The 114,108-nt window shown below is 62.7% G+C and carries 100 protein-coding genes, 2 tRNA genes and 2 pseudogenes (1 of these 104 only partly in view); 42 read left to right on the top strand and 62 right to left on the bottom strand.

The features are described from left to right. The first annotated feature begins 198 nt into the window (after positions 1-198). Complete coding sequence (locus tag SIN04_RS18865) at positions 199-627, top strand: hypothetical protein (protein ID WP_134491763.1); 429 nt, start codon at positions 199-201, stop codon at positions 625-627. A 36-nt stretch (positions 628-663) separates the two neighbouring features. On the opposite strand, the gene SIN04_RS18860 is transcribed toward SIN04_RS18865, so the two are convergent. Further along, entirely contained in the window at positions 664-1,134 is a 471-nt protein-coding gene (locus SIN04_RS18860; RefSeq protein ID WP_134491761.1) for a nucleoside deaminase, read from the bottom strand. A gap of 120 nt (positions 1,135-1,254) precedes the next feature. Between SIN04_RS18860 and SIN04_RS18855 the strand changes: the two genes are divergently transcribed. Then, the gene (locus tag SIN04_RS18855) at positions 1,255-3,135 is read left to right on the top strand and encodes a pseudouridine synthase (protein ID WP_134492670.1); all 1,881 of its coding nucleotides are present in this window, start codon (positions 1,255-1,257) and stop codon (positions 3,133-3,135) included. A 4-nt stretch (positions 3,136-3,139) separates the two neighbouring features. Then, on the top strand, positions 3,140-3,694 hold the full coding sequence (gene rsmD, locus SIN04_RS18850) for a 16S rRNA (guanine(966)-N(2))-methyltransferase RsmD (RefSeq protein WP_134492668.1): 555 nt from the start codon (positions 3,140-3,142) through the stop codon (positions 3,692-3,694). Positions 3,695-3,873: 179 nt separating this feature from the next. On the opposite strand, the gene purD is transcribed toward rsmD, so the two are convergent. Continuing rightward, positions 3,874-5,166, bottom strand: coding sequence for a phosphoribosylamine--glycine ligase (gene purD, locus SIN04_RS18845; protein WP_134491759.1), 1,293 nt, complete (start codon positions 5,164-5,166; stop codon positions 3,874-3,876). Between the two features lie 181 nt (positions 5,167-5,347). On the opposite strand from purD, the gene SIN04_RS18840 reads away from it, so the two are divergent. Beyond that, on the top strand, positions 5,348-6,355 hold the full coding sequence (locus SIN04_RS18840) for a lysozyme inhibitor LprI family protein (protein WP_134491757.1): 1,008 nt from the start codon (positions 5,348-5,350) through the stop codon (positions 6,353-6,355). On the opposite strand, the gene mutL is transcribed toward SIN04_RS18840, so the two are convergent. After that, positions 6,338-8,176 (bottom strand): DNA mismatch repair endonuclease MutL, encoded by a 1,839-nt coding sequence (gene mutL, locus SIN04_RS18835; RefSeq protein ID WP_134491755.1) that lies wholly within the window; start codon positions 8,174-8,176, stop codon positions 6,338-6,340. The genes SIN04_RS18840 and mutL overlap by 18 nt on opposite strands. Positions 8,177-8,755: 579 nt before the next feature. Here mutL and SIN04_RS18830 point away from each other — a divergent pair. Continuing rightward, a complete protein-coding gene (locus SIN04_RS18830; RefSeq protein ID WP_134491753.1) occupies positions 8,756-10,369 on the top strand; it encodes a thaumatin family protein in 1,614 nt (537 codons plus the stop codon). 264 nt (positions 10,370-10,633) lie between these two features. On the opposite strand, the gene SIN04_RS18825 is transcribed toward SIN04_RS18830, so the two are convergent. The 10 genes from SIN04_RS18825 to yajC form a co-directional block, all read right to left on the bottom strand. Beyond that, positions 10,634-11,872 carry a M16 family metallopeptidase gene (locus SIN04_RS18825; protein WP_244606005.1) on the bottom strand — a complete coding sequence of 413 codons (1,239 nt, stop codon included), beginning with the start codon at positions 11,870-11,872 and terminating at the stop codon, positions 10,634-10,636. A gap of 242 nt (positions 11,873-12,114) precedes the next feature. Next, positions 12,115-13,482, bottom strand: a complete 1,368-nt coding sequence (locus tag SIN04_RS18820) for a M16 family metallopeptidase (RefSeq protein WP_423135985.1) — start codon at positions 13,480-13,482, stop codon at positions 12,115-12,117. Positions 13,483-13,715: 233 nt separating this feature from the next. Continuing rightward, on the bottom strand, positions 13,716-14,384 hold the full coding sequence (locus SIN04_RS18815) for a hypothetical protein (protein WP_174512492.1): 669 nt from the start codon (positions 14,382-14,384) through the stop codon (positions 13,716-13,718). Between the two features lie 151 nt (positions 14,385-14,535). Next, positions 14,536-15,030 carry a signal peptidase II gene (lspA, locus tag SIN04_RS18810; RefSeq protein ID WP_134491745.1) on the bottom strand — a complete coding sequence of 165 codons (495 nt, stop codon included), beginning with the start codon at positions 15,028-15,030 and terminating at the stop codon, positions 14,536-14,538. Continuing rightward, the gene (gene ileS, locus SIN04_RS18805; protein ID WP_134491743.1) at positions 15,027-18,146 is read right to left on the bottom strand and encodes an isoleucine--tRNA ligase; all 3,120 of its coding nucleotides are present in this window, start codon (positions 18,144-18,146) and stop codon (positions 15,027-15,029) included. The genes lspA and ileS overlap by 4 nt, the downstream gene beginning before the upstream one ends. 205 nt (positions 18,147-18,351) lie before the next feature. Beyond that, entirely contained in the window at positions 18,352-19,221 is an 870-nt protein-coding gene (locus SIN04_RS18800; RefSeq protein ID WP_134491741.1) for a phytoene/squalene synthase family protein, read from the bottom strand. Continuing rightward, complete coding sequence (locus tag SIN04_RS18795; RefSeq protein ID WP_134491739.1) at positions 19,221-19,607, bottom strand: Mth938-like domain-containing protein; 387 nt, start codon at positions 19,605-19,607, stop codon at positions 19,221-19,223. Before SIN04_RS18795 ends, SIN04_RS18800 begins: the two co-directional genes overlap by 1 nt. A gap of 23 nt (positions 19,608-19,630) precedes the next feature. Beyond that, positions 19,631-20,596: a protein translocase subunit SecF gene (secF, locus tag SIN04_RS18790; protein WP_134491737.1), complete on the bottom strand. Its 966-nt coding sequence runs from the start codon at positions 20,594-20,596 to the stop codon at positions 19,631-19,633. A gap of 128 nt (positions 20,597-20,724) precedes the next feature. After that, the gene (secD, locus tag SIN04_RS18785; protein WP_134491735.1) at positions 20,725-22,323 is read right to left on the bottom strand and encodes a protein translocase subunit SecD; all 1,599 of its coding nucleotides are present in this window, start codon (positions 22,321-22,323) and stop codon (positions 20,725-20,727) included. Between the two features lie 79 nt (positions 22,324-22,402). Next, complete coding sequence (gene yajC, locus SIN04_RS18780; RefSeq protein ID WP_134491733.1) at positions 22,403-22,741, bottom strand: preprotein translocase subunit YajC; 339 nt, start codon at positions 22,739-22,741, stop codon at positions 22,403-22,405. Between the two features lie 300 nt (positions 22,742-23,041). Between yajC and SIN04_RS18775 the strand changes: the two genes are divergently transcribed. Beyond that, on the top strand, positions 23,042-23,944 hold the full coding sequence (locus SIN04_RS18775) for an ATP-binding protein (protein WP_134491731.1): 903 nt from the start codon (positions 23,042-23,044) through the stop codon (positions 23,942-23,944). Between the two features lie 14 nt (positions 23,945-23,958). Here the strand turns inward: SIN04_RS18775 and dusA are convergent, their stop codons facing one another. Then, entirely contained in the window at positions 23,959-24,960 is a 1,002-nt protein-coding gene (dusA, locus tag SIN04_RS18770) for a tRNA dihydrouridine(20/20a) synthase DusA (RefSeq protein WP_134491729.1), read from the bottom strand. Between the two features lie 945 nt (positions 24,961-25,905). On the opposite strand from dusA, the gene SIN04_RS18765 reads away from it, so the two are divergent. From SIN04_RS18765 to SIN04_RS18740, 6 genes are all read left to right on the top strand, one after another. Then, complete coding sequence (locus SIN04_RS18765; protein WP_134491726.1) at positions 25,906-26,541, top strand: TetR/AcrR family transcriptional regulator; 636 nt, start codon at positions 25,906-25,908, stop codon at positions 26,539-26,541. Positions 26,542-27,351: 810 nt separating this feature from the next. Next, on the top strand, positions 27,352-28,164 hold the full coding sequence (locus SIN04_RS18760; protein WP_341264137.1) for a glutathione S-transferase family protein: 813 nt from the start codon (positions 27,352-27,354) through the stop codon (positions 28,162-28,164). Positions 28,165-28,581: 417 nt separating this feature from the next. After that, positions 28,582-29,034, top strand: a complete 453-nt coding sequence (locus SIN04_RS18755; RefSeq protein ID WP_341264136.1) for a MarR family winged helix-turn-helix transcriptional regulator — start codon at positions 28,582-28,584, stop codon at positions 29,032-29,034. A gap of 58 nt (positions 29,035-29,092) precedes the next feature. Then, positions 29,093-29,656: an isochorismatase family protein gene (locus SIN04_RS18750; RefSeq protein WP_134491722.1), complete on the top strand. Its 564-nt coding sequence runs from the start codon at positions 29,093-29,095 to the stop codon at positions 29,654-29,656. A 1-nt stretch (position 29,657) separates the two neighbouring features. Further along, positions 29,658-29,987 carry a hypothetical protein gene (locus tag SIN04_RS18745; protein ID WP_134491719.1) on the top strand — a complete coding sequence of 110 codons (330 nt, stop codon included), beginning with the start codon at positions 29,658-29,660 and terminating at the stop codon, positions 29,985-29,987. After that, a complete protein-coding gene (locus SIN04_RS18740) occupies positions 29,984-31,210 on the top strand; it encodes an MFS transporter (RefSeq protein WP_341264135.1) in 1,227 nt (408 codons plus the stop codon). The genes SIN04_RS18745 and SIN04_RS18740 overlap by 4 nt, the downstream gene beginning before the upstream one ends. A gap of 31 nt (positions 31,211-31,241) precedes the next feature. Here SIN04_RS18740 and SIN04_RS18735 read toward each other — a convergent pair whose 3' ends face one another. Beyond that, positions 31,242-32,126 (bottom strand): SDR family oxidoreductase, encoded by an 885-nt coding sequence (locus tag SIN04_RS18735; protein ID WP_134491717.1) that lies wholly within the window; start codon positions 32,124-32,126, stop codon positions 31,242-31,244. A gap of 92 nt (positions 32,127-32,218) precedes the next feature. Between SIN04_RS18735 and SIN04_RS18730 the strand changes: the two genes are divergently transcribed. Then, on the top strand, positions 32,219-33,067 hold the full coding sequence (locus tag SIN04_RS18730) for a helix-turn-helix transcriptional regulator (RefSeq protein ID WP_134491715.1): 849 nt from the start codon (positions 32,219-32,221) through the stop codon (positions 33,065-33,067). Between the two features lie 144 nt (positions 33,068-33,211). Here the strand turns inward: SIN04_RS18730 and SIN04_RS18725 are convergent. Further along, a pseudogene (locus SIN04_RS18725) lies at positions 33,212-33,772 on the bottom strand (TetR/AcrR family transcriptional regulator); the annotation flags it as partial. 21 nt (positions 33,773-33,793) lie between these two features. Beyond that, positions 33,794-34,594, bottom strand: a pseudogene (locus SIN04_RS18720) (replication initiator protein A); the annotation flags it as partial. Positions 34,595-34,916: 322 nt separating this feature from the next. Between SIN04_RS18720 and SIN04_RS18715 the strand changes: the two are divergent. Further along, positions 34,917-36,182, top strand: a complete 1,266-nt coding sequence (locus SIN04_RS18715) for a cyclopropane-fatty-acyl-phospholipid synthase family protein (RefSeq protein WP_341264134.1) — start codon at positions 34,917-34,919, stop codon at positions 36,180-36,182. A gap of 50 nt (positions 36,183-36,232) precedes the next feature. On the opposite strand, the gene SIN04_RS18710 is transcribed toward SIN04_RS18715, so the two are convergent. Continuing rightward, entirely contained in the window at positions 36,233-37,543 is a 1,311-nt protein-coding gene (locus tag SIN04_RS18710) for an alkaline phosphatase family protein (protein ID WP_341264133.1), read from the bottom strand. A gap of 224 nt (positions 37,544-37,767) precedes the next feature. Further along, the gene (locus SIN04_RS18705) at positions 37,768-38,772 is read right to left on the bottom strand and encodes an asparaginase (RefSeq protein WP_197732004.1); all 1,005 of its coding nucleotides are present in this window, start codon (positions 38,770-38,772) and stop codon (positions 37,768-37,770) included. A 638-nt stretch (positions 38,773-39,410) separates the two neighbouring features. On the opposite strand from SIN04_RS18705, the gene SIN04_RS18700 reads away from it, so the two are divergent. Beyond that, the gene (locus SIN04_RS18700) at positions 39,411-40,343 is read left to right on the top strand and encodes a DUF2778 domain-containing protein (protein ID WP_341264132.1); all 933 of its coding nucleotides are present in this window, start codon (positions 39,411-39,413) and stop codon (positions 40,341-40,343) included. A 256-nt stretch (positions 40,344-40,599) separates the two neighbouring features. Here the strand turns inward: SIN04_RS18700 and rpsP are convergent, their stop codons facing one another. Continuing rightward, a complete protein-coding gene (gene rpsP, locus SIN04_RS18695) occupies positions 40,600-40,965 on the bottom strand; it encodes a 30S ribosomal protein S16 (RefSeq protein WP_134491701.1) in 366 nt (121 codons plus the stop codon). A 65-nt stretch (positions 40,966-41,030) separates the two neighbouring features. Next, on the bottom strand, positions 41,031-42,650 hold the full coding sequence (gene ffh, locus SIN04_RS18690; RefSeq protein ID WP_134491699.1) for a signal recognition particle protein: 1,620 nt from the start codon (positions 42,648-42,650) through the stop codon (positions 41,031-41,033). A 330-nt stretch (positions 42,651-42,980) separates the two neighbouring features. Here ffh and SIN04_RS18685 point away from each other — a divergent pair. Together SIN04_RS18685 and SIN04_RS18680 are read left to right on the top strand one after the other, a co-directional pair. After that, positions 42,981-43,057: transfer RNA gene (locus tag SIN04_RS18685), tRNA-Arg, on the top strand. A 163-nt stretch (positions 43,058-43,220) separates the two neighbouring features. After that, on the top strand, positions 43,221-43,673 hold the full coding sequence (locus tag SIN04_RS18680; protein ID WP_341264131.1) for a BA14K family protein: 453 nt from the start codon (positions 43,221-43,223) through the stop codon (positions 43,671-43,673). A gap of 401 nt (positions 43,674-44,074) precedes the next feature. On the opposite strand, the gene SIN04_RS18675 is transcribed toward SIN04_RS18680, so the two are convergent. Next, positions 44,075-45,436, bottom strand: coding sequence for a chloride channel protein (locus SIN04_RS18675; protein WP_134491695.1), 1,362 nt, complete (start codon positions 45,434-45,436; stop codon positions 44,075-44,077). A 264-nt stretch (positions 45,437-45,700) separates the two neighbouring features. On the opposite strand from SIN04_RS18675, the gene SIN04_RS18670 reads away from it, so the two are divergent. Then, positions 45,701-45,898 (top strand): hypothetical protein, encoded by a 198-nt coding sequence (locus SIN04_RS18670; RefSeq protein ID WP_134491693.1) that lies wholly within the window; start codon positions 45,701-45,703, stop codon positions 45,896-45,898. A 141-nt stretch (positions 45,899-46,039) separates the two neighbouring features. Here the strand turns inward: SIN04_RS18670 and SIN04_RS18665 are convergent, their stop codons facing one another. The 4 genes from SIN04_RS18665 to SIN04_RS18645 form a co-directional block, all read right to left on the bottom strand. Next, positions 46,040-46,513 (bottom strand): hypothetical protein, encoded by a 474-nt coding sequence (locus SIN04_RS18665; RefSeq protein ID WP_197732003.1) that lies wholly within the window; start codon positions 46,511-46,513, stop codon positions 46,040-46,042. A gap of 243 nt (positions 46,514-46,756) precedes the next feature. Further along, on the bottom strand, positions 46,757-47,248 hold the full coding sequence (locus SIN04_RS18660) for a hypothetical protein (RefSeq protein WP_244605890.1): 492 nt from the start codon (positions 47,246-47,248) through the stop codon (positions 46,757-46,759). Between the two features lie 142 nt (positions 47,249-47,390). Beyond that, on the bottom strand, positions 47,391-48,641 hold the full coding sequence (locus SIN04_RS18655) for an argininosuccinate synthase (RefSeq protein ID WP_134491691.1): 1,251 nt from the start codon (positions 48,639-48,641) through the stop codon (positions 47,391-47,393). 343 nt (positions 48,642-48,984) lie between these two features. Continuing rightward, positions 48,985-49,206: a hypothetical protein gene (locus SIN04_RS18645; protein WP_134491689.1), complete on the bottom strand. Its 222-nt coding sequence runs from the start codon at positions 49,204-49,206 to the stop codon at positions 48,985-48,987. A gap of 776 nt (positions 49,207-49,982) precedes the next feature. On the opposite strand from SIN04_RS18645, the gene SIN04_RS18640 reads away from it, so the two are divergent. Next, positions 49,983-50,315 (top strand): c-type cytochrome, encoded by a 333-nt coding sequence (locus tag SIN04_RS18640; protein WP_134491687.1) that lies wholly within the window; start codon positions 49,983-49,985, stop codon positions 50,313-50,315. A gap of 46 nt (positions 50,316-50,361) precedes the next feature. On the opposite strand, the gene SIN04_RS18635 is transcribed toward SIN04_RS18640, so the two are convergent. From SIN04_RS18635 to SIN04_RS18615, 5 genes are all read right to left on the bottom strand, one after another. Continuing rightward, positions 50,362-51,576, bottom strand: a complete 1,215-nt coding sequence (locus SIN04_RS18635) for an MFS transporter (RefSeq protein ID WP_134491685.1) — start codon at positions 51,574-51,576, stop codon at positions 50,362-50,364. A gap of 488 nt (positions 51,577-52,064) precedes the next feature. Next, on the bottom strand, positions 52,065-54,428 hold the full coding sequence (locus SIN04_RS18630) for a heavy metal translocating P-type ATPase (RefSeq protein ID WP_134491683.1): 2,364 nt from the start codon (positions 54,426-54,428) through the stop codon (positions 52,065-52,067). 300 nt (positions 54,429-54,728) lie between these two features. Then, positions 54,729-54,920: a hypothetical protein gene (locus tag SIN04_RS18625; RefSeq protein ID WP_134491681.1), complete on the bottom strand. Its 192-nt coding sequence runs from the start codon at positions 54,918-54,920 to the stop codon at positions 54,729-54,731. Positions 54,921-55,298: 378 nt separating this feature from the next. Continuing rightward, on the bottom strand, positions 55,299-55,592 hold the full coding sequence (locus SIN04_RS18620; protein WP_134491679.1) for a GlsB/YeaQ/YmgE family stress response membrane protein: 294 nt from the start codon (positions 55,590-55,592) through the stop codon (positions 55,299-55,301). Between the two features lie 104 nt (positions 55,593-55,696). Further along, positions 55,697-56,287: a hypothetical protein gene (locus SIN04_RS18615; RefSeq protein WP_341264130.1), complete on the bottom strand. Its 591-nt coding sequence runs from the start codon at positions 56,285-56,287 to the stop codon at positions 55,697-55,699. A 1,051-nt stretch (positions 56,288-57,338) separates the two neighbouring features. Between SIN04_RS18615 and SIN04_RS18610 the strand changes: the two genes are divergently transcribed. Next, positions 57,339-58,076, top strand: a complete 738-nt coding sequence (locus tag SIN04_RS18610; protein ID WP_244605889.1) for a sensor histidine kinase — start codon at positions 57,339-57,341, stop codon at positions 58,074-58,076. Between the two features lie 409 nt (positions 58,077-58,485). Here SIN04_RS18610 and SIN04_RS18605 read toward each other — a convergent pair whose 3' ends face one another. The 4 genes from SIN04_RS18605 to SIN04_RS18590 form a co-directional block, all read right to left on the bottom strand. Then, complete coding sequence (locus SIN04_RS18605) at positions 58,486-59,190, bottom strand: GntR family transcriptional regulator (protein ID WP_134491675.1); 705 nt, start codon at positions 59,188-59,190, stop codon at positions 58,486-58,488. Between the two features lie 312 nt (positions 59,191-59,502). Next, positions 59,503-60,330, bottom strand: coding sequence for an alpha/beta fold hydrolase (locus SIN04_RS18600; RefSeq protein ID WP_134491673.1), 828 nt, complete (start codon positions 60,328-60,330; stop codon positions 59,503-59,505). 107 nt (positions 60,331-60,437) lie between these two features. Then, on the bottom strand, positions 60,438-61,415 hold the full coding sequence (locus tag SIN04_RS18595; protein WP_134491671.1) for a SphA family protein: 978 nt from the start codon (positions 61,413-61,415) through the stop codon (positions 60,438-60,440). Between the two features lie 710 nt (positions 61,416-62,125). Beyond that, positions 62,126-62,380: a hypothetical protein gene (locus SIN04_RS18590; protein WP_134491669.1), complete on the bottom strand. Its 255-nt coding sequence runs from the start codon at positions 62,378-62,380 to the stop codon at positions 62,126-62,128. A gap of 314 nt (positions 62,381-62,694) precedes the next feature. Here SIN04_RS18590 and SIN04_RS20325 point away from each other — a divergent pair, with 314 nt between their 5' ends. The 9 genes from SIN04_RS20325 to SIN04_RS18545 are packed head-to-tail and all read left to right on the top strand — an operon-like array spanning position 62,695 to position 69,572. Then, complete coding sequence (locus tag SIN04_RS20325; RefSeq protein WP_244606004.1) at positions 62,695-62,877, top strand: hypothetical protein; 183 nt, start codon at positions 62,695-62,697, stop codon at positions 62,875-62,877. Positions 62,878-62,879: 2 nt separating this feature from the next. After that, on the top strand, positions 62,880-63,800 hold the full coding sequence (locus SIN04_RS18580; RefSeq protein ID WP_134491665.1) for a catechol 2,3-dioxygenase: 921 nt from the start codon (positions 62,880-62,882) through the stop codon (positions 63,798-63,800). Between the two features lie 19 nt (positions 63,801-63,819). After that, entirely contained in the window at positions 63,820-64,251 is a 432-nt protein-coding gene (locus SIN04_RS18575) for a GlcG/HbpS family heme-binding protein (protein WP_134491663.1), read from the top strand. 44 nt (positions 64,252-64,295) lie between these two features. Next, a complete protein-coding gene (locus SIN04_RS18570) occupies positions 64,296-65,807 on the top strand; it encodes a 2-hydroxymuconic semialdehyde dehydrogenase (RefSeq protein WP_134491660.1) in 1,512 nt (503 codons plus the stop codon). Between the two features lie 16 nt (positions 65,808-65,823). Further along, complete coding sequence (locus tag SIN04_RS18565; RefSeq protein ID WP_134491658.1) at positions 65,824-66,618, top strand: 2-keto-4-pentenoate hydratase; 795 nt, start codon at positions 65,824-65,826, stop codon at positions 66,616-66,618. A 3-nt stretch (positions 66,619-66,621) separates the two neighbouring features. Then, the gene (locus SIN04_RS18560) at positions 66,622-67,563 is read left to right on the top strand and encodes an acetaldehyde dehydrogenase (acetylating) (RefSeq protein ID WP_341264129.1); all 942 of its coding nucleotides are present in this window, start codon (positions 66,622-66,624) and stop codon (positions 67,561-67,563) included. Next, complete coding sequence (gene dmpG / locus SIN04_RS18555) at positions 67,563-68,597, top strand: 4-hydroxy-2-oxovalerate aldolase (RefSeq protein WP_134491656.1); 1,035 nt, start codon at positions 67,563-67,565, stop codon at positions 68,595-68,597. Before SIN04_RS18560 ends, dmpG begins: the two co-directional genes overlap by 1 nt. Then, entirely contained in the window at positions 68,594-69,364 is a 771-nt protein-coding gene (locus tag SIN04_RS18550; RefSeq protein ID WP_134491654.1) for a 2-keto-4-pentenoate hydratase, read from the top strand. Before dmpG ends, SIN04_RS18550 begins: the two co-directional genes overlap by 4 nt. A 10-nt stretch (positions 69,365-69,374) precedes the next feature. Further along, complete coding sequence (locus SIN04_RS18545; RefSeq protein ID WP_134491652.1) at positions 69,375-69,572, top strand: 2-hydroxymuconate tautomerase; 198 nt, start codon at positions 69,375-69,377, stop codon at positions 69,570-69,572. 82 nt (positions 69,573-69,654) lie between these two features. On the opposite strand, the gene SIN04_RS18540 is transcribed toward SIN04_RS18545, so the two are convergent. Genes SIN04_RS18540 through SIN04_RS18505 form a run of 8 tightly spaced genes read right to left on the bottom strand, consistent with a single transcriptional unit; the run spans position 69,655 to position 75,600 of the window. Next, complete coding sequence (locus SIN04_RS18540) at positions 69,655-70,590, bottom strand: catechol 2,3-dioxygenase (RefSeq protein WP_341264128.1); 936 nt, start codon at positions 70,588-70,590, stop codon at positions 69,655-69,657. An 11-nt stretch (positions 70,591-70,601) separates the two neighbouring features. Beyond that, complete coding sequence (locus SIN04_RS18535) at positions 70,602-70,970, bottom strand: 2Fe-2S iron-sulfur cluster-binding protein (RefSeq protein WP_134491650.1); 369 nt, start codon at positions 70,968-70,970, stop codon at positions 70,602-70,604. Between the two features lie 3 nt (positions 70,971-70,973). Beyond that, positions 70,974-72,026 (bottom strand): NADH:ubiquinone reductase (Na(+)-transporting) subunit F, encoded by a 1,053-nt coding sequence (locus tag SIN04_RS18530; protein ID WP_134491648.1) that lies wholly within the window; start codon positions 72,024-72,026, stop codon positions 70,974-70,976. 13 nt (positions 72,027-72,039) lie between these two features. Beyond that, entirely contained in the window at positions 72,040-72,399 is a 360-nt protein-coding gene (locus tag SIN04_RS18525) for a phenol hydroxylase subunit P4 (protein WP_341264127.1), read from the bottom strand. A 32-nt stretch (positions 72,400-72,431) separates the two neighbouring features. Continuing rightward, positions 72,432-73,970, bottom strand: a complete 1,539-nt coding sequence (locus SIN04_RS18520) for an aromatic/alkene/methane monooxygenase hydroxylase/oxygenase subunit alpha (protein WP_341264126.1) — start codon at positions 73,968-73,970, stop codon at positions 72,432-72,434. Between the two features lie 35 nt (positions 73,971-74,005). After that, a complete protein-coding gene (locus SIN04_RS18515) occupies positions 74,006-74,278 on the bottom strand; it encodes an MmoB/DmpM family protein (RefSeq protein ID WP_134491646.1) in 273 nt (90 codons plus the stop codon). Beyond that, positions 74,275-75,285 carry an aromatic/alkene monooxygenase hydroxylase subunit beta gene (locus SIN04_RS18510; RefSeq protein ID WP_134491644.1) on the bottom strand — a complete coding sequence of 337 codons (1,011 nt, stop codon included), beginning with the start codon at positions 75,283-75,285 and terminating at the stop codon, positions 74,275-74,277. Before SIN04_RS18510 ends, SIN04_RS18515 begins: the two co-directional genes overlap by 4 nt. Before the next feature lie 15 nt (positions 75,286-75,300). Next, entirely contained in the window at positions 75,301-75,600 is a 300-nt protein-coding gene (locus SIN04_RS18505) for a phenol hydroxylase subunit (RefSeq protein WP_134491642.1), read from the bottom strand. Between SIN04_RS18505 and SIN04_RS18500 the strand changes: the two genes are divergently transcribed. Together SIN04_RS18500 and SIN04_RS18495 are read left to right on the top strand one after the other, a co-directional pair. Next, entirely contained in the window at positions 75,600-75,899 is a 300-nt protein-coding gene (locus SIN04_RS18500; protein ID WP_134491640.1) for a hypothetical protein, read from the top strand. The two genes, SIN04_RS18505 and SIN04_RS18500, sit on opposite strands and share 1 nt — an antisense overlap. A gap of 152 nt (positions 75,900-76,051) precedes the next feature. After that, complete coding sequence (locus tag SIN04_RS18495) at positions 76,052-77,785, top strand: sigma-54-dependent Fis family transcriptional regulator (RefSeq protein WP_134491638.1); 1,734 nt, start codon at positions 76,052-76,054, stop codon at positions 77,783-77,785. Positions 77,786-77,833: 48 nt separating this feature from the next. Here SIN04_RS18495 and SIN04_RS18490 read toward each other — a convergent pair. The 3 genes from SIN04_RS18490 to fabB form a co-directional block, all read right to left on the bottom strand. Then, positions 77,834-77,923: transfer RNA gene (locus tag SIN04_RS18490), tRNA-Ser, on the bottom strand. A gap of 186 nt (positions 77,924-78,109) precedes the next feature. Next, positions 78,110-78,913, bottom strand: coding sequence for an enoyl-ACP reductase FabI (gene fabI / locus SIN04_RS18485; protein ID WP_197731997.1), 804 nt, complete (start codon positions 78,911-78,913; stop codon positions 78,110-78,112). A gap of 28 nt (positions 78,914-78,941) precedes the next feature. Continuing rightward, entirely contained in the window at positions 78,942-80,165 is a 1,224-nt protein-coding gene (gene fabB, locus SIN04_RS18480; protein WP_134491634.1) for a beta-ketoacyl-ACP synthase I, read from the bottom strand. 620 nt (positions 80,166-80,785) lie between these two features. Here fabB and SIN04_RS18475 point away from each other — a divergent pair. Beyond that, positions 80,786-82,825: an acyltransferase family protein gene (locus SIN04_RS18475; protein WP_134491632.1), complete on the top strand. Its 2,040-nt coding sequence runs from the start codon at positions 80,786-80,788 to the stop codon at positions 82,823-82,825. 42 nt (positions 82,826-82,867) lie between these two features. On the opposite strand, the gene fabA is transcribed toward SIN04_RS18475, so the two are convergent. Next, positions 82,868-83,389 (bottom strand): bifunctional 3-hydroxydecanoyl-ACP dehydratase/trans-2-decenoyl-ACP isomerase, encoded by a 522-nt coding sequence (fabA, locus tag SIN04_RS18470; RefSeq protein WP_134491630.1) that lies wholly within the window; start codon positions 83,387-83,389, stop codon positions 82,868-82,870. A 240-nt stretch (positions 83,390-83,629) separates the two neighbouring features. Here fabA and SIN04_RS18465 point away from each other — a divergent pair, with 240 nt between their 5' ends. Together SIN04_RS18465 and SIN04_RS18460 are read left to right on the top strand one after the other, a co-directional pair. Then, a complete protein-coding gene (locus tag SIN04_RS18465; RefSeq protein WP_134491628.1) occupies positions 83,630-84,601 on the top strand; it encodes a Tim44 domain-containing protein in 972 nt (323 codons plus the stop codon). A gap of 56 nt (positions 84,602-84,657) precedes the next feature. After that, on the top strand, positions 84,658-85,272 hold the full coding sequence (locus SIN04_RS18460) for an HAD-IA family hydrolase (RefSeq protein WP_134491626.1): 615 nt from the start codon (positions 84,658-84,660) through the stop codon (positions 85,270-85,272). 124 nt (positions 85,273-85,396) lie between these two features. On the opposite strand, the gene SIN04_RS18455 is transcribed toward SIN04_RS18460, so the two are convergent. From SIN04_RS18455 to SIN04_RS18445, 3 genes are all read right to left on the bottom strand, one after another. Then, on the bottom strand, positions 85,397-85,756 hold the full coding sequence (locus SIN04_RS18455) for a HesB/IscA family protein (protein ID WP_174511946.1): 360 nt from the start codon (positions 85,754-85,756) through the stop codon (positions 85,397-85,399). A 130-nt stretch (positions 85,757-85,886) separates the two neighbouring features. Beyond that, on the bottom strand, positions 85,887-89,405 hold the full coding sequence (gene mfd / locus SIN04_RS18450) for a transcription-repair coupling factor (protein ID WP_134491624.1): 3,519 nt from the start codon (positions 89,403-89,405) through the stop codon (positions 85,887-85,889). Positions 89,406-89,463: 58 nt separating this feature from the next. Continuing rightward, on the bottom strand, positions 89,464-89,760 hold the full coding sequence (locus tag SIN04_RS18445; protein WP_134491622.1) for a succinate dehydrogenase assembly factor 2: 297 nt from the start codon (positions 89,758-89,760) through the stop codon (positions 89,464-89,466). Between the two features lie 144 nt (positions 89,761-89,904). On the opposite strand from SIN04_RS18445, the gene SIN04_RS18440 reads away from it, so the two are divergent. After that, on the top strand, positions 89,905-90,228 hold the full coding sequence (locus tag SIN04_RS18440) for a hypothetical protein (RefSeq protein ID WP_341264491.1): 324 nt from the start codon (positions 89,905-89,907) through the stop codon (positions 90,226-90,228). Between the two features lie 80 nt (positions 90,229-90,308). Here the strand turns inward: SIN04_RS18440 and SIN04_RS18435 are convergent, their stop codons facing one another. Continuing rightward, positions 90,309-91,088 carry an outer membrane protein gene (locus SIN04_RS18435; RefSeq protein ID WP_134491618.1) on the bottom strand — a complete coding sequence of 260 codons (780 nt, stop codon included), beginning with the start codon at positions 91,086-91,088 and terminating at the stop codon, positions 90,309-90,311. Between the two features lie 343 nt (positions 91,089-91,431). Next, complete coding sequence (locus tag SIN04_RS18430) at positions 91,432-91,803, bottom strand: transposase (protein ID WP_134491616.1); 372 nt, start codon at positions 91,801-91,803, stop codon at positions 91,432-91,434. A gap of 152 nt (positions 91,804-91,955) precedes the next feature. Here SIN04_RS18430 and recG point away from each other — a divergent pair, with 152 nt between their 5' ends. Beyond that, complete coding sequence (recG, locus tag SIN04_RS18425) at positions 91,956-94,034, top strand: ATP-dependent DNA helicase RecG (protein WP_341264125.1); 2,079 nt, start codon at positions 91,956-91,958, stop codon at positions 94,032-94,034. Here the strand turns inward: recG and SIN04_RS18420 are convergent, their stop codons facing one another. From SIN04_RS18420 to SIN04_RS18405, 4 genes are read right to left on the bottom strand one after another with little or no spacing between them, the layout of a single operon-like run. Continuing rightward, entirely contained in the window at positions 94,035-95,249 is a 1,215-nt protein-coding gene (locus SIN04_RS18420) for an MFS transporter (protein ID WP_134491614.1), read from the bottom strand. It lies immediately after the preceding gene. After that, positions 95,249-95,974 (bottom strand): class I SAM-dependent methyltransferase, encoded by a 726-nt coding sequence (locus SIN04_RS18415; RefSeq protein WP_134491612.1) that lies wholly within the window; start codon positions 95,972-95,974, stop codon positions 95,249-95,251. The genes SIN04_RS18420 and SIN04_RS18415 overlap by 1 nt, the downstream gene beginning before the upstream one ends. Positions 95,975-96,011: 37 nt before the next feature. Further along, positions 96,012-96,470 (bottom strand): DNA polymerase III subunit chi, encoded by a 459-nt coding sequence (locus SIN04_RS18410; RefSeq protein WP_134491610.1) that lies wholly within the window; start codon positions 96,468-96,470, stop codon positions 96,012-96,014. A gap of 28 nt (positions 96,471-96,498) precedes the next feature. Continuing rightward, positions 96,499-98,136, bottom strand: coding sequence for a leucyl aminopeptidase (locus SIN04_RS18405; RefSeq protein WP_134491608.1), 1,638 nt, complete (start codon positions 98,134-98,136; stop codon positions 96,499-96,501). A gap of 574 nt (positions 98,137-98,710) precedes the next feature. On the opposite strand from SIN04_RS18405, the gene lptG reads away from it, so the two are divergent. The 5 genes from lptG (at position 98,711) to rsmA (ending at position 105,372) form a co-directional block, all read left to right on the top strand. Further along, the gene (gene lptG / locus SIN04_RS18400) at positions 98,711-99,796 is read left to right on the top strand and encodes an LPS export ABC transporter permease LptG (RefSeq protein ID WP_134491606.1); all 1,086 of its coding nucleotides are present in this window, start codon (positions 98,711-98,713) and stop codon (positions 99,794-99,796) included. Next, on the top strand, positions 99,796-102,444 hold the full coding sequence (locus SIN04_RS18395) for an LPS-assembly protein LptD (RefSeq protein ID WP_341264124.1): 2,649 nt from the start codon (positions 99,796-99,798) through the stop codon (positions 102,442-102,444). Before lptG ends, SIN04_RS18395 begins: the two co-directional genes overlap by 1 nt. Positions 102,445-102,516: 72 nt before the next feature. After that, a complete protein-coding gene (locus tag SIN04_RS18390) occupies positions 102,517-103,464 on the top strand; it encodes a hypothetical protein (RefSeq protein WP_134491602.1) in 948 nt (315 codons plus the stop codon). Positions 103,465-103,477: 13 nt separating this feature from the next. After that, positions 103,478-104,512 (top strand): 4-hydroxythreonine-4-phosphate dehydrogenase PdxA, encoded by a 1,035-nt coding sequence (pdxA, locus tag SIN04_RS18385; protein ID WP_134491600.1) that lies wholly within the window; start codon positions 103,478-103,480, stop codon positions 104,510-104,512. Next, the gene (gene rsmA / locus SIN04_RS18380) at positions 104,497-105,372 is read left to right on the top strand and encodes a 16S rRNA (adenine(1518)-N(6)/adenine(1519)-N(6))-dimethyltransferase RsmA (protein ID WP_134491598.1); all 876 of its coding nucleotides are present in this window, start codon (positions 104,497-104,499) and stop codon (positions 105,370-105,372) included. The genes pdxA and rsmA overlap by 16 nt, the downstream gene beginning before the upstream one ends. Positions 105,373-105,463: 91 nt before the next feature. Here rsmA and SIN04_RS18375 read toward each other — a convergent pair whose 3' ends face one another. The 4 genes from SIN04_RS18375 to SIN04_RS18360 all read right to left on the bottom strand — a co-directional run bounded on the left by SIN04_RS18375 (position 105,464) and on the right by SIN04_RS18360 (position 110,151). Continuing rightward, a complete protein-coding gene (locus SIN04_RS18375; protein ID WP_134491596.1) occupies positions 105,464-106,360 on the bottom strand; it encodes a formate/nitrite transporter family protein in 897 nt (298 codons plus the stop codon). Positions 106,361-106,502: 142 nt separating this feature from the next. After that, on the bottom strand, positions 106,503-107,312 hold the full coding sequence (locus tag SIN04_RS18370; protein ID WP_244605887.1) for an SGNH/GDSL hydrolase family protein: 810 nt from the start codon (positions 107,310-107,312) through the stop codon (positions 106,503-106,505). Beyond that, complete coding sequence (locus SIN04_RS18365) at positions 107,261-108,367, bottom strand: OpgC family protein (protein WP_134491592.1); 1,107 nt, start codon at positions 108,365-108,367, stop codon at positions 107,261-107,263. The genes SIN04_RS18370 and SIN04_RS18365 overlap by 52 nt, the downstream gene beginning before the upstream one ends. Positions 108,368-108,549: 182 nt before the next feature. After that, positions 108,550-110,151, bottom strand: coding sequence for an NAD(P)H-hydrate dehydratase (locus SIN04_RS18360; RefSeq protein ID WP_341264123.1), 1,602 nt, complete (start codon positions 110,149-110,151; stop codon positions 108,550-108,552). A 137-nt stretch (positions 110,152-110,288) separates the two neighbouring features. Between SIN04_RS18360 and hspQ the strand changes: the two genes are divergently transcribed. Continuing rightward, positions 110,289-110,618: a heat shock protein HspQ gene (gene hspQ, locus SIN04_RS18355; RefSeq protein ID WP_134491585.1), complete on the top strand. Its 330-nt coding sequence runs from the start codon at positions 110,289-110,291 to the stop codon at positions 110,616-110,618. Here the strand turns inward: hspQ and SIN04_RS18350 are convergent. Continuing rightward, positions 110,615-111,331: a potassium channel family protein gene (locus SIN04_RS18350; RefSeq protein ID WP_244605886.1), complete on the bottom strand. Its 717-nt coding sequence runs from the start codon at positions 111,329-111,331 to the stop codon at positions 110,615-110,617. The two genes, hspQ and SIN04_RS18350, sit on opposite strands and share 4 nt — an antisense overlap. 182 nt (positions 111,332-111,513) lie before the next feature. Further along, on the bottom strand, positions 111,514-114,108 hold the 3' portion of the coding sequence (gene gyrA / locus SIN04_RS18345; protein WP_134491577.1) for a DNA gyrase subunit A. 171 nt of this gene lie beyond the right edge of the window; the window shows 2,595 of its 2,766 coding nt (coding positions 172-2,766); its start codon lies off the right edge, out of view; the stop codon is at positions 111,514-111,516.

The following is a 114,108-nucleotide window of genomic DNA, read 5'->3' as shown; positions in this document are numbered from 1 at the left end:
ACTTGGAGGCGCAGTTTTTTGTGTTGATTTCGCGCCTGGCGCGCCCGCGTCAGATTTGGCATGCGTCGACCATCCGCGCGGCGCCGGTTCAAAGAGCCATGGAAAGCCGTTCTGAATTCGACCATATAGTCGATTGAAAGCCGCGTGGTTGCCAAAGGCGGCGCCGCGGAATGGCCGCAACAGCCAAAGGGGATCTCGGTGAGCGATCAATGGGAGTATCAGATTCGTGTCAATCTCGCCGGTGAATTCGCGGAAGTGGCGAGAAGCGATCCCGGCAATGCGGCGATCAAGCCGCTGACAGACATTCTCACGAGGCATCACGCGAAGTTGAAAAGTCAGTTCGACGCCTTCGCCGACTATGTCGCCGAAGCTGAAAAGCATGGCGTCGAGCATTTTCCGCTTTACAAATGGACCAAGGTCACGATCGAGGATCCCGCAAAGAAGGAAAAGCACATCAAATCCTTCACGCTCTATGTCGACGGCAAGGAAGTCTACGCGAAAGAGATTGCGGATGCGCTGGAGACGGACCTCCAGCCCCTGGTCGGCGGCGCGCTTGTCACGCGATTGTCCAAGCACGACACGAACCCAGCGAACAACCCTCAGGCGCCGGCGCATCTTCGCTCATAGATTGCGCGCGCGGCGGCCGCCTTCGGCGGTTCGCGATCACCGCCTCTCTTGAAAAAACCGCCGCAGCAGCTCCGCGGCTTCGCTTTCGCGAATGCCGCCATAAAACTCGGGGGCATGATGGCAGGTCGCCTGCGCGAAGAAACGCGGACCATGCTCGACCGCCCCGCCTTTCGGATCAGGGGCCGCGAAATAGAGCCGCCGCACGCGGGCGAAGGAGATCGCCGCGGCGCACATGGCGCAAGGCTCGAGCGTCACGTAAAGGTCGCAGTCTGTCAGTCTTTGCGAGCCGAGCCTGCGGCAGGCTTCGCGGATCACGAGAGTTTCCGCATGGGCGGTCGGATCATGGGCCTCCAAAGTCCGGTTGCCGGCGCGCGCGATCACCTCCCCATGCCGCGCAATCGCCGCCCCGACCGGAACTTCTCCGCGCGCGAAGGCCGCTTCCGCCTCCAGGAACGCGCAGGACATCGGATCGGCCAGGGATTTGGAATCAGTCTCGCCTCGCCGCATGGGATCGCCGCCTCATATCGATAAATTCATTTGCCGCGCCGCCAGGCGCTTTTGAACAAATGGCGCCTTTTCCCACCGCCTTCGGTTCCCCTTTCGGCGCAGAGTCTGCTATTGGGCTATATGCGCGATGACCCGACGAAACACCATCCACCCTCTTCTCATTCTTCCCGCGGACCAGCGGCCCGTCCGGCGCGGAAAAAAATCGCGCCCCTTGCCGAACCTGAGCGAAAGACCAGAACCGAAGCTCCTGCGGTCGCCGCCGGCCCGCAGCGCATCGCCAAGGTCATAGCGAGAGCCGGCGCCTGTTCGCGGCGCGATGCGGAAGCCTGGATCAGCGAGGGCCGCGTCGCCCTCAATGGCGTTGTCCTCGCCAGTCCGGCGGTCAATGTCGGCGATGACGACGAGATCACCATCGACGGCGCCCCGCTCGCGCAGCGCGCGCCGACCCGGCTCTTCCTGTTCCACAAGCCGCGCGGCCTCGTCACGACGGAGCGCGATCCCGAAGGGCGGCAGACCATTTTCGATTATCTGCGCGAGCATTGGCCGGATGCGCCCCGTCTCGTCAGCATCGGTCGCCTCGATATCAATACCGAAGGGCTGTTGCTGCTGACCAATGACGGCGGTCTCGCCCGCGTTCTGGAGCTGCCCTCGACCGGCTGGGTGCGCCGCTATCGCGTGCGCGCAAAGGGTTCGACCGATCAAGCCGTGCTGGATCAGCTGCGCCACGGCGTTACTATCGATGGCGTGAATTACGCCGAGATCGAGGCGAAGCTCGATCGCGTGCAAGGCGCCAATAGCTGGCTGACCATGGGCCTGCGCGAAGGCAAGAACCGTGAAGTCAAGCGCGTGCTCGAACATCTGGGGCTCGAGGTCAATCGGTTGATCCGGCTGTCGTTCGGGCCGTTCCAGCTGGCCGACCTTCCTGAGGGCGGCTTTGAGGAGATCCGAACCCGCGTCCTGCGCGACCAATTGGGGCCGGCGCTGGCCGAGGCGGCCGGCGTCGATTTTGCCGGCGCCGCGGCGGAGCCCGACGCCCCCGTTGAGTCGCCGCGCGGAAAGCCCGCCCGCGCAGCACGGCAGAGCGATGATGGCGCGCGCAGAGCGCCGCCGGACCGCCCGATGCGCCGAGGTGAACGGCAGCCGCTGGTTTTGTCGCCTCGGCCCGAGGCTCGCAAAAAACCGGCGCCAGCCCCGCGCAAACATATTTCGGCATTGCGCGAGGATGGCGCGGAGCCAGGCAGCGCGCGCAAACGGATCGAGCGCAGCGAGACCGCCGACCGCAGCGGGCGAACCGTCCCCGTCGAACGTCTCGTCCCCGTCGAGCGAGCCGCGCGCGGCAAGGCGAAAGCCCGATTTGAGGAGCGAAAAGGCGAGAACCCGCCGCCGAACACGCGCAACAGCCGCCGTTTCGAGGCGGAGCGCCAGCAGCGTCACGGCGTATCGGAGCGGCCCATGCGCGGCCCCGGCCGCGTACGCGCGCCCTTTGAGGCGAAGGAGCATCGCGCCACGACGGACGCAGCCGCCGCGCGTCCGCAAAGGCGGGCAGAAGGCGGCGCGCCAGCGGCAAAAGTCCGACGCCCCTATGACGGCGACAAGGACCGCTCACGGACCGACGCCCGGCCCGCGCGGAGCGCGGCGGCGAAGCGCTCTGGCGAACCCTATCGCGGAACGAAAACCTCCGGTGCCCGCACTGACTCGCGGCCAGCAGACCGGGGGGCCGCGAAGCGCTTTGGCGGCGCCCCCGGCAAAGCCCAGGGGCAACGGACCCCCGGCGCGCGGACCGGGGCGCCGTCGGATAAGAGAAAGCGCGGCGCTCAGCCGGAGACGCCGCCAAGCGGCGCAGCTTCGCATTTTCGCGGCAAGGATCAAGGTCCGGGCGGCCGCGGCGGCAAACCGTCTTTTGGCGGCAAGCGCCCCGGCAAGCCCACGGGCGCGTCGAGGGGCACGGGCGATGCAGGGAAAGGGCGTCCCGGCAAAGGGCGCCCGCGCGGAAAACCTTAAATCCATGCGTATCGTCGGCGGCCGGCTGAAAGGCCGCACGCTCAAGGGACCAGCCTCCGACTCCATTCGGCCAACATCGGACCGTCTGCGCGAAAGCCTGTTCAATATTCTGGAGCACGGCTATGGCGCGCCCGTCGAGGGGGCGCGTGTGATCGACGTTTTCGCCGGCACGGGCGCGCTGGCGATCGAAGCTCTTTCGCGCGGCGCGGCCTTTGCGCTCTTCGTTGATCAGAGCGCGCAGGCGGCGGCGATCATCCGCGCCAACATCGAGGCTTTGGGGCTAGGCCAGACAACGCGGGTGCTGCGGAGGGACGCACGCAAACTCGGCGCCGCGCCGAAGGACGAGCGCTATGATATCGCCTTCCTTGATCCGCCTTATGGCAGGGGTCTCGCCGCGCCCGCGCTCACGGCCCTGCGCGAGGGCGGCTGGCTCGAAAAAGGCGCCCTCGTTCTGATTGAGGAAACAACACAGAGCGAAGTGGCGCTGCCGGACGGTTTTGCGCCGCGCGAAATTCGCCAGTTCGGCGATACGCAAGTGGTTTTTGCGAGCGCCGGCTGACGCGCGCAAATTGTTTTGGGCTGCACAATGACGCGGCCTGCCGCGCGACGGCCATCCCGAACGCCGCTTCTCCGCCGCCCTGCTTGATCGCCGCGCCAAGGTCCTCGGTGGTGAGGCGACCTGGCACGACACGGTAGGTTAGAACGCTCCTACGACCATGCCGGCGCAGCGCCGGTATGTCAGGCTTTACGGGAGCCCTCGCGAAAAAGTTTCAAAGCGCGCCAGCCAATGTCGCGCCGGCAAAATCCGTCCGGCCAGTCGATCGCGTCGACCGCGGCATAGGCGCGGCTTTGCGCCTCGGCGATATCATTGCCGAGCGCCGTCACATTCAACACGCGTCCGCCGTCGGCGATGAGCCGCTCGCCCTCGAGCCTGGTTCCGGCATGGGTCACCGTCACGAACGGCATGGCTTCGGCGCGCGCCGCGCCCTTGATCTCGCCGCCCTTGAGCGGCGCGTCGGGATAACCCTTCGCGGCGAGCACGACGCTGAGCGCCGTCTTCGGCGACAGGCGCACCGGCCGTTGCGGCAGGCGGCCTTCGACGCATTCTATGATGAGCGTCAGCAAATCATCGTTGAGACGCGGCAGCATGACCTGCGTCTCCGGATCGCCGAAGCGCACATTATACTCGATGAGCTTCGGGCCATCCTCACCGATCATCAGTCCCGCGAACAACACCCCCCTGAAAGGCATGCCCATCGCGGCCATGCCCTTGACCGTCGGCTCGATGATGTCGCGCATCACGCGCGCGGACATGGCCTCATCCATGATCGGCGCCGGCGAATAGGCGCCCATTCCGCCGGTGTTCGGGCCGCTTTCGGCCTCGCCGACGCGCTTATGATCCTGCGCGGACGCAAAGCTCAGCGCATGCTCGCCATCGCAGAGCGCGAAGAAGGAGGCCTCCTCGCCTTTCAGAAACTCTTCGACGACAATGGTCTTGCCCGCGGCGCCGAAGCCGCCCGAAAACATCATGTCTATGGCGGCCTCCGCCTCCGCGACGGTCATGGCGACGACGACGCCCTTGCCGGCGGCCAGGCCATCGGCCTTGATGACGATCGGCGCGCCTTTTTCCCGTACATAGGCCTTGGCGGCGCCCGCATCATCGAAGCGTCCGAAAGCCGCCGTGGGAATATTGAAGCGCGCGCAAAAGCCCTTCGTAAAGGCCTTCGAGCCCTCGAGTTGCGCCGCCACCCTGCTGGGGCCGAAAGCCTTGACGCCACAGGCTTCGAGATCGTCAACGAGCCCAGCGACCAACGGCGCCTCGGGACCAACGATGACGAGAGCGATGGCGTTCGCCTTGCAGAAGCCAATGATCGCGGCATGATCGGCAAGATCCAGCGCCGCCAGCCGCGCGAGGCGCGCAATGCCGGGGTTGCCCGGCGCCGCGAAGAGCCGGGTCAGGAGCGGGCTTTTGGCGAGCGCTATGGCGATCGCATGTTCGCGCCCGCCGGAGCCCAGAAGAAGAACGTTCATGCCGCGCGAAAACCTTTGTTGTCTCTCCTGGCCCTCTAGGGCCTCGGCCGGCCCTCTTATCACGGCAAGGCGCGCCGATTTCAAGTTCGGCCTTGAAAGGGAGGATCGGTCAGCTTGAGCCAAGATTTCCGGTCTATTTTTAGATATTCTCGGAGCGGCCGCTTTCTTAAAGGGATCCGCGATGCGCGCAGCATTCTATCTTTCCGCCCTCGTTTTCGCGGCGGCTCCAGCCTGGGCGCTCGACTGCGCGAAGGCGAAGGCGCCGGCGGAACTGGCGATCTGCGGCGATCCGGCGGCCGAGGCCGCGGACGCGACGATGACCAAAGCCTATGACGCGCTGGCTTTGAAGCTGCCGCCGCCCCAGAAAACCGCGCTTTTGATCTCGCAAAGGCGATGGCTGAAGCGCCGCGCCGACGTTTGCCTCGGGCGCGAGGGCGATCGGATCGCCTCATGCCTCAACGATGAGACGCAAGCGCGCCGCGCCTTTCTTTCCGGCGAACCCATGAGCGGTCCCGCCCCCGCGCAAACCTTCGTTCCGGTGCTGATCCAGCATGTCGGCAAACCGAACCAATATGATCTCGACGTCACGGCGCTGAAATTTTCCGACCCGAATCTGCCCGGCGAAAAGCTCTTCAACGCCAAGATCGACGCTCTTTTGAAGGAAGTTCCAAAGATCGACCAAAGCGATATCCGGCAGAATATGGTCTATTCCTATGTGCTCGACGTCAGCGCGCCCTTCGCCTCGGCAAAGTTCGCCTTTGGCCATATTGAGCTTTATGATTTTTCCGGCGGCGCGCATGGCAATTCGAGCACATCGAATTTCGCCATCGACCTTCAAAGCGGCAAGGAGCTGTCCTTCTCCGATCTGTTTGAGCCCGCCGCGCGGCAAAAATTCGTCGCTTCCTGCCTTGAGCAGATCAAACAGCAAAAGCACGAAAAAATGCCGGACGATCCCTATGGCGTCATCAGCGCGGAGGAACAGAAGAAAACGATCGAAGACAGCATTAAGGACCTGACGCGATGGAGCTTTTCGGCCGACAAGGCCGAGGTGACGTTCGATCCTTATGCGCTGGGCGCCTATTTCGAGGGCTCCTACGCCTGCGATTTTCCCGCGGCGGTTCTACGGCCCTATCTGAAGCTTGATTATCTGGCGCAGGAAGCGCCCAAGGACTCATCGCCGTCCAAATAGTCTTTCGACGTCTGTGAGCTTCAATTCGACATAGGTCGGACGCCCGTGATTGCATTGGCCGGAGCCGGGCGTGCGCTCCATATCGCGCAGCAGGGCGTTCATCTCTTCGATTAAAAGCCGCCGCCCGGCGCGCACGGAATGATGGCAGGCCATGGTCGCGAGCACATGATCGAGCCGCCGCTCGAGCGAAGCGGCATGGCCATCTTCCCCGAGCGTCGAGGCGAGATCGCGTATGAGCCTTGCCGCGTCGGCGCTTTTCAGCGCGGCGGGCATTTCCTGCACGGCGATGGCGCCCGGCCCGAAGGATTCGACGATCAGGCCGAACTCGGCGAGCAGCGGGGCCGCCTCTTCAATGAGGCCGACTTCGCTTTGCGCCATTTCGACGATCACCGGCACGAGCAGCGCCTGCCGCGGCGCGGCCCGGCCAGCGCGCGCCGCCTTCAGCCGCTCATAGACGAGGCGCTCATGGGCGGCGTGCTGATCGACGATGACAATCCCGTCGCGCGTTTGCGCCACAATATAGGTCTCGTGAATCTGCGCCCGCGCCGCGCCGAGCGGGGCCTCGCAGACCTCATTGGAAGGCGCCTCAGGCTCCGCGCGCGCGGCAAGGGCGAGATCGCCGCCCAAGGCCTGGAACGCCGCTTGCGCCGGCTCGGCGAAGCCCACATGTGCAGTCTGGCCGGGATCTGGATGAAACGGGGAGCGCCGCCAGTCCCAATCGGCCACGGGGGCGCCCTGCCCGCTAAAGCGCCCGCCCTGTTGCGGCGCGCCGCGCCGCGCGAGAAGATCGAGAGCCGCCGCGCCATTGGTCGGCGTTGCGCGATGCAGGGCGCCCTGCAAAGTTTGTTTCAGCGCGCCGATCAAAAGCCCGCGCACGAGGCCCGCGTCGCGAAAACGCACTTCCGCCTTGGCGGGATGGACGTTGACGTCGACCTCGTGGGGATCGCAGGCGATGAACAGAACGAGCGCCGGATGACGGCCTGAGGGGAGATAATCCATATAGGCGGCGCGCACGGCGCCGATGAGAAGCTTGTCGCGCACGGGACGCCCGTTGACGAACACATATTGCGCCGAGGGGCTGGCGCGATGCCAGGTCGGCAGGCCGGCGAAGCCTTCGAGCCGGAAGCCCTCGCGCGCGGCCTCGACCCGCAGCGCATTGGGGCGGAACTCGGCGCCGAGGATGGAAGAGAGCCGCGTCAAAAGCCCATCTTCTCCCGGCGCGCAGGCGGGAAGATCGAAACCCGCCGCCTCGCTCGCCGAAAAGCTGAAGCGCACACCAGGATGCGCCATGGCGAGGCGCTGGACGACATCGGCGCAGGCGCGCGCCTCGGCGCGATCGGTTTTCAAAAATTTGAGGCGGGCTGGCGTGCCGGCGAAGAGATCGCGGATTTCGACGCGCGCGCCCTGCGGCTGCGCGGCGGGCGCGACGGGCTGCTTGACGCCCTGGTCGACGCGGATGCGGGCGCCTTGCGTGGCTTCTTTCGTGCGTGAAAAGATTTCGAGCGTCGCGATGGAGCCGATCGAGGGTAGAGCCTCGCCGCGAAAGCCAAGGGTCGCGATGGCCGAGAGATCGCCGTCGGGGAGTTTTGACGTCGCATGTCGCTCGACGGCGAGGTCGAGATCCTCCGCCGACATGCCAGCGCCATTGTCGATGACGCGGATGAGACGCTTGCCGCCAGCCTCGATTGCAATGTCGATGCGGGCGGCCCCGGCGTCGAGCGCGTTTTCGACCAGCTCTTTCAGAGCCGAGGCCGGCCGCTCTACAACTTCGCCCGCTGCGATGCGGTCGACAAGAACGGGATCAAGGCGGCGGATGGGCATGGCGCTCACATTTGCTTGCAGGCGCCGGGCGCCCAAGGATCATGCTTCGGCGGCGAGCCGAAGACGGCGAGGCCGCCTGTCAAGAACAGGAACTCCAGAATAGTCGTATCTCGGCCTTAAGCGAATGGGCGAGGCCTGAGGCGGGGCGCTTTTCCAAAGCGTTTTTACGCTATCATGATTTCAACGGGAAAGATCCGTCCGCCACGTGTTCTTGCCCACGCGGCGCGCCGGCATCGGTTCCAATTCTGAAAATCCGCCGTTGCGCCAGGCTTGCCAGCCGACCTGGCGTCAACGCGCCGCCGATCGCTTATACGGCGGCGCACAATATGTCGGGGGCGGATGCGGTCTCGAGGACGCCGTCGAGGCGGCGGATGGGCCTGATTCCATCTCTGTGGCGCGCCCTTGCGCATCCGGCCGCCCGGATGTTGGAGCGGCCCCGCGGCGGCGCCTGTTCATGAGGCGCGGCCCTGTTTTGCTGCTTGTCAAGCGTGCAGAATCGGGGCACGCTTGAGTAGATGCAGCTGCCCGTAGAATATCGGCTTATGTAAGCCGGAAAAGGCTGCTTCAGAGGTTAGCGTCATGACAGCAGCAATTCCGATACAATTGATTTCGGGTCAGAAGGCAACGCGCCTGACCCACAAAATCATTATCATTGCACTTTTGGCTTTTGGGTTCGGTTCAATCATCCCGTTGTTTTGGGGCGCCCATGCTCACGCGCAGGTTGTAGATCCGTGCCTGCAGGGCCTGCCCACGCCCACACCACAGCAGCCCGCCGTCCACAGGGTGCTACAACTGGTCAACTGTTCGAACCAGGTTGTGCTTGGCGCTGCGAACGCGGCCGGAAAGGCAGGCGTCGTGCCCCTGAAATCGGTTTTCCCGCGAGAGAAGACCTGGGTGATGCAGCCGTATCCGCCGTCCACGCCCAATGGAAATATCCTCACCATAGACGTGCCGCCGAAATGGGAGTCCACCATCGGCCCAGGCTCGACCGGCCCGAGGATCTGGGCGCGAACAGGTTGCCGTTATGACATCGCAAGCGACAGGGCTCAATGCGAAACGGGCGGCTGCGGCGGCAAATATGATTGTAGCGCCGCCAAGCTTGGAGCATCGGTAGGCACGACGGTCGCCGAATGGACATTCTATGAGCAGGTCACGGCCGGCAACATCACTTATTTCAAGGATTCGCCGGACATCAGCGCGGTCGATGGCGTGAACTTGAATATGGACATTCAGCCGGTTGGCGGCCACTCCGTTGACCCTTTCGACGCGCTGGGGGGCCATGACATCCAGTGGCTGGCCCAGAACTACCCCCTTACGAAACACGGACAGGACATGCGGAGCGACGCCCGATGCCTGGAGAAGTTTCGCCTCCAACGCTCAGACCTCACGTCAGGGATCTACGCTTTTGTCATCGTTGGAAATGACGGCAAACCGTTAGGCGGCGACGGCACGGTGGCCTGTTTCTCGAATTGTGCGAGATATGCCTTCCCCGACGTGCCGGCCGCGGACTGCGACTCTTCGGACCACAACACCCGTTGCTATCGCTGGAAATCGTTTTGCCTCAATGAATATCCTGTAGGATCCGTGTTCGGCGTGAAATGCACGCAGGATAGCGATTGCAAGCAGGGAACGTCATGCTGGAACAATCCAGGCTCTAAATTGGATCATACCTGCCAAGGCCGGGCATTCATCAAAAATGCGACCTGCCCATCAAATATCTGCACCTTTCCTTACGGCTATATCGACCCCGTAACCGGTCAGCAGTTCTTCTCGACGCAGCCTCCGTTTGGACATTGCAGCGATATCGTCGGCGACAATCCCAAAGGCTGCATAGGGGATGATGTCATGCACCACGTCATGCACAAGGCTTATACTTGGCCCAACGACCCTCAGGTCTATGGTGGCGACGCACCGCTTTACAGGATCATCTTTGCGCCGGGAGGCACAACGGTGCCGATCACTCCCGCTGGCGCAATTCCAGTTTGCAGCGATTTGCCGACAATATATGGCTACTCCACCCAATATGGCGGACCCGGCAGTAACTCCAAGCCCTGTGACGTACCTGTAAATATCGATAAGGCGACGTTCGCCGTCGCTCATCCCTCGCCTACAGGAGCTTCACCCTGGGCTTGCAATCTTTCTCCCGGCGGCGCCGGCAACGAAGGCGTCATATGCCGGTGGGCGACCCCCTGAGCGCGGTCAGTCTTTAACCATTAAAGGCGCGGAGCCTTGCGGCCTCGCGCCTTTGTTGTGAGCAGCGGTCGAGCAATAAAACGCGTTTGCCGCCTTAGAGCATAATCCGATCAGATCGGTTCGATCTGATCGACAAAAATATGCTCAAGTTTATGAATCTCAAGCGATTTCTGATCGATCGAATGACTCCATTCGATCGGAAAGCGCTCTAGCGACTGCGCCGAGGCAATCCTGCGAGATTAAGGCCTTTGCCTCTGCCGCCCCTCACATCCCCTCGGGACGGCCGGCCACCGCGACGAGAAGCTTCGCGTCGCCGAAGAGGCGCTTGGCCGCGCGCTTGGCGTCTTCCATCGTCACCGCCGCGATCAGCCTGTTGCGTTCGTCGAGATAGTCGACGCCGAAGCCGTCCGTCTGAAGGTGCAGGAGCTGCGAGGCGATCTTGGTCGAAGTGTCGAAGCGCAGCGCATAGGAGCCGATGAGATATTTCTTCGCCTTCTCAAGCTCCTCCTCGGTCGGCCCCTGCTCCGAAAGGCTCGCGATCTCGCCCGCGATCACCGTCATCGATTCGGCGGCGCGCTCATTCTTGGTCGAGGTGCCGCCGTAAAGCATCGAGCCATGATCATAGGTGATAAGCTGCGAATAGACGGAATAGGCAAGGCCGCGCTTTTCGCGCACCTCGCGAAAGAGCCGCGCCGAAAACACGCCGCCGCCGAGCACATGATTGACGACCATCGAGGCGATGAAATCGGGGTCCATGCGGGCAAGGCCCTGACGGCCGAAACGGATCGTCGATTGCGGAACGTCAATATCGACGACGAAGCGATCGCCTTCGCCGGAAAGCAGCGCGTCCGCGACCGGCGCGATATGCGAAGCCTGCGGCAGAGGGCCGAACACGTCATCGAGGTGGCCGGCAAGGGTCGCAGCGTCGATCGCGCCGACAACAGCGATCTTAAGCGTGTCGCGCGCGAAGATCTTTCCACGCAGCTCGACCAGATCGCCACGCGTCAGCGCCGGCAGCACGGAAAGATCGCCGCGCACCGGCAGGCCGTAGGGATGCCCGGGAAAAGCCTTCTCGCGAAAAGTGCGGCCGGCGACATAATCCGGCTCGTTCGCCTCGCTCTTCAGGCCGGCGGCGATCTGGCTCAGGACGCGCTCAAAGGGCTCGGCCTCGAGCCGCGCTTCATTGACCGCGAGCCGCAGCAGAGAAAAGGCTTGCGCGCTGTTGCGCGAGAGGGTCTGCAGCCGCCCGGAGAGTATATCGCGATCGGCCGAAAAGGAGAGTTCGATCGCGTCCTCGTCGAGAGCGCGATGGAAGGCTTCAGCGTCATAGGGCCCGGCGCCTTCGTCGATGAGGCCCGCGAGGAGATTGGCGGCGCCGGGCTTGCCGGCCGGATCCTGCGAGGCGCCGCCCTTGAAGGCGAATTCGACCGCGACGAGCGGCACCGCGTAATCCTCGACGAGCCAGGCCTCAATGCCGCCTTTCGAGACGACTTTCTGGACCATCGAGGCGCGGGAGCCTCGCTCGTTTGTCTTCAGCCCCGGCGTGAGGGTCGGCGCATCCGTTGTGGTTGCAGGCGCGGTCATGTGCGTCACTTCCGATAGGCCGCGCGGGACGATGCCGGATGCGGCGAACAAGGGGATATCTAAGCATCATTTCCGAAAACCGGACGCCGGATCGCCGATGAAATGATGCGAACTCAAAAATCCTGAGCTTGATTGGGCGGCCTGCGCCGCCCGGTCATGTATCAGCCGTCAAGCTCAAGGCCGGAATCATGACCAGGCGCCGACAACAGAAATCCGGTCACGCTACGCTTCTTGTCGAGCCAAAGCGCAGCCTTGCGCACGTCCTCGAGGGTCACCGCCTCGATCCGTTCCGGCCATTTTGCGACATCCTCAACGCTGAGCCCTGTCGCGAGAGCCGCGCCATACCAGCGCGCCAATGACGCCTGACTGTCCTGCGCATAGACCGCATCGGCGATGAGGCGGGTCTTGGCGCGGAGGAAATCGGCCTCATCAACGCCGCCGGCGGCGGCACGGGCGATGACGGCGTCGATCGCGGCGTCAAGGCGATCGAGGGGAACTCCGGGCGCCGGCACGGCGACGACGTAAAAGCGCGTGTCGTCGACCGCCGTGCCGAGATAATGCGCGCCGGCCGCGACCGCGATCTTCTGCTCCATGACGAGGCTCTTGAAGAGAAGGCTCGTCTGGCCCCCGCCGAGAAGATGGCCGAGAACCTCGAGCGCCTCCCCGACGCCTTTTTCCGCCGTGCGATAGGACGGCACCAGATAGACGCTCTGATACGAGGGCTGCTCGACCTTCTCATCCGCGAGGGTGACGAGGCGATGCGCGCGCGGCGAAGGCTCGCGCGGGCGCATCCGCTCCGGCGCTTTGCCGCGCGCCGGGATCTGACCGTAGATGTTTTCCGCCAGCGCAATGACCTCGGCCGGCTCGACATCGCCGGCGACGACGAGAATGGCGTTTTCGGGCGTATAGAAACGATCATAATAGGCGAGCGCGTCAACGCGGTCGAGGCCCTCGATCTCATGGTTCCAGCCGATGATCGGCCGGCCGTAAGGGTGCTGCGTGAACAGCGCCGCCTGCACCGCTTCGTTCAATTGATCGGACGGATCAGAATCCGTGCGCATCCGCCGCTCCTCCAGCACCACTTCGCGCTCGGGCGCGACGATCTCGTCCGAAAGAACAAGGTTCTTCATGCGGTCTGCCTCATATTCCATGCAGACGGCGAGTTGATCCTTGGCGACGCGCTGGAAATAGGCGGTGTAGTCATTTGAGGTGAAGGCGTTCTCCTGGCCGCCGGAATCGGCGACAAGCTCGGAGAATTTTCCCTGCGGATTATTCCTGGTGCCCTTGAACATCAGATGTTCAAGGAAATGCGCGATGCCGGATTTGCCCAGCGGATCGTCGGCCGAACCGTTGCGATACCAGACCATGTGGGTGACGACGGGCGCGCGATGGTCCGGAATGACGACGATGTCGAGCCCATTGGCGAGCTTTGCCTCGGTAATGGCGGGGCCCGCGGGCTTGGCTGTGGACTGCGCGGAGGGGTTCAGAAAAAGCGCGCCGGGCGCCGCTGCGGATTGGCCAAAAGACATTTCGTACATCGCTTTCTGCAGATCCCGCGGCAAAGCATGCTGAGGGCGGGAAGCGTGCGCCGGGCGCGCGTCGCCTCTATTAAACAGAACTTAGAAAGCGTTACGGGCTTTAGCAAGGTCAAAGCCGCCATCGGGGCGGCGGCTGCGGCGCCGAGTTTGTCCCGCGCCGCGGCCAAAGCCGCGCCCGATCGGCGGCAACCGCGCCTCGGGCCGATCAATTCTCGACGGAAGTCTTAATGCGGCTGCGGGCCGACATAGGCCTTCGTATTGGCCGGGTCGGGCGTCTCTTTCGCTGGCTCCGCCGTCGCAGTGGCGTCCTCCAATGGCTTGCGATATCCGGACGGCGGCTCGGTCAGGTAATTACGCGGCGGTTCCTCTCCCGTGGCCACTGTGTCCGTCTCGGGCTTTGCGCCGGTCACTCCGCCGACCATGTTTTGCAGAATTTTCCACGGCGCATTGATGCAGAGCGCGCCCGGCTGACAATCGTCGGGCGTCCCTCCTGCGCCCGGCGCTTCGGCGCGGCCGCCTTCTTCCTGAGACGCGGTTTCACCGCGCGCTTGCGGCGCAGGCCGCTGCGCGGCCGCGGCGGCGTGGCGCCGCTCGGAAATGTCCGGATCGTTCGGCCAGTCGGCGCCGTGGGCGACTTCTTTCGGCTTTGGGAGATCGAAGCGGGGCGGGACGACCAGCGGCGCCCGGGCGCGATAATCGATCTCTTCCTTACTTTTGTCGGGCTGCATGCCGAAGAAGCCGAGCACCGAGTTAACCGGATTGCCGCCCTGCTCCGGAGCCTGCGCCCACGCCGGCGATGCGCCAATCGACGCCGCGAGGGCGAAAATGGCGGCAATGAGCTGGAGAGAGGGCGCCGCCGCGCTCGGGCGCGTCTTAACTCTGTCAGAGACCATAGCGTTCATCCTCGAGCGTCTTTTTCAAAATCGACTTGGCAAAAAAAGGCCTGGGCGGCATAGACCCGCCTCGCGCCGCGCGGCGGCGTTCGATCCCGCAACATCGGGCGCCATCGGGGCAATTTAGGGGCAGAAAACAGTTAAAATGTCATTATCCAACAGAGGCGCCCTCCCCCGCCGGCTTCGCGCCGAACAGGGACTCGCAGATCAAAAGTCCGACGCCGACGACAATCGCCGCGTCCGCGAGGTTGAAGACATACCAGGAGAAGGATCCGACGTGGAAATGATAGAAATCCGCGACGAAACCATAGGCTATGCGGTCATAGGCGTTGCCGAGCGCGCCGCCGACGATGAGGCCGAGCGCGCAGGCGATAAGCATTGTTTTTGAGCGCCAGAGCCAGACGAGAAGAAACGCCGTCGCCGCCAATGTGACGGCAAGCAAGGTATAACGCTGGAGATCGGTCCGGGCGCTGAACAGCGAATAGGAAATGCCCGGATTCTTCGCGTAGACGACATCAAGGAAGGGCGCCAGCGCGACCGGCTGGCGCCTCTCGATGCCAAACACGAAAATCAGCCATAGCTTGTTGGCCTGATCCAGAGCCAGCGTCAGCACGGCGACAATGAGGCCAATCGCGCGGGGCGTCACGGCCAACGTCCCGCCGCCGTCAATTCGCGCAAGGCCCCGGCGTCGCGCGGCGTGACGTCGGGATAGTCGGGATCGGACCCGACCAGCGTCGAAATCCGCCACGACCGCGCGCATTTTCTGCCCTCGGCGCGATGCGGAACAACGGCGACGCCCGGAACCTCGTCAAGACGGAACGCGTCAGCCGGTCCCTCGCCCGCCTCGATTGCGATGTCGGAGGTGATGCAGATTTCGGCAAAGTCGACGCCGTCCAGCGCCGCCCGCAGGCCGTCATCCTTAATAAACACCCGTGGCGCGGCTTCGAGCGAGGAGCCGATGCGCTTTTGCGCCCGCTCGATCTCGAGCGCGCCGGTAACGACCGCGCGGATGCGGCGGATGTTCTCCCATTTGGCGGCCAAAGCGTCATCGCGCCAGTCAGCCGGAACATCAGGAAGGGTTTCGAGATGCACCGAGGCTTTGTCCGGGTAACGCGAGCGCCACGCCTCCTCCGAGGTAAAGACGAGAATCGGCGCAAGCCACAGCGTGACGGCGCGAAAGATTTGTTCGATCGCGGAAAGCGCCGCGAGACGCTTCTGGCTCGATGGCGGCTCGCAATAAAGCGCATCCTTGCGAATGTCGAAGTAAAACGCCGAAAGATCGGTGTTGAGGAAAGAGGAAAGCCGCGCGACGACGCGCTTCAGATCGAAGCGCTGATAGGCGTCGCGGATGTCCTCATCAAGCTCCGCCAGCCGATGCAGCATCAAACGCTCGAGTTCGCCCATATCCTTATGCGCCACCGCGCGCGCCGGCTCGTAATGCGCGAGAGAACCCAGCATCCAGCGGATCGTGTTGCGCAGCTTGCGATAGGTCTCGACGAAGGTTTTGAGGATCTCCGGCCCGATGCGCAGATCGTCGGAATAGTCGGAGGCCGCGACCCACAGGCGCAGAATATCGGCGCCCGCCTCCTTGATGATGGTCTGCGGCGCGGTGACGTTGCCGACCGACTTCGACATTTTCTGGCCCTTCTCGTCCAGCACGAAGCCATGCGTCAGAACGAGGTCGAAAGGCGCCCTGCCGCGCGTGCCGCAGGATTCAAGAAGCGAAGAGTGGAACCAGCCGCGATGCTGGTCCGAGCCTTCAAGATACATGATCTCGTCGCCGCCGCCGTCGCGCTTGCGGCGGATATTGGCGAGGCCGGGAAAATGGACCGGATCATCGAGCGTGAAGGCGTGCGTCGAGCCGGAATCGAACCAGACGTCGAGAACGTCGTCGATTTTCTCGTACTGTTCGGGAGCGTAGCCGTTGCCGAGAAAGCGCGCGGCGGCCCCTTCCGCGAACCACGCATCGGCGCCCTCGGCCTCGAAGGCGTCGGCGATCCGCTTGTTGACCTCAGGATCGCGGAGCGGCTCGCCCTTTTCGGAGCCTTGCTTATGGACGAAGATGGCGATCGGCACGCCCCAGGCGCGCTGGCGCGAGACAACCCAGTCCGGCCGGTTGGCGATCATGCCGGTGATGCGGTTTTCGCCCGACGCCGGGTGCCATTTGGTGACGGCGATCTCGCGCAGGGCGATGGTCCGCAAGGTTTTCTCGGAGCCCTCGAGCGTGCGCGCATCTGTCGGCTCGAAATCTTTATCGAGCGCGATGAACCATTGCGGCGTGTTGCGGAAAATGAGCGGCTTTTTCGAGCGCCACGAATGCGGATACTGGTGCTTCAGTTTTCCGCGAGCGACAAGATTGCCGGCCTCGATCAGCGCCTTGATGACCGCGTCATTGGCGTCGCTCTTGTTGCCTTTGTCGTCGAGGACGCGGCGGCCCGTGAAGCCCGGCGCATCCTTGGTGAAAAAGCCGTCGGCGTCGACGGTATAGGGGATGCGGGTCTCAATGCCGCGCGCCTGCAATTCGCGAGAGTGGGCCATCCAGACGTCAAAATCGTCGCGGCCGTGACCCGGCGCGGTATGGACGAAGCCCGTGCCGGTATCGGCGGTGACGTGGTCGCCATCGAACAGCGGCACCTTGAAGTCATAGCCGGGCACGGTCGCGGCAAGAGGATGGCGCGCCTCGATCACCCAGAGCTCGTAAGGAGAAACATCGCGAACACGTTCAAAAGCTTCGACTTTCGCCGCAGCGAAAGCGCTGTCGGCAAGCGCATCCGCGAGGATGTAAAGATCACCAGGCTTCGCCCAATTGCCTTCAGGCGTCGCCCTCACGCGATAAAGGCCGTAGGCAATCTTCGATGAAAAGCTGATCGCGCGATTGGCCGGGATCGTCCAAGGCGTGGTCGTCCAGATGACAATCTTCGCGCCATGGGCAACCAAACTCTCGACGCGAGCAAAGACAGAATCCATCGGGATAGGAACGCCGGCTCTTATCGCCATCTCCGACTGCCACAATGCGAGCCGCTTGGTCTCATCGGCGCTTGCGACCGGAAACGCCACGAAAACCGTGTCGCTGACGTGATCCTCGTATTCCACCTCGGCCTCGGCCAGAGCGGTCTTTTCGACGACGCTCCACATCACCGGCTTCGAGCCGCGATAGAGCAGCCCGTTTTCGGCGAACTTCATGATCTCGCGGGCGATCGTCGCCTCCGCCGGATAGGTCATGGTGAGATAGGGATGGTCCCAATCGCCATTGACCCCCAAGCGCTTGAACTCCTCGCGCTGGACGCCGACCCAATGCTCGGCGAAGACGCGGCATTCGCGCCGGAACTCATTGATCGGAACCTCGTCCTTGTTGCGCCCCTTGGCGCGATATTGCTCCTCGATCTTCCATTCGATCGGCAGCCCGTGGCAGTCCCAGCCCGGCACATAATTGGCGTCCTTGCCGAGCATCTGCTGCGAGCGCGCGACGAGGTCTTTCAGGATCTTGTTCAGCGCATGGCCGATATGGATGTTGCCATTGGCGTAGGGCGGCCCATCGTGCAGGACGAATTTTTCGCGCCCCTTCGCCGCCTGGCGCATGCGCTCGTAAAGCCCGATCTCGCGCCAATAGGCGAGCAGCTCCGGCTCCTTCTTCGGCAATCCGGCCCGCATCGGAAAATCCGTCTGCGGCAGATAAAGGCTTTTTGAATAGTCCGCCGGCTTTTGTCCGGCCTCGGCGTCACGCTCATGGGGCGCGCCTTGCGCCCGGTCCGTCTCAGTCATTTTGATTCTGCAATGTTGATCGCGCCCCTTTTGGGGCGCGGCGCGGCTTTGCCGCCGGAATGGGCGAAAAATCCCCGGCCCCGCGCGAAAACTTTTTACGCGCGGGCCGGGCGCATAATTCGGGACGTGAGGCGCAGGCCGATCTTGGACATGGAGGCGTTCTAGCAATGAAACGGCGGCGGATAAAGGATTTCCGCAGCGCCGCCTATGCCCACTGCCTGGCGGCGCGCCAAAGAATCCATTGGCGGCGCCATTGCGGCAGTTGCACCACCGTCTGGAACGGCTCGTAGCCGGGCTTTTCCATCTGGCGCAAATAGGCTTCGCAGAGGCTGATCGGCAAAAATCCGGCGCGGCAGACATCCGGCAGGCACTCGATCCGCGTCAGGAAAACGTCGAGATTGTCGCGCGCGAGGCCACGCAGATCAGAGAGCGCGCCGAGAATCGCAGGCGTCGTCTGCCCGGCGGCGACGTCGGCGCGGTCGAGCCCATGCTTTTCGAGGATATCGAGCGGGATGAACATCTGGCCCCGCGCGCTAAGCCAGGGAAAAGCCCGCAACAATCCGGTCAAGGCGTAAGCAATTCCGCCATATTGCGACACTCCAAGCCCGCTCGCAGGCTGCTCCCCATCGAGGATCATCGGAATCATGCGAAAGAGCGTGGAGGAGGTCGCTTTGACATAGGCGGTCAGCGCCTCGACGCTTTCCATGCCGTCGTCATAAAGATCGAACTCCCGCGCGTGGATCAGTTCGAGCAAGGCGCCCGCCGGCAGACCGAAGCGCTCCATCGTGTCGAGGAGCGCCGCGGCGACCGGGCTGGACCTGACGTCGCCCGAGTCCGGCTTTTCGAGCGCGTCGCGCCACCATTGCAGGCGGATTTCGCCAAGCAGCGGCTCAGACACGATTTCGCGTATGCGGGAAACTTCGAGGTTGAAGGCATAGAGCGCATGGACATGGCGGCGCTTCGCCTCAGGAATAAAGAGGCTCGCGAGCCATCTGTCCGGGTCGCCCTGCCGCACGATCGCGTCGCAATAGGCATAGTTCGGGTCGGCGCTCATATTTTTGGCCGGGCCATTCATCAGGGCGCAGCCAGAAGCGCGGCCGCGACCCGCCGTTTTTCACCGAGCAAAATGGAATAGGTGCGCGCGGCGGCGCCGGTCTGCATGGGCTCGGCCCTGATGCCCGCCGCGCGAAGACGCTGACGCAGAGCGGCGCTGATCGGAACCATCTCCCGCCCCGTGCCGATCAGAAGATGCTCGATCAGACCCGGCTTTTCATCGAAGACGGGGCCGAGCGCCTCGATCGTAATGCCTGATGGGTCAATCGCGCTCCAGGCGTAAATGCCGGACGGCAGGGCGAGGATCGCGCCGCGATGGGACATGCCGCCGAAGCGAAAGCCGCCGGCGCCGTAACCCTCGATCACATGCGCGCCGGGAAGAAACCCGGCGTATTTCGCTTCGCTCATGCTTGGCTCCCAAGAGAGCGCGTTCAGGATTTTGCGGCCGAGGTCCCTGCGAGCTTGCCGCCCGGCGTCGGCTCGGCGCCGACTGTCTCACTGCGCAGGCCAAGGTAAATCAGCATCGGCGAGCAGATGAAGACAGACGAATAGGTGGCGACAAAAATGCCCCAGATCATCGCGATCGAGAAGGAGCGGATCACCTGCCCGCCGAAAACCACGAGCGAGAACAGCGCGAGGAACACCGTCGTCGCCGTCATGATCGTTCTTGGCAGCACCGCATTGACCGAGACGTCGATCAGTTCGTCGGTCGGCATCTTGCGATATTTGCGCATCATTTCGCGAATGCGGTCGAGCACGACGACGGTTTCGTTCAAAGAATAACCGACGATGGTCAAGATCGCGGCGATCGAGGTCGTATTGAACTCGAGCCGGGTCAGCGAGAAAAAGCCGACCGTCAGGAGAAGATCGTGCATGGTGGCGATGATCGCTCCGACCGCGAACTGCCACTCGAAACGGAACCAGAGGTAACAGAGCACGGCGATGATCGAGAGCACGACGCCAAGCGTGCCGGACTGCACGAGTTCGCCTGAAACGCGCGGGCCGACGACCTCGACGCGCCGGAAATCATAATCATCGCCAATCGCGGCCCTGATGCGCGCGATCGCCGACTCCTGCGCCGCGGCGTCGCCCTTCTCATCGTGCTGCACGCCGAAGCGCAAGGTGACGTCCGACGGCGAGCCGAATCCCTGCACCTCGATGTCGCCGACATTCATCTTTTCGGCGACCGCGCGGAGATGGGCGATGTCGGCGACGCCGGTTTTGGCGCGCAGCTCGATCAGCGTGCCGCCCGAAAAATCAATGCCGAAATTCATGCCGAGCGTGAGGAACAGCACGACGGAAATGATCGAGAGCACGGCCGAGAAGGGATAGCTCACGCGCCGGAAGCGCATGAAGGGGAATTTTGTGTTCTCTGGCGCAAGGCGCAGAAGTTTCATGCCAAAATGCCTTATGCCTTGCTGTCCGGGATTGACCGGGCGATCATTCGAATCATGGTTTAGCGGCTTTATCTATTCGTCCGTCCAGCATGGGCCTGGCCGAAGCCCCGGCTTCTCGGGCCGAGGCGCTAGATGGGCAGGCGCACCGGCCGTTTGTAGCGATACCACAAGGTAATCATCATGCGCGTCATCGTCACCGCTGTCACGATAGTCGTCAAAATGCCGAGCGCCAGCGATACGGCAAAGCCGCGCACGGGCCCCGATCCCAGAAAATAGAGGATCGCGGCGGCGACGAACATGGTGACGTTGGAATCAACGATGGTGGCGAAGGCGCGGTTGAAGCCGGCGTCGAGCGCCGAGACGATCGAACGCCCCATATGAGCCTCCTCACGAATACGCTCGTAGATCAGCACGTTGGAATCGACCGCCATGCCGATGGTCAGCACAATGCCCGCTATGCCCGGCAGCGTCAGCGTCGCGCCCAAAAGGACGAGGCCGGCGAAAATAAACGCGATATGGACGAGCAGCGCGATATTGGCGAAAACGCCGAAGACGCCGTAGGTAATCAGCATATAGAACGCGACGAGGCCGGCGCCGACATAGGCGGCGCGCTTGCCGGCGTCGATTGAATCCTGCCCCAGCCCCGGTCCGACGGTGCGCTCCTCGACGATCGTGAGCTTGGCCGGAAGCGCGCCGGCGCGCAACAAAATCGCCAGATTATTCGCCGATTCGACGGTGAAATGGCCGGAGATCTGACCTGACCCGCCGGTAATCGGCCCAAGGATGCGCGGCGCGGAAATGACCTTTCCGTCGAGCACGATGGCGAAGGGCCGGCCGACGTTTTCGGAAGTGACCTCGCCAAAGCGCTGGCCGCCCCGAATGTTGAAGCGGAAATTGACCACCGGCTCCTGCGTGCGGCTATCGAAGCCCGGCTGCGCGTCGGTCAGGTCTTCGCCCTGCACCATCACGCGCTTTTCGACGGGCAGCTTGCTTCCCGGCCTGTCGACCTCGTCGAGCATTTCCGTCTCGGACGGATCGGCGCCCGGTTCGCCGACAAGGCGGAACTCGAGCTTCGCGGTCGTGCCGAGAATATCCTTGAGCTTGCTGGTGTCCTGCAGGCCCGGCACCTCGACCAGGACGCGATCATCGCCCTGGCGCTGGATGTTCGGCTCGGTGGTGCCGAGCGCATCGACGCGGCGGCGCAGAACCTCGATCGACTGCTCGACGGCGCGGCGGACCTTGGCCTTTATGCCGGCGTCGGTCACCATGAACTGAACAAGGCCGTCGCTGTTTTCTGTGATGTCGAACACGGACGCGCCGGGTCCGGTCGTCAGCCCGGCGCTGGCGGGGGTCGTCAACTGCCGCAGTTTCGGCATGACCTTTTCGCGCTCGGCCGGATCGGGGATGCGCACCTGCACGCCGCGCGGCAGCACGCCGATGCCGCCCGAAATCGAGACTTTTTCATCGCGCAGCACGCGACGCACGCTATCGCGCAGGTTTTCGACCATCGTCTTGACGACCGACGAACTGTCAACCTCGAGGAGGACATGCGAGCCGCCCTGAAGATCAAGGCCAAGCACGATGGCGCGCGCCGGAACCCATTTCGGCAAATGCGAAATCAGCGCGGCGCGCGTATCCGGGGCAAGCAGGCTCGGCACGATCACGAGAATCGCGAACGCCGTCATGGCCAGGATGGAGACGATCTTCCAAGTCGCGAAACGCAGCATGGCGTTGAAAAATATCCGAAAGTTTGGGCGCCAGGGACGCCGTTAAAAGAGCGGGGCTAGGGCGATGATCGCGGCGCGGTCAGGCTTGTTCCTTGACGGGTTCGCCCTTGGAGCGCACATCGGTGATGAGGGAGCGCACGACCCGCACCCGTACATTCGGCGCGATTTCGAGTTCGACCTCGGCGTCATCGACGACTTTGGTAACTTTGCCGATCAGGCCGCCCGAAGTCACGACGCTGTCGCCGCGCCGCACGTTCTTGATCAGATCAGCGTGTTCGCGCGCACGCTTCTGCTGCGGCCGCATGATCAGAAAATACATGATGACGAGGATCAGCGCGAAGGGAATAAGCTGCACGATCAGGTCCGTCGGTCCGCCGGCCGCACCGCCGACGGCTTGGGCGAAAGCAGGTGTAAACACGTTCCCTTCTCCTCAAAAATGTGCGCGCCCGGGCATCCGGCCTTTAAGCGCGGGCGGACTATAGCGAGTGCCGGAATGAAAGCAATGGCGCCTGCGGCCGTCATAAAGAAGGGCGCGCTCCGGCGTGGCGGCGCGCCTTGAGCAAAGTCGGCGATCCTAACAAATCCGCGACAGGCTGGAATGCGCTGGCGAGGCTTGGGCAATCATGCTGTAAAGCGGCAAGGCTTGCGCATTTGCTCCGTCTTGCGGGCGCGGCGCATGATGTCGATCCGCTATGAACTTCAAAGATGATCCGTCACAATGACAAGCACCGAAAAGCCCATGTCCTTTGCCGCCGATCCACGCTCCGCCGAGGCGCTGGAGCGGATCGCGGCGGCGCTGGAAAAACTCGTCCCCGCCCCGCCCGCTCGAATCAATCTGGACGCCGCCGACGCGTTCGTCTTTTCGGCGAGCGCGCCGCATCTGCAGCCGGTGCGCCAGGTCAATCGCGTCGACATGGCGCTGCTGCGCGGCATCGACCGGCTGCGCGATATTCTGACCGACAACACCGAGCGCTTCGCAAAGGGCCTGCCCGCCAATAACGCTCTTTTATGGGGCGCGCGGGGCATGGGAAAATCCTCGCTGGTGAAGGCCGCTCACGCCAGCGTGAACGGGCGATTGACGCCCGCCAATGGCTTCAGGCCATTGAAACTCATCGAGATCCACCGCGAGGACATCGACAGCCTGCCGGCGCTGATGGCGCTGGTGCGTGAGACGCCCTATCGCTTCGTCGTGTTCTGCGATGATCTTTCGTTCGACGCCGCCGACACAAATTACAAATCGCTGAAAGCGGTGCTCGAAGGCGGCATCGAAGGGCGCCCCCCCAACGTCCTTTTTTATGCGACCTCCAACCGGCGGCACATTCTGTCGCGGGACATGGTCGAAAATGAGCGTGGCACAGCGATCAATCCCGGCGAAGCGGTAGAGGAAAAGGTGTCGCTCTCCGACCGTTTCGGCCTGTGGCTCGGTTTCCATGCCTGCTCCCAGGCCGATTATCTCGCGATGGTCTTTGGTTACGCGGAGCATTTTGGGCTGGCGAAGGATCGCGAAGCCATTGAGCGGGAGGCGCTCGAATGGGCGATTACGCGCGGCGCGCGATCCGGGCGCACCGCCTGGCAATATATTCAGGACCTCGCCGGACGGCTCGGCAAGGTCATCGGGTGAAGGCGGGCCGCGCCTCAGGCCGCTTCGTTCATGGGGCGCCGGCGCGGATCTATATGGACAAGGGCCGCGCGTAAAACCCGCGCATCGGCGCCGGGCTTGACCGCTTCCGTCGAGAGGTGGCGCCGCCACGCGCGGGCCCCGGGCCTTCCGTTGAAAAGGCCGAGGACATGCCGCGTCATGGCGTTGAGCGGAATCCCCTCCGCGAGCCGCGCCTCGACATAGGGAACGAAGGCCAAAATCGCCTGCTCCGCGTCACTGAAAGGCGCCTCTTCGCCGAAAAACAGCGGATCGACGGCCAGCAGCAGCGCCGGGTCCTGATAGGCGGCGCGGCCGATCATCACACCATCGACGAAATCGAGCTCAGCACGCATCTGGTCGAGCGTCGCAAGCCCGCCATTGATCGCGATCGGCACATGCGGAAAACGCTGTTTAAGCGCATGGACCAAACCATAATCAAGAGGCGGAACATGCCGGTTGTCTTTAGGCGACAGGCCCTTCAGCCATGCTTTCCGCGCATGGACGATCAGAGCGTCGGCTCCTGCGGCGATGACGACCTCCGCCAACGCGCCGAGCGCCTCCGCCGGCTCCTGATCGTCGACGCCAATGCGGCATTTGACCGTCACCGGAATGGAAACTTGCGCCTTCATGGCGGCGACGCAATCGCCGACCAGCGCCGGCTCGCGCATCAGGCAGGCGCCGAAAGCGCCGTTCTGCACGCGCTCGGACGGACAGCCGACATTGAGATTGATCTCGTCATAGCCGAAATCGGCGCAAATCCGCGCCGATTGCGCAAGATGCGCGGGGTCGGAGCCGCCGAGCTGCACGGCCACCTGATGCTCGGCGCCGTCGAAGCGGAGCAGGCGCTCGCGCTGACCATGCAGCACCGCCGCGGTCGTCACCATCTCCGTATAAAGCCGCGCGCGCCGCGACAGAAGGCGATGGAAAAACCGGCAATGACGGTCGGTCCAATCCATCATAGGCGCCACGGCAAATCTATGTGCTTGATATTGCTTCATTTTTTCAGTACTATCAGATCGTTAGTTCTCAGATCGTTAGTTCCTGGCGAGTCAAAATTCGTCGCAAGGCACGTTATGCAAGCGAGACGTTTCTGCGGCGTGGGGACGCCCGGCGCTGGGCTCTGGAAGCGGAGGTCCAAGCCGACCGCGGCGAGACGCCCTCAAGCTCGCGCGTCGCCAGGGTCAAAACCTTCGGCGAATTGATCGACCTCCATATGGAGGATATGGCGGCGGTGGGCAAGACGCCCTTCCGGTCGGAAGGCCGCGACCCTCGACCTGCTGCAGCGCGAACTTGGCGAATGCAAGATTTCTTCCCTGGACCGCGAAAGATTGATCCGATTTGGGCGCGAGCGTGCCGATCAAGGCGCCGGCCCCGTCACGTAAGGTTGGCGTCGAGGGTTCGAATCCCTTCGCCCGCTCCAGATTTCCCTTGTCCGGCCCTGAGACATAGATGACGGAACGTCCCTGAGACATGGGTGACAACCTCGGGCCGAAGGGGTTGTCGAGGGGTTGCAAGGTTTTCAGCGAAGGGCTCAATGTTGTGATACGGCCGTTGAGAGTGTGCGCGAGCGGCGCGGAATCCGCTATGGCGAACGTCTCGATCCGGCAGATGGCCATGACGCACATCGTGCGAGAGAAATGAACAACCGCTCGGCAAAATGCCGCGGACGGGGGATGGCGGAGGTGGACTTCAATCGCGTCATGCGTCGACCGACGGCTTCGGCGGCGCCGACGGGCCGGCCTGTGTCCGCGCTTCGTCACACCCGGCCAGACCCAGGCCGAGAGCCATCATACCGATGACGCCGTAGGGCCGTGCAGAAGCGCCAGAAATGTTCATGGAGTTTCGCCCTATTCAGCCGATGACCAAGCGAAACGATTCGAGCAACAGCGCACGTTGGGGGACGACTCGGCCCGTTTCGGCGCCGCACAGCAAAAGAGGCTCACTTGGCGACTGATTTGCAGACCAAACCGGCGGGCGTCGGCCGGCCGCGCCAGATGCTCGAAGACGAACGCCGCGCGAAGCTCATATCCGCGGCGGCCGAGCTCTTCCTGCGCAAAGGCTATCACGCGACGACTGTGGAGGACGTCGCACGGTGCGCCGGCATGTCAAAGAAAACTGTCTATCAGGTGTTCTCGGGGAAATCCGGGCTGCTTGACGCGCTGCTGACAGACTGGTTCGCTCCATATACGGTCCCGATCGATTCCGACGGCCGCTCGCCGAAGGATGTACTGACCGATGTCCTGTCTCGACAGGTGAATTTCGCGCTGACGGAGCGGCAAGTGGCGATGCTGCGCCTTCTGATCGCCGAGACGTCCTGCTCCGGGGAAATCGTCTCGGCCCTGGAGCGGCAGGGTCTTGGACGCGGCAAAGGGGCGCTGGAACAGTGGCTGGCCGCGCAGGCGGCTCTCGGATTGTTGAAGATCGACAATGCCGAAGAAGCTTCCAGCATGCTGTTTTTTACGGCTGTCGGCGACTTCCTGATGGAACTCTTGCTGAGAATTCGCCCCCAGCCCACCGCCGAGGAAGTCAACGCCAGAGTTGAGCGGACAGTGGCGGCCTTCATCTACCAGCACACTTGATGCGAAGTCGACCTATGTCATTTAACCGGCGTCCTGCTGCGTCATGTTTGTCCTGTGTGCGCCCTGCTCGACAGGCTCACTATCCGGCCAGCGGTGGCGTTCGAGACCGAGCTAAATTGCACGGCTCAAGGATTTATTTCGATGGCTCGATCGGGGTTCACCGAGAGAAACCCATCGAATTCCAAACAATATGAATTGGTTCGCACCCAAGCGCTTCGATAAAGGCGATCGTATTGAAATGAATGCCGATTTTTCTACCCATGACAAGATAATCTTCGATCCAGAAGGAACTCCATTGCTTTCCTACGAGGACCTCCGACAGGCATTACCACATGGGAGCACCAGTGAGAGTGGTTTGACCCATTACGTGTCCTTGCCAAATCACACGATCGGGCTCAACGGCCATCGGTTTCCAATAGATGGGATCAACATGTCGTACGACGTAAACGTTACTACCGAAACTCGAACGATTGTAGGTCGTTAGTCAAGGCGATCGTTAAGGAGGTGATGTCCGGGGAGTTGAAGGTAGTCACTAAGTCCGAAGACGTAAGAAATCCAAGAAGCTAAACGGACGCTATGGCTTGCTTACGAGCGCTATGCCGAAAGTGGTCAGTAGCGCCGTTGCAATTGGGATGTCTGCTTGCAGGCTGCGCGGCTTCGATTGGCTTCGACCGGCATCGGCGCAGAGCCGCCGATGCCGGTCACCGGTTTCAACGACGGCTGAACAGAAGCTGCGGAATGCTGGCTGGGCGCTAGCGTTTTTTCTCCGCGCGGAATATGGATTTTTTTCCCTTCCAGCGAGGAGCCGCCATGACGGAGGCCAGCGAAACCGGCGGCGTGAAGCCGCGCCTTTATCACGCGCCGCCCTCCTATTATTCGATGATCGCGCGCCTCGCGCTCGCCGAGGGCGCCATCGCCTATGAGCGCATCTTCGTCGACATCCATTTCAGGCTCAGCCAGGAACGACCGGACTATGTGCGGCTCAATCCGAACATGACCGTGCCGACCCTTGTGCTGGCGGACCGCGTTCTCGATCAGAGCCGCGACATCGCCGAATATGCGCTTGGCGTCAACGAGGCGACGCTGGGCGCGGAGGCCAAAGCCTGGCTCGATCTCCATTACGCCCTTCCAATCGAAGAGCTGACCTTCGGGATTTTTCTCGCCCGTAGCCGGCTGGCGCGGATCATGGTCCCAAAAGTGCTGGCGAGGGTCCACCGCCGCCTGCTCAAGCACGCCGCCGAGAATCCCGATCTTGCAGCGGTTTATCGAGCGCGGGCCGACGTCTTCGCGGAGCGGCTCCGCATCTTCGATCCGGCCACGGCGGGACGGCTTGCGGAGCGCCGCCGGGCCCAGGCGATCGACATTCTGGATCGGATGGAGCGCGCGCTCAGCGACGGCCGCGCGACGCTGACGCCGCCCGCTTATGGCGTCGCCGATACGGTCCTCACTGTGTTCCTCGCTCGCGTCGAGTTCATCGGCCTTGGCGCCGAATTATCGGGGCGGCCGGCGCTTGAGCGCTATTGGCGCGCCATGCAGGCGCGCCCCAGCTTCGCCGCCGCGGACATTTGGACGAGGGCGCATATCCTCCGGCTGCTCAAAGGAGTTCTGTTCGACAGAGCGTGACGGCGATGCGGCCATGGGTGGTCCTGACGAAAGGTCCGGTTTGGAAAAGCCGAGCGCCCCCGCCAAGCCGTCCACTCCGTCGCGGTCCATGTCGTCACGAGGACAATGGCGAAGACGGTGAGAACCTGGCCCCAGAGAATCTTCGTTGCCGACACGCGCCTCTCCTTGTCTGAAAGGAGAGGTCGGGATCGAAATTCGCAGATTGCAAGCCGTCCGGATACCCGTTCCTACCCGGTCGAGCCGGCGCGAAAAAATACTTGAAGGGGCGTAAGTCGCGGATTTGGGCGCGCGTCACAGCGGCGAGCTTCGTGCTCGACCGCGGCGCGGCCAATCGCGTCCTCCGGCAACTGAGGATGCCCAGACAGACTACACAGATAGGCTTTACAGTTTAGCTGTCTATCTGATATGCAGTCGGACATGGACGTCGCGCCGGACAATCACCAAGCCATGCGCGCCTCAGTTTTGGCGCAGGACCTCCGCGCCTTGCTGGGCAAGCTGAAACGCCGCTTGCGCGAGCAGGCGCATGTCGGCGACCTGACGCCATCCCAGGTCTCTGTGCTGCTACGCCTCGAAAAGGACGGCCCCGCGACGGCTTCGAGCCTTGCACGGGCCGAGGGAATGCGGCCGCAGTCGGTAGCTCCGGTCATCGCCGTGCTGGAGAGCGCTGGCTTGGTGAGCGGAGCGCCAGACCCAGCGGACGGGCGGCAGACCCTGCTCTCGCTCACGGACAGCTGCCGGCAATGGGTCCAGGAGGGACGCGCGGCGCGGCAGGATTGGTTGACGCGCACTCTCCAGGCGCGTCTGTCGCCGGAGGAACAGGACAGACTTGCGGAGGCCGTCGAGCTGCTCAAACGGCTCGTCGAAGACTGAGCGAGCCGTTGGCGGCTCGCGCGCGATCGAGCAGTCCAAGATTTTGAGAGGAGACTTCATGGCGCTGACCACGCTCGACCCGAATACCGCCCTGATCATCGTCGACCTGCAGAACGGCGTCATCGGCCTGCTTGCCAGCCACACCATTGGCGAAGTTATCAGGCGGGCTCGCACGCTGGCCGACGCCTTCCGCGAGCGCGGCCTGCCGGTCGTGCTCGTCAACGTCGCCGGAGGCGCGCCAGGCCGGACGGAACAGCCGCGCCCAACGGGACCCCGTCCGGACGGGTGGACCGACCTCATCCCGGAGCTGAATCAGCAACCCGGCGACATCGTGGTGACCAAGCGGACCTGGGGCGCGTTCGCGAGCACCGATCTCGAGGCCAGGTTGAAAGCGCGGGGCGTCACCCAAGTTGTGATCGCGGGCGTGGCCACCGGAACCGGCGTCGAGGCGACGGCGCGACAAGCCTATGAGCAAGGATTCAACGTCACCCTCGCCACCGACGTCATGACCGACAGGCGTCCCGAGGCTCACGATTACAGCATCAAGAATGTCTTCCCAAGGCTCGGCGAAACCGGGACAAGCCGAGAGATCATCGATCTCCTGCCGCCAAGGAGCGCCTGAAATGCCGTGGCTTGTTCTCCTGTCCTATTTCTTTGGCGGCGTCTTTCTCGCGAACGCCATACCCCATTTCGTCAGCGGCATGATGGGCAGGCCGTTTCAAAGTCCCTTCGCCAAGCCGCCGGGACAAGGGCTCTCCTCGTCGACTGTCAACGTGCTCTGGAGCTTTTTCAACATCGTCATCGGCTATCTGCTCGTTTGTTGCGTCGGCGATTTTGGGTTGCGGAACACGGGTGACGTCGCCGCATTCGGCGCTGGCGCGCTCCTGATCGCGCTTTTTTCCGCCCGGCACTTTGGCCGCTTCCATGGCGGCAACCTGCCGGAGCATCCATGAAGGCTCCTGTTTGGGGCGTCTTCCGATCGCTGCGAGGTTTCAACTATCAAGTCTGGGCGGCCGGCGCGTTCGTCTCCAACGTCGGCACCTGGGTGCAGCGGACGGCCCAGGACTGGCTGGTGTTCACCCAGCTCACCCATCACGACGCTTCGGCTGTTGGTCTGGTGATGGCGCTGCAGTTCGGTCCACAGTTCCTCCTGTTACCCTGGACGGGCTTCGCCGCCGACCATTTCAATCAGCGTAAGCTCCTGATCGCCACACAGGCGACGATGGGCGCTCTCGCTCTGATGCTGGGGCTTCTCACCGTCGCCGGCGTCGTCCAGCTCTGGCATGTCTACATCTTCGCCTTTTTGTTCGGCAGCGCGGCGGCGTTCGATGCGCCGGTGCGTCAGACCTTCGTCGCGGAGTTGGTCGGCGATGAAGACCTGCATAATGCTGTGGCGCTCAACTCGACCTCGTTCAACGCCGCGCGGATGATCGGCCCGGCGCTCGCCGGCGTGATCATCGCCGCGATCGGCACGGGCTGGGCTTTCCTGATCAATGGCGCCTCTTTCGTTGCGGTGCTGATCTCCCTCGCGTTCCTGCGCGTCGCCGAGCTTCGTCCGAACGCCAGGGCCCACCGCTCCAAGGGAAGTTTCACCGAGGGATTCCGCTATGTATGGGGTCGCCCGGACCTCAAGGCTGTTTTGCTCATGCTGTTCCTGATCGGAACGTTCGGCCTGAACTTCCCGATCTTCATCTCGACCATGGCGGTCAGCGTTTTCCATGCCGACGCCCGCGGATATGGCCTGTTGTCGTCGATCATGGCCATCGGCACGGTGGCGGGTGCGCTGTTGGGCGCCGGTCGTGATAAGCCGCGGTTCGGCTTGCTGCCGGTCGGCGCCGGCGTATTCGGGCTCGGCTGCACGCTGGCCGCCATTGCGCCGAACTATTGGTTGTTCGCCGGCGCCCTCGTCGTGATCGGCGTGGCCGCGCTGACCTTCACCAATACCACGAACAGCCTGATGCAGCTTTCGACAGAGCCCGCCATGCGCGGGCGGGTGATGGCGCTACGCGTCGGCGTTGCGCTTGGGGGCACGCCGATCGGAGCGCCGATCGTCGGTTGGGTGGCCAACAATTACGGGCCACGCTGGGCGCTCGGCGTCGGCGCGGCTTCGGGCTTTGCTGCGGCGATCGTGGCCGTTTTCGCCTTGGCCCGCCCGAGACCACGGCCTTCGGTTTGATCTTGCCTGCCTCGGATTGTCCTTGCGAACGTCAGCTATCGGATACGCGCAGTTGTTCGAGATCGGCGATCAACCCAGGTCCAGTCGGTTCCCATCCGAGCTGCTTCCGCGTCTGCGCGCTGGACGCGGGCATATCGTAGGTGGCAAACATGCCGAGCCAGCCAAAAAAGGCCTGGGCCTCTTCCGGGGCGATGGATTTGACCGGCAGCTTCAGGCGCCGGCCAATAGCTTCGGCAATATCGCGCATCGAGACACCCTCTTCCGCGACCGCGTGATATTTTGCGTTCGGCTCAGCCTTTTCGATCGCCAGCCTGTAGAGACGCGCGACATCGAGAACATAGGCCGCCGGCCAGCGGTTGAGTCCGTCGCCGACATAGGCGCACACGCCCTTTTCGCGGTAGACCTCGATCGCGGGGGTGGTGAGACCCTGCTTGACCGGGTCGTGGACCTGGGGAAGACGCACGACCGAGGCGCGGACGCCCTTCAGCGACAGAGCCGTCTGTTCCGAAACACGGGGGAATGGAAAATCCGGCGGCACCACATCATCTTCGATCGCAACCTGACCGGGCCCGGCTAATCCCGCCAATCCCCCTGTAACGATGAGGGGCTTGTCGGAGCCAGCCAGAACGGAACCCAAGGCTTCAATGGCGCGGCGATCGACTTCACAACTCTCTACAAAATTTGACCAGTCGTGGATGAAGGCCAGGTGAATGACGGCCTCCGAAGCGGTTGCCCCCTTACGCAAGCCATCAAGGTCTTCAAGCGAGCCGCGATGAACTTCCGCGCCAATGGCGGCCAAGGATTTTGCCCCTTCGTCCGAACGGGCCATGCCAAGGACTTCATGTCCGGCGGCGATCAACTCCTTGACGACGGGCAAGCCGATGAAACCGGTGGCGCCGGTGACAAACACACGCATGAGCAGGTCTCCAGATTTCGTTGGAGACAGATATCTGCCTGTGGTCTATTCTGGTAAAGTAGTGACCTTATCATAGTAAGATGACTAACAGGATGGACGAGCACGTCACGAACGAGAATCGGCTTGGGTCCTATCTGAAGGACCGCCGCGCCAAGCTCGATCCGGCCGCGTTCGGCTTTCCGCCGGAGCGTCGCCGCACGCCAGGGCTGCGCCGCGAGGAAGTGGCGCAGCGCGCCAACATCAGCCCGACCTGGTACACATGGCTGGAGCAGGGGCGCGGCGGCGCGGCGTCGGCCGACGTGCTCGACCGGATCGCCCGCGCCTTGATGCTGACGGATGTCGAGCGCGAGCATCTCTTCCTGCTCGGCCTCGGCCGGCCGCCCGAGGCGCGGTACCAGAAAAACGAAGGCGTCACGCCACGACTGCAACGCGTGCTCGACGCGCTGGAGCCGAGCCCCGCCCTCATTCGGACCGCCACATGGGACGTCGTCGCCTGGAACCGGGCGGCGACCGTGATTCTGACCGACTATGGATCGCTGCCGCCGGAGCAACGCAATGTCCTGCGCTTCATATTCCTCGATCCGCGCGTCCGCGCCGCGCAATATGACTGGGAAAGCGTGGCGCGGTTCGTGGTGGGCGCGTTCAGGGTGGACGCGGCGCGTGCGGGCGCGGCGGCGGAGGTGCAGCCTCTCGTCGACGAGCTCTGCCGGCTCAGTCCCGAGTTCAAAGCGATGTGGCGCGACAATGACGTCCACAGCCATGGCGAGGGCGTCAAGCACATACGGCATCCGGTTCTGGGCCCGATCGCCTTCGAATATTCAGCGTTCGCCGTCGACGGCAGACCGGATCTCGGCATGGTGGTCTATAATCCGGCGACGCCGGCGGACGCAGAGAAGATCAGCTCGTTGATCGGTTCGGCGCCGGTAGGCGAACAATCATGATCCTCGTTGTCGATGCGCCTGAATGCCGGGCCTCGCCACGACCCTCGATGCAAATGCCGCCGGGTTCAGGGCGGGACTCGCAGGGCTTATGGCGGATGCGCTTGCGCTCCCGGTTATCGCCGCGGCGATCTATGCTGAGACGTCTCACGTGCGGGTCCGAACGCCCGCGATCAGGATGTCAACCAGACGTTTGGCCGCCTGCTCGCCATCGGCCCCCAAGCCTATGTTCGCAACGCCGGCGATCGCGCGCAGCAGGTCGAGCGGATCAAGGTCCAGACGAATGTCGCCGCTGGCGACCGCGCGATCGACCAGCTTCGCGATCGCCTGTTTCACCTGCGCAGTAGACGCCGAGTACAGATCGGACGTGCCGCCAACAATCGAATTGAGCAGTTCGTACATCCCGTGCTTGGCGGCGATGTAGTCCACGAACAGCAGCAGCCATTCACGCAGCGCCGTCACTGGAGGCTGCGTCTCCGCGAGGCGGCCGGCGGCGGCGACAAGCTGCTCGGTCTCGTTGCGGTAGACCGCCGCGACCAGCGCGTCGCGGGTGGGAAAATGGCGGTAGAGAGTCCCGGCCCCGACGCCGGCGATCCGGGCGATCTCATCAAGGCTGGCGCCGGATCCCTTTTCGGCGAAAGCGGCCTTCGCCGTTTCGAGCAAGCGAATGCGGTTGCGCTCCGCATCGGCTCGCGGCTTGCGGACGGCAGCGGCTTTGCCCTCATCGCTGGGTGCGAAGCTGAGGCGCGGTGTCCCGTCGGCGGCGGCTTCGAGGCCGAGCCGATAGCGGGTAGCGGTTGGCGGCTGACGATTCGACGCAGTTCAAAGGCGAAGCGCCGCAGAGAAGACAGGCCGCCGGATTTGAGACGCAGATGCGGGAGGTCGAAGCTCCAGCCCTTCTATTGACGGCCGCCTTGCGCGCCAGGCGATAGAGCCAGCGCTCCAATCCGCCCGTCAGATCGAAATAGGCGCGGTCGATGGTGAGCACGAAGGCGTCGTTCATGACGCCGGCGTAGAACCTCCGGCAGGATCAATTCGATCCCACGTGGGCGGCCATTGGCGTCGAGCCGCTCCTTCCATTCGTTGATCCAGGAGAAGCGGCGCCGGCGACGCCCGGTCGGCTGGCGGATGGAGGTCGCGATCGTCGTGGCCTGCAGCCGGTCCAATGCGGCCTTCAGGCGATCATCGTCGCGAAGCGAGTCCCCACGCCCGATGAAGGCGAGGATTTCATAGGGCGTCGCCGTCATCAGGCGGGAGGTCATCAGGCCATGGCGCCTCGACGATCTGGGAAGCGGCCCAGATCAGCACGTCGGCGTCCCAGATGGTCGCCATGCCGTGTTCTTGCGTCGCCTCGACTCGGATTGTCACCTCGATCGTCCGGAAATCGATCGGCTGGATGCGTCGCGACTTGGACAGGCTGAAGAACGGCCAGGACAACAGGTCCTGCGCGTCGCGCGGCGCCATGCGGCCAGGCAAGGCGCGAAACAGGTCGAGCTGCTGGCGCTCGGCAGGGTCGCGGTGTGCGGACATCGGCACGCGATCGCTCAGCGACGATTGTGAGCGGCGACCGGAGCCGGGCCGGCCGCATCTGCCCGGCCGGCGTTGCGCGCCTCGACATACTCGGCCCCTGGATCGAGCAGACGGAGGGAGCCAAATTCTGGCTGCGTGATTTTGACAGGCGGGACCGGAACTTTTTTGCTATCGCGCTGATTGTATTAACACTAGAGGCGCGCCTGTCACTCAAGCCAAAGCTCGGCGGTCGTGACGGCGCACGTTTTGCTATGCGGTCTCGAATGGCGGGTCGGCTCATCGTGCGGGCTCAATCGGATCCACGTGAACCCGGGTCAGACGAATGGACAAGATATTTGGCGCTTTTTTTGCTGGTCTGATCAAATTCGGGACGCTCGATGTTGTCGCAGCGAACGGACGCCGCTTCACCGTCGGCGACGGTTCGGGCAAAAAGTTGGCGGTGCGGTTCAACGATCGCAACGCGCAAATCCTCTTCATGATCGATCCTGAATTGCGCTTCGGCGAACTCTTCACGGACGGCCGCGTCGAGGTGATCGAGGGCTCCCTCTACGACGTGGTGGCGCTCGCCTCCGAAAATCTGATGCGCGCGGACGCTGGCCCTTCGCCCGCCGGGTTTGGCTGGGTCCGCCTTCTGCAGGAAGCGCGCGCGGCTCTGCGCCGGCTCGCGCGGGCGAACGACGCCCTGCGCGCGAGGCGAAACGTCGCGCATCATTACGATCTCGACGTTCGCGTCTACGAGCTCTTTCTGGACGGCGACATGCAGTATTCCTGCGCCTATTTCGAGAGCGACGGCGAAAGTCTCGAGGATGCGCAGCTTGCAAAAAAACGGCACATCGCGGCAAAGCTCGTCGCCGGTCCCGGCGCGAGCGTTCTCGACATCGGCAGCGGCTTTGGCGGGCTTGCCAATTATCTCGCGCGTTTTTGCGGCGCCAGCGTCACGGGCCTCACACTGTCCAAGGCGCAGTTCGAGGTGAGCCGGCAGCGCGCCGCGGCTCTCGGTCCCCTGGCGGCGGACTTCCGCATGCTGGATTATCGCGAGGTCGAGGGGCGTTTCGACCGCGTCGTTTCGGTCGGCATGTTCGAGCATGTGGGCATTGCCAATTACGACGCGTATTTCCGCAAGATCGCGCAGCTTCTCAATGAGGATGGCGTCGCCCTGGTGCACACGATCGGCCGCGCACCGGGCCCCGCCGCGACCAATCCATGGATCGGCAAATATATTTTCCCAGGGGGCTATATCCCCTCGCTTTCCGAAATCCTGCCGGCGATCGAGCAAAGCTCTCTCATCGTCACGGACCTTGAAGTTTTACGGCTCCATTATGCCGAAACACTCAAAGCCTGGCGGGAGCGCTTTCTGGCGCGGCGCGAACAGGCAAAAGCGATCTATGATGAACGCTTCTGCCGCATGTGGGAGCTTTACCTCGCGGGGTCGGAAGCCGCCTTCCGATATGAAGGCCTTGTCGTTTTTCAGGTCCAGCTCGCAAAGAGGCTGGACGCCGTGCCGCTGACGCGCGACTACATCACGCGCGCGGAAGCGGATCTGCGCCGCCGCGAAGCTGCGTCCACCTTGTCGGAGGCCGGCGAATAGCGGCGCGCGCCTGGTGCAAGGCGCGCGCCGCCCTTAAGCCTTACGTTCGCTCAATAGCGGTCGTGATCGTGGTCGTCGTGGTCGTGGTCGTGGTCGTGGCCGCGATTATGACCAGCGGCGAACAGATCCGACATCACCGCCGCGTTCGAGTCGCAGGCATGGTTCAGACAGGGAAGCCCGAAGCCCGCCTCAAGCGTTTTAAGCAAAGAGAAATGCGTATAGAAGCGCGAGCTCTTGACGCCTGCGGCCCCGTAGTTGGTGTCGACAATCAGGAGAACCTGGTTGGTGTTCGGCGCCGTGCTATAGTCGTTTTCATCCCACACGATCACAATCGCATTGTTGCCCCGCCGCCAGGCGGGCGACTGGTGGATGGCCGTGACGAGCGTTTGTAACGCAACGTCCCCGCGCTGGATCAGAGCCGGGTTCAGGCCGGACTGGAGGCCGACGTCGCTCGGGTCATAATTGCACAACGCGCCGGCGTTGCCTTGGCCATGCTGGTCGTTGCATTGATTGGGCGCGATGAACGAGAAGTTCGGCGAAGCGCCTGCGCCAAGGTCAGCAAACAGGCCCCTTGCGCCGTCGAAGCCGGCCATATTCTGCAGACTGTTGTTTGGATCATATCCCTCTTGAACATTCTTGAAGTAGGCGAAGGGATTGTGCTTCACCGCATAGAGAGCAACCATGTTGCTTGACGTCAGCGGAGGATTGAGCGTCGGCAGGATCTTGCTGAAATCCGTGTTGTTGGTGAAAACGCCGTCGCTCGTGTTGACCTGATCGGCGCCGCTCGCAGGCAGATTCTCCTGATAGCTTTTCCAGGTGAGCCGCCGCGCGACGAGCTGGTCGGCGATCGTCTTGCCGAATGTGTGGCTGGCCGCCGGGAATGAGAGATGTCCGTCGATGTTGATATCGCCCGGCAGTCCCTGAGTCTCGTTTGTCGTGTCGATGACGGGCGTAGCCGCATCGACTCCTTCGCCTGCAATCGGGCAAATTGTCGGCGATGGCGGATTGTCGGTCGCCGGCACGTGCGAGGCGAGGTTGGCCGTGCAAGTCGTGTTGTGCCAGTTTGGCGCATTATCGCTTTGCACGCCGAAGTTCGAGCCGCCTACGACCTCCAGGTAGTTCGTGAAGCTTGGATGACCAACAGCGAAATAATTGGTCGCATGATTCGCAGCGAGCGCCAGCCTGTTGGTGAAGGGCGCATTCGGATTATTCAGAATTTGGCTGTAGCCATGATTTTCCATCATGATTACATACACATGGTCCAGATGCGGAATGCCTGTCGGAGTGACCCCCTCCGCGGCGAACCCGCCGTTGGCAACGCATGACATCAACAGGGCGAGCCCCGCAGCGCGTCTTTTCATAGCTTTTATCCCCCATGCTCTATTGGAAAGGCCAGCTTCGTACCGAACTTGCGCGAACCTTTTGTGGCGCTCACGCCTGATTTTTCAACCGGGGGCCGTATTCGCCGTCCGTTTCAAGCCGACTCAGATTGGCAAAGCGAGACTGACGGCTCTGGTTGGCGCCATTTATTGCGCTGGCGATTGCCCGATGGACTCCCAGCTCTCGGGCAAGATTGCGCAGGGCGTCAAAAGTTCTGGAACATTGCTCTGACGTCAGGCTGGCGCGCGCCGCCTGACAATAAGATCTGCAAGGCGATCCGCGCCTTGCGAGCGTCGAGGCTCTGGGCGGGGATCAACCCGCGGGCGATCAGATCAATCTCTCCGCCGGCATAGCCATAAGAGGCGCGCAAGGTCTCGCCGGCGCCTGTGCGGCTTGCGAAGACGACAGGGATACGTTCGGCGAGAAGCCCGAGATCCCCCGCCGCCGCCGCCGCGACATGCCCTGCTCCGGGCAGGCTCAGCACCAGCCCCTCGATCGCGCCGGCGCCAAGAGCTTTGAGGCTCTCGCGCTCGAAGCCCGGCCCAGCCTCGAGGATGGGCACGATCGGCGCGCCGGCGCCAAAGGTCAAAAGCGGCGGGGCTACGGCTGGCGAAAGCGCAAAGCGCACGCGATCTTCGGCGACGTAGCCGATCGGACCGAAAGGCAGCGACGAAAAGGCATGCGTGCGAAAACTATGGGTCTTGCGGATCAGCGGCCCCGCGTGAATCTCATCGTCGGTCACAACGAGAACGCCTTTTTTCCGCGCCGACCCGGAAACCGCCACGCGCGCGGCGGCGAGTAAATTGGCCGCGCCATCCGCGCCTGGCTGATCAGGCCGGCGCATCGCCGCCGTCAGGACGATCGGAACATCGACCTGCACGAGAACAGAAAGCGCGAAGGCGGTCTCCTCCAGCGTATCCGTGCCATGCGTGATGAGCACGCCATCGGCCGATGTCGCGGCCTCCGCGGCGGCTTTGGCGATTTCCGCGAGATCCGGCAGCGTGAGGCTGGCGCTGGGCTTGGCCAGAACATCCCGCGCAAAAATGTCCCCGATGTCCTGAAGCTGCGGCAAGGCGGCGACGAGCGCCGCGGCCCCGAGGCGAAGCGCCGCGCCTTCGGGAGCGGCGCCCCCGCTCGCCGCCTGCGCGGTCATGGCGATCGTGCCGCCCGTCGACAAGATGATGAGGCGCGGACGCCGAGAAACATTCAATGGAAGCGCCTCCTTACGGGGCCTTATAATCGAGGCCGCCCGCGCCGGACAGCCGTCATTCATGACAATTCCAACAAGGCCGCCGCGCCGGCGCGAACATCCGCGCGGGTCTCCACACGCGGATGTTCAGAACGAGAGCGGCCTTATCATCGCGATGGCGTCATGCCTCGCTTCAAAAGTCCGGCTGATTTTTCCTCGCTGCTGAAATTCGCCGGCCGTGTTGCGCCTCATGCTGGCCTTTTTCAAACGCTACAGCTCGTTTCGCCTATATCCACCCACTCTGCGCCCGGCCATGCGCGACATCGAAAATGAAGGCTTTAATCCGCAATTAACTAAAAATCGCCTCAATGTAACTCCAGCAATGCTGCGAAGCTCTGTGTCTGGACCTTCAGAGGACCGGTGAGGCGCTCCCTGCGCGGCTCTTGCGGTTGATCGCGCCTTCTGGCGCGCGGAGGACGTTGGTTGATTCAAAAGGCAAGTGTCATGATTTCATTGCGAGAGTGGGACGAATGACACAGGTGTTCGACAGACCACTTGATTTCATTCCATTGAATCGCGGTCGTTTATCCCGGAAGATTTTTTCCCACACCGTTCCAGGCGCGGCCATCCTCGCTTTGAGCGCCTTGGTGGGCGCCTTGATGCTATACACGCGTCCCGACCCAGCCCCCAACGCGGCTAAAGCGCCCGCGGCGGCGCCAGTGGCGGAGGCCGCCGCGGCGACGCCCCCGGCAAACGTCGCCTCGAATGCCTATGGCGCGCTGTTCGACCCCGGTTTTTCCTCCGGCTCGCCACCGGTTTTGCTGTCTCAAAGTTTTCCACTTCAATCGGACCTTGGGTCCGTTGCGCCGGCGCAATCCGCCGCGATCGCAGAGCCGGACGACGTCATGCCGACGCCGCCGGCAGCAGATCTCCAAATCGGCGAGAGCGCGCCTTTGCCGGCGCCGCGTCCCGCCGAACTGGGAGCGCCCGCAAGCCGTGGCCCGATCCGTGTTCCAGGCATAGCAGGCCGCCAGTTAGCGCAGCAGAACAGACGGAACGCTTCTCCGAGCGCTTCTTCTGATAATCGCAATTTCTTCGAGAAGCTGTTTGGCATGCCGCAAACGCCCCGGACTGTCCTCGCCTACGCTGCGCCGGAGGACGACGTTGTAAGCGACGCGCCAAAAGTCACCACCGGCACCTTGCCCCGCTACGATCGCTGGACAGCCATTTACGACGTCGCCGCTCATACTGTCTACATGCCCAATGGAACGAGACTGGAGGCGCACTCGGGGCTGGGCGACAGGCTGGACGATCCACATTACGTCCACGAGCGCAATCGCGGGGCGACGCCTCCAAATGTCTACGAGCTCACGCCCCGGGAACAGCTTTTCCACGGGGTGCAGGCGTTGCGCCTCAAACCCGTTGGCGGCGGCGACGTCTATGGACGGACAGGTCTCCTCGCGCACACTTACATGCTAGGCCCGAGGGGCGATTCCAACGGATGCGTGTCCTTCAGGAACTACAATGCATTCTTGCAGGCGTTTCAAAACGGCGAAGTCAGACGTCTCGTCGTCGTGGCTCGTCTAAACTAGGGCATTTTCAGCAAAGCGGACGGAGGTTCTGCGTCCGAAAATGCTTTAACCGCTTGAATGAGAGCGGTTTGTCTCGCGTCGAGGAGGGTGAGAGCGCGGCGCGGAAAGTTGCGCCGACCATCAACCCGGCTCGCCCCGCCAACTCAATAATGGCGGACGACGACTCTCGCGCTGTCGCCGCTGCGACGGCTGGAATGGGCGCAAACCGGCCTTTGGGGCGCGCGAAAAGAAGCCCTTTCGCGCGCTCTCAAGCCGATCACGCTTCGGCGGAAGCAGCGGCGGCCTTTTCGGCGGCGGCGGCCGTCGCGGCGGCGCGTTCCTGCGCCTTCTTCTTCGGCTGCGCCTTGGTCGGATTCGTTCGCGCCTCGCGCGCGATCACGCCGAGACCATCGAGCAGGCGCGCGACGCGGTCTGTCGGCTGGGCGCCCTTGGCGATCCAGGCCTTCGCCTTCTCGGCGTCGAGCACGACGCGATCGGCGGAATCCTTCGCCTTCAGCGGATCAAAAATACCGAGACGCTCAATGAAACGGCCATCGCGCGGCATCCGCGAGTCGGCGACCACGACGCGATAGAAGGGGCGCTTCTTGGCGCCGCCGCGCGATAGACGAATTTTCAGGGACATATGAGTTGTTCTCCAATTTTGCCGATTGCTTCGGCGTCAGACATTCAGGATGAAATTCGCAGGCGTTACTTCTTTTTTCCGAACGGATTGAGCCCGCTCAGGAGGCCTCCGCCGAGGCCGGGCAGCTTGCCCGGCTGCGCGCCAAGCCCCCCGCCCGCGCCGCCGCCAAGACCCGGCAGCTTTGGCGCGGCGGAGACGCCCGCCGGCGGCGGGGCCAGCGGCTTTGGCGCGGCGACCGGCTTTGGCGCCGGACCACCGGGCATCGGCCCCAATTGCTTCTGCAAGGCGGCGATCTGTTCGGGGCTCGGCTGCGGCATCCCGCCCATGCCGGCGCCCGGCATGCCGAACATCGAGGCCATTTTGCCGAGCGCGCCGCCGCCGCGCTTGGCGCCGCCAAGCGATTTCATCATATCGGCCATCTGGCGGTGCTGCTTCAAAAGCTTGTTGACGTCTTCGACCTTCACACCGGAGCCTGACGCGATGCGCTTCTTGCGCGAGGCTTTAAGGATATCGGGGTTGCGGCGCTCCTGCCGTGTCATCGACGAAATAATGGCGCGCTGGCGCTTGATGATGCGGTCGTCGAGGTTGGCGGCGGCGAGCTGATCCTTGATTTTGGCCATGCCGGGCAGCATGCCCATGATGCCGCCAAGGCCGCCGATCTTCTCGACCTGCGCCAGCTGCTCGGAGAGGTCCTCGAGATCGAACTTGCCCTTGCGCATGCGATCGGCGATGCGCTGGGCCTTTTCAGCGTCGATCGACTCGGCGGCTTTCTCGACGAGCGAGACGATGTCGCCCATGCCAAGGATGCGATTGGCGATGCGCGAGGGATGGAAGTCCTCCAGCGCGTCCATTTTTTCGCCGGCGCCGAGAAGCTTGATCGGCTTGCCGGTGACGGCGCGCATGGAGAGCGCCGCGCCGCCGCGTCCATCGCCATCAACGCGCGTCAGCACGATGCCGGTGATGCCGACGCGATCGTCGAAGCTTTTCGCGAGATTGACCGCGTCCTGGCCGGTGAGGCTGTCGGCGACGAGCAGGATCTCATGCGGCTTTGAAGCCGCCTTGATCTCGGCCATCTCCTGCATCAGGGCTTCGTCGATATGGGTGCGCCCGGCGGTGTCGAGCAGGACGACGTCAAAGCCTTGCAGGCGCGCCGCCTGCTCGGCCCTGACCGCGATCTGCACGGGGGTCTGGCCGGCGATGACCGGCAGCGTTTCGACGCCAATCTGGCGGCCGAGCACGGCGAGCTGCTCCTGCGCCGCCGGCCGCTTGACGTCGAGCGAGGCCATCAGCACCTTGCGCTTCATGCGCTCGCTGAGGCGCTTGGCTATCTTCGCCGTCGTCGTCGTCTTGCCGGCGCCCTGCAGGCCGATCATCATGATCGCGACTGGCGGGGCGGCGTCGAGATTGATCGGCTCGGCTTCCGCCCCCAGCGTCTCGATGAGGACGTCATTGACGATCTTGACGACCATCTGGCCGGGCGTCACCGATTTGATGACATTGGCGCCGACCGCGCGCGAACGCACCTTGTCGACGAAGGACCGCACGACGTCGAGCGCCACGTCGGCTTCGAGCAGGGCGCGGCGGACCTCGCGCAAGGCGACGTTGACGTCCTCCTCCGAGAGCGAGCCGCGACGGGTCAGGGCGTCGAATATGCCAGAGAGCTTTTCCGAAAGCCCTTCGAACATGCGTTTTGTCCCATCATGAGCGCCGCGCGAAACCATTTCCCGCGGCGGCCTATCGATCAACGCCCGAAAATGAGCGATTTTCCGTCTATAATCACAAAACACCCAACGCGCATCGCGCCCGGGGGCGCCAAGCGCTGCCGGACGTTCACCGCTCGGTCCCAAGGCCAAGTCAGCTCGCGCATTCGAACCTTTTTTGAAGGCCGAAACCGTTTCTTTGCGCGTCAGGGCGCCAAAGTCAAGGAAATCAGAAAATAGCGCCGTTCCCGCCATTTGCCGGCGCGGCAGAACATGATAGATCGAAACCCGTAAATCAAAAAGCTTGGCTCTCGCGTCCCGGTAGCTCAGCAGGATAGAGCAACGGTTTCCTAAACCGTAGGTCAGGGGTTCGAATCCCTTCCGGGACGCCAAATGTTTTCAATAGCTTATTCGCCATACGATCGCACTCCACCCCCGCAAACCGTATCGACGCGGCGCGAGTGGTAATCAATGTTTGGCTCCCGCGCCGATAGCTGACGCGGCGCACGCCATTATTGCCGGGCAATCGGCGTCTACAAAATGAAGGAGAGCCCAATGCGGAAATCAATAGTCGTGACGGCGGCGTTACTCTGCTCTGCGATGCTGACTCCAGGCGACGCATCGGCGCGTGGCGGCGGGCATGGAGGCGGACGCGGTGGCTGGCACGGCGGGGGCGTTCATGGCGGGGGCGTTCATGGCGGCGGCTGGCATGGCGGCGGCGGGCGCCACTACGGCGGCGGCGGGCGCTACTACGGCGGCGGCAGGCGCTACTACGGCGGCGGCGGTTACTACAATGGCGGCAATGCGGCGGGCGCTGCAATTGCTGGCGGTATTTTAGGCCTGGCGACGGGAGCTATCATCGCCGGCTCGGCGGCAAATTCCGCTGCGGCTTCGGCTCGCGTTGGCGATCCGAACTGGCTTTCTTATTGCGCTCGAAAATACAGGTCCTTTGATCCGTCGAGCGGGACCTATCTTGCCTATGACGGCAACCGCTACGTTTGTCAGTAAAAAAGGGGGCGCCGCGCCATTTGCGCGCGGCCCTCACCCTCACCGGCCCCGCGCCTCGATAAGATCAACGGGCTCCGGCGATCCCCAGTCATACTGGCGTGGACAGCACGACGCGCCATGTCGTGGAATTTCATCATGCCGCGCCGCAGGGCGCGGTATCGGGATGTCGGTTAACACCGCGCACAGCGCCTGCTGCCAGCCGCCAGTCGATGCGGCGACCTACAATCTGATCGGACTTAGCATTCAAGCCGGCGCCGGCGACCGGGTTGGCGAAATAAAAGATCTGTGCTCGAGAAGGGACGGCTCGTCGGCTATATTTTATCGGTCGAACGCAACACGATCGGACGCGCGGCTCGCGCCGCTTGTTCTCTCTTTGTTCGATCGTTATAAAATCTGCCGGTCTAAATTGACGCCGGCTCACGAAGCTTCTCCCGTTCCGCGAGCTCTTCATCGGTCAGGCGCGCGTCGTAAATAGAGCGCGAGTCGATCGTTCGCGAGACTATCGTCGCGGTGATCGCCGCCACCAACAGCGGCGCAATGAACGTGCGATCATGGCCGGTTAGCTCGATCATCAAAACCACCGCCGAGATCGGGCCTTGAGTGGTGGCGGCGATCACCGCGCCCGCGCCGATCAGCGCGCAGAGCCCCGACGGCACGCCGGGAAACAACCATGTTGAGAGATGGCCCAGAACAGCGCCCAGAAGCGCGCCGAGCGTGAGTGAAGGCGTAAACAGGCCGCCGGGCGCGCCGCTGCCCAGACACATGGCGGTTGCAATGGGTTTCAACAACAGCAACGCCAGAAGCAGCGGCGGCGCCACTTCGCCATTGAAGGTAAGTTGCGCAAGGTCCTTGCCGTTGCCCAACAGCTGCGGGAACCAGATCGAAGCCGCTCCAAGCAGCGCCAACACAAAAGATGGGACGACCAGGCGCAACCAGCCCTTCGGCCTGGCGCGATCGGCCAGCGCGATCATCCGCACAAAACCTACCGACACGACCCCCGCGATCGGTCCAGCAATCAGCGCCCAGCAAATAATCGACGAGCCGCTTCGGTAGGCTGGAATGATATAGGTGGGCGCGTTGGGAAGGGCGACCCATGACACCATGGCGGCGACCACCGAGGCCGCCAGCGCCGGCAGCACGAGACGCAGGGCGAGGACGCCGCGAAGCACTTCAATGGCGAATAAAGCGCCGCCCAGGGGAACATCATAGGCGGCCGCCATTCCAGCGCCCGCGCCACATGCGACGAGGAGCCTGCGCTGCTCATCGGAGAAGCCGCCCCGGTCTGACAGGACATTTGCGATCACCGCGCCAGCCTGCTTCGGCGCGCCCTCCCGTCCGAGCGACGCGCCGAGTCCGACAATCACTTCCGACAGGACGGCGCTGCCGATGCTGCGCCAAACAGGAACCCGGCCGGCGGTGAACCAGAGCGCCGTGGTGATTTCAATGCCGTTGCCCGCGGTCAATTTCACGAGAACCATCTGACCGACGCCGGTCAGAAGCCCGGCGCCCAACAGAATCAATACGCGCCGCCAAGGGTCGGTCCGCGTCGCCGCCTCAAGAAGGTCCAGGTTTGGCGGCCACGCCAGATGCTGGACAGCCGATAGCAGCGTTATCAGCGCCGCCGCGCTGAGTCCGGCGCCAATTCCAGTCAGGATGACGGCGGTCCAAAAGGTCGCCGCCCCGGGATGCCTCAAGGTGGCGGGTATGCGGCCATCCGTCCCGGCTGGGCTGTGTTCGGGAGGCCCTCCGCTTTTCTGCCGCATTGTCTGCAATGTTACCGATGAAGTGACGGCGCTGGACCACGCAGCCCAAGGAAACCGCTTACGCGCTTACCGTCAAGACAGGCGAGGCCGGCATTGGAATGTCGCGCCACGGCGCTCCCAACGCCCGGCGACGATCGGGCCGGGGATATTGGTTATCGACAAATGAAATTTGTGATTTGACACCATTGGCGCTCGCCATAATGCTGCCACATTCGCTCAAGTGAGCCCTATTTCTTTTTGGCCGCCTCAACGGAGAGTGACGCCATGAATCGACGGGCATTTGTGACATCCGGCCTGCTATCGGCCGGGTTTCTCGCCATCGCCGCGGGAGCGGCGCACGCGCTGACAGGGGTCGCGCCACCCGACCATGCGCGGCAGACGGGCGATCAAGACGTCGAGAAAGCGTGGTGGCGGCGCCATTGGGGCTGGCGTCGCCGCTGGAGATGGCGTCGGCGGTGGTGAACGCTCGAATGTCGCCAGCTCTGAAATCGTCGCCACGACCCAGCGCGGAATGCGTTCAGGCAGAATCGCATTCCGCTCCGCAAGGCCTTTGTTTTACCGCCTGATGTCGGCCTAAAAACGCTGGCTCTTCGGCGTCATGCCCTAGCGCCGACCGCCGCCATGGCCTCCCCCGCCGTGGAAGCCGCCACCATGGCCGCCGCCGTGGAACCCGCCGCCGTGCCAGCCGCCACCACCGCCGTGCCAGCCGCCACCGCCGCCGTGCCAGCCACCGCCGTGCCAGCCGCCGCCATGCCAACCGCCGCCGCGCCAGCCATAGCCGCCACCGCCCCAGCCGCCGGGAACGCCCCAGCCACGCCAGCCATAGCCGCCGCCCCAGCCAAAGCCCGGCCTGAAGGCATAACCGCACCAGTACCAGCCCGGGCCTCTCCAGCCATTGGGGTACCAGCAATAGTTGCGGCCACCCCAAAAATACTGAACATGCTCAAGGGGCAAAGAGCCATCCCTTTGGGCGATGGCGCCAAGGCCGTTGAACGACGGCGCCGCTACGGCGCTCCCGCTTGCCGCCGCGCCCGCGGCCAGCGCAACAGCGGCCGTCATGCTCATCAATCGACGCATTTGCCTCTCCTTGATGTTCCGTCCCCGACGCCGACCTGCTTGGATCTTCGAAAAACCCGGTCGCCCGGTGCGGGATCATGCGCGGAAACGAAGAAATATGAACCATGTTCAATCAATTTTTGAGCGATTCGTCATGGCGGCCGATCAAAACGCTCGTTTTTGGAAGCGTGGCGCCTTAAGCGCCGCGCCATTTCGCCGACGCGAACACCTCATTTTGAGACGGACGGCGCCAAGTCGAGCGGCTTAGCCGCGACGACCGCCGCCCGATCCGCCTCCACCCGGGCGCCCACCGCCGTGCGCGCCGCCGGGTCTGCCTCCACCGGGCCTCACGGCCTGTCCGCCCCCGGGTCTGCCGCCGGGCCTGATCATCTGGCCGCCACCTGGCCTTCCACCCGGTCTAACCACATGGCCGCCGCCCGGCCTCGCGACTGGACGGTGGTGGATATGGCGAGGAGGCGCGCGCCAGCCGCGCCAGCCCGCGCCGCCACCCCAGCCAAAGCCGCGCCGCCAAGCGTAGCCGCACCAATACCAGCCGGGTCCTCTCCACCCGCCGGGATACCAGCAATAACGGCGTCCGCCCCAGACAAATTGAGCTTCGTCGAGCGGCAGGACGCTATCGCCGTAAGCGATCGCGCCGAGATTGGCGATCGGAGTCGCCGCCGCCTCGCTTACCCCGCTCGCGGCGACGCTCGCCATCAGCGCGACCGCGGTGACCATCCTCTTCCATGGCTGCATTTGCTTTCCTTCAAGCTTCACTATCCAAACAGCCCGCCCCCAGCGCTTTGCGCGCGTCTCTATATGCCGCATTGAAGATGAATGGAAAATGATCGGTTCGGCGGCGAAGCTTAAAAGCCAATGATTTTCCAACGCCCTCGCGTCAGATTTTGCCTTTTCCGGCAATTTTGCGCGCTCTCTTGCCCAGCGTTCGCAGCCGCAGCGCGTTGAGCTTGATGAAGCCGGCCGCGTCGCGATGATCATAGGCGACAGCGCCTTCCTCGAAAGTCACAAGGTCCTGATCGTAAAGCGAATAGGGGCTCGAGCGGCCAACCACGGCGGCCGAACCCTTATAGAGTTTCACGCGCACGCGGCCCGCCACGAACTCCTGGCTTTTGTCGATCAGCGCCTGCAGCATCTCGCGCTCCGGCGAAAACCAGAAGCCGTTGTAGATCAATTCGGCATATTTCGGCATCAGCTCGTCCTTGAGATGCGCCGCGCCGCGATCGAGCGTGATCGACTCGATGCCGCGATGGGCGAAATAAAGGATCGTGCCGCCCGGCGTTTCATACATGCCGCGCGATTTCATGCCGACGAAGCGATTCTCGACGAGATCGAGGCGGCCGATGCCATTGGCGCGCGCGAGTTCGTTCAAGCGGGTCAGAAGGGTCGCCGGCGACATTGGCTGACCATCAATGGCGACCGGGTCGCCTTTTTCAAAGTCGATCTCGATATAGGTCGGCTTGTCGGGCGCGTCTTCCGGATTGATCGTGCGCGAATAGACATAGTCCGGCACTTCCTGCGCCGGATCTTCCAGCACTTTTCCTTCCGAGGAGGCGTGCAGCAGATTGGCGTCGACGGAAAATGGGGCGTCGCCGCGCTTGTCCTTGGCGATCGGGATCTGGTTCGCTTCGGCAAATGCGATGAGGGCCGTGCGCGACGTCAGATCCCACTCGCGCCAGGGCGCGATCACCTTGATGTCCGGCTCCAGCGCGTAATAGGACAATTCGAAGCGCACCTGGTCGTTGCCTTTGCCGGTCGCGCCATGCGCCACCGCGTCGGCTCCGGTCTTTTGCGCGATCTCGATCTGCTTTTTCGCGATCAGAGGCCGCGCGATAGAGGTTCCGAGCAGATAAAGCCCCTCATATTGGGCGTTGGCGCGAAACATCGGAAAAACGTAGTCGCGCACGAATTCTTCGCGCAGATCCTCGATAAAAATGTTTTCCGGTTTTACGCCGAGCAAAATGGCCTTGTCCCGCGCGGGGGAAATCTCCTCGCCCTGGCCGAGATCGGCAGTGAAGGTCACGACTTCGCAGCCGTAGGTTGTCTCCAGCCACTTCAGAATGATCGACGTGTCGAGCCCTCCCGAATAGGCGAGGACGACTTTCTTAACGTCTGATCTTTGCTGCGGCATTTTGTAACTCTCAGGTGGCGCTTGCGAGGCGGGAACGATGCCGCGCGACTATAGTTGCGGAGCCTTTTGGCGCAAGGGCGGGAAGCCGAAGGATGACTCTGCCGAGCCGCCCGCGGGGGGCGGACGGAACCGCGAGACGTATTATGGATGGCCCGTTCGGGCGCGCCGGCGTGATCTGCGCGAACGCTTCGGCGATGATCAGGCCGTGAAGCGCCGCTCCTACCGCTGGACCGAGCGCGGCGCCTTGGACAAGTGTCTCGAGGCGCTCACCGCGCTGCACGTTTCCAGTGATCCGGCCCCTTCGACATGCATCGCCGCGACAGCATTGCTTATGGCCCGGCGCCTAATGCAAGGTTTGACTCGTCAGCGCCATCTCCGGTGAATTTTCACCGTCGGCAAAAAAGGTCCAATACTTAAGCTGCGCCATAATTCGCTGCAGTTCCCGGAGAGCGACCAAATCTAAATATTGGTCAGAATCGTGGCTAATCTGGCCCGCTTCATAAAGATGCTGAAGCTCAGTAAGTTTCGCGACAATCTTTTCACGGAGAGTCCGGCCGGAAGACATAATGAAGCTCCGTACTATCAAAACAAGTGACGCCCAAAAGAATGACTTAATGTCGAATATTGTCATTCATGGTTCAGCGCAATATTGCAAGTACAACCTATCGTTGTTCTTATGAAATGATATGAATGAAGAACGAATTAAGCTTGTCACCTGAATGCGAGAGATTTACATGGCCCGTTTGGGTAAAAGGTTCTGCACGCCCCGCGCTCTACCGCGTCGCCGTTGTGACGGGCGATTTCGATCTCGATAGAGCCGTCTTGGAAAACGCTAAAGTGATTGCGCATTCCGCTCAGCAGCGGCCGTCACGGCGTCGCCTTTTCAGGCAGAACCCCCGCGCGCCCTTGCGTATCGGACGGCGGGGGCAGTTCAGCAAAGAACTACCGGAGGCACGATCGTTGGGCCTTGAAGGAGATCGGGGCGGCTTCAAGGGGGTGGCGAAACGGTCCGGTTCCTGCGGGAAGGGCCCGCCTTGTGTCCGGACCGGGGGAGATCCGTCCACGATCAATTTACGATCGCGCGGCCGCGGAAGTTTCAACCGGGCCTATCCGCGCGTCCGAAGCGCCCTCAGGCGCTTCGGACGCGCGGCCTGATTGTTTAGTTCGCGCCCTTGATCCGGCTCAAGCTCAGGGCGCTTCCCATTCGCTATGGTGTTTGACGCGCGTTTTTATCGAAGCCGCCGCCTCCTGGCGGTTCATAAGGAACGCTCGCGCCGAGACTTTATTGTTCCAGCAAATGGTGCTTATATGCAAAAGCTTTGGCGTAACGTGAGCAGCAAAATGTCTCAATCCATTCCGTTTGCTCGACGCCAGCTTGGTGCGGCGCTCGCCTGTGTCGCGTTGATCGCCCTGCCGCTCTGCGCCCGCGCCGACGACACCGCCAAGGGCAAGATCATCGCCAAGCGCTGGTGCGCCTCCTGTCATGTGGTCTCGAGCGATCAGACGAAAGGCAACTCGGACGCGCCGAGCTTCTCGTCGATCGCCGACGACAAGCTGACGCCAAAAACCCTTAAGGCTTTTCTGAGCTACCCGCATCCCAAAATGCCGGACATGAATCTGTCGCGCAACGAAATCGGCGACCTCGTCGCCTATATCCGCACGCTCGCTCGCTGAGCGACAGCGCGCGGTTGCGCCTTGGCGGGGACGGCCATAAGCCGGTTTACTGTGTGGCCCTGCCCGGCCGCTTGCGAACAAATAGCAACCCGGCCAGGGTCAGGAGAGTAAATCCCGCGCCGGCCAGGAACGTGCCTTCGGGGCCAAATACATCCCATAGCGCGCCGGCGACGAGGCTGGCGACCAGCAACGCCAGCCCTGTGACCAGATTGAACATGCCGAAAGCGGTTCCGCGCAATTCGGGGGCGGCGGTATCGGCGACCAAAGTCGCGAGCAGGCCCTGTGTAAAGCCCATGTGCAGTCCCCACAAAAACGCGCCGATCCCAACGCCGGCGACGCCGGACGAGAAGGCGAGCGTGACGTCAGCGGCCAGCAGGAAGATAAGGCCGATGGTCAACACTGCATATCGATCGACGCGGTCCGACAGCACGCCGGCGGGATAGGCGGAGGCCGCATAGGCGACGCTCATCACGACCATGACCGCCGGCACGAGCATAAGCGGCAGGCCGGTCGACTGGGCGCGCAGCACCAGGAACGCCTCGCTGAAACGGGCGAAGGTGAAGACGGTCGCAACGGCGACGACCCGCCAGTAATCCGTCCCGAGCCGGGCGAGTTCGGCCCTTCTCAGCGGCATGCTGACGCGGCGTAGATTCGCGGGACGTTTGGGCTCGCGCACGGCGACGAGGAGCAGGCCAAATGATATAAATGCCGGAATGACGGCGATCCAGAAAACCGCCTTGAAATGATCCGCGGTCAGCCACATCAGAACCATTGCGCCGATGGGGCCCAAAAACCCGCCGATCGTGTCGAGCGACTGGCGCAGGCCAAAACTCGCGCCGCGTAAATGCGCTGGACTGATGTCCGCGACCAGGGCGTCGCGCGGGGCTCCGCGAATACCCTTGCCCACTCGATCAATGAACCGCGCCGCGATGAGCCACTGTACCGTCGCGGCCAGCGGAAAAATCGGCTTTGTGAAAGCCGCCAGACCATAGCCGACGCCGGCGAGGAGTTTGCGCCGGCCGAGCCAGTCGCTGAGGGCGCCGGAGAATATCTTGGTGATCGACGCCGTCGCTTCGGCGACGCCTTCAATGAAGCCGACGGTCAGGACCGAAGTTCCAAGCACCGTGACCATATAGACGGGCAGCAACGCGTGGATCATCTCGGAGGAGATGTCCATGAACAGGCTGACGAAGCCGAGCGCCCAAATCCCGGCGGGAAGCGCGCGCCATCCTCTCTGCGGCCCTGAAGCGTCAACGGTCATCGTTTGGTTGCCGGTTGTTCGTGCATCTCTAGTCCCGGCCGCTTCCGCCGGCGCGCGGCCTCCGGCGGCGGATCGCGCCGCGATCTCCTTATAGCGGCCCGCGGACGGTTTCCACCAGCGGGTGAGCGATGGCCGCGCAGACCGCCGAGCGAACTCTCTTCCAGGCGAAGCGTCTGCCGCAGGCTTCAAACATGTCTCCAGCGATCGCAAGGCCAAGACCGCTCCCCGTCTCCCAGAGAGGAGACGCTCCCCCTGCGGCGCCTTGTCTTCGCGGCCAGCTTCGAACACCGGATGACGACAACGGCCGGAGCGTCGTTTTCCGCTGAGGAGAACCGGTCCTGGCGCTGGCCGCTCCGCGCCTTCAGTCCGGCGGGCTTCGGGACGCCGAGAGCGGAACGCGTTCAAGCGGAATCGCATTCCGCTCTTTAAGCCCTTGTTTTACCGCATGATGTGGGCCCGAAAAGTCTGCAACTTTTCGGCATCATGCTCTAACCGCGCGCTGGGACGTTTCCCTTGCCGGCCGCGCCGGATTTGCCGCGCCCCTGCGCTTGAACCTCGGCGTCCCAATTGGCGACGACGTTCTGATAGATGTCCTCCTCCTGCGCATTGTGCAGCCGCACGAGGGAGTCGATCGAGTCTATGATGCGCTGCGCGTCCCGCACGATGTACCGGTCGGATTCGTCCGCATGGAGTCCATCCGCCAGCCGTCCCAAAAGCCTTGCCTGATGGAGGATCTCGCGATGGGCGCGGCTCATCGCGGACAGGCCGTGCTTGTTGGAGAAGACGCTTGCGAGCTGCGGATAGACAGAGCCTTCGTCGTCGCGCTCGTGGGGAACGATGTCGTTGTCGACAATGCGATTGGCCTCGATAATCAGGCCGACAGCCGCCTCGCCCGCGGCGTCATCAAGGGCGTCCGCGATCTGGCGCAGGCGATCGAGGCGCATTTTGAGGTCTTCGTGGTCCTGCCGCAGAGCCCGCGCGGCGGCGGCCGGCATCGCGGCGCGCTCGGATCCGCGCCCCTCGCCGAGCGCCCGCAGCGCGTTGAGGATCACTGCGACGTCGATGGCCTCCTGCGTCAACGCCCCGGCGACCGGGGTGAGCCAGCCGATCGCCGCCGCCGCCATGGCCAATCCGGAAAGCCCCATTCCGACGATGATGCTTTGCACTGCAATGGCGCGGGTGCGCCGCGCGATGGAGACCGCGTCGGAAACGCGGTCCAGCCGGTCGATCAGGATGACGACATCCGCCGCCTCCGACGACGCGCTCGCGCCGCGCGCCCCCATGGCGATGCCGACGTCCGCCGCCGCCAGCGCCGGAGCGTCATTGATGCCGTCGCCGACCATCACGGTCGGGTTCAGCCGCTGCTCGGTCGCGACAGCCTCGACCTTGTCGGCCGGCGCCCGATCAGCGAGGACCGCGTCGAGGTCGAGCCCCGCGCCGATCGTCTCCGCGGAGTCCGCGCGGTCGCCCGTCACCATGACGATCCTCGATACGCCGGCGGCGCGCAAGGCCAGGACCGCGCGCGGCGTCTCGGGCCGAAGCTCATCCGCAAGCAGCAAAGCGGCTACGATGCGCCCGTCCACGGAAACGAACACGCTGAGGGCGGAGCGCCAGGACGCCCGCCGCAGCGCGCGAACCGCCCAAGCCTCGGGGCGGCTTCCGCCAGAGACGAGCTGATGCGAGCCGACGCAAATCTTTCGCCCGTCGACCACGCCCTCGAGTCCCGATCCCATCGTCTCGCGGACCTCGGCCGGGATTTGCAGGGAAAGACCTTTACCCAGAGCGGCGGATACGATGGCGCCCGCCACGACATGATGCGACGCCTGCTCGAGAGAAGCGGCCAGCCGGAGCGCCTCATCGGAATCCGCGCCCGGCGCGGCCTCGATCGAGACCAGCCGCGCGCCGCCGACCGTCAAGGTGCCGGTTTTGTCGAACATCACCGTATGCGCGCGCGCCAGCGCCTCCAGCGGTCCGCCCCCCTTGATGAGAATGCCGCGGCGCGCAGCGCGCGAGGTTCCGGCGATAAAAGCGACGGGCGCGGCGAGGATCAGGGGACACGGCGTCGCCGCGACGAGAACGGCGAGGCCGCGAATGGGATCGTGCGAAAAACCCCAGGCGGCGCCGGCCAGCGCGAGCGCAACAGGCAGGAGAAGCAAAGCGTAGCGATCCGCCATCCGGATGAAGGGCGCCTTGGCTGTTTGCGCCGCGGTGACGAGACCGATGATCGCGGCGTATGTGCTTTCGCCCGCGGTCGCCGAAGCCTTCATCTCGAAGGTTTCGCCAGCGTTGACCGTGCCGCTGCGCGCTGCTTCGCCGGTGCGGCGCGAGACCGGCATCGGCTCGCCGGTAAGGGCCGACTCGTCAAGCGACGCGCCGGAACTGGTGATCAAGCCATCGACCGGGACAATCTCGCCGGCGCGCACGAGGAGCGTGTCGCCGATCGACACCTCGTCGATCGGCGCGTCCTCGAAAGAATCCTCCACCCTGCGATGCGCAATGCGAGGCGCGCGGTCGACGAGCGACTTAAGCTCCCGCTCGGCGCGCCCAACGGCGAAATCCTCGAGCGCCCCGCCGCCCGCATACATGACCGCGACGACCGCCGCGGCCAATGGCTCGCCGAGGGCGAGCGCCGCCGTCATCGACACGAAGGCGACGGCGTCTACACCCGCTCGACCGGAAATCAGGTCCCGAATGATTGAGACGGCGAGGCTCGCGGCCACGGGAATCGCGCCCGCCGCCCAGATCCAGCGCGCAAGATCCGCGCGGCCAGAGAAGGCGGCGCCGAGCCCACCGGCGAGCCCCAACAATGCGATCGCTATCAGGGCGCGTCGGGCCAGCCGTTCATTGAACATTTCAGTGGTTCTTTGGAGCTCTCAAGCCTCGACCCGGGCCTGACGACATAGGTTTACGCTGACGGCTGTCGATGATCTCGCTCAATTGCGCGCGGTTCGCGTTGAATTCTCCGGTCGGCGACGCCGCAGTCAGAAAACCATCCCGCCCGCTCTTCCCATCTTGGTCGGCTTCGCGGATCGTTCAAGGTCTGTTGGGGCTGCCTGGCGCGGGGGCGGCCCGGCAGGATGCCGCGCCATTGCCAGGGCTCCGGTATCGCCGACGCCGTCCGTTGCAGCGGTTCCCGCTGATCCTCGCGACGCCTAACCGGCCAACACCTCCCGCTCCTTCAGGAGACTGGCCAGCCGGGCTTCCTGCTCAGCGATGCGGTCGGCTGTGAATGTCTCGTCCTCCGCTCCGGAAAAGCCCGCGGCCTGTTCGATGAGTTCGCGGAGATTCTCCCGGATCGCGGCGATGCGTTCGTCGAGTTCGACGAGGGTTGCGGCGTCAGACATTGTGCCTCCTGTGATGCTCCGCTTACCGCGACCGAAACGCGGCGGACCAGCATACATTGCCGCGCTGAGCGTCAAAAGCTCGTTTCGCGCCGGTCTCATCCATGCATGGAAGCCCATACCGCGGCGCCGCCGCCGGAAACGCGGCGCTCGGTTGCAGGCGACCCGACTGCCCCTAAAGGCGTGACTGAAGCGCCAATCAAGACCCGCGATTTTGATCGGACAGCCGATTGCGGACAATTGATTTCTCAGCGCCAGAGCTTCTCCCTTTTATATAGCGCTGCTCACGCGCGGGCTCGCGCTGTTCCGCGTGCTTGCAAAACTCGACCATGCGATCCACGGCGCCGGTAGTGGATAAGACCGCGGAAGCAGAACAATTCGCTACCAACGCCTGCCCCAATTCCATCTCCGCCCGGCGCGGCCACGAATGAGCCCGACGATCAGCAGCAATAGCAGAGCGCCGACGGTGGCGCTGAGAATCGCCGCAATAATGCCGGAGCCGAGATGAATGTTGAGCTGAGGTAGCAGCCAACTCCCGATGAAGGCGCCCACGATTCCAATGATGAGATCGCCGACGATTCCAAACCCGGCGCCGTGCATGATCTGGCCGGCAAGCCATCCAGCAATGAGGCCGACCACCAATATGATCAGGAGACTTTCACCCGACATGTGCATCTTCGTGTCCCTCTATATCCATTCGAGAGCTGGACAAAGCATAGGGCGCGCGGGATCAAAAGGACCTGGGCCGCTACAGGCGCCCCATTTAAGCGTACGACAAATCAGTGACGGCGCCGGCGCGCATAGTCCATCTCGTTCGCCCACACATCTTCATTAACATACTGCACGAGCCGCTGGCGCTGACGGTCATCGAGCGAGTCATACAGCGGTTTGGCCGCCTCCGAGATTTGGCGCAGGTTAGCTGACTGCACCGCGAGCGCGTCGGCCTCGCTCTGCATCGCTGTGATGTCATCCTGCTTCGGATTGTTACGCGCGTCGCGCTCCGCCCGGGCGGCGACATCCGCGCGTTCATCTGTAGCGGGAGGGGCCGCGGCGGTGGGTGTTTCGCTGGAGGAGCGGCCGGCCTTAAGATTAGGCTCGCCTGCCAGGTTCTGCGCGCGCTTGGCGGCAATGTCGTGTAGTGCGGATTCAACTCCAGGCCAATTTTTGGCCTGATCAGCCGTCAGCCGAAGGTCGGCTTTAAGATCAGCGATGCGCGCGTCGGCCCGGTCGACGCTTTGATTGATTGAGAGTTCGGGCCGTTCAGTCCGATGGTCTCGATAGCTCCGGCCGTAAGCGGTATATGCCGAAGGAACGACAATGGCGGCAGCCATTCCTATAACTGCAAGCCTCGATCCGATTCGCTTCTGCATGATCTTCTCTCCTGTCTGGTTTCCGATGTTGAAACAAATAGGGTTCGCTCATGCGACAACATTCTCGGCCTTGCGGTCCGAGTGTCCGAATGTGGTGATGTTCAGAAATTGCGCCCGAAAGCCAAGCCCGCGGCGAACCGCTGTGTCGTTTCGTACCGCGAAGTCAACGCGCGACGGGGTCGACGGTTCATAATTAAATCCCCGCTCTTCCAAAAAAATAGATGCGGTCCTGTGCCCTTCATTTCAAATGAAAAGTTCTATCCAAGATCCCTGCTAGTGTAGCTGCTCGGTCCGCGCCTATAACACTTGCGGATTGCTGCGAATTCTCTGACGAGCACGGCGGCGGCGGCGCGCCGTGATCGATGGAAGCCTTTGGCGCGCCGAACTGGCGCCGCCGACAGGACAAGGCAAAGGCTGAAGCGCGCCTCATACGAATCGAAAAGCGCCTCGACCGCGCCGCGGCGCGATTTTCACCGCCGCCGGCGTCGAGCGCATCGCGGAGAACGACGACGCTCCCAGGGCGCGCCTGAGGAAAAGTTATTAATTTGCCGGGCAAGCAGCGGCGCTTTTCCTCGGCTCCGGTTCATGGCACTATGCTATATGCAGAAGCGCGCCGCCCGTACCTATACCGTTATCGTTCGGCCATGCTCAATTGATAAAGGCACATATCGGTGGGTCATCTCGTCGTCGGACGGCGAACACGAGGAGTTCTCGCCATGCTCCTATTTTATCAAAGCAGGGGCAAAGACTGCCGGCGAATATAGGGTGCGGGCGCTGACCGCCGCGGACGCCGCCCCGATCCCTAGCTGAGCCGCTCCTTGAGCTCGTTATCTTCGCGGCTGCCGCCTCGCTCGAAATCTGCGCCGTATAAAAACAGTGAGCAACGAGATTAAAAATCCACCGTAGATCGGCCAGCAGAACCGTCGTCACTGAAGCGGGGTTGCCCTCGATCCGCGTACAACAAGCGCCTGCCTTCGCTCAACGATCAGATGCGGGGATTGAGCTCATCGCTGAGAATGGCGGGCGCAGGCGTTAGATTGCGGAAGGGCTAATGATCGCGAGCGAGCAGACATCGGGCATGGGTAGTGAAGAGGAAATGGGACTTGAGGCGCAGAATGCTAACCTCCGCAGCCTCCTGGCGCAGGCCGGCATCGATGCGGCGGAGCACAAAGTCGCCGACCGGCTGCAACGCATCCTTTTGGACGAACTTCATCACCGGGTGAAGAATACGCTCGCAATCGTCCAGGCGATTACGAACCAAAGCCTGCGATCCGCGGAAAGCCTTGAACAAGGCAGGGAGGCGATCGAAGCGCGCCTTGCGGCCTTGGGACGCGTGCATGACCTGCTCTTGCGAACCAGTTGGGATAGCGTAAAGCTGGCGGACCTGCTTAAGATGGCGACTGCGCCCTTCGATACCCTCGGCGCCGGTCAGTTCTTTATTCAGAGCACGAACATAGAAGTCGCCTCCGGCGCCGCGCTTCCCCTCGCCATGACCCTCAACGAACTCTGTACGAACGCGGTCAAATACGGCGCCTTGTCAACGCCTGAAGGGCGGGTCGAGATCACGGCGACGGTTGATGAACGCGCCAAGCAATTTCAACTTGCTTGGGAAGAGAAGGGCGGTCCGACCGTTCACGCGCCGACGCGTCGTGGTTTCGGGACGCGTCTGATCGAACGGGGTTTTGTGGGGCAGCTTCAAGGAGAGGCGCGGTTGACGTTTGCGCCAGGTGGGGTCGTCTGCAAACTGGATGTTCCACTCGCGGCCCTTCAGCCCATAATTTCAAACTGAAAACGATGAAGGACCGGGGGCAAGCTTCGGAAAAGCAATGCCGTGAGCCTTTTTGTCCAGAACGAACGGACCAAGCTAACGCCGTCTCAGGCGGCGCCGTGGCGGCCGGCATGATCCAAAGAACAGATAGGTTCGCAATTCGAGGCTTTCGCGCGGCGGCGCATCAGGGCGGTCCCGGCTTCTTTTGCCGCGAGGCGCGGTCTGAGTTTAGAATTCAACGATCGCGACGCCATGCGAAAGGGCCGGCGGAACCACGCACTGACGGAAGCCGTGGCTCGCGGTCACGCTCAAACTGCCGGCGGATTTGACGCGAGTTCCATAGGCGCCAATCGTCCTTCATCCGGCATGAACAACCTCGGGTTCGCAAACGCCGGAGGAGCGAATGAAACGCCGGGCGGCCGAAACGGCGCTACTTTTTTGCCGCGGCGGCAAGGACTTTGCTTAAGACGTCGAGCGTTCGTTCGATGTGTTCGGACGCCAGTCGACACGCTAGTTTGGAATCGCGGGCGAGCGCCGCTTTCATAAGACCTTCATGCTCGGCGTGAACGTCGCGCCGCACAGGCCTGCTCGTCAGCGCAATGCGCCTGTAACGTTCAGACTGCTGGAACAGAATGCCGTGGAAATGGTGCAGCCAACGCGAGGGGCAGGCGGCTATCAAGGCGCGATGAAAATTTCGATTGCGATACTCGAAATCATCGCTTTGCGTTTCAGGCGTCGCCCCGAGTCTTTCTTCGACTTTTGAGAGGTGATGATAGGCGGCGACGATATCGGCCTCCCAAGAATCATCGCCTAACTCGATCGCCTGACGTAGGGCCTCGGCTTCCACAAAGACGCGATTGCGCGTCAGATCGGCGAGATCTTCAATCGAGATCGAGGCGACGCGGAAGCCGCGCTGCTCCTCCGAAATAACGAGCGCTTCGCCGACAAGACGAATCAGCGCCTCCCGCAGCGTGCCGGCTCCGACATTGTAGCGCTCCTTGAGCAACTCGACCATCAGCTTGGTCCCGGGCGCCAGATCGCCACTCAGAATGTCCTGGCGCACGGCGCCATACGCCGCTTCGACCAGGCTGCGCGCCGAGACAGCCCCGTTCGCGCGGCCAGATAACGCGTTCATTTCATAGCCCGTCGTCATCTTCAGCACCTGAGAGAGCAAATGAACAAGCCGTCGCAAAAACAGCTTATTTTACTGGAATTATTCGTAATAATACCAAATTTCGTGATTCATATCAATAACTGACGCCGCCTTAAATTATCGCATTACGGCCTCGGCGCCGATTTTAGCGGACATCAGGTTTTTACTTATATTGAAGATAATTATCCTGAAGAACAAAAATGAGATCTAACGCAATCGAAAGATCGAACAAAGCTGCGCTTAAGCCTGTTGTCTAAGAGCCATTTCGAGTAATCCTGCCGATATCGGCGCCCGTCAGCGCCTCAGAAAGTCGATGACCAGCCGATTAAAGCGGTCTGTATGCTCGATCTGCGTCCAGTGTCCGCAGCGGCCGAACATGTGCAGCTCGGCATTCGGAACAAGCTCGAACAGACGGCGGCTGGCGGCTGGCGGGATGACGCGATCTTCACGGCCATGTATGATCAATGTCGGCTGGACCAGCGCGGCGATATCCGCCTCGCTGGATGCGAGATCGTCGACCCCACGCTGACGGGGGGCTGGAAACATCGACGAGAAAGACTCCTGAAAGCCGGGACGGATGCTGGCCTGGTAACGCAGCTCCGCCAGTTCGTCGCTGACGAGTTCACGATTGGAGGCGAAAATGTCGAGCAAGCCGCGCATCGCCTCAAGCGACGGCTCATAACCCCAAACGGCGTCAAGACCAGGCGTAATCGGAAAATGCACGCCGACGCTTCCCATCAGCACCAAACGCCCCACCCGCTCCGGATGAGCTATGGCGAAGGCGAGCGCCAAGCCGCCGCCGAACGAATTGCCTACGATATCGACCTGCTCGAGGCCGAGGGAATCCAGGAAGTCGGCAAGGTGTCGAAGCCACAGCTCTTTGCCGTAGGCGACGCTTTTCGGCCGCTCCGTGAAGCCAAAGCCAACCATGTCGGGCGCGATGACCCTGAAATGCTTCGACAGCGGACCTATGTTGAGCCGCCAATTGGCCCAGGCCGAGACGCCCGGCCCCGAGCCATGAATCATGAGCAGCGGCGCGCCCTCGCCCTGGTCATGATAGTTGGTCGAGATCTCGCCGGCGGCGATCGACTGGGCGATCTCGGGATTGACGGCGACATTCATGTCCATTCTCCTCAAACGTCTTAAGCGGGGATCTAATCCCGATGAAAGACAACATCAAACCCGACGTCCGCCGCGCCGTCGCCGACCCGGAGAATCGCGGCTCCCATTTAGAACTTGGCGGCCACAAATGGTTTGGGCGGTTGATCGACCCACAACGGAAATGCAAGCTGCGTGTAGACGCGCCAGCCGCCAGCGAAATTGCGCGTGTAGACGGAATCGGTGACTATGACCTTGACGCTCGCGGGACCGAAGTCGTAGCCAGCCAGGCCACCGAGCGCGACATCCTCTCCGTAGGCGCAATATCCCGCCGGTTTGGAGCCGCAATTGCTATCCGCAGCGATTTGGTTGACGCCATAGGCGACCGCGCCCAATTCCCATTTGTCGAATTTCTTTGCGAGCGTTAGATCCGTGTGAAGATAGGCGCCGTCGGTCACGCCGGTATATGTATTCGCGGTATTCACGCCAAAGCGAAACGAGGACGTTATATTCCACCCATCGGCAAGATAGCTGAATGAAACGCGAGGCTCGATCGTAACGATGGGCTGGCCCCAATTCGCCAATCCGGTGGCGCCCGAAATTCGTCCGGTTGGAGGAATCACATCAAGGCCAAGGGCGCCGAAAAAACCTGGCGCCAGCTCCCATGACAGGTTGAAGGGATTCAGGATGATATTGTGCAGGCCGGCCGGGTTGGAAATGATCGCGCCGCCGGGCTCATAGAAGGAGCTCGTAATCATCGGTTGAATGACAGTCATTGACCATGTGGCGCCAAGGATCGTCCAAGGCGTCGACCAGGTCAGGACCGGGACATATTGGCCGAGATCGATTTTGGCGCCGACTTCGCCCAGAGAAGCGCCCGCAGGTCCCGCGGTGCCATGTCCGGTAAAGACGTCGGTGCCATAGTTTCCAAGGTTGGTGAGATAAACGCCGGGCGGCGGGTTCGCCCCCATCGGCAGGCCCAAGGTGATCCCCGGAAACGTCCCGACCAGATAGCCTGCTTCCCATGCGGCCGCGCGCTCAACAAGGACTCCACACGTGAGCGCGCTGGCGACAACGCCGGCAATAACGCGCATTGCTCTTTTAGACATCGTTTCCCCCTGAACGTTTTTTCGAATGTTGATTAGCGAATTCGGCAATGGCTGCTGCAGGCGAAGAGGACCTTCATGGCCAACCACACGACGTCATAACTTCTGGAAAAGCCGGGCATTGGTCTTCTCAAGCACGATCGGAGACGGCGCCAAGGCGCTTGATTGGCGACGGCCGGAAACGGGAGCCGTCCACACCCGCGACGTCGCCCCGAAAAAGCGGCCATGGGCATCAAGGAACAGAAAGCTGTCGCCGGGTTTTAGCCGCTCGTGGACATAATCGGACTCATCCGGCGCGCCGCGCTCGAACTCAGGGAAGAGGGTTGACACTGTTGCAGGAGCGCAAGCGTAAGCCCTAGGCGCTTGCGCATCGTCGAGCGCATTGCGCCTTCCGAAGGCTGCCGGACGCCCATCTCTCCCCTCCCCCGCTGCGACGTGGGACGCGCTTCAGGGCCATCCCATTCTTATGGCCTTTTATCGGCCGGGCCCGTCGGAGGAGTCAATAGAAATCTCGAGATTATTATAAACTATGCAAACTCTCGTATTTATCTGTAATCTGCCGTTTATCAGAGATTGAGGGGGAATGCGGGCGGTTCTTGCTCCATTGTCCCGCACTCCTGCGTGTCGTCATCCACCATTGGCCAAGTGCGCGCCCTCGCGCGCCGACCAACACGAGATGGTTCTGGAAAAGGCAATTGGAGAGTCGCGCCATTTTAAAGAAAGGCGCTGGCGCCAAGAAATCCGATTTTATCTGAAATCTCGAAATTATCATTGACAGCTTTCGGACGGCGCTGGATAAAGAACGCGTCGAGCCGTAGAGCATCTGAAGCTCCGACGATTTCGGACTGAATCAAATCCAGAATCATGAAATGATATTGATTCCAATAAGTTAAAGCATGATGCCGGTCCAAAAAATCTGCGGCTTTTCGGCATCGCTCTAAAGAATCCGGGAGGATGAAATGGGCCAATTTGCGCCCGGGCCAGCTTCGGGCAGACGCCTGACGGACAGACGGACCGATCTGGACGGAATTTCCGCCCGGCGAGAAGGCGTCAAGCGGGTACGCGACGCCAGAAAGGCGATTGAGGCGGCTTACGGCGGCGGCCGTTGAAGACCGGGTGCTTCATCATCACTGTTGAAGGCGCGGGATCGACGTCCTGCCTGGCTAGCGAACGTGTTCTTGTCGCGCTCGAAAAGGGCCAGGGTTCGGGCAGACTTCGGGGTCTTCCCTGCAAACTGCCTGTTGGATGTCGCCGCGGCGGCTGTGGCGTCTGTCGCGCCAGAGTGCTCGAAGGCGAATACCGAAGCGAGCCTATGAGCCGCGCCCACATCTCGGAAGTGGACGAAGCCGACAGGCTCATTTTGTCCTGCTCCGTCTATCCGCTCAGCAATCTTCTGCTGCGCCTCGAAACACAGACTGTCATCAAAGAGAAAAGGCCAAATGGCCGATACACCAAGGAGGAATGAGCATGGCTCAGACAGGCGTATTGCGACCCGGATTCATTCAGTTGCGCGTACTCGACATGGCCGCTGCGGTTGAACACTACACCAATCGTATCGGACTGCATCAGGTGACCGAGGGTCCCGACGGCCGCGTCTATCTGAAGTCGGCCGATGAATTTGATCACCACAGTTTCGTCCTGCGCCGCGCCTCCGAAGCCGGCGTCGACCTGATGGCGTTCAAGGTTCTCAATGACAGCGACCTCGATATGTTCGAAAGGCGCATCGTCGAATACGGCTTTCCGGTCGATCATGTCCCCGCCGGCGAGCAGCCCGGCGTCGGCCGACGCATCGGCTGGACGATCGCCTCCGGCCACCGCATCGAACTCTTTTCCCATGCTGACCAATCCGACCCGAAGCCCGCGATCGAAAATCCGGGGGTCTGGCTGGAATGTCCGCACGGCATGCGCGCGCGCCGCTTCGACCACGCCCTGTTTTATGGTCCCCACGTCGACAAGAATCTCGACTTCTTCACCAAAGCGCTCGATTTCCGTTTGGCCGAGCAGGTCGAGACGCCCGACGGCGTGTTCGCCATCTGGCTGAGTTGCGGCATGAAGGCCCACGACATCGCCTTCGTGAAATATCCCGAGCCGAACAAGCTGCATCACGCCGCTTTCGAACTCGAGAACTGGAACGACATCGGCCACGCGGCAGACATCCTCACCCACTACGATATGTCCCTCGACCTCGGTCCGACCCGCCACGGCATCACGCGCGGACAGACGATCTACTTCTTCGATCCGTCCGGCAATCGCAACGAGGTCTTTTGCGGCGGCTATACCTATTATCCGGACCATCCGACCCGCACCTGGGACGAGGCTCACATTGGCAAGGCGATTTTCTACTACGAGCGCGTCTTGAACGAAGCTTTCCTTTCGGTCGTGACCTGACGAGGCGGTAAGACAAACCATGACGATCTCCCATATGATGGCCACCGTCACCTCGGCGGCGGCCAGCCAGGCCGTCGCCGCCGCCGTCGCTCATGCGGCGAAACGCGGGGCCGCCGTGGTGGCGGCCGTAGTCGATGTGAGCGGCGACCTTGTGGCATGTCTCAGGGCGGACGGCGCCTTTTCCGCGTCCGTTGAGATCGCGCGCGACAAAGCCTGGACGGCCGCCGTCTTCAAGACCTCCACCGATGATCTCGCCGCCGCGCTTTCCCATCGGGAGGTGCTGCGCGAGGGGATCGCATTGCGTCCGGGGGTCGTCCTGTTCGGCGGCGGCCTGCCAATTGTCGAAAATGGCCAAATCGTCGGCGCCATCGGCGTTTCCGGCGGCTCGGAAGACGACGATCGCGCCGCGGCGGCGGCAGGACTTGCAGTCCTCGGCCCGACTCCCGCTTGAAACCTTAGAATTCCGCCGCCAGCGGCCGTGCAAGGAGATTGCCCATGACCATTCACCAGCTTTACGAGCGCCGCCCTCTCGGCCAGTCGAGCGCGCGGCGAGACGCCGCCCATTTCATCGACGGCGCGTTCACCCAGGGGACCACAGGCAAGAGCTGGGAAAACTTCCACCCTGTCGACGGCAGCCTGATCGGCCGCGTGCCCGAGGGCGGCCGCGCCGAGGTTGACGCCGCGGTGACGGCCGCCCATGCCGCCCTGCGCGGGGATTGGGGCCGGATGAGCGTGGTGGAGCGCACCGACCTGCTCGGCGCCGTCGCCGATGAGATCAACCGGCGCTTCGATGAATTCCTTGAAGCTGAATGCCTCGACACCGGCAAGCCGATGAGTTTGGCGTCGCATATCGACATTCCGCGCGGCGCTGCGAACTTCAAGATGTTCACCGACGTCGCCAAGACGGTCGCGACCGAATGCTTCCCGATGACGACGCCCGACGGCGCCGGCGCCCTCAACTATGCGTTGCGGCGTCCTCGCGGCGTGATTGCGGTCATATCGCCGTGGAACCTGCCGCTTCTGTTGATGACCTGGAAGGTCGGCCCGGCGCTGGCGCTCGGCAACGCCGTGGTGGTGAAGCCATCTGAAGAAACCCCGCTCACGGCGACCCTCCTCGGCGAGGTGATGAACAAGGTCGGCGTGCCAAGGGGAGTCTACAATGTCGTGCACGGGCTCGGCCCGAATTCGGCCGGGGAGCTCCTGACCCAGCACCCTCGCGTCAACGGCGTCACCTTCACCGGCGAGACCCGCACCGGCGAGGCGATCATGCGCCAGGCCGCGCACGGCATCCGGCCGGTATCCTTCGAACTCGGAGGAAAAAACCCCGCGCTGATCTTCGCCGACGCCGATCTCGACAAAGCGGTCGAAGGCACCATGCGCTCGGCTTTCTCGAATTGCGGGCAGGTCTGTCTCGGCACCGAGCGCGTCTATGTCGAGCGGCACATTTTCGACGAATTCGTCGCGCGCCTGAAGCAGGGCGCCGAATCTCTCCGCCCCGGTCGGCCCGAGGATCCGTCGACCGGGATCGGCCCGCTGGTCAGCAAGGAGCATCAGGCGAAGGTTCTGTCCTACTACGCCAGGGCCATCGAGGAAGGCGCCACGGTGATTACCGGCGGCGGAGTGCCCAAGGTGCCGGCCGATCTCGCCGGCGGCTCATGGATCGAGCCGACCATATGGACTGGCGCTCCAGACAACGCCGCGATCGTCAATGAGGAGATCTTCGGCCCCTGCTGCCACATCCGCCCCTTCGACACTGAGGAGGAGGCGATAGAGCTCGCCAATTCGACGCCCTACGGCCTCGCCGCAGCGGTGTGGACCGAGAATCTGTCGCGCGCCCATCGGGTCGCATCCAGAATGGATGTCGGGATCTGCTGGGTGAACTCCTGGTTCCTGCGTGATCTGCGCACCGCTTTCGGAGGCGCGAAGCAGTCGGGCATCGGCCGCGAGGGCGGCGTCCACTCGCTCGAGTTCTACACCGAGCTCACCAACATCTGCGTCAAACTCTGAAAGGCGAATGGAAGACATGACCACGTCAAATGAGTCGTTCCGCGAAGCCGCCGATCGGCTCCATGCGGCGGCCGGATCGGGCGTTCCCTGCGCTCCGATCCGGGATCTTTTCGCCGCCCACGATCTCGAAACCGCTTATGCGGCCCAGGAAATCAACACGAGGCGCGCGATCAAGACGGGCCGTCGTCTTGTCGGCCGCAAGATCGGGCTGACATCGCTCGCGGTGCAACGCCAGCTGGGCGTCAACCAGCCCGACTATGGCATGCTCTTTTCCGACATGGCGCGGGGCGACGCGGAAGACATCGCTCTCGCGGACGTCCTGCAACCCAAGGTCGAAGGCGAGATCGCCTATGTTCTCGGCCGCGATCTCACGCAGGAACAGCTGACTGTCAGCGATCTCTTCCGGGCGATCGAATATGCGGTTCCGGCCATCGAGATCGTCGGCTCGCGAATCCAGAACTGGGACATCCGCATCACGGACACCATCGCCGACAACGCCTCCTCCGGCCTTTACGTGCTGGGTTCGCGCCCGGTGAAGCTCGACGCCTTCGATCCGCGTCTGTGCGGCATGGTGATGGAGAAGGCCGGCGAACCCGTCTCGGTCGGCGCTGGCGCGGCCTGCATGGGCTCGCCGCTCAACGCCGCTTTGTGGCTCGCCAAGGTCATGGCGCGCGTCGGCTATCCGCTGAAAGCCGGCGACACCATTCTATCCGGCGCGCTCGGACCCATGGCCGCCGTCGCGCCGGGAGACGTCTTCAACGTACGCATCGAGGGCCTCGGCTCCGTTTGCGCCGCCTTCGCCAAGGAGTGACACATGGCCAAAGTGAAATGCGCGATCATCGGATCGGGCAATATCGGCACGGATCTGATGATCAAGATCATGCGCACCTCCAAAAACCTCGAGATGGGCGCGATGGTCGGCATAGATCCGAACTCTGACGGGCTGGCGAGAGCCGCTCGTTTGAAGGTTCCCGTCACCCACGAGGGCATAGACGGGTTGCGGAAGATACCCGAATACAAGGACATTCAAGTCGTTTTCGACGCCACTTCGGCCGGCGCCCATGTCCACAACAACGCGCTTCTCCAGACCGACGGCAAGAAGGTGATCGACCTGACCCCGGCGGCGATTGGCCCCTTCACCATTCCGGCGATCAATGGCGACGCCAATATCGATGAGCCTAATATCAACATGGTCACCTGCGGCGGCCAGGCGACGATCCCTATGGTGCGCGCCGTGCGCCGCGCCACCGACCGCGTCATTTGGGGCGAGATCGTCGCCTCGATCTCGTCGAAATCCGCCGGTCCCGGCACCCGCGCCAACATCGACGAATTCACCGAGACGACCTCGAAAGCGATCGAGATCCTCGGCGGCGCCGAACATGGCAAGGCGATCATCATTCTCAACCCCGCCGAGCCGCCGCTGATCATGCGCGACACCGTGTTCACTTTGTCGCAGGGCGGCAGCAGGGAAGCCATCGAGCAGTCGATCCTCGACATGGTCGCCGCCGTGCAGAAATATGTGCCCGGCTACCGCCTGAAGCAGAAGGTGCAGTTCGAGAATATCGGCGACAACGCGCCGGTGCGCATTCCCGGCGTCGGCCTGTGCTCCGGCCTGAAAACCACGATCATGCTCGAGGTGGAAGGCGCGGCGCATTACCTGCCGGCCTATGCCGGCAATCTCGACATCATGACCTCCGCGGCTCTGGTCTCTGCCGACCATTGGGCGGCCAAGCAATTGCAGAAGGAGGCCGCGTGATGGCCCGCATCAATCCGAACAAGCTTTACGTCCAGGACGTGACGCTGCGCGACGGCATGCATTCAGTGCGTCACCAGTACAGCCTTAACGCGGTGCGCGCCATCGCCCGTGCGCTCGACCGCGCCCATGTCGACGCCATCGAGATCAGCCACGGCGACGGCATCACCGGCTCGACCTTCAACTACGGCTTCGGCGCGCATGACGATGCCGAATGGATCGCAGCGGTCGCCGGCGAATGCACGTTCTCGCGCATCACCGTGCTGCTGTTGCCGGGCATCGGCACCGTGCATGATCTCAAGCGCGCCTATGAGGCGGGCGCGCGTTCCGTCAGGGTCGCCACCCATTGCACGGAAGCGGACGTTTCGCGCCAGCATATCGAGGCGGGCCGCAAGCTTGGCATGGATACGGTCGGCTTTTTGATGATGGCGCACATGGCGCCGGTGGAGAAGCTGGTCGAGCAGGCGCTGCTGATGGAAAGCTATGGCGCCGAATGCGTCTATGTGACGGATTCGGCTGGCGCGCTGCTGCCGAACCAGTACGCCGAGCGCGTAAAAGCGGTGCGCGGCGCGCTGAAGCCCGAGACGGAAATCGGCGTGCACACCCACCACAATCTGACGCTTGGCGTCGCCAACGCCGTGGCGGGAATCGAGGCAGGCGCCGTACGCGTCGACGCTTCGCTGGCGGGCATGGGCGCGGGCGCCGGCAACGCGCCGCTCGAAGCTCTGATCGCGGTGCTCGACCGCATGGGAATCGAGACCGGCTGCGACCTGCACATGTTGATGGACGCGGCGGACGATCTCGTGCGGCCCCTGCAGGACCGTCCGGTGCGGGTGGACCGCGAGTCGCTTTCGCTCGGCTACGCCGGCGTCTATTCGAGCTTCCTGCGCCATGCGGAAAACGCCTCGAAACTCTATGGCGTCGATACGCGCGACATCCTCACTGAACTCGGCAAGCGGCGCATGGTCGGCGGCCAGGAAGACATGATTGTCGACGTCGCGCTGGACATCCTCAAGAATCGCGGAGAAGCCGCATGACCAGCCTCGCGGAACTCGCGACCATTGTCGACGAGGCGGCGTCCACCGCCATCGCCATCCCGCAACTGACCGAAAGCCTGCCCGGCCTCTCGGTCGAAGACGCCTATGCGATCCAGGCGCTGTCTCTCGCCCGGCGACGGGCGCGCGGCGAACGGCGCGCGGGATACAAGATGGGGTTGACCTCCCGCGCGAAAATGCAACAGGTCGGCGTCTCGGAGATTATCTGGGGCCGGCTCACCGACGCCATGCGGCTGATCGAGGGCGGAGACCTCGTCCGGTCTCGTTATGTCCATCCGCGCGTCGAGCCGGAGATCGCCTATATTATCGGCAAGCCGCTTGAAGGCGACGTCTCGGCGGCCGAAGCGCTCGCGGCCGTAGAGGCGGTGGCTCCAGCGATGGAGATTATTGACAGTCGTTATCGCGACTTCAAATTCGCTCTGCCGGACGTCGTCGCCGACAATTCGTCTTCTTCCGGCTTCTATGTGGGATCGTGGGCGAAGGCGTCGACGGACGTAGCCAACCTCGGCATTGTGATGGAGGTCGACGGCCGCCCGGTGCAGATCGGCTCATCCGCCGCGATACTCGGCAATCCGATCCGCTCTCTTGTCTCCGCCGCGCGTCTTGTCGCACGCGCCGGCGAGCGATTGGAGCCGGGCGACATCGTCATGGCGGGCGGCGCCACCGCCGCCTATCCGTTGACGCCCGGCCAATATGTGCGCACGACATTCCAGAGTCTCGGCGCCGTCGCCTTCTCCGTCGTCGCTTGAGGAACGCTTCATGCCAATCGTCGAGATCACCCTGATCGAAGGACGCACCTACGAGGATAAGTCACGACTGGTCGCGGCAGTGACCGAGGCGATCGTCTCCTCGATCAAGGCGCCGCGCGAGGCCGTGCGCATCATCATCCGCGAAGTGCCCGCCCATCATTTCGCCGCCGGCGGCGTCCTCAAGGGAGCGCCGCCGAAACCGTCCTGACGGCGGCTGACCGCCGGAATGTCCGCCGACGCGCCGGGCGGCTACGTTTCTCGCCGCCTTTGAGATTTACCGGAGGCGGCGGTCAGGTGTAGACGCCGAGAAAGTCGCCGACAATATCGCCTGAATGATAGAAAATTCCGCGCCACAGGTGTTCCTCGTTCCAGGTGATCGTCGGCATGTCCTTTTGGGTGAGGTAGCCAAGCCCTGCGAAGGTCTCGTTGCGATTGCCGGAGGGATCGAAGAAGTAAGTCGTCGCGCCTCGCGTGATTCCGTGACGCTGCGGAGTCACGTCGACCTTAACGCGGCGCTTGGCGAGGATGTCCGCAGTCTTAAGGATGTCGGACCAATCTTCCAGAAAGAAAGAGATGTGATGCAGGCCGCCGCGCGGCCCCGCGCCGAAAGCAATGTCGTGCGGCGTGGTCGTGCAGAACATCCAGGCTGCGGCTTGCACCTCGCCCTCAGGACCCGCCAGCACCTGTTCCGACAGCCCGAAATCAAGAACGTCCCGGAAAAAAGCGACATTCTCGGCGACCTTGTTCATGCCGCGGGCCGGATCGACCTCGCACATGAGCATCACGTGATCGAGCCAATGAACGCCGGCCCCCTTCAATCCATCCGGCCAAGGCTCCGGATTAAGCGCGCCCACCGCCTTACCGACGAAGTCCTTCTCGGCATATAGGAAGAACTCATGTTCGCTGGGTAGCAGGAACCGAAGCGCGCGGCCGCAGAATGGCAGAGCGCCCGGCTTCAGCTCCATCACCTTGATCCCGCGAGCCTCGATGCGCGAACGATAGGCGTCAAGCTCGGCATCCTTTTCGACCTTGAAAGCGACGTGCTCAAGGCCCGCCCGGTCGGACGGCGACAGAACAACCGAATATTTGTCCCACTCGTCCCATCCCTTCAGATAGACGGAGCCGTCGGGATCGCGATGCGTCTCAAGCAGGCCGAGCGTATTGGTGTAATGATCGATCGCGTCGTCGATCGACAGAACGCGCAGCTTTACATGGCCTAATCTCATGACCGCCATATTCATTTCTCCCTGTCGTCGGGACTTTGGACCCGATCATCGTTCATTGGCGGCAGCAGGCGGAAGCGGCGCATCAGCCGCGCCGGCAGCTTGCCGACCGGCTCGACGGCGAGGTCGGAGCGCGGCCAGGTGCGGCACGCCAGCGTCAATCCCGAAGCTTCTTCCTCGATGCTGACGTGCGCCCGGCTCATGCAACCAACTACATAATCGCCTTGCAGCACGCGAATGCGGCAGACCCCGCAACCGCCGCCGTGACAGCCCGAACCGATCCGGTCGTGGTGGATGGGCGCGAGCGCCCGCAACACCGTTTCGTCAGGCCCACAGCGAAACGGCTGGTCGACGTTGAGGACTTGGATGAGGAGCGGGGCCATTTGTCAGATCTTCCTGAAAAGCGGCGAGCGCGCCTTTTCCGCGTCCGCCGGCGTCAGGAACTTTTCGGTAAAGATGTGCTGTTCGAACAGGCGGCCCCGCATCAACGTCGTGATGCAGGCGTCGATCATCGGCGCCGGACCACACAGATAGGCCTGGTTGCCATCGAAACGCCCGTTGTATAGCCGATGGATCACTTCATGCACGAAGCCGGTTTCGCCCTTCCATCCATCGGTCTCGCCTGAAACCGCGGGAATGTAACGGAAATTCCCGTGGCGTTCGGCAAGCTCGCGAAACAGCGCGCTATGGTAGAGGCCGTCCGCGCTCCGCGCTCCGTGGACAAGCGTGATCGGCTGAGTTTCGCCGCGTTCAAGCAGATCCAGAATCATGCTCTGGGGGCTCGAAAGGCCGGAGCCCCCCGCAAGAAACAATCTCGGCAGGGCGACCGAATGGCGCACGTAGAAACGGCCGTAGGGACCGGCGAAGTCAAGCGGCATACCCGGCGCCGCATTTTGGCGCAGCCACGTCGTCGCCTTGCCTCCAGGCACAATACGGATATGCAGCTCTATGCAGTTGGGTTGCGAGGGGGGGCTCGCAATCGAGAAAGAGCGCGGGCCTTCAACTCCGGGCGCCGATACGGCGAGATATTGCCCGGCCTGGAACGCAACTCCCTCTCCCGGCACTTTGAGCCAGAGGCCGAGAACATCCTCGGCCAGCATTTGCGCGCGTTCGATCACGCCCTTGAAATCGCGGATCGGGATCCGGCGCGCGTCGGGATCGTTGTCGATCTCGGCTTCTATGATGGTGTCGGCGTCGAGCGTGGCGGTGCAGGCGAGCGCTTTTCCTTCATCGCGCTCAAAGTCCATGAGCGCGAAGGAAGACGCTTCGTTATGCGTCACCTGACCCTCGAGGACCTCCACTTTGCACGTTCCGCACAGACCGTGCCCGCAGGCGTGCGGAAGCCAGACGCCCGCGCGCAAGCAGGCGTCGAGCATGGTCTGGCCGTCCTCGACAGCGATTGTCTCCCCGAGCGGTTCGATTGTGAGCTGATAGGTCATGGCGACGATCCGCTCAGAAGTTCGCTTTGGCCAAGCCCTCGAGGCCAGGCGTGCGGAACCGCAACAGCGATTTGTGGCCAATTCCGAGATCGGCCAGGGTCAGCGCCAGATCAGGAGTGAACGGGACGCCGTCGCAGTCCCACTCCACGGCGTTCCAGTCGATCGCGGCGAAGTCAGGATGCTTGCTGTAAAGCATTGGCAGAACCTCGCCGATAACCGCAGAGAACGGCGTCGCGGCGGATAGGGGCGCTGTGACCGGCGACGCAAACATCAGATGCCTTTCCCACAAGAAATGCACGAGTTGAAGCCCGTGGAAATTTTCGACCCGATCACGCGGGGGGAACGCGTAAGGTCCTATCGCTACAGTGGTCATGCGACGTTTCCTCGATTTTTTGTAAGTGTTGTTCAGGGGGTGGCGACGCGCTTGCGTTCGGCCCGCCATTCTTCCCAGAGCTTCTCATCAGGCGATCCGACATAGTCCAGATTATCGGCGCCCTGGTTCAAATGATACCAGTCGAGCACCTCGGGCACGGTCGCGCCGCCGCAATTGCCCTGAAAGATCTGGCTCACAGGCAACCAGGCCTGAACATATTTTTCGGGCTCATCTTCAAAGATGTCGTGGCATCCGTCAGAGCAAAAATAGTATCTTTCGCCATTGTATGTCGTCGTCCGCGTGGCTATCCGCGTCGGATCGCCCGGTTCGGTGAAAAACGTCGGAATCTGGCAGACCTGGCAGAGTTGCGGCAGCCCATTATTGTAGAAGCGCTCGCCCGCTTTCGCTGCCTTGGCCCAATGTTCATAGCGCGGCCGGTAGAGCTGGTCGAAGCTCTGGGGATATTTTTCTGCGAACCAGGCCATCTCGTCTTCGCTCGGCGTCCAGGTGTGAAACGCCGCGGCGTGAGAATATTGGTAGAAAGTGCTCCAGGCCTGATGGCTGTAATGATCCTTCTCAGCCTTCGCGACCTCATGATATTTTGGCAGACGGATGCCGTAGCGGGACAAATCCTGAAACAGCGCGCCCCCGCCCTGCTCGAAATACATTTCCCACGCCTCCTTCCATGACATGATCTTTTTCGGAAGCATGTAGTCCATCATCATCGCGACAATGGAGAGCAGGCGGTATCCGCGCCAGAACCACTTGTCGATCCATTTCTGAACGATCGGCACATTGGCCTCGTCCTGCTGCAGCATGAATTTGATGATCTCCAGCCCAAGCGTCATATGCCGGCTTTCATCAGACTGCGCCGAGAAGCCGAAGGTCACCGTCGCCATGTCGCCGTTATAGGCGGCGCCCGACATGAACGGCACAAACAACAGGCTGGTCAGAACATATTCGAAGCTGAACGAGACTGCGGTGATATACTCGAACGGTCCCGCAGTCATCGCGTCTTCGAAAAACGACTTCGGCACCGAAAGATACCAAACGCGATCGTACATATGCATTGGATCGTGGAGACCATCAAAAAACTTATTGAAATGGCTGATCGTGTGAATCTGCGTCTGCACATGCCGGAGTTCGTCGATCGCCTGAAGCTGGCAGGCCACGCGCGGACCAACTCCCTCGAAATGCCTGCCGAGATGCGCGAAACCGCGATGCGCGGCGTATTCGAGCGGCGACACGGCGGTGATGAAGATTTTCAACGCGTTGATATATCGCGCATCGGAAATATTCATCTGTCCATTGTTCTGCGCGAAACTGTCGATGACGGCGTAGAGCTTGCGCTCCTTCTCGGCCTGATACTTCCAGTAGGCGTCCATCGTCAGGCGGAAGGGATCTTCGAATGCGTCCCAGTCGTGGATCTTGATTCCCTCATAGTCGGTGAAGGGAAAGATCTTCTTCTTGTCCTGATAGCTCGGCTGCCAGTCGAGGCCGCGCGTCAGAATGGCGTAGCGTTCCTTGAGATTGAGCTTGCGAGGGCGTTCATTGGGGTTGACGACGTTCATCAGATTTCTCCTAAAAGTGCCGAGTCCTCATTGATTCAGGAATTCCACATGAGCAGCAATCGGTCGTCGTCCTCGTCGACGTTTCCCGAAATGCTGATCATTGTGAGGTTCAGCTCATGGAGATCGAATTCGCGCCCGAGTTGCTGCTCTATCGTGGACCGATTCATCACCAAGCGGTCGGGACAGTCGATTTTCGTCATCGCCGGATAGCTGCTGACCTTCGCCTTCGGATTGTCCGCAACGATGGCGGCGATGATCCCTCGCCCGTCGTCTGTATTCTGCAAGCTGATCGAGACTTCGCTGCTCATGCCGCCATCTCCGTGGAAAGTCGGACGCCCAACCGGTCCGCCCTGTTCTCGAGCGCCGCTTGCACAGAGGACAACGCCTCTTCAGCGGCCGGCCCAAGCACCTTTTGCGCAAGCGGCGCGAGAGCGGCGCGGGAGCGCTCAATCCATTCCTCATGCCATCCGGCGATCAACTGCCGGTTGGCGGCCGACTCGCTGGCGGCGCGTTTCAGCACAGCGTCGACCCATTTGGCGGTGTCATCCTGCCAGTCCACCATGAATTCAACGAGCATCGAGAGGGCGCCGGCGCCATGTTGCAGGCCCGCAGCGTCGAATTGACCGTAGACCAGCGGATAGAGCAATCCGTCAAGGCTCAGGAACTGGGCGACGAACTGCTCGAACCAATCCTCGATGACGAGCGTGTCTTCCACGAGCCGGCGCATCGGCTGCCATTCGGGCGCCGTAATCCAACGCTCCCTGGCCTGGTCCAACGCGCCGGCGCCCCCCATGGCGAGGCCGATGCGGCTGATGATCTGCGCAATCCCCAGGCGATCCGTAACGGCGAACATTGCGGGCTGGGTGATTGCGACGCCGTAGCCCTTGTCAACCATATTGCAGGCGTTCATGTTCGCGCCCCACTCAACATGACGGAGCGGCAGCAGATAGAAGCGGATCACCTCCCGCCACTCTGGATCATACGAGTAAAGCAGCCCGCGTTTTTCCGCGAAGGCGAAGTTCTTCTCGACCGCCTCCATCATTCTGGCCCGCTGGATGGTGTAAGTGCCGTAATAGAGCTGCCGGGGATCTTTCAGCTGGTACCAATCGGCCATGCTGATTTTCGTCCGGCTCTTGTCGAACAGTTCGTGCGCCGGATCCCAGGTTGGCCGATAGTGGAAGTTCACTTCGGATTGGAGGTCGTACAACGCCTCCTCGTAACGGGACCCCGGCTTGTCGGCGCCAAGCCGGCGAGCCACATTGGAGAAAGTCTGTCGCCGTTGCCGGACGGTACTGGTTCTGATCTCAAGCGCCATTGCGTCGTCCTCCTCTTAATTTTTGCTTGTGGTTGTGCTCGCGGTCTTCGACTGGCCCGCGCTCCGCTCCCGCAGCCGAGCGAACGCCAGTTCGACATCGTCGGTCGCGCTTATGTTGGCGCCTTGTGCGCGGCAGAACTCATCAAATGCGCTGGGCGGCATGATGAGCTCGATAGTCAGCATTGGATCAGCGATGGTGAACTCAAACTCGATGAATCCACACCTCACGCCAACGACGCGGATGTAGCGACGGGCTAGATCCAGCGTCGCACCATCATCCTCGCGCTCATATTTTGAGATGCTGGCGGCGCGCATTGGCGCGCCGTGTTCGGCAGCAGCCGACCATCGGTGGTCCGCCATTTCAATCCTCCCTGTCGCACAACATTGATGCGAGCGGGACGATGATGCGGCGGCGAGCCTTCCGGTTCAATCAACAAGGAAAAAAAATGAATATCACTGGCAGCTATTTTCGATTGTGTCGTGAAAACAGCGCTTTAAGGCACAGCACGGACATCTCGACGGCGATCCGCCAGCCTGTTTTGGAGCGCGGGTCTAAGCATTTGATGACGCTGCATCGCAGCAGCTTTCATCATCTGATGAAGAGGCGCGCGTAGGACAATGAACAGCCGCATCTTTGAGCTAAGGATTTGTAATTCGCCGGCGGCGCCCTCATAGTAGCGGGTAGAAAAATAACATGCTGCGGGAGTGAATCGATGAAGGTAATGCCGGGCTTGAGGGCGCTCGCCGTCATCGGGGGCGAGCGGTGATGGACAGCTCAACCACGGTCGGCGTCGACATCGGCCATCTATCCGCGCGTCTTCGCTTCAATCCAGAAGAGGGCTGCATCTGGCTCGAGGGCCAGCGCATGCTGATGCTGCACTTGACGGCCTTCGCGAGTCTCCGGCGAGAGCTCATCGACACTTTCGGGATAGAGGTCGCTCGGGGCCTGATCACGCGGATGGGCCATGCGTCGGGAGCGGCCGACGCGGCGCTCGCACGCCGGACGAAGCCCGACATGGGGATTCGCGAGTCGTTCATGATCGGACCAGGGCTCCACGCGCTTGAAGGGATGGTCGCAGTGGAGCCGGTTCTGCTCGATGTCGATCCTGAAACGGACGTTTATGCGGGAGAATGGATCTGGCGAAACTCGGCCGAGGTCGACGCTCATCTCCATGCCTATGGCATCAGCGCCGAACCGGTCTGTTGGGCGCTGCTTGGCTATGCTTCGGCCTTCACCAGCGCCTATATGGGACTTCCTGTGCTCTATCGGGAGGTGGAATGCCGCGCGACCGGCGCCGCCCATTGCCGTATTATCGGCAAGCCGGCCGATCAATGGGACGATGCGGTTCGCGACGATCTGCACCAGGGCTTTGACCTCGCGGACACCCAGGCCGAGGCCGGCTCGTCCTGGGCCTCCGTCTGTGGAGAGCCTGACCATCCCGGCGGCTGGCCGCACGATCGCATGGTCGGCGCATCCGCGGGGTTTGTGGCGATGATGCATATGGTGGACAAGGTGGCGCGAACCGACGCCGTAGTGATGCTCATCGGGGAACCCGGCGCCGGCAAGAAAAGCTGCGCGCGGCTTTTGCACAAGCTGAGCGCGAGATGCTCGAAACCATTTGTCGCCTTCAACTGCGCCGCGCTTTCGTGCGACCAGCTCGATGTCGATCTTTTTGGCGTCGAGAAAAGCACCTCTGCCAGCGGGCCGCAGGTTTCGCGCAGCGGCCGCATCGAACGCGCGAACGGGGGAACTCTTTTCCTCGAAGACGTCCATCGGCTCGATTTGCGGGCGCAAACAAAGCTTCTTCGGGTTTTGCAGACCGGCGAGGTTGAACGGGTTGGCGGCGCCCAACCCAGGCCGGTCCACATTCGCGTCGTTGCATCATCGAATGCGCGGCTGATCGACGCCATGCGCGATGGATCGTTCCGCGAAGATCTTTACTATCGTCTGACGACGTTTCCCATCGTGGTCCCTCCGCTACGCGAGCGTCGGACCGATTTGCCTCTGCTCATCCGTCATTTTCTGGACGTCTTTTCCCGTCGTTACGGCAAAAAGATAACAGGCGTGTCGGAGATGGCTGTCGGCTATCTTCTGACCCATGATTTTCCCGGCAATGTGACCGAGTTGGAAAGCATGATCGAACGCGCCATCATCATGGCGCCGAATCGGGGACCGTTGGACGTAGCCTATCTGACCTCGCCAATCGACGAGCGCAATCCTCGCATTTACGGGCTCTCAAATCACGGATTGCTCATTCCGAAACGCGACGATGGCGGCGCGCGGCACGATACGGGCGCTTTGGACCGTCTGCTGGACAGCAAATTCGAACTCGAGTCGTTCGAAAACGAACTGATCGCGCGCGCTGTGGAGCGAGCGGCCGGAAATCTGAGCAAGGCCGCCAAAGCGCTGGGCCTTACAAGGCCGCAACTGGCTTATCGCTATAGAAAAGTGCAGGAAGGCGCTCCCGGAGCTCAATCGGGCGATTTGCGGACCGATTGAAGATCACGAAGCGCTTCGGACAATTAGGGACGGCTGAAAATGGGTGGCTGGCGGAGAGGGAGGGATTTGAACCCCCGATAGGCTTGCGCCTATGCCGCATTTCGAGTGCGGTGCATTCGACCACTCTGCCACCTCTCCGTGGACCGCAACGGGTTGCGCCGCCCGGTTTTGCCGAACGCGACGCAATTGATCCGGAAGCGCTTTTCGTTGCTCGAACGCAAAACGCTTCAGGCTCGGCTGCGGATGGTCGATCGGGCAAATAGCATGGCGCTTCCGGCCTTACAAGCGCTTCCATTCGTTCGCGCAGCCGGCGGTTACGCGGCCTTAATCCGGCGGCGGCGCGCCATTGCCTTTCACATCGTCCGGATGCGGCATCGAAATGATGTTGTAGCCCGCATCGACATAGTGAACCTCGCCCGTGACGCCGCTCGAAAGCTCCGACAGGAGATAGAGCGCGGAGCCGCCAACGTCCGTTATGGTGACGGTGCGGCGCAAGGGCGCGTGCGCTTTCTGGAAATTGAACATGAAGCGCGCGTCGGCGATGCCTGCGCCCGCCAGCGTGCGCACCGGACCAGCCGAAATGGCGTTGACGCGAATCCCCTGCGGTCCGAAATCGGCGGCGAGGTAGCGCACGCTCGCCTCGAGCGCGGCTTTCGCGACGCCCATGACATTGTAATTCGGCATGACGCGCATGGAACCCCCGAACGTCAGGGTCACCATTGACCCGCCGGCCTTCATGAGCTTCGCCGCGCGGGCGGCGACCTCGGTGAAGGAAAAGGCCGAAATCAGCATGGTGCGCTGGAAATTGCTCCGCGTCGTGTCCGCGTAGCGTCCCTTCAGCTCGGATTTATCCGAAAAGGCGATGCAATGCGCGACGAAATCGAGGCCGCCCCAAACCTCGGCGATCGCCGCGAACGCCGCGTCGACGGAGGCGAGGTCTTCGACGTCGCATGGCAGGACAAGGCTCGAGCCAAGTTTTGCGGCGATCGGCTTGACCCGCTTGCCAAGCGCCTCGCCCTGATAGGTGAAAGCGAGTTCCGCCCCCTGTTCGGTGAGCGAGCGCGCGATCCCATAGGCGATCGAGTGATCATTGGCGACGCCCATGATGAGACCGCGCTTGCCGGCCATCAGGGAGCCTTTGGAGGCGAAACCGAGTTCAGGCGTCGACATGCTTGAAGACGAGGCTGGCGTTGGTGCCGCCAAAGCCGAAGGAATTCGACAATATGGCGCGCAAATTCACATTATCGCGGCGCTCGCGCACGATATTCATGTCGGCGAAGGCGGGATCGATCTCCTCGATATTGGCGCTCTCGCAGATGAAGCCGCTCTGCATCATCAGCAGAGAATAAATCGCTTCCTGCACCCCGGTCGCGCCGAGAGAATGGCCCGTCAGCGATTTCGTCGCCGAAATCGGCGGCGAAGCCTCGCCGGATCCGAACACGGCGCGGATCGCCTCGATCTCGCGCAAATCGCCGATGCCGGTCGAAGTGGCGTGCGGATTGATGTAGTCGATCGGCGTCTTGACGTTCTCGAGCGCCATATTCATGCAGCGCACCGCGCCTTCGCCTGAGGGCGCAACCATATCATAGCCGTCGGACGTCACTCCGTAGCCAACGATCTCGGCGTAGATTTTCGCGCCCCTCGCCTTGGCGCGCTCATATTCTTCCAGCACGACGACGCCTGCGCCGCCCGCGATGACGAAGCCGTCCCGGTTCTTGTCATAAGCTCTCGAGGCGACGGCCGGGCGATCATTATAGGAGGAGGACATGGCGCCCATCGCGTCGAAGAATACCGACAGGGTCCAGTCGAGCTCCTCGCTGCCGCCGGCGAACATGACGTCCTGCTTGCCATATTGGATCATCTCATAGGCGTTGCCGATGCAATGATTGGACGTCGCGCAGGCCGAAGAGATCGAATAGTTGACGCCCTTGATCTTGAACCAGGTGGCGAGCGTCGCCGAAGCGGTCGAGGACATCGCTTTAGGCACCGCGAAGGGACCGACTTTCTTCGGGCTCTTGGAGCGCGCGATGTCGGCGCCGTCGACGATGGTTTTCAGCGAGGCGCCGCCCGAGCCCATGATAATGCCGGTGCGCACATGCGAGATCTCTTCCTCGCCAAGGCCCGCGTCGAGGATCGCCTGCTCCATCGCGACATGGTTCCAGGCGCCTCCTTTTGCGAGGAAGCGCAACGCGCGGCGATCAATCATCGGGTCCGGATCGAGAGTCGGCATGCCATGAATCTGGCTGCGGAAACCCATCTCCGCATATTTATCCGCCCGGACGATCCCGGACTTTGCTTCCCGAAGCGATGCAAGCACTTCCTGGGAATTATTGCCGATCGATGAGACGATCCCCATTCCCGTGACGACGACACGTCTCATACGATTACTCCTGCTCAACTCGAGCTTATCTATTTCTTCGCGAAGCCGATCGTTTCGCGAAAACAAAACCTGTTCAATCGACGCCGCAAAGTCCGCGCCGATTGAGCGCCCCGTTCAGGCGCCCCGACAGGCTCAACATTCAGCCAAGCCGGCGCGGCGCCCTCTCATCCCATCCCAGCGGCTTCGCGCGCCATTTCAACCTGAGGCGGGCGATCGTCGCGCGCCTTCTAACATAGGGATTGCGAAGCCGGAAGTCGCCAGCGCGGCAAAGGCTTTTCGCAAATGCCCGGCCCTTTTCCGCGCGCCGGCCCGGACCGGCCCCGGCGGCGCTTTTTTCCACACGGATCCGGCATTCGCCGCGCTCTGGCTATTGCCCCAGTGCGCATCTCATCGTTAAGCTCGCGTTAACGCTCGCATGCTGGTTTATTCATTCGGCAAGGGGCGCGGGCGCCCGACGAAAGTCACAATCTTTGAAGAATAACTGTGTGCGGGCAGCTTTCGACGAATTGACCAGCCTTCCCGGCCGGATTTGAGAAGACAGGTGCGAGGATCGATCGATCGTTTGATCCTCGGATCGGTATTTTATTCAGCGATTTCAGACAATTGGCGCGCAGGGGCGAATGACGAAATTCAGATATGACATAAATGCGCTACGCGCTTTGGCGGTCGCTTCGGTGGTTTTATATCACTATAACGTCAATTTTGTTCCGGGCGGCTTTGTAGGCGTCGATATTTTCTTCGTCATATCCGGCTATCTGATGACTGACATTATCGTCGGCCGGATGCAGAACGATAATTTCAACGTTCTAAAATTCTACTATGATCGCGCAAAACGGATCGTTCCAGGACTGGCCGGCCTTTGCTTCGGGCTTCTTGTAGTCGGCTATTTTATGATCGATCCAGTCCGCTATAATACTTTGAGTTACACAAGCGTTTCCGCCCTTTTATTTTATTCAAACATCCTTTTCTATCAATCTCAAGGCTATTTCAGTCCATCGGTCAATACACAGTGGCTTTTGCACACCTGGAGTCTATCCGCCGAGTGGCAGTTTTATTTGGTATATCCCCTCGTACTCATGGCGCTCAACAGGTTTTCGGTGACGAGGCGCCACCTGGCGCTGGTCCTCATAACGGTAGCGTTGCTATCTTTGGCGCTCTGCATCTCGCTGTCGAGCACAGATGAGCCGGCGGCATTTTATTTGCTGCCACAGAGAGCGTGGGAAATGGCGGCGGGCGGCGTCGTCGCATTGAAATTCAAGACATGGGCGCCGAAATACGCGAGCCTATTGCTGGGCGCCGGCTTCCTGCTCATCGCCTTCTCCCTCATCTATTTCGATAAAAACACGATCTGGCCTTCCTACCGCGCTTTGATCCCGGTGATCGGCGCCTGTCTGGTCATCGCCGCGAATCGGGCCGCCGCCGCGCCTTTCAGGCTCCCCGTCGTGCAAACGCTGGGACGATGGTCCTATTCGATCTATCTTTGGCACTGGCCGATCGCAGTCGCTTTTGTCTATTTCAACTTCAAAAAGACGAACGCCGCGCTTGTCATCACTGAGCTCGCGATTCTGGCGGCGATTATTTCCGGCGGCGCCCTGCTTTTGTCAGCCGTGCGAAAACTTGGCGAGGCGTCCGGCTGGCGGTCGGCCTCTCCCCGGCCTGCGTGGGCCGTGGGGGCGCTCGCTTTCGGCTTTTCGATCGCCCTTGGCCTGGCGCTCACGGTCGATGTCTATCGCGGCTTTCCAAACCGCACCCCGGAAATCGCCAAGCAGGTTGCAGCCTATCGGGTGGCGTCTACGGACTGGGATTTCCCGCGTGACTGCGACGGCTCGAACGCGGCCGGTAGCGTAAGACCTTGCCGGCTCGGTAAATCAACGGGTCCGGAGACGCTGATCCTCGGCGATTCCTTCGCCATGCAGATCTACCACAGGCTGGAAGCCGAAAAAGCCAATCTTCATGGCTCGTTTGTCTTTCTGACATCCTCTGGATGTCCGCCCGTGACAGGCATCCGATTCGTCTCGGACCCGCTTCACTGCGACGGCTTTTTCGAAAAAGCCCTTGAATACGCCGCCACGCAAAACCCCAGCCGCATCGTGCTCGCGTCGAACTGGTTCGCCTATTTCCATCCCGACAATGAGAAGCTTTGCTTTGTCGAAGGCGACACCTGCGTCACGCGAATACGCGATCTGCCGTGGTTTACGCCGCATGTGGAAGCCGTTTTCGCGGCGCTTGGCGAGCGCCTGCGGGCGTTCCGCGATCGCGGAGCCGAGGTCGTCCTTGTTTCGGCGACGCCCTATGGCGAGTGGGACGTCCCGTCAGAACTCCTGAAACGGCAATTCCTTGGGATGGACCTGCAAGCAATCTCTTATTTTGACCGCGACCAGTTCGACAAAACGGCGTCTCTCGTGAACCGCAATCTGGCCGCGATCGCGGCGTCGATCGGCGCGACCCTGATCGATCCGGCCAAATTCCTCTGCGAAGAACATCGCTGCCCGGCGATCGACCCAGATGGCGTCTCCTACTACCGGGACAACGGGCATTTTCGCGCCGCAGCGGTCCGAACGGACCGCTTCCACTTCTTCGACGAGGCGGTCGGCGTCAACAAACAGTACACCAGCGTGCTGCCGGCACCGTATGAGAAACAGTCGCCGGACGGCGATTGATCGTTCCGCCGGGAGTTCCGGGAGCCGCGAAGATCCTGCCGATCAGGTCGCCGCCCGGAACAATCCGACTTTCAGATCCTTCGCCTCATAAATGCGCGTTCCATCGGCTTCCAGCCAGCCGTCAGCGATGCCAAGGACAAGCTTTGTCTTGAACACGCGCTTCAGATCGACGCCATAAATGATCCGTTTAACGGTCGGCAGCACCTGATCAGCAAATTTCACCTCGCCGACGCCAAGCGCGCGGCCACGCCCCGGCAGATCGAGCCAGCCAAGATAAAAGCCGAGCAACTGCCATAAAGCGTCAAGGCCAAGACAGCCCGGCATGACCGGATCGCCCTTGAAATGGCAGCCGAAAAACCAGAGATCGGGATTGATCGCAAATTCCGCGCGAATCATGCCCTTGCCGTTGGGGCCGCCCGTTTCGGACACCTCCGCGATACGATCGAACATCAGCATGGGCGGCAACGGCAATTGCGGGTTGCCAGGCCCAAACAGCTCTCCGCGGCCACAGGCTATGAGGTCTTCATACTCGAAGCTCTGGCGCCGCTTGCTTTCTTGCGTCACTCTTTGTCTCTCCGTGCTGCGGCCGGGCGGCTGGGCCGTCGGAAATGCGGCCTTCTAACACAGGCGTCGAAGCGCCGGAAGCGCCGCCGGGCGAATTTGCGCTCCGAGGCGCGATTCCCTTGGCGCGGCAGGCACATTCTGCGGCGCGCGCGGGGCCGCGCCCTTCCTTTAGCGCAGTCCCGATCTTATATAGCTGGCGTTGGGGCTTCTGCGTCCCACTAACGGCAGGATACGATTTCCATGGCGATTCGCCACAAGACGTTGATTTTGACCTTTGCGCTGATGCTCGCCGCGGGTTTTTCAGCCGACGCTTTCGCGCGCGCCGGCAGCGGCGGGTCCTTCGGCAGCCGCGGCTCGCGCACGTTCGGCGCGCCGTCCTCGACAATGACGGCGCCGAATGGCGCCTCGCCCTTCAGCCGGTCGATGACGTCGCCAAACCAGGGGATATTCCGCCCCGGTTTCGGCGCTCCCGGCGCACGCGGCGGCTTTTTCTCCGGCGGCTTCGGCCGCGGCCTCCTCGGCGGCCTTCTCGGCGCGGGCCTCATCGGCATGCTGTTCGGCCATGGATTTGGGGGCGGCCTTGGGGGCGGCATGTCCTTCATCGGGCTTTTGCTGCAGCTCGCGCTTTTATTCTTCCTCTTCAAATTCGTCATGAGCTTCCTCCGTAACCGTTCACCGGCCATGCAGGGAGGCGCCTTTAATCGTTCGCCGGCGGCGGGCTCCGCGCCCTTTGGAGGAAACGCGCCGGGCGCTGGCGGATTCGCCGGATTTGGAGGGGGCGCCTCGCAAGGCTCCAAGCTCGATGTCGGTCCGGCTGACTTCAGCGCTTTCGAACAGCGGCTTGGCGCCGTTCAGAAAGCCTACAGCGATGAAGATATGACCGCTTTGCGGTCGATGACGACGCCGGAAATGGCCTCTTACTTTGCTGAGGAACTCGCGGAGAGCGCCAGGAAGGGCCTCGTCAACAAGCTCTCCAACGTCGCTTTCCTGCAAGGGGATCTGTCGGAAGCCTGGCGCGAGGCCGGCGGCGACTATGCGAGCGTCGCCATGCGCTATTCGCTGAACGACGCCATGCTCGACCGGACGACAGGGCGGGTTGTCTCGGGCGACCTCGCAACGCCGCAGGAGGCGACCGAAATCTGGACGTTCACGCGCTTTCCGGGCGGCTCGGCAAATGATTGGAAATTATCCGGGATTCAGCAGGCCGCGTAGCAATCGGCCTTGGCGGCGGCCTTTAAGCCGTCGCCATTTTTCGTTAGGCTGAGCGCATGAACCCTTCAGCGCCAACCATCATCTTCGATCTCGGCGGCGTCCTCATCCGCCACGACAACGACATCCTCTATGACCGGCTCGCCGCCTGTTGCGCCGATCCGGGCGGCGCCCGCGTCGTCATGGAAAACATTCTCGGCGATGAGGAGATCGGGACCGGCCAGCTCGGCGTCGACGCCCTGCACGCCCGTCTCGTGTCCGAGCAGGGCTTCGGGCAAAGCTTTGCCCATTTCCTTGACCTCTGGAGCAGCCATTTCAGCGCGGAGCCCGGGATGGAGCCGCTCCTCCTCGCCCTTGCCCAACGCTATCGCGTCGTCGTGTTCTCGAACACCAATTCGGCCCATATCGAACATATCCGGGCGAACTACCGCGTGCTCGAACATGCCCACGCCGCCTATATGTCCTACGAACTGGGGCTGGTGAAGCCTTATGCCGGCGCCTTCAGGAAAGTATTGGAGCTCGAGGGACGGCGCCCCGAAGAATGCATTTTCATCGACGATCGCCCGGAGAATACAGCGGCCGCCGCGGCCCTCGGCATTAAAACGGTGACCTTCACGGACCGCGAGGCTCTGAAAGCCGCGATCGCCGAATATGGCGTCGCGGTGGACGCCTAGCGCATATTCCGATCAGATCGGTTCGATCTGATCGACAAGAAAATGCTAAAGCTTTTGAATCTGGAGCGGTTTCTGATCGATCGAATGACTCCATTCGATTGGAAAGCGCCTGCGCAGACTGCGTTCAGTCGGCCGCTGGCGTGATCGAAACCGATTCGCCGCAACCGCATGCCGCAGTCTGATTCGGGTTCTGGAAAGTGAACGCCGAGGTGAATTTACTGGTCTCGAAATCGAGTTTCGTGCCAAGGAGAAACATCAGATCCTTCGGCGCGATCAAAATATTGACGCCCTGATCCTCGATCACTTCGTCGCCCGGCAGAACCTCGTCGGCGAGGTCCAAAACATAGCTCATGCCGGCGCAGCCGCCATTTTTGATGCCGACTTTGATGCCGGCGACCGGTTTGCCGGCGGCTTCAATCAGCTCCCGCGCGCGAGCGGCGGCGGCTTCGGTCAGGGAAACGGCGGCGAATTTCGGCTTGAGCATCAATCCCTCCGGGGCGCTGGCTGGCGCTTGGGCTTAATGCCCTATATAGCGCGTCGCGGCGCGAATGTTTAGGGGGATCACATCGATCGACGCCGGAACGCGCAAATGACGCCGCCCCGCCGCGATGAGCTCACGCCGCCTTCTTCACTGCGATGGCGGCAAGCGCGCGCATGATTTGCCGCGTTCCTTCGAGCCGGTCCTTCACCTCGTCGAAATCGCGCGCGAAAACGATCTTCATATCCGGCCGCACCTTGGCGTCGCGGCCCTGCTCGGCGACATAGCGAACGAGCCCTTGCGGATTGGCGAAGGAATTGTCGCGGAACGAGATGATGACGCCCTTTGGCCCGGCGTCGACCTTCTCGACATGGGCCTTGCGACACAAAACCTTGATCGAGACCAGCTTCATCAATTGCTCGACTTCCGGCGGCAGAGGCCCGAAGCGATCAATCATCTCCGCGGCGAAGCTCTCGATTTCCTCGTCGGTCTCAAGACCCGCGAGACGTCTGTAGAGGCCGAGCCGCAAGGGGAGATCGGCGATGTAATCCTCGGGGATCGTCACCGGCGTTCCAAGCGTGATCGTCGGCGACCAGGCCTCGTCCACAGGCTCCGCTATGCCGGCCTTCAAGGCTTCGACCGCCTCCTGCAGCATTTGCTGATAGAGTTCATAGCCGACTTCCTTGATATGGCCGGACTGGTCGTCGCCGAGAAGATTGCCGGCGCCCCGGATGTCGAGATCATGGCTCGCCAGCTGGAAGCCGGCCCCCAGCGTATCGAGCGACTGCAGCACTTTCAGCCGCTTTTCGGCCTGCGGCGTCATGGCGCGATCGGCGGGAACGGTGAACAGCGCATAGGCGCGGATCTTCGAGCGCCCGACCCGGCCGCGCAATTGATAGAGCTGCGCGAGCCCGAACATATCGGCGCGGTGCACGATCAGCGTGTTGGCGGTTGGAATGTCGAGGCCCGACTCGACGATCGCCGTCGAGAGCAGCACGTCATACTGGCCATCGTAGAAGGCCGCCATCTTGTCTTCGAGCTCGGTCGCGGCCATCTGGCCATGCGCGATGACGAATTTAACTTCGGGTACATGCTGGCGCAAGAAGGCCGCGGCCTCCTCTATGTCGTCGATCCTTGGGCAGACGTAGAAGCTCTGGCCGCCGCGATAGCGCTCGCGCAGCAGGGCCTCGCGCACCAGCAGCGTATCGAATGGCGTGATGAAGGTTCTGACCGCCAGCCGGTCGACCGGCGGCGTCGCGATGATCGAAAGTTCGCGCACCCCTGTCAGAGCCAGCTGCAGGGTGCGCGGGATCGGCGTCGCCGAAAGCGTCAGGACATGCACCTCGGCGCGCAGCTCTTTCAGGCGCTCCTTGTGCTTGACGCCGAAATGCTGCTCTTCGTCGATCACGACAAGGCCAAGATCCTTGTACTCGACGCCTTTGCCAAGCGCCGCATGAGTGCCGACAATGATGTCGATGTCGCCCGAGGCGGCGCCGGCTTTCGCGGCCTTGAGCTCGGCCGTGCTGACCATGCGCGACATCTGCGCCACTTTGATCGGCAGATGGGCGAAGCGGTTGGAGAAATTCTTGTAGTGCTGACGCGCGAGAAGCGTCGTCGGCACGATGACGGCGACCTGCTTGCCCTCGATCGCCGCGGCGAAGGCGGCGCGCAGCGCGACTTCCGTCTTGCCGAAGCCGACGTCGCCGCAAACGAGCCGGTCCATCGGCCGGCCCGAGGCCATGTCTTCCAGCACGGCCTCGATCGTCGCGAGTTGATCGTCCGTCTCATCATAGGGGAAACCGGCGCAGAATTCGGCGTAAAGTCCCTCGGGCGGGGCGAGCTTGGCCGCCGCCTTGGTCTGGCGCGCGGCGGCGATCTTGATGAGGCCCGCCGCCATTTCGAGGATGCGCTTGCGCATCTTCGCCTTGCGCTTCTGCCAACCGCCGCCGCCGAGGCGATCAAGCTGGACCTCGGTGTCCTCGGAGCCGTAGCGCGACAGAAGCTCGAGGTTCTCCACCGGCAGAAAAAGCTTCGCCCCTTCCGCGTAATGCAGTTCGAGGCAGTCATGCGGCGCGCCGCCCGCCTCGATCGTCTGCAGGCCGATGAAGCGGCCGATGCCGTGATCGACATGGACGACGATATCGCCCGCCGTCAGCGCGCCGACTTCGCTCAGGAAATCCTGGGGCCGGCGCGTTTTTTTGCGGGCGCGCAGCAGGCGGTCGCCGAGAATATCCTGCTCGCCGACGATGACGAGATCGCCCGCCTCGAACCCGGCCTCGAGGCCGATGACGGCCAGAGCGACGCTTGCGCGCGGCAGCTCGAGCGCCTGCGCCAGCGAGGAAACCGGCGCCGGGTTGGCAAGGCCGTGATCGACGAGGACATGGGAGAGACGCTCGCGCGAGCCGTCGGACCACGCCGCCACGATGACGCGCTTCTGCTGCGCCTGGAGCGCATGGACATGCTCGACCGCCGCGCTGAAAACATTGGCGCTTTCATCGGCCCGTTCGGGCGCGAAGCTCCGCCCCGGCTTCGAGCCGCAGTCGATGACGAGGCCGCGCGCGCCCTCCGGCTGCGCAAAGGGCGTCGTGCGGATCACCCGCGCGCCGCCAAGGCGCTGCTTCCACTCCGCCTCGGAGAGATAAAGCTGGTCGGGCTTCAGCGGCTTATAGTTGGAATGGACGGGGTCAGCGTCATGGGCGCTCTTTCGCGCGTCGTAATAGTCGGCGATCAGCGCGATGCGCTCATGCGCCGCCTCATCGGCGAGCGGATCGAGAATCAGCGGCGCCCGGCCTGCATAATCGAGAATCGTATCGAGATGGTCGTAGAACAGCGGCAGCCAATGCTCATAGCCGGGGTGCCTGCGCCCTTCGCTGATCGCTTCATAGAGCGCGTCGCCGCGCGTCTGCGCGCCAAAATTCGCGACATAGGCCTGCCGGAAGCGCCGCATCGTGTCGCTTGTGAGCTGCACCTCGCTCATCGGCACAAGGTCAAGCCCGCGCAAGGGAAACATCGTGCGCTGCGATTCAGGATCAAAAGCGCGGATCGATTCCAGCGTGTCGCCGAAGAAATCGAGGCGCACGGGCTGCGCCATGCCGGGCGCGAAAAGATCGAGAATGCCGCCTCTCACCGCATATTCGCCGGCGTCGCGCACGCTGGAGGCCCGGGCGAAGCCATTGGTCTCTAACCACAGCGTCAGCGCGTCCATATCGACGACATTGCCGGGCGCCGCCGAAAACGTGTCCGCCGCCATTTGCTGAATGGGCGCGACGCGCTGGACCAGCGCCTTGACGGTCGTGCTCAAAATGCGCGGGCGCTCGACGCTGGACCGGGAGCGGGCGAGGCGCGACAGGACGATCATGCGCCTCGCGGAGACCGAGGCGTTGGGCGAAACCCTGTCGTAAGGCTGGCAGTCCCAGCCCGGAAAATCGAGGATTTCGATGTCTGGCGCTGCGAAAGACAGCGCCTCGGTAAAGGCCGCGGCGCGCTGGCTGTCGCGCGCGACATGCACCAGCACGACGGCGCGATCCTCCGCCTCCCTTGCGAGCGCGCGCGTCAGATCGGCGGCGCAAAAGGCGTCAAAACCATCGGTCAGGGAGGAAAGCGTCAGCGAGCCGCCTTTGGCGAGTTCGGCGAGCGCACGTTTAAGATCAGCCACGTTGCAAAATCAATTCAAGCGTTTTCCCCGGCGCAAGCGTCAGGGAGTAAAAAAGCGATCAGACGTTTGCAGGATCAAAACCGGCATGGAAAGCGACGATTCTGTGGAACAGCGGTGTATCATAGGCCTCGGGCGTTGGCGCTTCGCCGGTCGCCCAGCTGAACACATCGCGGTCGAGAGCTTCGAGCAGCGCCTCGAAATCATCGAGCTCTTTCTCGCTCAGGCGCTCCACCTCGGCGTCGGCGAAACGGCCGAGCAGGAGATCGGTTTCCAGCATGCCGCGATGCCACGAGCGAAATTTGATGCGCCGGCGTCTTGCGTCGACGGTCACGTCAGCCGTTTGCGGGACGGACATGGATGGATCTCCGGTCTTCAAGGCGTTTCCCCGCCTCGCGCGGAGCTCCCCGCAGCCATATAGTCTTTGCGCGCACAACTGTCAGCCCTTTCCGGCGGCGGTAATGCGTGGAGCGCTCGGACGGGCCGCCGGCAAGGCCCCCGCATGACGCGCAGGCGGGGGGCTTGTTTACTGGTTTACTGGCAAAATTCGAGCAGCGCGGCCTTTTTTCCATCGCTGACGATGATGCGCCCCCTCGCGTTGGGCTGCAACGTGATCCCGCCCGGCTCGAAGCCCGCGGCGATGAGGGCCGCCTCGACGGGGGCGAAGCTGCTCTTTAGCGCCGTCTCCGCGGCAGATTGCGGGCAGTTGACCGTCGACATCATCGAACTGGCCGAGGCCTATGGCAGCTACGGCTACCGACGCATAACGGCGCTGCTGGGTCATGCCGGCTGGGCCGTGAACGCCATAGACAATGCGTCGGTTTGATGGTCTTACGCAAGAGAAAGGCCCGGCGAACCATTCACCGAGCCTTCTGCTTCTCACCCTGAAAGTTGACGTGTGGTTCTTTAGTATTTGGCAACGACCGGCGCCGGAGCGGCGGTGTCGAACTTGTAGCTGACCCCGACCTCCACGCGGTTCAGGTTGGTCGTGCGACTGGCAATAACGCCGAGCGCGGCCAGGCCGGGAGTGGCGAAGGCATTGTCGGCGGCGAAGCTGGAATGACCGAATTGCGCGTAACGGTATTCGGCGCGAATCGACCAGTTGTTGGTGACGGCATACTCAAGACCCCCGCCGAGAGTCCAGCCGACGCGGGTCGACGAGGAGCTAACCTGGCCGCCAAACGGCCCGTAAATGGTGCCTTCGACGCCCGCGAAGGCGACGCCGCCGGTGGCGTAGAGGAGGACGCGATCCCAGGCGTAGCCGACGCGGCCGCGGATCGAACCCATAATGTCCGCTTTGGTGGACACCGCGACCGGCACAGAACCAAGGCCTTCGAAGAAGGGGCTGCCCGACCTGGTTTTGCTGAGGCTGGTTCCCTCAACGTCGCCCTCGAGGCCGACCACGAACTGGTTGAACTGCAGATTATAGCCAATGTGCCCGCCGCCGATGACGCCGCTGTTACTGCCCTGGAAGCTTGCAAAGTCGCCGAAGCTATCGGTGACATTGATGTTGGACGTGCCCCAGGCGTAGCCGATCTGGGCGCCGACATAGATGCCGGTCCAGGTGAAGATCGGGACCGGCGGCACATAGACCGGCGGCGGAGCGCGGGAGGGAAGATCGGCGGCGAAGGCCGATCCGGCGAGCGCGATCGCGCCAGCCGAAGCGAGTAACAGGCGACGTAACATGAGGTGCCACTCCTTTTGGATATCAGAGATAACGCGAATGTGATGGAGGCTACGTAGTTTACGTCCGGTTGCAATTTCAAATTGCAACCGGACGGCGATTCAAGGTCGCATTTTGGAACAGTGTGGCGGATTTACAGCAGTGAAGAGTTTTCAGACCGGATGTGACGCGATGTCACACTTCGTCATCGATCTATCACTATTTGCATCGGAATTTTGCCCGTTGCTCATCAAGCGCGCTCAAAAACAATCTTCCCCTCGCACGCGCGATACTTGCAGCGCATTAGAGTGCAGACTCACAACCAGTAGCTGACCGTAGCGGCGATGGAGACTATGGCGAGGAAGTTTATGGCGTTTCGGTCATAGCGATAGCCACGCGCCTGAAATCTTTCAGACGGCGGAACATGCGTTCGATGGCGTTCCGGTTTCGATAGAGAAGCAGTTCTTCCATTTGCGATTGGCCTTGGGCGGGATGTTCGGCATAGCTCCGCCGCTCCTCGACTTGCCGGCCGATGGCGTCGCTATCGTAGCCCTTAGGGCCGTGCAGGATTTCGCAGACGGAAAGCTTTTCCAATAATTGCGCGCCCGCCGTGCAGTCGGCGACGTGGCCGCCGGTGAGCATAAAGGCGAGCGGCCGATGGCCTGATTTTTCTCCTCCTTTGCCGCCGCTGGCCGAGCGATGCGCCTTCACCGCCGAGGAGTCGATGAGCACTTGCACAGGCGGCCCGCCTGCTTCTGCAAGCGCGTGGAACAACTCACTACCGTCGAACAGGGTCCGCGCGGCGGGCCGTCAGATGCGTCCCGATAGGATCATTGCCTCCCCGGCCGCGGGCGGCGCATAAAGCTCTGAACCTCCGCGCGGCAAACCCCATGCGTCCATCGATTCTGAACCCCCTCTTCGCCTCGGCCGCGAGCCTGCCGGGCGTTGGGCCCAAAACCGGCAAGCTGCTCGACCGGCTGCTGGCGGAGGGCGGCAAAGAGGCGCGCGTTCTCGATCTCCTGTTCCATCTGCCGGTCGGCGTCCTCGATCGTCGCAACCGGCCGAAGATCACTGAGGCCCCGCTGAATACGGTGGTGGTGATCGAGGGAACGATCATTGAGCATCGGCCGCCCCGCGCGAAGGGTCCCTATCGCGTGCTGATCGAGGATGAGACCGGCGATGTTCTGCTCGTGTTTTTCCTCGCCAATCATCAGTGGATCGAGAAAAGCCTGCCCGTCGGCGCGCGGCGCTGGGTGTCCGGCAAGCTCGAACTCTGGGACGGCCATCGCCAGATGGTTCACCCTGACCGGATTCTCGACGCCGAAGGCCTCGCCAAACTGGCGCCCGTCGAGCCGATCTATCCTTTGACCGAGGGGCTGTCATCGCGGCTTCTCTCAAAGGCCATCGAGGGCGCATTGGCGCGCCTGCCCGCGCTGCCGGAGTGGCGCCCCGCTCCCGCCCTGCCCTCTTTCACCGAGGCCCTGCGCCGCGTGCATCGCCCGCAGACGCCGGAAGAAATCGCGCCCGAGGCGCCAGCGCGCAAACGCCTCGCCTTTGACGAAATGCTCGCCGGCCAGCTTGCGCTGGGGCTGATGCGGGCGAGAGCGCGGCGCGCGCCGGGGCGCGCCAACGCGGGCGACGGGCGCCTCGTTGATAAAATCCTCAAAACCCTGCCCTTTACGCCGACGGACGCGCAGAAACACGCCTTCGCGGAAATCCGCGCCGATCTCGCAAGCGAGGCGCGCATGTTGCGTCTGCTGCAGGGCGACGTCGGCTCCGGCAAAACGGTCGTCGCGCTGCTCGCCATGGCGTCCTGCGTCGAAGCCGGGCGGCAGGCGGCGCTGATGGCGCCGACGGAAATTCTGGCGCGCCAGCATTTTGCCGCGCTCGGCGCCTTCGCCGGCGCCGCCGGATTGAGGCTCGCCCTGCTCACTGGCCGCGACAAGGGCTCCGGGCGGGCCAAAACGCTCGAGGCGCTGGCCTCGGGCGCGATCGACATCATCATCGGCACCCATGCGCTGTTTCAGGAGAGCGTCGCCTTCCACGATCTCGGCCTTGCGGTGGTCGACGAGCAGCATCGTTTCGGCGTGCATCAGCGTCTGGCGCTCGGTGAAAAAGGCGAGCGCGCCGACATTCTGGTGATGACGGCGACGCCGATCCCGCGCAGCCTCGTACTCACCTATTTCGGCGACATGGACGTCTCGCTGATCCGCGAAAAGCCTGTTGGCCGCAAGCCGATCGAGACCAGGGCTCTGCCGGCCGAGCGAATCGGCGAACTCGTCGAGCGGCTGCGCGGGGCGTTGGAGACTGGCGCGCAGGCTTTCTGGGTTTGCCCGCTGGTCGAGGAAAGCGAACTTCTCGACGTCGCCGCCGCCGAGGAGCGTTTCGCGGATCTGCGCCAATTCTTCGGCGACGAGGTCGGTCTCGTCCACGGCAGGATGAAAGGGCGCGACAAGGACGCGGCCATGGCCGCCTTCGCTGGCGGAGAGACGAAAATTCTGGTGGCGACGACGGTGATCGAGGTCGGCGTCGACGTGCCGAAGGCCAGCATCATGGTCATCGAACATGCCGAGCGCTTCGGCCTCGCGCAATTGCATCAGCTGCGCGGCCGGGTCGGACGCGGCGCGGCGAAGTCGTCCTGCATCCTTCTCTATAAAGGCCCGCTCGGCGAGACCGCGAAGGCCCGCATCGAAATTCTGCGCGAGAGCGAGGACGGGTTCCGCATCGCCGAGGAAGATTTACGTCTGCGCGGCGAAGGCGAGGTGCTGGGCTCGAAACAGTCCGGCCTGCCGGGCTTTCGCCTCGCTGACCCCGCCGCGCATGGGGATCTGCTGGCTGAGGCGCGCCGGCAGGCGCAAGGCATCGTCGCGGAAAATCCCCGGCTCGAAGGAGAGAACGGCGAGGCGCTGCGCCTTTTGCTCAATATTTTCGAGCGCGCCGAAGCGATAAGATTGCTGGGGGCGGGCTGACTACGCCTCGCCCGGGAAAAACCTCAGCGCGAACATCGCGAGGGCCGCGAAAATAGCAAGAGCGGCCAAGAACATCGCCGTCGCGCCATAGCCGAAAGCGCCGATGAGCAGCGCCTGCGGATAGGGCATCAGGAAAATGCCGATGTTGAACGCTGTATTGAGCAGCGCCTGCGGGCCGGCGCGCTCGGCCGGCTCGACCCCTTCGCTCATCCAGGCGGACAGGACCGGATAGACCACGCTATAGCCTATGCCAAAAAGCACGCCCGAGACGACGATCAGCCATGATTGCCCGGCGTAGGCGAGAAGCACGAAGCCCGCGCCCTGCGCCAGAAATCCGCCGGCGACGAGAACGCGCCGATCGAGAGACTCGAAAATGCCCATCGCAAGAAAGCGGCTGGCGAAAAGGGTTGTCGTCGAGGCGAAGAAAAACGCGCCGATCGGCAGCGCCTTCGCCTGCAACAAGGCGGCGAGATAGGCGGCTGTGAAGCCGAACATCGTTCCGTTGACGAAAACGGCAAAAAAAGCCGGGATGCGGCTGCGCCGCAGGCCGCCCAGAAAATTGAGCGCGCGCGCCTGCCGCGGGCGCGGGATCGGCCGGACGCCGAAGGTGAGCGCAAGCCCGAGACAGGCGGGAATGGCGCCTTCCAGAAACATCGCCGGAGCGCCGAACTTATTCAGGATAAAGGCGCCGAATGGCGGCGCGAAGGCCTGAGCCACGGCGAACATGCTCGAAAATAGCCCGTTCAGATAGACGAACTTGCGCGCATTGAGCCGGCTCTGCCCATAGGTGACGAAGGAGCTGAGCAAGAGCCCCTGCCCGACGCCCTGAACGAGACGGGAGGCGAGCGCCGGCCAGAACGCGCCGGCGGTATAACGCAGGCTGAAAAAGCCGACGACCATGAGGGCCACGGAGACCCGGCAGGTGTTGAGAACGCCGATGCGCGCGGCCACAGCGCCGGACAAAAAGGTGAAAAGAATGACCGGAAATGCGTAGAGCGAGAGCAAAAGCCCGACCGTATGAAGATCGAAACCTTCGCGGGCGAAGACCACGGCGAGCAGCGCGGCGTGCGAATACATGAAAGAGACGAGAAAAGCGGCAAGCGCCAGCTGAAAATATTCGCGCCGCGCCCGCGCGTCGATGAAGCCGGCCCTGATCGCGCGATCTTCAGACTCTGGGGCGATGGGCGCATCGGATGCGCCGCGCAAGGCGCCCATCAAGCTGCGTCGGAGCGGCGCAGCAGGGCGCGCCAATGGCGGATTGGAACCTCCGCCGTCGCGGCGATGTCCTCGATGACGACCCTGCGCAAGCCGTGGCGTTCGGCCTGCGCGAAAATCGACGGCGGCAGCGGCCAGGGCGGCCCCGAGGCCGGCGCGTCCTCGTCACGCGCCCGCGCGATCACAAGAAGTTTTCCATCTGGCGCAAGAAGCGAGGCGAGAGCGGCGAGCGCCTTCGGCAGGAGCTCTGGCGCCAGGGCCTGCAAAGTGTAGCATTCATGGACAAGATCGAATTTTTCGCGCCACTCGGGAGGGACTTTGAAGAGATCCTCCGCGCTGTAGGCGACTTTGCTATCTGGAAAACGCCGTTTTGCCCATTGGACGGCTTCCTCGACCAGATCGAAAGCCGTAACGTCAGCGCCGGCGGCGGAAAAGCACTCGGCATTGTCGCCAAGGCCGCAGCCGACGTCGAGCACGCAAAGCCCTTCGAGGCCGCGCATTTGCAAATCGACGAAAGATCGGGTGAGCGGATGGGGCGAAAGATTGGCCCAGGGCACCCGCGCGGCATCATTTTCGGCGAGGGCATAGACAGCCTCGAACCAGCCCCTTCGCAGCGGATCGGCGGCGTCTGGCGCCGCCCCTTTGGCCGGATCGATCGCGTCGAGCTCGATCCGCGCCCTGGCGCGGCGCTCGGCAAAGCCGGGATCGGACGAAAATCCGCTCATGCTGCTTTTCCTTTCAGGGATTGAGGCGCGGCCGCGTTCAGGCCTTCTTTTCCCAGCGCCCGGCCTCGCTCTGCTGCCAATAGGTCAAAGCAAAGCCCCGTTGCTTCAGCTCTTTCCATTGCAGCCGGGCGGCGGCAAGCTCGTCCTCATTGGCTCCGTCGAAGACGACGATCGCGCGTTCATAGGCCGCGTCATCACCGAGGGAGGCGGCAATCTGCGCCCCCTCGACAAAGAAGCGCGCCGCCGCGCCATTCGGATTTTCCGCCCCCGTGCAAAGATAGACCGGCTGCGATTCGACATCGCCGTCGGCGGCGCGGCCATGCGCGATAAAGCTGGCGTCGGAATAAGTCCAGAGCCACTGATCCAGCGCCTCCAGCCGCTCTTCGCTTCGCGCCTGGATGACCACGCGCCAGCCTCTCTCGAGCGATTTCTCGATGAGGCCGGGCAGCGCCTGGTCGAGGCTTTGGCGCTGGAGGTGGTAGAACCAGATCTCCATTACGGCATGGGCTCCGACGCCATCAGGGTCACGCCTTGTCCGCTTTCGCCTCGTAATTGTCGAAGACGAGCCGGTCCAGAAGCCGGACGCCAAAGCCGGAGGCCCAGCCCTGATTGACGTCGCTCGCCGGCGAACTCATGCCGGTGCCGGCGATGTCGAGATGCGCCCAAGGCGCGCCATTGACGAATCTTTGCAGGAACTGCGCGGCGGTGATCGAGCCCGCGTGACGTCCGCCGGTGTTCTTCATATCGGCGAATTTCGAGTCGATCAGCTTGTCATAGGCCGGGGCGAGCGGCAGCCGCCAGAGTTTTTCCCCCGTCGCCTTGCCGGCGGCGAGCAGCTTCTCGCCAAGGTCATCGTCATTGGTGAAAAGTCCGGCGTGGTCCTGGCCAAGGGCGACCAGCACGGCGCCGGTCAGCGTCGCGAGGTCGACGATGAATTTCGGCTTGAAACGGTCCTGCACATACCACAGCACGTCGGCGAGCACGAGACGGCCTTCGGCGTCCGTATTGATGACCTCGATCGTCTGCCCCGACATGGACGTCACGATATCGCCCGGGCGCTGCGCTTCCGGCCCCGGCATGTTTTCGACGAGGCCGACGACGCCGACGGCGTCGACCTTGGCCTTGCGGGCGGCGAGCGCCTGCATGAGGCCGACGACGCAGGCGGCGCCCGCCATGTCGCCCTTCATATCCTCCATGCCGCCGGCCGGCTTGATCGAGATGCCGCCGGTGTCGAAGGTGACGCCCTTGCCGACGAAGGCGACCGGCTGGGCCTTGCCCTTGTAGGAGCCCTTTCCTCCGCGCCAGCGCATGACGACGACGCGGCTTTGCCGGGCGGACCCCTGCCCGACGCCAAGGAGCGCTCCCATGCGCAGCGCCTTCAAAGCGGGCTCATCGAGAATCTCGACCTCGACGCCGATCTTTTCGAGCTCCCGCGCGCGACTGGCGAACTCCTCCGGATAGAGCACATTGGCGGGCTCGTTGACGAGGGTGCGCGCGGTAAGAACCCCTTCCGCGACGGCGGCGCGACGCCTCGCTTCGCCGCGCGCGGCGGCGGGGTCCGCGACGGCGAGCACGAGTTCGCTCGATCCATTGTCGTCAGAATCGTCCTTTTTCTTGGTCTTGTAGCGGTCGAAACGATAATCGCGCAGCTGAGCGCCGAGCGCGAATTCGGCGGCGGCCGCGGCCGGATCGGCCGGCGCGTCCGGCGGATCGAAGACAATTGTCGCCGCGCCGCCGCGACCCAGCTTGCCGAGGACAAAACCGCCGAGATTGGCGTAATCCACGGGCGCGGGAGCGGCGGGTTTGATCTTGGCCGCCTCCGGCGAATCGGCGTCGTTCCGCTCGCTTGCCTCGGCTTGCGGGCCCGGCGCTCCGATGACGAGCAGGCGATCAGCCGCGATCCCGGCGGGAGCGATGATGTCGAGCGCCGTCGAGGCCTTGCCCTTGAACCTGGAGACGACGGCGGCTTTGCGAATCAGAGCTTCCCCATCGGCGCCGAGCAACTTCAGCGTCGCATCGCCGAATTTGAAGTCAGGTCCGCTGAAAACCACGAGCGATTGCGGGCCTTTCGCGGGTTGGGCCGCCGTCTTGGCGTCGGGCTGCGGCCGGGCGCCGGTCAAAGAAGCCAGCGCGATAAATTCGATTTTCACGGACTGCGACATTTGATCCTCAAAAAAGCGTGACTGCCGCGCTCACGGCGTCCTCGACGGGAGCCGAACTCGACGGCGTAAATCATGCGAAAGAACGGGGAAACTGGTTCAGGTCATATCAAACTCGCATTGAAAATGCCTTTTCATACGCATATGTCGGACCGTGAGCGGTTCAGCAAGGGGAGCCCGCGCCGCCTGGCCGTTGCCCTGCCGGCGGGGTCGCGCCGAAAAATTGCCGTGAGCTTCGACTTTAGTCAGGCTGGCTCCAAAGCAAAAGGGCAAAAGCCCGCGTTTGCGCCAAGAGGCGCGGTCGTGTCTTCCTCGACGGTTCGCCGGCGAGGGCGATCTGTGATGCGAAGGTCACGGGATGGGAAATATCGCAGCGCAACAGCTCCAACAGGGGCGAGATGACTGGCGGCGGCGGCTGCATTGTAGCAAATTGGGCGCGGGGCGGTACGGGTTTGAGTTTCAAAATGTCGAGCATCACCGTTGACGCTGCCAACCCCATCGGCCCCGCGCCCGGCGATTGCCGCCGCCTGGGCGCGGCATGCCCTGTTGTTGCGCGCGCGGACGGATTCGCGGCGCGATGATTGGTTGGACCCTCGGCCGCTATTTTTCAGCCCGTTTTCTGACCCTGATCATGGCGGTGTTTCTGACCGTCTGCGGCATGATCTTTGTCGTTGATTTCGTGGAAATGCTACGCCGCACCAATGACATGGTGGGCGCTTCGACGCGCTCGGTCGCGGTTCTGTCCTTGTTGCGCGCGCCTTCCGCCTCGGAACAGTTGATGCCGTTCTGCGTCCTGTGCGGCGCCATGGCGGCGTTTCTCGACCTGACGCGCAAGCTGGAGCTCCTCGTCGCGCGCGCCGTCGGCGTTTCGGTTTGGGGCTTTCTCGTCCCGCCCGTGGCGATCGCCATCATCATCGGCGTTGGCTCCGTCACGCTGTTCAATCCGGTCTCGGCCATGATGAAGCAGCGCGCCGACCGAATCGAGACGCAGATCTTCGGCCGCGTGACCCAAGCGGACCCCGAATCAGGAATTTGGCTCCGGCAAAAAGGGGTCGACGGTGAAGCGATCATCAAGGCCAAGTCGGCTTCCCGCGACGGCTCGCATATCGCCTCCGTGACGGCCTATGTCTATGATCGGCGTGGCAAGTTCGAGGCCGAGGTGGAAGCCAGGCGCGGAGAGCTCCAGCCGGGGGTCTGGCGGCTCGAAAATGCGCGCATTTTCATGCCGGGAGAAGAAATACAAGAAGTCAGCGCCTATCTCCTCGCCACCAATCTGACGCCAGAGCAAGTGGCGAAGGGGCCGGTGGCGCCGGACTCCGTGCCATTTTGGGACCTGCAGGCGATGCGCCGGGAGACCGACAGGGCGGGCCTCGACTCGACAGGCTTTAAACTGCAATTTCAGTCGCTTCTGGCGCGGCCTCTGCTGTTCGTAGCGATGGTTTTGATCGCCGCGGCCTTTTCTTTAAGATTTTTCCGTTTTGGTGGAATCGGCAAGATGGTTGGCGGTGGCGTGGCGACGGGCTTCGTGCTTTATGTGGCGACTAAGCTTGTCGGCGACCTCGGCGGAGCCGGATTGCTCAGCGCGCCTGTTGCTGCGTGGTCTCCCGCCATCGTCGCCAGCATGCTCGGCGCGCTCGCGTTGCTGAATCAGGAGGATGGTTGATGGGGCGGCGTTTTTGCCCCAATGGCGCGCGGGCTTGCGTATCTGGTCTTCGCGGCTTGTTTGGCCCTGTCCGGGGCCGGATTTTCCACGCCCCTGCTTCAGCGCCGCCCCAGCGTTCCTCGGCGCGAGCCTGGCTCGCCGCCCTCCTTTGCCTCGCCCTCCTTTGCCTCGCCGCCGTCAGCGCCCCCGCCGCCATCGCGGCGACGGAGCGGCCGCCGCAGCCGCCGGCCGGCCAGCCGCCCGACAAGATGTTCGTCGAGGCGAACGAACTTCGCTACGATACGGTGAAGAATACGGTTGCCGCCGTCGGCGATGCGCGCGTCTATTATAAGGGTCGCGTTCTCGAAGCCGACCGCGTCACCTATGACCGCAAGACCGGCCGCGTCTTAGCCGAAGGTCACGCCAAGCTCACCGAAACCGACGGCAGCATCCTGCACGGCGATCAATTCGACCTGACCGATGATTTCCGCGACGGATTCATCGAAAGCCTGCGCGCCGACACCTCGGACAAGACCTTTTTCAGCGCGCCGCACGCCGAGCGCATCGAGGGCGACACTACGGTCTTCAACAAAGGCACCTACACTGCCTGCGCCGCCTGCACAGGCAGCCCCGACAAGCCGCCGCTGTGGCGGGTGCGCGCCAAGCGCATCGTCCACAAGAACGACGAGCAGATGATCTATTATGAGGACGCTTCGCTTGAGTTCCTCGGCGTTCCGCTCGCCTATGTGCCGTTCTTTTCGGCGCCCGATCCCACGGTCACGCGCAAATCCGGCATTCTGTCGCCGCATCTCATCGACAGGTCGACGCTCGGCTATGGCGTCGGCATTCCAATCTTTTGGGCGCTCGCGCCCGACTATGATTTGACGTTCACGCCGACCGCCCTGTCAAAGCAGGGCTTCCTCGCCAGCGGAGAATGGCGCCAGCGCTTCGACATCGGCCAATATTACATCAGGGCGAACGGCATCTCGCAGATGAACCCGAGCTTTTTCCCGACGTCCCCGTGGGGCGCCGGCAACCAGACGCTGCGCGGATCGTTCGAGAGCGCGGGCGAACTCGCCATCGCCGATCAATGGAAATTCGGCTGGGCGTTCACGCTGCTGTCGGATAAATGGTTCCTGAATGATTACAACGTCCCGAGCCAGACCCTTTCGTCCAATTATATCGCCGAGACGACCTCGACGGTCTATCTGACCGGCCAGAGCAATCGCGGCTATTTCGACCTGCGCGGCTATTATTTCGAAGGTCTGTCGACGCACGACTTCCAGCCGCAGCAGCCGCTCGCCCACCCGGTCTGGGATTACAACAAAACGATAGACATCGATCCAGCAAATTCCTGGGGGATCGGCGGCGAGGTTGAGGCCGACTTCAACCTGACGAGCCTTTCCGCCGCCGCCGCGAGCTATCAGTCCGTCGGCACGCAGGTGCTCGACAACGCCTATCAAATGTATAACGTCTGCACCAATTATGTGCCGGGCACCGTCGCCGGCAAATGTCTTCTGCGCGGCGTCGGCGGCGAATATACGCGGACGACGGTGGATATTTCCTGGAAGCGCAAGCTGATCGACCCGATCGGCGAGGTCTGGACGCCCTTCGCCTTCGCGCACGTCAACGGCGAGTGGCTCGATCTCAACACCACGAATTCCTATACGTTTTCGTCGAGTTTCGGCTCCTCGACGTTCAGCAATTCGTCTCAGCTGAACTTCCTCGGCAACCGGGACGTGAGCTTCTACGGCGCGTTCGTGCCCGGCGTCGGGCTTGAATATCGCTATCCATTCTTCGCAAAACTTGGCTTTGGCTCGGTCACTGTCGAGCCGATCGCGCAGATCATCATGCGCCCGAACAATCCGATCGGCGCTTTTTCCAACGTCAATCTCGACGCGCAAAGCCTCGTCTTCGACGAGTCGACTTTGTTTGATTGGAATAAATATTCGGGCTACGACCGCTTTGAGACCGGCATGAGAGCCAATTACGGAGGCCAGTTCACGCTGAACTTCAAAGACGGCGGCTACATCAACGTCATCGGCGGCCAATCCTATCAGGTCGCCGGCACCAATTCCTATGCGACGGCGGACGCCGCCAATGTCGGGCTGAGCTCGGGTCTCGACACGAGGGCTTCCGACTACGTCGGCGCGCTTTCGATCGCCCCCAACTCCGCGTTCTCATTCACCGCCAAAAGCCGCTTCGACGTCAACACCTTCGAGCCAAGGCGCATCGACCTTGTCGGCAACTATAACCTCGGCGCCTGGACAGGGGGAATCCAATATGCAAATTACCAGGCCCAGCCGGTGATCGGATATTATGTGCGCCGGGAGGGTCTTTCCCTGAATTCGCGCTATAAGATCAGCGACAACTATTTCGCTCAGGGAAACATTACCTTTGACATGAGCCGTCAGTTCTATCCTGCTGCTCTCATCGGCTATACGAGCCCCGGTCCTTTCGCCATCGCCGCGTTTGGCATGGGCGCCGGCTATAACGATGATTGCACTACTTTCTCGGTGAATTATTCTTCGATTTATCAGGACAATGGCAATGGCGCTCTTATTCGTAACCAGACAGTCCTGTTACAACTGCAATTGCGGACCCTTGGCGGCACCAAACTCAGTGAAAGCTTCAACAACACCGCCGCGCTTGACGGCGTGAAATACTGACCGCCACCGCGCCGGTTCGCCGACGCGCGGCGACGCCGCTGCAAAAAATGGGAATCGGGCTTGATGCGGAGAATGAATGATGTGCGTAAGGCCGGCCCCTGCGCCGGCGCTCTTTTCAGAACCTGTCTCCTGATGGCGGCGCTGGCCGGTGGATCGCTCCTCGCCGCCCGCCCGGTTCACGCTCAAACGATCGTGTCGAGCATCAATGGCGATCCCATCACCAATATCGACATTGATCAGCGCATGAAGCTGCTGCGCGTGCTGCGCAAGCCAGCGACGCGCGAAGCGGCGATCGAAAGCCTTTTCACCGAGCGCCTGGAAATCCACGAGGCGGAAAAATACGGCGTCAATCCAAAGGTTTCCGATCTTCCGCAGGAGATCGTCAGGGTTGCCCAGGAAATGAAAGTGCAGCCCGAGGCGCTGATAGCTGAGCTTCAGCGCGCGGGCGTTTCGCAAGATCATTTTCAGGCGTATTTTCGCGCCAATCTCGCCTTTGGCATTCTCGTGCAGGCGCTGAACAAGGGCGTCGAGGCGAGCGAAACGCAGGTTCGTGAGGAACTCGCAAAGGCAGGTGGCAAGGCCGCCGCCGGCACCGCCTATACCGTGCAGCAGATCATCTTCGCGCTGCCGACGACAGCAACTCCCGCCGCCGTCAGCGCCCGCGCGCATGAGGTCGAACAGCTGCGCGCGCGCTTTTCCGATTGCGCCACGGGCGTTCCCATCGCCCGCGCAATCAACGACGTGACCGTGCGCGATCCTCTGACGCGAACTTCCCACGAGATCAATGACTCGCTCAAGCAATTGCTCGACAAAACGCCGGTCGGCCACTTAACGCCGCCTCAGCGTTCGGCCAACGGATTCGAGATGGTCGCCGTTTGCAGCAAAGGCCCCGCCAAGGACGACACCGCCGTGCGCCAGGCCATCGCGCAGAGGCTGCTCGCCGCCCATATCGCCGAGGACTCCGCGCGACGCCTGAAGGAATTGCGCGCAAGAGCCGTCGTCGTGAAAGCGTCTCCTTGAGAGAACAGCCTTGATGACCGGCGAGCCGCATGGAAAGACCCTTCTCGCGCTGACCCGCGGCGATCCATCCGGCATCGGTCCCGAGCTCGCCCTCAAGGCCTGGGCCGCGCTGCATCAGGATCCGGAGGCGCCAGCGTTCCTGATCGCCGCCGAGCCGGATCATCTCGCGGCGCTGGCGCAGCGGCTGCGCCTTGCCGTTCCGATCGAGCCGATCGGCGCCGCGACGGACGCGGCCGCCCTGTTCCGACGGGCCTTGCCGGTGCTCGACTCGAAGCTGACGGTCAAGGGCAAGCCCGGCTCGCCCCACGCCGAGGACGCCGCCGGAACCATCGCCTCCATCGAGACCTGCGTGAACCTTGTCAAAGCGGGCGCGGCCGCCGCGATCGTCACCAACCCGATCGCCAAAGAGGTTCTTTATCGCGCCGGATTTCCGCATCCCGGGCACACCGAATTCCTCGGCGCTCTGGCCGAGCGGCTGTATCAGTCCAGCGTACGCCCTGTCATGCTGTTGTGGTCGCCCGAACTCGCCGTCGTTCCCGCGACGATCCATATTGCGCTGAAAGACGTCCCCGCCCGCCTGACAACGGACCTTCTGGTCGAGACCGGGCGCATCGTGGCGCATGATTTCCGCCAGCGTTTTGGCCTCGCGCATCCCCGCCTCGCCTTCACGGGCCTCAATCCGCACGCAGGCGAGGGAGGCGCGATGGGGCGCGAGGAGATCGACGTCATCGCTCCAGCGCTTGCACAACTGAAAGCCGCAGGGATCGACGTCTCGGGTCCGCATCCAGCCGACACGCTGTTCGACGCCAAAGCCCGAAAGACCTATGACGTCGTTATTGCGATGTATCACGATCAGGCTCTGATCCCGATCAAGACCATCGCCTTCGCTCACGCCGTCAATGTGACCCTTGGCCTGCCCTTCATTCGGACCTCGCCCGATCACGGCACGGCCTTCGCCATCGCCGGCCAGGGCGTCGCCGATCCCTCGAGCCTCATCGAGGCTCTGCGGTTGGCCGGGCGATTGGCGAACGAATGCCCGGCCCGCTAGACGATCTCCCCCCGCTGCGAGAGATCGTCGCCGCGCATGGGCTCGACGCAAAGAAAGCGCTCGGACAGAATTTCCTTTTCGACCTCAATCTCACGTCCCGCATCGCGCGCGCGGCAGGGCCGCTCGAGCGCGCGCTCATCGTCGAGATCGGACCTGGCCCCGGCGGCTTGACCCGCGCGCTGCTGGCCGAGGGAGCGAGAAAAGTCGTCGCCATCGAACGCGACGAGCGCTGCCTCGCGGCGCTCGCCGAAATCGCGGCCCGCTATCCGGGCCGTCTCGACGTCATCGCCGGCGACGCGCTCGATATTGATCTTGGCGCTCTTGTCGGCGAAGCGCGCCCGGCGCGGATTTGCGCCAACCTGCCTTACAATATCGCCACGGCCTTGCTGACGCGCTGGGTCGAGGCCGAAGTCTGGCCGCCCTGGTTCGACCGGCTGACCTTGATGTTTCAACGCGAGGTCGCCGAACGCATCGTCGCATCCCCATCCCAGCGCGCGGCCTATGGACGTCTTGCCGTCCTGTGCAATTGGCGCTGTGAGACCCGCATCCTGTTTGATGTGTCGCCCTCCGCCTTCACGCCGCCGCCGAAAGTCACCTCCAGCGTCGTCGAGTTACGCCCTCGCGCCGCGCCGCTTCCCTGCGAAGCGAGGCTGCTTTCGGCGGTGACGCGGGCCGCTTTCGGGCAGCGCCGGAAAATGTTGCGGCAATCGCTGAAATCCTTGCCGGTGCGCGACATCGCAACGCTTCTCGCCGCGGCCGGGATCGAGCCGACCGCGCGCGCCGAAGAAATTGGCGTTGAAGGCTTTGCCGCTCTTGCGCGGGCTTTGCGGGATCAGCGAACGGCGGTCCAGCCTCTCTGAGCGCGCCGCGCTCCAGCGAAAATCGGCTCCCGCTCTTCAAGCTTTCGTTTCAGCGCTCGGTTGGGTCCAACGACTCCGCAGCTTTTCGGCATCATGTTCTGGGAAGGATCGGATCGGCAAGCTGAGGCGCGACCTGACCATAATTCAGGCCGGCGACGAGGGCGACGCCGCCGATCACATTGCCGAGCAGCGTCGGCAGAAAGAAGCGCAAGGCATAGTCGGCAAAGGACGCCTTGCCAGCTTCGACCGCATAGAAGGCGTCGACCGACCCGGCGATCAGATGAGAGAAGCCCGCAATGGCCACGACATAGGTGATGATGATGATGATAAACGGCCGCGCCGAGCCGACGGCCGGGAGAATCCAGACCATCAATGCGATCAGCCAGCCGGCGAAGACCGACTTCAGAACGACGGCTCCAAAAGAGCCCCGCACCGCGTGGACGCTGATCTCGACAAAAGCCTTCTGAACGCCGGCGTCGAAAATTGAGAAATGCGCGAGGGCGGCTGCGAAAATCCATGTCGCCGCGATATTCGCCGCCAGCACGAGCGACCAGAGCCGCGCCACCTTGATCAGCGTTTTCCTGTCCCGGTTATGAAGCAGCGGCAGGATCGGCGTCAGCGTATTCTCGGTGAACAATTGCTGACGCCCCAGCACGACGATCAAGAATCCCGTCGTATAGCCAAAGGAGCTGATCAAAGGCCGCCACGGCGCATCGGGAAGGCTCGACTGCAGCACGCCCTGCACCACGAGGGAGAAGCCCATCGAGAGCCCGGCCGCGAAGGCCGACAGCACCAGCGCGGTCTTGGTGCGATTAAGTTCGGCTTCGCCTTCGGCGCGGATCGTTTCATGGATAAGAGCGGCGTTCGGGTGGCTTTGCTCGGCGACCGACGCCTTTTCCGCGCCCGAAAGATCCTCCAGCTGGGAGGCCGGGCTGAGGCTGTTGCGCTCATCGCTGGTCAAATCGGAGCCTTTCGGTTGCCCGCTCATGAAAGTCTGGCGCGTTGATGGTTAAAAAGCGGGCTTGGCCTGCCGGCTCGCCGCAGTCGCCGCCGACGGATTGAAACACGGCGCGGGCTGTTCCGGTTCCAGCCAGCTTTGCCTGCGCCGCGGCGTGCGCGTGCGAGCCCGGTCAGTTCGCCAGAGGCCGCACTCTTTTCATGAACAGGCTGATGATGACGGCATGGGCCACATGCTCGGCCATGCATTGATAGCCAAGATCGTTCAGGTGGAAATTGTCGCGCGACATCAGCTGCAGATTGGCGCGCGTCTTGGCGATGAACCGCATGGCGTCGTAGCGGCTGATGTAGAGGACATTTTCCTTGGCTGCGATGTTTTTCAGCGCGTCGCGGATCGCCGCGTAATTGGAATCGCGGGCGAGACGGGGCGCATATTGGAGGCCGACGAGCACAACGTCGACCTGATTTTCCTTCAGCCATTCAATGGTGGATTGAACGGTCGCCTCGAAATCCGCAGGCGAAACCCGTGCGAGAGCGTCATTGGTCCCAAGCTGCCACAGCACCAGATCAGGCTTGCTCAACGCGACCTCGTTCCTGATGCGTTCAGATGTGCTTTCCGCCACCTCGCCGGGCAAGCCGCGGTTTACGACGATGATATCGACGCCTTTTAGCGCATGTTCAAGGATAGCCTCGAGCAGTGACGGATAGGATTTGTTCGAGCCGGAGGATCCTATGCCGACCGTCGACGACGAGCCAATCGCCAGAATATGCACGGCTTGATGCTTTTGCAGCGCCGCCGCGAAATTGGGAAGCGACGCGGGCGTCGCGATATCGACCGCCGGCACCTCGCATGAGGGGCTGAGCGGCGGCGCGGCGACGGGAGCCGGCGCCTCCTCGGCGCGCAAAGGAAGCGCGGCGCAGACGCAGAACGCTAGGGCGAGGGCACCCTTTTGGGCGGATTCGCCGATAGTCTTCCGCGCCATTCCGAAGCCCATGCAACCACGCCCATAACCGATACGCCGAGAATAACGATCAGCGCATCTGTTGCAATATGTCCACCGTATACAAAGCGGAAGATCTGGCAAATGAGGCTGAGCAAAGACGCCGCGCAAAAGACGTTCAGCGAATTACGCCCAAGCATGGATAAATATTTCGCAAGGAGGGGCAGCGCCTGCCGGATGGTTACGAAAGAGCCTGCGAAAAAAGCTGTGAGCGCGAGACTATGGATGAGCCGCGCCGGCGACAGAAATGTCTTGTCGAACATGAACACGAGCTTTGGCGACGGGGCCGCAATCGGATTGGGCGAGAAATTCATCAAGGCGACAACTGCGCCGACGAGAATGATCGGCAGCGCCACGAACCAGAGGACGCGCCGATGGCGCCGGGCGAAAGCGCCAAGGCCGTCCTCGCCGCCCAGCGCGAAGCCAAGACAATAGATCAGCTGCCAGCAGAGCGGATTGAAGAACCATGTACCCTCGACCGGCCAGGTGGGCAAATTGACGCCCGTTATCAAGGCGAAAGCGTAGATCGTAAAGGAGATCGGGAGCAGAAGCCGCGGCGCGAAGCGATGCGTCAGCGCGATCAAGGGGGCGGCGAACATCAGGACGACATAGAGCGGCAGAATGTTGAAATAGCCAAGCTGATGGGTGAGCAGGACAAGCCCCACATGCGCCCGGACGGGATCATTGAAGACGGCCGAGGCGTTGTGCCAGTCGAGAAGAAACGGGGCGTCGAAAAGCAGCGCCGAAGCTGCGAGAAGGGCGATCGCGATCTCGGTGATGACGGTCTGGGCGACATAGACATGCAAGGCGCGGCTTTCGAGCCGGAACACGAGAGCGCCCGCCGATAGCGAGGCGACGGGGCCGTCGATCAGCTTGCGCATCGCCCAGCCGGCGAGGAACACGAAGAGTTCCGCGGAATCCGACAGCGACACATTGCGATAGGTGAAGCGCTCGAAATAGAGGCCAGGAACATGGTTGACGAAGATCGTCAGAAGAGCAAAGCCGCGCCAGAAATCGATTTCATTAGGTGCGCGCATGAGTCTTCCGACATACGTCCCGCCGTTTCTCGCGACAGCCGACATCCTCATTTGGACATCGAAAGCCGCGTCGGCATTCTAACGACCGGTTGTTGCTTCGAACGTCCGCAACTTCCGCGCCAACTGTTGGAGCAAAGTCAGGCAAAGTAGAGACCGCGCGAAGCCCGACTCCGCGCCGCGCCTCAAGGAAAGGTCAAGCCGAAGCTCTGGAACAGGGCCCGAAGGACCGCCGGCAGGCTCTCGGGTATATCCTCAGCCACGAGCCCAGGACCAAAATGGCGTGCGCCCGCTCCATGCAGCCAGACCGCGGCCGAGGCGGCCTCGAAAGGCGGCATGGATTGCGCGCAGAGGCCCGCGATCATTCCGGCAAGAACATCGCCCGACCCCGCCGTTGCGAGCCAGGGCGGCGACGTATCGTCGATCATTGCCCGCCCGTCGGGATGCGCCACCACCGTGTCGGGGCCCTTGAGCAGCACAATGGCGCCGGCGAGGGCGGCGGCCGCCCGCGCGCGCTCAAGTTTCGAGACAGACCTCAGGCCGTTGAGCCGCTTTTGCAGCGTTTCAGGGTCCGCGTCGGACTTCAGCCAGCGGCGCTCGTCATCGGCGGAAAGATCGCCGAAAAGCCGGGCGAATTCGCCATCATGCGGCGTCAAAACGACGGGGCCGCCCGAGCCCCTGATCGCCTGCGCCAGGGAAAAGGCGTCGCCCTTGAAGCTCGACAGCGCATCGGCGTCGAGAATTTTGGCGCGCGATGCCGGCGCCAGCGCGCTAAGCGTCAGGGCGCGGGTCGCCGCGCCAACGCCAAGCCCTGGCCCCAGAACGAGGGCGTTCTTGCGCCCGTCCTCGAGGATCGCCGCGAGCTCCTCCGGACCGTCGCAGACCGCCGTCATGATCGCGGTCAGCGCCGCCGCATGGGCGCCGAGCGCCTCCTTCGGCGTCGCGATGGTCACGAGGCCGGCCCCCGCGCGCAAGGCGCCGCGAGCCGCAAGCCGCGCCGCGCCGGTGTGGGCGAGGCCGCCGGACAGAACAAGGGCGTGGCCGCGCGCGTATTTGTGGCCGTCGATGCGGGGAACCGGGTAGAGGCCGCCCCAGACCTCCGGCTCGTTGGCCTGCGTCGCCGGCCTCACGACATCAAGCACCGCCGATGTGATCCCGATGTCGGCGACGATCGTCTCATTGCAATGCAGCCGCCCCGGCAGCAGCAGATGACCCGGCTTGCGACGAAAAAAAGTGATGGTTTTCGAGGCCCACACCGCGACGCCCCGGACCTGCCCGCTCGTTCCGTCAATGCCGGAGGGAACGTCAACCGCGAGCACCGGCTTTTTTCGCTCGCGCGAGAAGGCGTTGAGGCGATCCACGGCCGCCCGCGCCGGCCCGTCAAGGTCGCGGGCGAGGCCCGCCCCGAACAAAGCGTCGATGACAAGATCCGCTGCGTCGAGGTCCAGCGCCTCGATGGCGGTGATTTCGCCATTCCAGGCTCTGGCGGCGGCTGCGGCGTCGCCGCGCAACGCGTCGATGCTGACAAGCAATCCGAGCGTGACGGAAAAGTCCCGCGCCTTCAAAAGCCGGGCGGCGACAAAGCCGTCTCCGCCATTATTGCCCGGTCCGCAAAGGACCACGATGCGTCCGTGACGCGGCGCGAGCCAGCTCGCCTCCAGGGCGACCGCGGCCCCGGCGTTCTCCATCAGCGCATAGCCGGGGACTCCCGAGGCGATGGTCAGCCGGTCGGCCTCCGCCATTTCCGAATTGCTCAAAAGTTCAGGCGGCAGACGATGAGAAGTCATAGGGAACGCTTCCAGGGATCGGCGCCAGCCAAGTTGACATTGACGCAAGTGAAAGATACCCGAATAATGTCCGGAAAGTTCGTCCTGACGCTGGTTTGACTGCGTCCGGCGGCGATTTTGAGTGCGGACGAGACGTCATGAAGCCTCTTATCGCAAAGTTTGGCATTGGTCAGGTGGTGAGGCACCGGAAGTATCCTTTCCGGGGCATCATCTACGACGTCGACCCGGTCTTTTCCAATACCGACGAATGGTGGCAGTCCATTCCCGAAGAGGTTCGTCCGCGCAAGGACCAACCCTTCTATCATCTCTTCGCGGAAAACGCCGAAACAGAATATATCGCCTATGTCTCGGAGCAGAATTTATTGCCCGACACGTCCGGCGATCCCATCCGTCATCCGCAGGTCGATGAAATCTTCGTGCGCGCGCAGGACGGAGCCTATCAGATCAGGACCGCGCGCCGGAACTAATCCTTGCCCTTGAGGCGATCGTGGCGGTCCTGCAGTTCGAGCGTCACCAGGCGGGCGAGCAAGGTCGCGGGAAAAAGCTGCCCGATAATCCCTTCGAGATTTGCGAGCGCGCGCGCCATCGGGTGAACCGGCGCGATGTCGCCGTACCCGACGGAGGTCAGCGTGACAAAACTGAAATAGATGACGCTGCTCGCCATCCCCCTTTCGTGATAGACGACGAGGCCGGAAAACGCGTTCGGAGACCACAGGCCGACAAGCGTGTAGAGCCCGACAAAAGTCATGCCCATGGTCAGATAAAGCAGCACCGCGCCATTGACGCGATGATAGGTGACGCGGCCGGGAGCAAACACCGCTCCGGCGATGACGAAAATCAGCGCGATGTCGATGATCACCCACGCGATCGCTTCAAGAAGGATGTCGACGGCCGAGGGGGATCGGGAACGAAGGACCACGGCGGCGGCCGCGAGCGCGACGCCGCTGAACAGAACCACCAGCACGACCCATCTTGTCGACTGCATGAGCACGCAGCTGGCGAGCAAAAGGACGATGATGAAGCCGTAACCCTCGGCCGAGATCGTTCCCGCGGCATGGAGCGGCACGATCACGAAAAGGAACAGGATCAGCAAAAGGGTGAGCACGGAAAGAAGCGGGTCGCGCAATTCGTCCCGCTTGGCGCGGAAGCGGGTTACCGCGACCCTTTTGATCATCGCCATCGGCCGCTCCGCCAGCATCAGTCTTATAACAGCCGCCGCCTTCAGGCGTTCTGGCGTCGAAACAGCGCGGCGCGATCATCCGAGGCTAGAGCATGACGCCGAAAAGCTGCAGCTTGCATTAGCCTCTTAATGAGAAACTTTGAATGGAATCGCGGCGCGATTCCATTCAAAGCCGTCCGGCGCTAAGCGTCGTCGCCCGGCTGCGCCGCCGGCGGTTCTTCATCCGCCTCGGTCCGGGCGGCGTCTTCCTCACTGATCCGCTCGACCGACACGACCTGTTCGTCTGCGCCGGTGTTGAAGACGATGACGCCTTGCGTGCCGCGCCCCGCGACGCGGATGCCGTCGACAGGACAACGGATCAACTGGCCGCCGTTAGTGACCAGCATGATCTCGTCGCCGTCTTCGACCGGCATTGAGGCGATGAGCTGGCCATTGCGCTGGTTGACCGCCATGGCGACGATGCCTTTGCCGCCGCGCCCGGTGATCCGGTACTCATAAGACGAGGTGCGCTTGCCGAAACCATTGGAGGACAGCGTCAGAATGATCTGCTCGTCGGCGGACATCCGGGCATAGCGCTCGGGGCTAAGGCTCAAGGCAGGCGCCTCCTCGGCGCCGGCTTCCTCCGCCGCAGCCTCCCCATTGCCCTCGATCGTGGCCTCGCCGGCGACGGCGCGCCGCATTTTGAGATAAGCGATGCGCTCGCCGCTGTCCGCCTCGATATGGCGTAAAATCGCCAGCGATATCACGCGGTCGCCCTCACCCAGCAAGATGCCGCGCACGCCCATCGAATCACGCCCCTTGAACACCCTGACGTCGGTGACCGGGAAGCGGATGCACTGGCCTTTCGCGGTGGTGAGGAGCACGTCGGCGTCTTCCGAGCAGATCTGCACGTCGACGATTTCCTCGCCCTCATCGAGCCGCATGGCGATCTTGCCGGCGCGATTGACCTGCGCGAAATCGGACAGCTTGTTGCGTCTCACCGTGCCGCGGGTCGTTGCGAATACGACGTCGAGCGTCGCCCAGGCAGCCTCGTCTTCCGGCAAAGGCATGATGGTCGTAATGCGTTCGCGCTGCTCGAGCGGCAGGATGTTGACGAGCGCCTTGCCGCGCGCCTGTGGAGCCGATAAAGGCAGCCGCCAGATTTTTTCCTTATAGACCTGTCCGCGCGACGAAAAGAAAAGCACCGGCGTATGGGTCGAGCCGACGAACAGCCTTGCGACGAAATCCTCGTCCTTCGTCTGCATGGCGGCGCGGCCTTTGCCGCCGCGTCTTTGCGCGCGATAGGTCGCGAGCGGCACGCGCTTGATGTAGCCAAGATGCGAGACAGTGACGACCATATCCTCGCGCTGGATCAGATCCTCATCCTCGACGCCGGGCGCACTGTCGAGAATGATGGTGCGGCGCGGCGTTGCATGCGCGCTTTTGACCGCCAGCATCTCATCCTTGATGATGCCAAAGAGGCGCTCGCGCGAATGCAGGATTTCGAGATAGTCGGCGATTTCGACGGCGAGCTTGTTCAGCGCTTCGGCGATTTCCTCGCGTCCCAGCGCCGTCAGCCGCTGCAGGCGCAATTCCAGAATGGCGCGCGCCTGCGCCTCCGAGAGACGGCAATGGCCGTCTTCCGACACGATATGGCGCGGATCGGCGATGAGCAGAATCAGCGGCGCCATATCGTGCGCCGGCCAGGTGCGGGCCATCAAAGCCTCGCGCGCCGCGCCGGCGTCCGCCGAGGTGCGGATCAGCCGAATGACTTCATCGATATTGGCGACCGCGATGGCGAGGCCGACCTGGAGATGGGCGGCGTCGCGCGCCTTGGCCAGCAGGTGCTTTGTGCGCCGTGTGACGACCTCTTCGCGGAAATCGATGAAGGCGGTCAGGAAATCCTTCAGCGTCAGCATTTCCGGACGGCCGCCATTCAAGGCGATCATGTTGCACGGAAAGCTCGACTGCAGCGCGGTGAAGCGCCAGAGCTGGTTCAAAACAACGTCGGCGACGGCGTCGCGCTTCAGTTCGATGACGATGCGCATGCCGTCGCGATCGGATTCGTCGCGCAGATCAGAAATGCCCTCGACGCGCTTGTCGCGCACGAGTTCCGCGATCTTCTCGATCAGGGTCGCCTTGTTTACCTGATAAGGGATCTCGGTGACGATCAGCGCCTCGCGCTCCTTGCGCAAAACCTCGACATCGACCTTCGCCCGCGTCAGGATCGATCCGCGTCCGGTAAGATAGGCGGACTGGACGCCGGCGCGGCCGAGAATGGCGCCGCCGGTCGGGAAATCTGGCCCCGGCACATAGGCGATCAACTCTTCGATCGTGAGTTCGGGCTGCTCGATCAGCGCGATCACCGCGTCGATCACCTCGCCCAGATTATGCGGCGGGATGTTCGTCGCCATGCCGACGGCGATGCCGCCCGCGCCATTGACGAGAAGGTTCGGAAAGCGCGCCGGCAGCACGACCGGCTCATGTTCCTTGCCATCGTAATTCGGCTGAAAATCGACGGTATCGGAATCAATGTCTTCGAGCAGCGCCATGGCCGGACGCGCGAGGCGCGATTCGGTGTAGCGCATCGCCGCCGCCGGATCGCCGTCGACCGAGCCGAAATTGCCCTGGCCGTCGATGAGAGGCAGACGCATCGAAAAGGATTGCGCCATGCGCACCAGCGCATCATAGATCGCCGAGTCGCCGTGCGGATGATATTTACCCATGACGTCGCCGACGATACGCGCGCATTTGACGTAAGGACGGTCGGGCGTGTGGTTGTTCTCGTTCATCGAGAA

The organism is Methylocella tundrae, assembly GCF_038024855.1.
In the GTDB taxonomy this organism is placed as follows: Bacteria; Pseudomonadota; Alphaproteobacteria; order Rhizobiales; family Beijerinckiaceae; genus Methylocapsa; species Methylocapsa tundrae.
This window is presented reverse-complemented; position numbering and strand designations above follow the sequence as displayed.

What these genes read in the sequence shown, in the direction of transcription:
- SIN04_RS18460 (WP_134491626.1), top strand. Translation starts at nt 84,658, where the DNA reads ATGAACCCTTCAGCGCCAACCATCATCTTCGATCTCGGCGGCGTCCTC.
- SIN04_RS18370 (WP_244605887.1), bottom strand. Translation starts at nt 107,312, where the DNA reads ATGGCGCGGAAGACTATCGGCGAATCCGCCCAAAAGGGTGCCCTCGCC.
- SIN04_RS18410 (WP_134491610.1), bottom strand. Translation starts at nt 96,470, where the DNA reads ATGGAGATCTGGTTCTACCACCTCCAGCGCCAAAGCCTCGACCAGGCG.
- SIN04_RS18570 (WP_134491660.1), top strand. Translation starts at nt 64,296, where the DNA reads ATGACCATTCACCAGCTTTACGAGCGCCGCCCTCTCGGCCAGTCGAGC.
- SIN04_RS18750 (WP_134491722.1), top strand. Translation starts at nt 29,093, where the DNA reads ATGGCGCTGACCACGCTCGACCCGAATACCGCCCTGATCATCGTCGAC.
- SIN04_RS18550 (WP_134491654.1), top strand. Translation starts at nt 68,594, where the DNA reads ATGACCAGCCTCGCGGAACTCGCGACCATTGTCGACGAGGCGGCGTCC.
- SIN04_RS18670 (WP_134491693.1), top strand. Translation starts at nt 45,701, where the DNA reads ATGAATCGACGGGCATTTGTGACATCCGGCCTGCTATCGGCCGGGTTT.
- fabB (WP_134491634.1), bottom strand. Translation starts at nt 80,165, where the DNA reads ATGAGACGTGTCGTCGTCACGGGAATGGGGATCGTCTCATCGATCGGC.
- SIN04_RS18515 (WP_134491646.1), bottom strand. Translation starts at nt 74,278, where the DNA reads ATGAGCAGCGAAGTCTCGATCAGCTTGCAGAATACAGACGACGGGCGA.
- SIN04_RS18680 (WP_341264131.1), top strand. Translation starts at nt 43,221, where the DNA reads ATGCGGAAATCAATAGTCGTGACGGCGGCGTTACTCTGCTCTGCGATG.
- SIN04_RS18530 (WP_134491648.1), bottom strand. Translation starts at nt 72,026, where the DNA reads ATGACCTATCAGCTCACAATCGAACCGCTCGGGGAGACAATCGCTGTC.
- SIN04_RS18830 (WP_134491753.1), top strand. Translation starts at nt 8,756, where the DNA reads ATGACAGCAGCAATTCCGATACAATTGATTTCGGGTCAGAAGGCAACG.
- SIN04_RS18745 (WP_134491719.1), top strand. Translation starts at nt 29,658, where the DNA reads ATGCCGTGGCTTGTTCTCCTGTCCTATTTCTTTGGCGGCGTCTTTCTC.
- SIN04_RS18735 (WP_134491717.1), bottom strand. Translation starts at nt 32,126, where the DNA reads ATGCGTGTGTTTGTCACCGGCGCCACCGGTTTCATCGGCTTGCCCGTC.
- SIN04_RS18445 (WP_134491622.1), bottom strand. Translation starts at nt 89,760, where the DNA reads ATGTCCGTCCCGCAAACGGCTGACGTGACCGTCGACGCAAGACGCCGG.
- SIN04_RS18675 (WP_134491695.1), bottom strand. Translation starts at nt 45,436, where the DNA reads ATGCGGCAGAAAAGCGGAGGGCCTCCCGAACACAGCCCAGCCGGGACG.
- SIN04_RS18465 (WP_134491628.1), top strand. Translation starts at nt 83,630, where the DNA reads ATGGCGATTCGCCACAAGACGTTGATTTTGACCTTTGCGCTGATGCTC.
- SIN04_RS18545 (WP_134491652.1), top strand. Translation starts at nt 69,375, where the DNA reads ATGCCAATCGTCGAGATCACCCTGATCGAAGGACGCACCTACGAGGAT.
- SIN04_RS18415 (WP_134491612.1), bottom strand. Translation starts at nt 95,974, where the DNA reads ATGAGCGGATTTTCGTCCGATCCCGGCTTTGCCGAGCGCCGCGCCAGG.
- SIN04_RS18820 (WP_423135985.1), bottom strand. Translation starts at nt 13,482, where the DNA reads ATGTCTTTTGGCCAATCCGCAGCGGCGCCCGGCGCGCTTTTTCTGAAC.
- SIN04_RS18420 (WP_134491614.1), bottom strand. Translation starts at nt 95,249, where the DNA reads ATGGGCGCCTTGCGCGGCGCATCCGATGCGCCCATCGCCCCAGAGTCT.
- ileS (WP_134491743.1), bottom strand. Translation starts at nt 18,146, where the DNA reads ATGACTGAGACGGACCGGGCGCAAGGCGCGCCCCATGAGCGTGACGCC.
- SIN04_RS18860 (WP_134491761.1), bottom strand. Translation starts at nt 1,134, where the DNA reads ATGCGGCGAGGCGAGACTGATTCCAAATCCCTGGCCGATCCGATGTCC.
- SIN04_RS18495 (WP_134491638.1), top strand. Translation starts at nt 76,052, where the DNA reads ATGGACAGCTCAACCACGGTCGGCGTCGACATCGGCCATCTATCCGCG.
- SIN04_RS18635 (WP_134491685.1), bottom strand. Translation starts at nt 51,576, where the DNA reads ATGACCGTTGACGCTTCAGGGCCGCAGAGAGGATGGCGCGCGCTTCCC.
- SIN04_RS18730 (WP_134491715.1), top strand. Translation starts at nt 32,219, where the DNA reads ATGGACGAGCACGTCACGAACGAGAATCGGCTTGGGTCCTATCTGAAG.
- SIN04_RS18605 (WP_134491675.1), bottom strand. Translation starts at nt 59,190, where the DNA reads ATGAACGCGTTATCTGGCCGCGCGAACGGGGCTGTCTCGGCGCGCAGC.
- SIN04_RS18580 (WP_134491665.1), top strand. Translation starts at nt 62,880, where the DNA reads ATGGCTCAGACAGGCGTATTGCGACCCGGATTCATTCAGTTGCGCGTA.
- SIN04_RS18755 (WP_341264136.1), top strand. Translation starts at nt 28,582, where the DNA reads ATGGACGTCGCGCCGGACAATCACCAAGCCATGCGCGCCTCAGTTTTG.
- SIN04_RS18665 (WP_197732003.1), bottom strand. Translation starts at nt 46,513, where the DNA reads ATGCGTCGATTGATGAGCATGACGGCCGCTGTTGCGCTGGCCGCGGGC.
- SIN04_RS18505 (WP_134491642.1), bottom strand. Translation starts at nt 75,600, where the DNA reads ATGCGCGCCGCCAGCATCTCAAAATATGAGCGCGAGGATGATGGTGCG.
- SIN04_RS18405 (WP_134491608.1), bottom strand. Translation starts at nt 98,136, where the DNA reads ATGTCGCAGTCCGTGAAAATCGAATTTATCGCGCTGGCTTCTTTGACC.
- ffh (WP_134491699.1), bottom strand. Translation starts at nt 42,650, where the DNA reads ATGTTCGAAGGGCTTTCGGAAAAGCTCTCTGGCATATTCGACGCCCTG.
- fabI (WP_197731997.1), bottom strand. Translation starts at nt 78,913, where the DNA reads ATGGCCGGCAAGCGCGGTCTCATCATGGGCGTCGCCAATGATCACTCG.
- rpsP (WP_134491701.1), bottom strand. Translation starts at nt 40,965, where the DNA reads ATGTCCCTGAAAATTCGTCTATCGCGCGGCGGCGCCAAGAAGCGCCCC.
- rsmA (WP_134491598.1), top strand. Translation starts at nt 104,497, where the DNA reads ATGCCCGGCCCGCTAGACGATCTCCCCCCGCTGCGAGAGATCGTCGCC.
- SIN04_RS18390 (WP_134491602.1), top strand. Translation starts at nt 102,517, where the DNA reads ATGAATGATGTGCGTAAGGCCGGCCCCTGCGCCGGCGCTCTTTTCAGA.
- SIN04_RS18710 (WP_341264133.1), bottom strand. Translation starts at nt 37,543, where the DNA reads ATGAAAAGACGCGCTGCGGGGCTCGCCCTGTTGATGTCATGCGTTGCC.
- secF (WP_134491737.1), bottom strand. Translation starts at nt 20,596, where the DNA reads ATGAAACTTCTGCGCCTTGCGCCAGAGAACACAAAATTCCCCTTCATG.
- SIN04_RS18615 (WP_341264130.1), bottom strand. Translation starts at nt 56,287, where the DNA reads ATGCAGAAGCGAATCGGATCGAGGCTTGCAGTTATAGGAATGGCTGCC.
- SIN04_RS18620 (WP_134491679.1), bottom strand. Translation starts at nt 55,592, where the DNA reads ATGCACATGTCGGGTGAAAGTCTCCTGATCATATTGGTGGTCGGCCTC.
- SIN04_RS18700 (WP_341264132.1), top strand. Translation starts at nt 39,411, where the DNA reads ATGCTATACACGCGTCCCGACCCAGCCCCCAACGCGGCTAAAGCGCCC.
- SIN04_RS18475 (WP_134491632.1), top strand. Translation starts at nt 80,786, where the DNA reads ATGACGAAATTCAGATATGACATAAATGCGCTACGCGCTTTGGCGGTC.
- SIN04_RS18455 (WP_174511946.1), bottom strand. Translation starts at nt 85,756, where the DNA reads ATGCTCAAGCCGAAATTCGCCGCCGTTTCCCTGACCGAAGCCGCCGCC.
- SIN04_RS18575 (WP_134491663.1), top strand. Translation starts at nt 63,820, where the DNA reads ATGACGATCTCCCATATGATGGCCACCGTCACCTCGGCGGCGGCCAGC.
- dusA (WP_134491729.1), bottom strand. Translation starts at nt 24,960, where the DNA reads ATGAAGCAATATCAAGCACATAGATTTGCCGTGGCGCCTATGATGGAT.
- SIN04_RS18395 (WP_341264124.1), top strand. Translation starts at nt 99,796, where the DNA reads ATGGGGCGGCGTTTTTGCCCCAATGGCGCGCGGGCTTGCGTATCTGGT.
- SIN04_RS18560 (WP_341264129.1), top strand. Translation starts at nt 66,622, where the DNA reads ATGGCCAAAGTGAAATGCGCGATCATCGGATCGGGCAATATCGGCACG.
- dmpG (WP_134491656.1), top strand. Translation starts at nt 67,563, where the DNA reads ATGGCCCGCATCAATCCGAACAAGCTTTACGTCCAGGACGTGACGCTG.
- SIN04_RS18825 (WP_244606005.1), bottom strand. Translation starts at nt 11,872, where the DNA reads ATGGTCCAGAAAGTCGTCTCGAAAGGCGGCATTGAGGCCTGGCTCGTC.
- SIN04_RS18375 (WP_134491596.1), bottom strand. Translation starts at nt 106,360, where the DNA reads ATGAGCGGGCAACCGAAAGGCTCCGATTTGACCAGCGATGAGCGCAAC.
- SIN04_RS18610 (WP_244605889.1), top strand. Translation starts at nt 57,339, where the DNA reads ATGATCGCGAGCGAGCAGACATCGGGCATGGGTAGTGAAGAGGAAATG.
- hspQ (WP_134491585.1), top strand. Translation starts at nt 110,289, where the DNA reads ATGAAGCCTCTTATCGCAAAGTTTGGCATTGGTCAGGTGGTGAGGCAC.
- SIN04_RS18815 (WP_174512492.1), bottom strand. Translation starts at nt 14,384, where the DNA reads ATGGTCTCTGACAGAGTTAAGACGCGCCCGAGCGCGGCGGCGCCCTCT.
- secD (WP_134491735.1), bottom strand. Translation starts at nt 22,323, where the DNA reads ATGCTGCGTTTCGCGACTTGGAAGATCGTCTCCATCCTGGCCATGACG.
- SIN04_RS18760 (WP_341264137.1), top strand. Translation starts at nt 27,352, where the DNA reads ATGACGGAGGCCAGCGAAACCGGCGGCGTGAAGCCGCGCCTTTATCAC.
- SIN04_RS18435 (WP_134491618.1), bottom strand. Translation starts at nt 91,088, where the DNA reads ATGTTACGTCGCCTGTTACTCGCTTCGGCTGGCGCGATCGCGCTCGCC.
- SIN04_RS18350 (WP_244605886.1), bottom strand. Translation starts at nt 111,331, where the DNA reads ATGGCGATGATCAAAAGGGTCGCGGTAACCCGCTTCCGCGCCAAGCGG.
- SIN04_RS18800 (WP_134491741.1), bottom strand. Translation starts at nt 19,221, where the DNA reads ATGAATGGCCCGGCCAAAAATATGAGCGCCGACCCGAACTATGCCTAT.
- SIN04_RS18600 (WP_134491673.1), bottom strand. Translation starts at nt 60,330, where the DNA reads ATGAATGTCGCCGTCAATCCCGAGATCGCCCAGTCGATCGCCGCCGGC.
- purD (WP_134491759.1), bottom strand. Translation starts at nt 5,166, where the DNA reads ATGAACGTTCTTCTTCTGGGCTCCGGCGGGCGCGAACATGCGATCGCC.
- SIN04_RS18715 (WP_341264134.1), top strand. Translation starts at nt 34,917, where the DNA reads ATGGACAAGATATTTGGCGCTTTTTTTGCTGGTCTGATCAAATTCGGG.
- SIN04_RS18660 (WP_244605890.1), bottom strand. Translation starts at nt 47,248, where the DNA reads ATGCAGCCATGGAAGAGGATGGTCACCGCGGTCGCGCTGATGGCGAGC.
- SIN04_RS18775 (WP_134491731.1), top strand. Translation starts at nt 23,042, where the DNA reads ATGACAAGCACCGAAAAGCCCATGTCCTTTGCCGCCGATCCACGCTCC.
- SIN04_RS18365 (WP_134491592.1), bottom strand. Translation starts at nt 108,367, where the DNA reads ATGCGCGCACCTAATGAAATCGATTTCTGGCGCGGCTTTGCTCTTCTG.
- SIN04_RS18640 (WP_134491687.1), top strand. Translation starts at nt 49,983, where the DNA reads ATGTCTCAATCCATTCCGTTTGCTCGACGCCAGCTTGGTGCGGCGCTC.
- SIN04_RS18535 (WP_134491650.1), bottom strand. Translation starts at nt 70,970, where the DNA reads ATGGCCCCGCTCCTCATCCAAGTCCTCAACGTCGACCAGCCGTTTCGC.
- mutL (WP_134491755.1), bottom strand. Translation starts at nt 8,176, where the DNA reads ATGCCCATCCGCCGCCTTGATCCCGTTCTTGTCGACCGCATCGCAGCG.
- SIN04_RS18510 (WP_134491644.1), bottom strand. Translation starts at nt 75,285, where the DNA reads ATGGCGCTTGAGATCAGAACCAGTACCGTCCGGCAACGGCGACAGACT.
- SIN04_RS18855 (WP_134492670.1), top strand. Translation starts at nt 1,255, where the DNA reads ATGCGCGATGACCCGACGAAACACCATCCACCCTCTTCTCATTCTTCC.
- SIN04_RS18565 (WP_134491658.1), top strand. Translation starts at nt 65,824, where the DNA reads ATGACCACGTCAAATGAGTCGTTCCGCGAAGCCGCCGATCGGCTCCAT.
- SIN04_RS18625 (WP_134491681.1), bottom strand. Translation starts at nt 54,920, where the DNA reads ATGTCTGACGCCGCAACCCTCGTCGAACTCGACGAACGCATCGCCGCG.
- SIN04_RS18740 (WP_341264135.1), top strand. Translation starts at nt 29,984, where the DNA reads ATGAAGGCTCCTGTTTGGGGCGTCTTCCGATCGCTGCGAGGTTTCAAC.
- SIN04_RS18795 (WP_134491739.1), bottom strand. Translation starts at nt 19,607, where the DNA reads ATGAGCGAAGCGAAATACGCCGGGTTTCTTCCCGGCGCGCATGTGATC.
- SIN04_RS18540 (WP_341264128.1), bottom strand. Translation starts at nt 70,590, where the DNA reads ATGAGATTAGGCCATGTAAAGCTGCGCGTTCTGTCGATCGACGACGCG.
- rsmD (WP_134492668.1), top strand. Translation starts at nt 3,140, where the DNA reads ATGCGTATCGTCGGCGGCCGGCTGAAAGGCCGCACGCTCAAGGGACCA.
- lptG (WP_134491606.1), top strand. Translation starts at nt 98,711, where the DNA reads ATGATTGGTTGGACCCTCGGCCGCTATTTTTCAGCCCGTTTTCTGACC.
- SIN04_RS18440 (WP_341264491.1), top strand. Translation starts at nt 89,905, where the DNA reads ATGACGCGCAGGCGGGGGGCTTGTTTACTGGTTTACTGGCAAAATTCG.
- recG (WP_341264125.1), top strand. Translation starts at nt 91,956, where the DNA reads ATGCGTCCATCGATTCTGAACCCCCTCTTCGCCTCGGCCGCGAGCCTG.
- pdxA (WP_134491600.1), top strand. Translation starts at nt 103,478, where the DNA reads ATGACCGGCGAGCCGCATGGAAAGACCCTTCTCGCGCTGACCCGCGGC.
- SIN04_RS18630 (WP_134491683.1), bottom strand. Translation starts at nt 54,428, where the DNA reads ATGTTCAATGAACGGCTGGCCCGACGCGCCCTGATAGCGATCGCATTG.
- SIN04_RS18595 (WP_134491671.1), bottom strand. Translation starts at nt 61,415, where the DNA reads ATGTCTAAAAGAGCAATGCGCGTTATTGCCGGCGTTGTCGCCAGCGCG.
- SIN04_RS18525 (WP_341264127.1), bottom strand. Translation starts at nt 72,399, where the DNA reads ATGACCACTGTAGCGATAGGACCTTACGCGTTCCCCCCGCGTGATCGG.
- SIN04_RS18360 (WP_341264123.1), bottom strand. Translation starts at nt 110,151, where the DNA reads ATGACTTCTCATCGTCTGCCGCCTGAACTTTTGAGCAATTCGGAAATG.
- SIN04_RS18840 (WP_134491757.1), top strand. Translation starts at nt 5,348, where the DNA reads ATGCGCGCAGCATTCTATCTTTCCGCCCTCGTTTTCGCGGCGGCTCCA.
- SIN04_RS18645 (WP_134491689.1), bottom strand. Translation starts at nt 49,206, where the DNA reads ATGTCTTCCGGCCGGACTCTCCGTGAAAAGATTGTCGCGAAACTTACT.
- SIN04_RS18655 (WP_134491691.1), bottom strand. Translation starts at nt 48,641, where the DNA reads ATGCCGCAGCAAAGATCAGACGTTAAGAAAGTCGTCCTCGCCTATTCG.
- SIN04_RS18520 (WP_341264126.1), bottom strand. Translation starts at nt 73,970, where the DNA reads ATGAACGTCGTCAACCCCAATGAACGCCCTCGCAAGCTCAATCTCAAG.